The following is a 115343-nucleotide window of genomic DNA, read 5'->3' on the forward strand; positions in this document are numbered from 1 at the left end:
CACGCTCACGCACCTCACGCGGATGCCTCGAAGACCGGCCCATAACTCCATCCTCACTCACACGATGGAGCCTCCATCAAACCCGGGGCGGTTCACTTACCACCCACCACGCCACCCTTGCCTTACCCCTCAATAACCCTAATTAACACTCACAACCCCCTTCCAAACCGTACATACAGGCATCAATCGGACATGAAGTCGTCCACTGGTGCCCCCTGTGAACAGTCAAGGACGCCCCACCGTCTCAGTGGGGAGTCCTTGATTGCGACCAGTCCGCGAAGGCCTCCTTCGACCTTCAGGGTAGGGAAGGGGACCTTCACATCAGCGAGGCGATCACGCCATGTTTGCCTTACCCCTCAATAACCCTCCTTAACACTCACGACCCCGCACGGAAACGTATAGAGCGGCATTAATCGGACAGTCGATCGGCTGGCGGTGTCCCTTGTGGACACTGAAGCCCAACTGGGCATCCAGAATCAGGCCTGCCCCACCCCGGCTCGACCTTGCAGGAATAGTCGCCTGACCTGCAAGATCGCGACTTTGCCGGGACCCTACTCTCAAGGTAGGGAAGGAGGCCTTCACGGACATTCGAGGAAGCGACGCACGGAGCGCCGGGTCGCCGACTGTCGGCACCCCACCTAAACCAGGATGACCTTGTCCAACCTGGCAAGTAGTCTCGAGTGGACAATGAAACAGGGGGAATCATCGTGTCCAGCCACTTCGAGGCGATCGGGATCGGCGTCACCAGCCAGGACGAGTTCGGGGAAAGGGTGATCTCCCTGATCGGCGCGGGCACCGCCCGGCGGATCGCCAAGAAGATCAGCGAACATGTGTGGACCGATCCCTCTGGCGCCCGGCTGGTCGCGCAGGTCCGCGACGGCGAGATCGAGTTTCTTTTGCCGTGCTTGGCCGGGACGGCGCCCGCGGTTCCGGTGCGCGATGTTCGCCTCGTCGATGCCGAAACAGCGATGCTCGACCTCCTCGACGGCGTCGATGGGGAGATGGTCTGTCCCATCGCGGTGGAGCTGGAAGACCGAGCGGTCCTCGCCCACTCCGGCGGGCGGCTCGAGACCGGGTCCCTGGTGCTGGCGGCGCTGGCCGAGGACGTCGCCGTGCACGCCAACGCCGAGACCTACCTCGCCTCGCAGGACGGCGACGGGCCGAAGTTCGCCGCCGACTACTTCATCCCTTCCGGGACTTTCACGCTCGCGGAATCCTCGTCCGAGGGGACGCCCTCCGCCCACGCGCTGTTCGCCGGCGAGGTCGTCGAGGTCGAGACGCCTGTGAACACCGTTACCGGCACGGCATTCCATCGGGTCCGGGTCCGCACCATCGCCGCGATCGAACTCGACGTCGCGATCGCGACCACCGGCCTTGAGCGACCACCCTCGCGCGGCAACATCGTGACCGGAACCTTCTTCCTGACCGGAAGATTGGGGCTACAGCCAACCGGCTCCGCGGAGAACCCACCGAAACGGCGCTGGTTCCGTCGCTAGGGACGCCGTCAATCTCAAGTCGGCGATCGAGAGCGGGGATTGGGCGTCGGTCGCGATGGGTGCGGTCGGGACCGCGCTGGACGCGCTGACCGCCGCTTTGGATCCCTTCGGCGCCATCTTCGCGGCCGGCGTCGGCTGGTTGATCGAGCACGTCGGGCCGCTCGAGGACGCCCTCGACGCGCTCGCGGGCAACGCCGACGAGGTCGCGGCGCCGGCAGTGTGCTCGACGTGTCGACCGAAGCAGGGCGTGCCAAGGCGACCAAGCTGGCCGGTGGCAACGGGGGCAAGACGCCGAAGAATTGGGCGACCAGTTCGAAGAGGTTCTCCTGGACGGCGCGGTGCCGCCGTCGGCGATCATCCGGCTGTATCCGACCTGAAGCCGCTGCCCCGGAGAAGCGGTCTGGAACTGTCCGCTTCTCCGGGGTCGGACACCTTCGGGGGAACCGTGCCGCCTCCGGCACCGTCGGAGTGACACTGAATGCTACGGTGTCACATCACTCTGACGGAGGCGCGTCACATGTCACCTCGATCCTTGCCCGTGCTCGCCGCGGGGCTCGCTCTGCTGCTCACCGCGTGTTCCGGCGACGGCGGCGGGACCGACACGGCGGCGACCACCGGCGATTCGCCGTCCGGCGACTCGGCCACGGCCGAGTCCGGCCCGAAGTACTCGCAGTTCGCCGACTTCCCCGGCCAGGCCCTCGTCACCACGGAACCGGGGTTGGACCAGGCGATTCAGGTGAAGGCCATCGACGTCGCCTGGACGCCCGAACTGGCAGGCGTGTCGGCGAAGGCCGGAAAGCACTACGTCGCGGCGTATTTGGCCGTGACCGGAGCGCTCGCCGATCGTGGCGTGCAGCGAGCCAGGATCAAATATCTGCAGCTTCGTCGCAACAACACCGCCGGGGAAACGTGCGACCCGTACGAGCCGAAGGAAGTCCCCCAGTACTGCTTCACCGAGGCGTGGCCGGCCAGCGACCTCAGGACCGAAATCGCGGACAAGACCTGGCGCGAAGCCACCTGGTCGGCGGACTCCCTGATGGGCAAAAACCTCGATCGGGGCGAGACCGCGATCGGCGTGGTCGGATTCAGCGTGGCGGACGGCACGAACACCGATGGCCTCCAGCTCTGCGGGCCGACCAACGAGATCGAGGTCGATGTCACTCGTTTCCCGTGTATCCCGATCCCGAAGCCGGAAGGCGTGTAAAGCCGGTTCGCGGGTTTAAGCGGTGGTTCGGGTTGGCGGTTTCGCGTACCCGGATGGACGTCACGCGTACCTGGACGGACGACACGCGGTACACACCCCGGGCACATCGATCGGAAGCAACGTCCCTTCCGGACAGCCGAGCCGCCAGCCCCGCCACCCGCGGGACAGAGACTTGACCACACCACGCTTGCCTCACCCCTCAAATAACCCGAATCACCACTCACGACCCTCCCTCGAAATTGCACATATAGGTATAAATCGGATACTCAATCGCCCGGCGATGCCTCTTGTGGACACTAGAGCCTCACTGGCGTCCAGAATCAAGTCTGCCCCGCCTCCGGCGGCGCTCCCCACGTCGGATTCGCGCGTGACAGGACATCCCGATTCCGGAAATCGCACCTCGGCCATTTTCGATCGCCCGGCAAAAAGGAATAATCGAGTTTCTCGCGTCAATTACCACCACATTACCAATACATTTACTTATTGGTCTTTTCGAGTGATCCATGACCCATGATCACCTTCGCGAAAGGACAGCGCGCGTCCGGTGCCGCTAGCATTGCGGCGTTCCCGGACAGACTGAGCATGTCTTGTTCGTGCTGTCCGCCTCATTCACGACTTTAGTCGGGAGGTCGCGAGCGTGCGCTCGCCACGAAAGACCAACGGAAACAGCGTGAATAGCCACACCGAAGGTGCGGCGACCTCCGCCCTGCTCCGCCTCGGCCGCTATTTGACCCGCACCGAAGGATCGGCGGGCCTGCACTCGGTACACCTCACCGGAGGCCGGGAAGGCGACGCGTTCTACCGGGATCGATGGAGCCACGACAAGGTGGTCCCGTCAACGCACGGCGTGAACTGCACCGGCTCCTGTCGCTGGAACGTCTATGTTTCCGACGGGATCATCACCTGGGAGAGCCAGGACCCGGACTATCCCTCCGTCGGACCGGACAAGCCCGAGTACGAACCGCGCGGCTGCCCGCGAGGCGCCTCTTTTTCGTGGTATTCCTATTCCCCGACCCGGGTACGTTTTCCGTATGCGCGAGGCGTACTGGTCGAAATGTACCGCGAGGCATTGAGGCAGCACGGAGACCCGGTCGTCGCATGGGCCTCGGTGATGGACGACCCGATGAAGAGGCTGTCCTATCACCGTGCCCGAGGAAAAGGCGGATTGGTCCGGGTGAGCTGGGACGAGGCCGCGGAAATCGCGGCAGCCGCCCATGTGCACGCCATTTCCCGCTACGGCCCGGACAGGGTCGCCGGATTTTCCCCGATTCCGGCGATGTCGATGGTCTCGCACGCGATCGGGGCGCGGTTCATGGCGCTGATCGGCGCCCCGATGCTCTCGTTCTACGACTGGTACGCCGATCTGCCGGTGGCCTCGCCGCAGGTGTTCGGCGACCAGACCGACGTCCCGGAATCCGCGGACTGGTGGGACGCCGCGTATCTGATGATGTGGGGTTCGAATGTCCCCGTCACCCGGACACCGGACGCGCATTGGATGGCCGAAGCGCGTTATCGCGGGCAGAAGGTCGTTGTGGTCTCCCCCGACTACGCCGACAACACCAAGTTCGCCGACGAATGGCTGGCCCCGCACCCCGGCACCGACGCCGCGCTGGCGATGGCCATGGGGCACGTCATCCTCACCGAGTTCTTCGCCGAGCGGCAGGTCCCGTTCTTCACCGATTACGTCCGCCGCTTCACCGACCTCCCCTTCCTGGTCACGCTGACCGCACGAGACGGCGCCTACGTACCTTCGAAGTTCCTCACCGCGGCCGACCTCGGCGATACCGAAGCGGCCGAGCCCGCTTGGAAGACCGTGCTGGTCGACGACCGCACCGGGGAACCGGTCGTGCCGAACGGTTCGGTCGGTTTCCGCTGGAACGAGCACGACCAGGGCCGCTGGAACCTCGACCTCGGCGACGTCGTGCCGCGGTTGAGCCTGCTCGACGATCCCGGCCACCGGGGTGTCGAGGTGCTGCTGCCGCGGTTCGACGTCGACGGCGTGCTGCGCCGGGGTGTGCCCGCCGTGGAAGTGGGCGGGCAACTGGTCACCACGGTGTTCGACCTGCTGATGGCGCAGTACGGCGTGCGGCGCGCCGACCTCCCCGGCCGCTGGCCGTCCGGCTACGACGACCCGGCGGAACCGTGCACCCCGGCATGGCAGCAGGAGATCACCTCGGTCCCGGCCGAGCGGGTCGCCCGGATCGCCAGGGAGTTCGCCGAGACCGCCGAAGCCTCCCGCGGTCGCTGCATGATCCTGATGGGCGCGGGCACCAACCACTGGTTCCACTCCGACACCATCTACCGCTCCTTCCTGGCGCTGCTGACGATGACCGGCTGTCAGGGCCGCAACGGCGGCGGATGGGCGCACTACGTCGGTCAGGAGAAGGTGCGTCCCTTGACCGGGCACGCGACCCTGGCCGGCGCGATGGACTGGGTGCGACCGGCCCGGCAGATGATCGGCACCGCCTACTGGTACCTGCACACCGGCCAATGGCGCTACGACGCGCTGCGCAACGACGAACTGACCTCACCGCTGGCTCCCGGCGCACTCGCCGGGACCAGCGCCGCCGACACCCTCGCGCAGTCGGCGCGGCTGGGCTGGATGCCCTCCTTCCCCACTTTCGACCGCAATCCCCTGGATCTGGTCGACGAGGCCGAAGAAGCGGGCATCGACCCCGCCCGCCACGTCACCGCGAAGCTGCGCGAGGGCACGCTCGGCTTCGCCGCCGAAGATCCGGACGAGCCCCGGAACTGGCCGCGGGTGCTGACGGTGTGGCGGTCGAATCTGCTCGGTTCCTCGGCCAAGGGACACGAGTACTTCCTGCGTCATCTGCTGGGCACCGACGCGAACCTCCGCGGCGAGGAGGCACCGCCCGAAGCCCGGCCGCGATCGGTGAAATGGCATGACAGCGCCCCTGTCGGCAAGTTGGATCTTATGCTGGCAATCGATTACCGGATGACCAGCACAACGTTGTTCGCCGATCTCGTGCTGCCCGCCGCGACCTGGTACGAAAAGCACGACCTGTCGTCGACGGACATGCATCCGTTCGTCCACTCCTTCAACGCCGCTGTCGATCCACCGTGGCAGACCCGCACCGACTTCGAGGCGTTCCACACGATCGCGAAGCGGTTCAGCGAGCTCTCCGAACGCCATCTGGGGGTGCGCAAGGATCTCGTCGCCACCCCGATGACACACGACACACCGGGAGAAACCGCGCAGCCCGGCGGTGTCGTGCGTGATTGGCGCGACGGAGACGTCGAACCCATCCCGGGTGTCACGATGCCGCGGCTCACCGTCGTCGAACGCGATTATCCCGCCGTGGCGGCGAAACTGGCCACCCTCGGGCCGCTGCTGGAGAAGCTGGGCGCCACCAGCAAGGGGATCACCTACGACGTCGGCGAGGAACTGGACTGGCTGCGCGCGAAGAACGGCGTCGCGACGACAGGAGCCGCTCTCGGCCACGCGCTGATCGACACCGACATCAAGGCCGCGGACGCAGTGCTCGCCCTGTCCGGCACCACCAACGGACGGCTGGCCACCCAAGGCTTCCGCGATCTCGAGAAACGCGTCGGCACCGAACTGGCGCATCTTTCGGCCGAGCACGAGGGCAAGCGGATCTCCTTCGCCGACACCAGGTCCCGGCCCGCTCCGGTCATCACCAGTCCGGAGTGGTCCGGCAGCGAAAGCGGCGGCAGGCGGTATTCCGCGTTCGTGATCAACGTCGAGCACGGGAAACCCTGGCATACGCTCACCGGGCGTCAGCACTTCTTCCTCGACCACGACTGGATGCACGAACTCGGCGAGGCGCTGCCGGTCTACCGGCCGCCACTGGGTGCGCACCACCTCTCCGGCGAACCGGGGAACGGCGCGGAGGTCACCGTCCGCTACCTGACCCCGCACAGCAAATGGTCGATCCACTCGACCTACCAGGACAACCTGCACATGCTCACCCTGTCCCGCGGCGGACAGGGAATCTGGATGAGCCCGTCCGACGCCGAAGCGATCGGCGCCAAGGACAACGACTGGATCGAGGCGGTCAACCGCAACGGGGTCGTGGTGGCCAGGGCGATCGTCTCCCACCGCATGCCCGCGGGCACCGTTTTCCTCTACCACGCGCAGGATCGGGCGGTGAACGTGCCGCGCAGCGAGGCCACCGGGAAACGCGGCGGCACGCACAACTCGCTGACGCGGCTGCTCATCAAACCCACCCATCTCATCGGCGGCTACGCCCAGCTGTCCTTCGGGTTCAACTACCTGGGCCCCACCGGCAACCAGCGCGACGAGGTCACCGTGATCCGCCGCCGTTCCCAGGAGGTGCGTTACTGATGCGGGTACTGGCGCAACTGGCCATGGTGATGAACCTGGACAAATGCATCGGCTGCCACACCTGCTCGGTGACCTGCAAGCAGGCCTGGACCAACCGGGCAGGCACCGAGTACGCCTGGTTCAACAACGTGGAAACCCGTCCAGGACAGGGATATCCACGCCGTTACGAGGACCAGGAACGCTGGAAGGGCGGCTGGGAACGGACTTCGAAGGGCCGCCTACGGCTGCGCGCGGGCGGGCGGCTGAGCAAGCTCGGGAAGCTCTTCGCGAATCCCGACCTGCCGGAGATCTCCGACTACTACGAGCCGTGGACCTACGACTACGCCACCCTGATCGAGGCGCCGCTCGGCGACGACGTGCCCACCGCGGCGCCCCGCTCGGCGATCACCGGTGAACCCACGCAACCCGCTTGGGGCCCGAACTGGGACGACGACCTCGGCGGCTCGACCGAACACGGCGTCAAGGACCCGATCGCCGAAAAGCTGCGCGAGGAACTCGGGATCCGGATCAAATTCGAGTTCGAGCAGAGCTTCATGTTCTACCTGCCGCGGATCTGCGAGCACTGCCTCAATCCGTCCTGTGTGGCCAGTTGCCCCTCCGGCGCGATGTACAAACGCGAGGAGGACGGGATCGTGCTGGTCGACCAGGACCAGTGCCGAGGCTGGCGGATGTGCGTCACCGGCTGCCCCTACAAGAAGGTCTACTTCAACCACAAGACCGGCAAAGCCGAGAAGTGCACCTTCTGCTACCCGAGAGTGGAAGCCGGCCAGCCCACCGTCTGCTCCGAAACCTGCGTCGGACGGCTGCGCTACATCGGCGTGCTGCTCTACGACGCCGACAAGGTCACCGAAGCCGCGTCCGTCGCCGACGAACACGACCTCTACCCCGCCCAGCTCGATCTGCTGCTCGACCCGCGCGACCCCGCGGTGATCCGGGCGGCCGAAGCGGCCGGTATCCCGCACGACTGGCTCACCGCGGCCCGGCGATCGCCGGTGTACCAGCTGATCCACGACTACCGGCTGGCGCTGCCCCTGCATCCGGAGTACCGCACGATGCCGATGGTCTGGTACATCCCGCCGCTGTCGCCGGTGGTCGACGCGGTGAGCGGCAGCGGCCACGACGGCGAGCACCGCGACAACCTGTTCGGTGCCATCGACGCGCTCCGCATCCCGGTCGAGTACCTGGCGGAACTGTTCACCGCCGGGGACACCGGTCCCGTCCGGCGGTCACTGCGACGGCTGGCCGCCATGCGGTCCTACATGCGGGCGGTGAACCTCGGGCAGGAGACCGACCAGGACATCCCCGCCTCGGTCGGCCTGACCGGGGAGCAGATCTTCGCGATGCACCGGCTGCTCGCGCTGGCCAAATACGACGAGCGTTACGTCATCCCCACCGCGGGTGTCGGGCAGGCCCACGACCTGGAGGCCATCGCCACCCGCTGCAGCCTCGACGTCGACGGCGGCCCGGGGATGGGCGGCGGTGAGTCCACAGTGGACCTCGTGAGCTGGGCGGACGGCGGCAGGCCGGACGCGCTGTTCCCCACCCTGCGAGGGCAGGAGCGGTGAGGCTCACCCGGTCCCGCGCCGTCGGCACACGGCATCACGCGGCGTTGCGTCAGATCGCGGGCTGGTGCCTGCAGTATCCGGACGACGCCGTCCTCGGCAAACTGCCGCTGTTGCGCGCCTGCCTCGACGAGACCGGCGGTCCCGGCCACGACGAACTCGCGCGCGCCGTGACCTACCTGAGCCAAGGTGATCCTCGCGCGCTGGCTTCGCACTACATCGAGGTCTTCGACCGCAAGCCGAGGCGGACGCTGCATCTGAGCTGGTTCCTCGACGGCGACACCCGCCGCCGAGGGGAAACGCTCGCCGCCCTGCGGCGGTTCTACCGTGTCCACGGATTCGCCCCGGCCGAGAACGAGCTGCCGGACTTCCTGCCGGTGATCCTGGAGTTCGCCGCGGCGGCAGAGCCCGCCGCGGCGACTGAGGTACTCGACCGGTTCCATCCGGCGCTGGACCTATTGCACCGCAACATGTCCACTATGGACACTCCTTATCACGACGTCGTCGGGGCGGTGCTGGCCACCCTTCCGGCCGCCCCCGCGCCACGACCCACCGCTCCCCCGGCCGAACTGGTCGGCCTCGACCCGTTCCCGACCGGAGGTGGCCGATGAGTTCCGGACTCGACCTGCTGCTGTGGGGCGCCGCTCCCTACGCGTCGATCGCGCTGCTCGTCTTCGGCACGATCTGGCGCTACCGGTACGACAAGTTCGGCTGGACGAGCCGGTCGAGCCAACTCCACGAGTCCAGGATGTTGCGGGTGGCGAGCCCGGTCTTCCACGTCGGGCTGCTCATGGTGATCGGCGGGCACGTCCTCGGTCTGTTCGTCCCCAAGGGGGTCACCGAATTCGCCGGGCTCGACGAACACGCTTACCACCTGATCTCGCTCGGGATGGGCAGTCTCGCCGGTCTGGTCGCGGTCGGCGGCCTCGGTCTCCTATTGTGGCGGCGTCTGCGGGTCCCGGCGGTCCGCCGCGCGACGTCGGTCAGCGACCGGTACATGTACGTGGTGCTCGTGCTGGTGATGCTCGCCGGGCTGGCCACCACGCTGGTCGACAACGGTGTCCGAGGCGGGTACGACTACCGCGAGACCGTCGGGCCCTGGTTCCGCGGCATCCTCCTGCTCGATCCTCAGCCGGACCTGATGGCGTCGGCGCCGTTGGACTACCGGCTGCACACCGCGCTGGGGATGCTGCTGTTCGCGCTGTGGCCGTTTTCCCGGCTGGTGCATGCTTTCAGCGCTCCGGTGCAGTACCTGGTGCGTCCGTACGTGGTCTACCGGCGGCGCGCCCCCGGCGCCGTCGGGACCCGGAACCCACGCCGTGGCTGGGAATGAACCGGATCCGCCGCACCGCGTACGTGGCACTGAGCGCGTTCGGGTGCATCGTGTTCATCGGCCTCTGCGCGATCCTCACCGGCGCGCCGCTGCTGTTCCCCTCACTCGGGCCCACCGCGTTCCTGGTGTTCGCCAGTCCGGACGCCCCCAGCGCGAGCCCGCGCAACACGGTGCTCGGTCACCTGGTCGGTGTCCTCGCGGGCCTCACCGGCCTCGCCGCCACCGGGCTGCTCGCCGCCGCCCCGGATCTGACGCATCCATCGTGGGCCAGGATCGGGGCGGCGGCGCTGGCGCTGGGCATCACCTGCGCCGCGATGGCGGCCCTCGGCACACCCCACCCGCCTGCCGGTGCCACCACCCTGATCGTCGCGCTGGGCCTGCTGCACACCCCGTCACAGGTCCTCGCGGTACTGATCGGGGTGCTTCTCATCGCGCTGCTCGCCGTGCTGGTCAACAAGCTGTTCGGGGTGCCTTATCCCTGGTGGCGCGCACCGGCGCCGCGGACGGAGGCTCGTACGCGCCGTCTCGCGTCGTCCGCGAAGGACTGACGAACACCAGGCGTCTTTAGCGAGTTGTGCGCATTTCTGTCATATGCGTAACAACTTTCGCTCCTCTCGCGCCATACCGGGCAGCTGTCGGCTTCTTTCCGGTCCCTGCGCAGGAGGAGTTCGCGTGATGAGTTCTCGTCGTCCCTTGTTCCCACGAAGATCAAGACGCACGCTCGCGGTCGGCGTGGTCGGTCCGCTGGTCGGCGCGCTCGCGGTCGCGCTCGTCGCCGCGGCACCCGCCGAAGCCGCGGTGCCCGCCGGTTTCACCGACACGGTGGCGATCGGCGGGCTCAGCTCACCGACCGCCACGGCGTTCGCGCCGGACGGCCGGGTGTTCGTCGCGGAGAAGAGCGGCCTGGTGAAGGTCTTCGACTCGCTCACCGACACAACGGCGACGATCTTCGCCGACCTCCGTCCCCAGACCCAGGACTTCTGGGACCGCGGCCTCCTCGGGCTGGCCGTCGACCCCGCCTTCCCCGCCAGGCCCTATGTCTACGTCTCCTACACCCTCGACGCGGAACCCGGCGGCACCCCGCCGCGGTGGGGTGACACCTGTCCGACCCCGCCGGGCGCCACCACCAAGGGCTGTGTCGTCACAGGCCGCGTCTCGCAGCTGACCATGGGTTCGGCCGGCACAGCCGTCAGCGAGAAGCCCCTGGTCACGGGCTGGTGCCAGCAGTTCCCCAGCCACTCGGTCGGCGCTCTCGCCTTCGGACCGGACGGTGCCCTGTACGCGGGCGGCGGCGACGGGGCCAGCTTCGGCTTCACCGACTACGGCCAGGTCGAGAACCCTTGCGCCGACCCACCGTCGCCCGCCGGGACGAACCTCGCGCCGCCGACGGCGGAAGGTGGCGCGCTGCGTTCGCAATCGCCGCGACGGCCCGCCGGGCAGCCGGTCCTGCTCAACGGCGCGCTGCTGCGCCTCGACCCCGACACGGGCGATGGCCTGCCCGGCAACCCTTTCGCGAGCAGCGCGGACGCCAACGCCCGGCGCGTGATCGCCTACGGCGCGCGGAACCAGTTCCGGTTCGGCTTCCGGCCGGGTACCCGTGAGCTGTGGGCGGGCGACGTCGGCTGGGACGCCTGGGAGGAGATCAACCGCGTCGCCGACGTCGGCGACGCGGTGGCGGAGAACTTCGGCTGGCCTTGTTTCGAGGGCAACGCCAGGCAGGCCGGTTACGACGGCGCGAACCTCGACCGATGCGAATCCCTGTACACCTCCGGCGGGCAGTCGGCGCCGTACTACGCGTACAACCACTCGGCCAAGGTGGTGGCGAACGATCCTTGCCCCACCGGCGGTTCTTCGATCAGCGGCATCGCCTTCGAGTCCGGGAGCAACTACCCCGCCGAGTATTCCGGCGCACTGTTCTTCGCCGACTCCTCCAGAGGGTGCATCTGGGCCATGCAGACCGTCGGCGGCCAGCCGAGCGCGAGCCGTCTGGTGCCGTTCGTGACCGGCGTCAGCACACCGGTGCAGGTGCTCACCGGCCCCGGCGGTGACCTGTTCTACGTCGCGCTGGGCAGCGGTGAACTCCGTCGCGTGAGCCACCCCGGTGGCACCAACCGGCCTCCGGTGGCGGCGGCCACGGCGAATCCGACGAGCGGCCCGGCGCCACTGACGGTCCAGTTCGACGGCACCGGCTCCACCGACCCGGACGCCGGGGACACCCTGTCCTACGCCTGGGACCTCGACGCCGACGGCGCGTACGACGACTCGTCGGCCTCCAGCCCCATCTGGACCTACACCGCTGCCGCCGCCGTCGACACCGGACTGCGGGTCACGGACTCCCACGGCGCGAGCGCGACCACCACGGTGCGGGTGACCGTCGGGAATCCGGAGGGGCTCGATCCGGTGCCGGTCATCGACAGCCCGGCGGGCACGCTGACCTGGTCGGTCGGCCAGACCGTGCCCTTCTCCGGCCGCGCTGTCGACGCCCAGGACGGTCAGCTCCCAGCATCGGCGCTGTCCTGGCGGCTCGCGATCCGGCACTGCTCGGCGAACGGCACCTGCCACACGCACAACGTCCAGGATTTCCCCGGCGTCGCGTCCGGCTCGTTCGTCGCACCGGATCACGACTACCCGTCGTACCTGCAGCTGACCCTCACCGCGACCGACTCGAGTGGCCGCACCGGCAGCAAGACCGTCGACCTCCAGCCGAAGACGGTGGCGCTGAACTTCACCTCCAGCCCCAGTCAGGCGATGCTCACCGTCGGCGGCACACGGCAGCGCACGCCGTTCACCCGGACGGTGATCGCCGGCTCCACCAACTCGATCAGCGCGGACAGCCCGCAGAACCTGCCACCGCTCAACCTGAAGTACGCCTTCACCGCCTGGGCGCACGGCGGCCCGAGGACACAGAACATCATCGCGCCGGGCACGTCCACGACCTACCGGGCCGACTACCGGCTCTGCTGGCTCTTGCAACCCTGCTGAGCTTGGCCAGCGTGGAAAGTCCGTGAAGGCCTCCTTCCCTACCTTGAGCGTAGGGTCTCGGCAGAGTCGCGATCTTGCAGGTCAGGCGACTATTCCTGCACTGTCACGGGCCGCGCACCAGCGGCGGAGCTTGATCAACGGAAGATCAGGGACACTCAAGGTCCCCGATCTTCCGTTGATCAAGGGCGAGCCGAGGTGGGGCAGGCCTGATTCTGGACACCAGTCGGGCTTCAGTGTCCACAAGGGACACCGCCAGCCGATCGACTGTCCGATTGATGCCGCTAAATACGTTTCCGCGCGGGGTCGTGAGTGTTAATGAGAGTGAGAACGACCCACATCACTCACGACCCCTTCGTCACACCCCGCAAATCGCCCACATCGGGCACGTTTGTCCCGAGAAGTGTCCCTTATGGACAGTCGGGAGCCAGGTGAGGCCCCTTTTACGTGAACCCGCTCCCGCCGGCTCCGCCACGACACGTTCGCCTTGACCCGCTCGAGTAATGGAGCCGACCAGCAGTTATGCGACTTCGCCGGGACCCTGACCTTGAGCGTAGGGAAGGAGGCCTTCACGGCCCTTTCCTGGCGGTCTCCGGTACCCGCCGACGACCTGCTCCATCCCGGGACCGTCACCGTAAAGGCAACGTTCGAACCTGGTGACGGGAGGCAGGCGTGAGCAGCGTCGGCGGGTTCGTCCAGTCGATCCGGCTGGCGCCGGACTCCGACACCGGCCGTAATCCCTTCACCCTCCCCGTCGTGCGGCAGCTGGCCCGCACCGGCGGGCTGGCCCTCGATCCCGGGGTGACGTTCCTGGCCGGCGACAACGGCACCGGTAAATCCACGCTCGTCGAGGCGATCGCGGTGGCGGCGGGCTTCAACGCGGAAGGAGGCTCCCAGTCGTTCCGGTTCGCCACCCGCGCCACCGAGTCCAGCCTCGGTGGCCAGCTGGTGCTGCGCTGGGGCGTCCGCAAGCCGCGTACCGGGTTCTTCCTGCGCGCCGAGTCCTACTACAACGTCGCTTCCGAGATCGAACGCCTCGACCAGGATCCTGGATCGTCGCCGCTGCTGCCCGCTTACGGCGGCGTCTCGCCGCACGAACGCTCCCACGGACAGTCCTTTTTGGACCTCGTCACCCACCGATTCGGACCGGGCGGACTGTATCTGCTGGACGAACCGGAAGCGGCGCTCTCCCCACGCGGCTGTATGGCGTTGATAGCCAGGTTCGTCGAGCTGACCGCCCAGGGCAGTCAGTTCGTGGTGGCCACCCATTCACCGATCCTGCTCGCGGTGCCGGGCGCGCGGATCCTCCAGATCGACGGCGACGGCGACATCGAGCGAGTCGGCTACGACGAGGCCGAGGCGGTCACCCTGACCCGCGGCTTCCTTGCGCACCCGGACCGGTATCTGCGCCACCTCCTCATCGACGACTGATTCGCCGGCGGCCGCTCTACGATTCCCGTGCCACTCGCCGCGCGTACTCCAGCAGGCCCTCCCCTCTCGGTCCGGCCGCGGATCGCGCCGCCGACAGTGCGCCGATCGCGGCGCCCAGCGGGTCCGGATTGGTCGCCTGGTGGAGCGCCTGCCACACCCAGGCGTGTTCCAGGTACGCCCGCAGCTGCGATCGCCTGGCCAGGAGCTCCGCCTCCGGACTCAACCGGCGCTCCCTGAGTACCGCGGCGATGACGGGGTCTTCGACGACACCGGCGTGCTCGACCACCGCCGACGCCGCCCGCCAGGCCAAGTCCAGCAACGTTTCCTCGGGCACGAAGGCGAGCCGATCGGTTTCCGCGCCCAACGGGCCACTGCCGGGGAACGCGCGCGAGCCGTCGTCGTTACGCGCCTCGGGATACAGCTCGGGAAGGTGCGGTAGGATGCGGTAGGCGACATCCTCCTCGACCATCCGCTCGAGGTCCTCCTGCCGCAGCCGGTATCCGGTGAACCGCTCGACGGCGAGAAGGCCTTTTTCCAGCCTGTCGCGATAACTGCCGAAATCGAGACCGGCCAACGCTTGGTCCACCTCGGGGTCGTCGACCTCCTCCACGTATCCGAGTTCTGACGAAGCCAGGACTTTTCCGTTGTCCGCGAAGGACAACCGGGTCACCGCGTTGATGTTCCAGAACAGGCTCGCCGTGCGGCTTTCCCGTGACAACAGCTCCAGTACCGGCCGGTGCGATCCCTGAAAACCGTTGAACTCGACGGCCAGCACCCCGCCGTCGACCGGAAGAACGGCCACCCAGGGATCGAGGTCGAATTCCTCCGCCAGCCCCCGCCCGGACTCCGGTTCGGCCGGATCCGCACCGAAAGCGCGAAGCACCTCGGCGGGTGAAGCGTTCCTGACCACCGTGACCGTCGCCGCTTCGCCGAGCACGCTCTCACTGATCCACCGGTAGGCGGCCTCCGGTGGCGCCTCGATGTCGGGAACGGGTTCGCCGCGGACGACGTACCCGAGCCTGTCACCGCGTTTGTGCACGATGTCCGGGCCCGGCGGTGCCTGCCAGAGCATGAGTTGGTAGCGCTCGCGCTCCTCGCCGTCTCGGCCGATCGCGTGCACCCGCACCCGGAAATCACCCGGCCACGGCGGTGTTCTCAGGTGCCGCGAGTCGGTTTCGTTCAACGTGGCGTCACCCCGCTCGGCCCGCCACGAGATCTCGACGACCTCGTCCCACCAGTCGAGTTCCACCTCCTCCGGCGGTCCTTCGAGGATCCGCGTCGACACGGGAACCTGGCCCTCCTCCAGCCCGGTCCGGACGGCGACCCCGCCAGGAACCGCGACGGCCAGGCCGTTCCCGCTGAAGTCGGCCTCGCCGAGAAGGGGACGCTCGGCCAGGGTGAACCGGTGCCCGCGTACCTCGGCCGAACCCGACGCCGCGACCGGCAGCACGTATTCGGCACGGCGTTTCTCCAGCAGCGCGGCCGCATACGCGGGCGGCATCGGACTTTCGCTCAACAAAGCCGAAACCGCCCCCAGTGCGACACCGACGACGGCCGCGGACGTCCCGGCGAGGAGCGGAGCGCCTGCCCTCCTCAGCACCGGCGCGGCGACCGCGACGGCCAGTGCGAGATGAGCCGCTCCGTGCGCCGCCGCCAGTTCCTTCTCGCCGATGAGCTCCGGCGGGGCCGCCAGCAGCGGGACCACGGCCTCATGCCCGGCCAGTTCCTCGACCAGTGCCACGATCAGCCCGGAGATCCCCGGCCGCAGCTGATCGAGCAGGCGCACCGCGGTGACGGTCTCGGCGCTCGGCCAGCTGATCATCCCGAAGCCGAAGGACCGCGGTGTCGCTTCCGGCCCCGGTACCGCCGCTTCGACCTCGGCCGGGACGGCGATGGTCAGCGCGTCCAAGCTCAGTTCGAGCGCGCCGAGCAACCGCTCGGAGACCGGATCTCCGAGCGAACGCAGCCGGCTCGACGCCGCCGATTCACCGGGTCCCGCTACCGGCCGTCCGACCACCAGGCCGAAAGCGTCCGGCTTCGCGTCCGGGGCGCCCAGCCTGCCGAGCGCCGCCGCGGGACCGTGCGGGATCCGCCCGCGCAGCAGCGGGATCAGGTCCGCGACGACCGGCGCGAGCGCGTCCGCCAGTCCCGTCGGTACTTCCGTGTACTCCTCCACCTCAACCCCCAAGGTTCGACAACGCGGCCACCGTAGCGGGTGCCACCGACAGATTCGTCTCCGGTCCAAAGTGGACAGACGTCCGAGGTGTCGCCAGGGCTCGGCGTGTCCCCCGTGCGAGCTACCCGAAGGTGTCCACCGCATGGTGACGCCACCGGCTCTCCGAATACGTAGCGTTCTCCGCGTAAGTCGTTTCCCCGCAACGCTTTTCGCACCAGGAGTACATCATGACCCGTAGGACATCCGCGGCGCTCGCCCTGTGCTGTGTCGTGGCCGGAGTGGCGCTGACAGGCTGTGACGAAGCCTCGGAAGCGGACTCGGATCCGTTGACGAACACCTCCTTCACCGGGACGGAGAAGATCAAGGTCGGTGACCGTTCGGTGAACGTGTCCTGCTCGGGTAGCGCGGTCGAAGGCCGTCCGGTCGTCGTACTGATGCACGGGGGCGGCGACAGTGTGGAAAAGCTGGCTCCCTTTCAGAAGACTCTGGAGGGGCACGGCCAGGTTTGTGCCTATGACCGGCTCGGTTCGGGTGCCAGTGACCAGCCCACAGGGCCTCAGACCTTCGAAAGCACCGGCGACGTCCTGACTGCGGTCCTCGAGAAGGTCGCCGACGACCGGCCGGCCGTCCTGGCCGGGCATTCACTCGGCGGGCTGATCGCCGCCAGGTACGCCCCTGAACACCGTGACCGGGTCAAAGGCCTGGTGCTGATGGACGCCACCTCGCCGACTCAGACCGCCGATCTCCGCGCGGGGATACCGGAGTCCGCCACCGGTATGGCGGCAGAACTGCGTGCACAGACCCTGGCGATGCTCCAGGGCGAAAGTCCGGAGAAGCTGGTGACTCCCGACGGGGAGGTCCGGTCCGCCGGGGACATCCCGGTGGAGGTGATCCAGCATGGGAAGCCGTATCTCGCGGCCGTTCCCGAGTACGGGCAGGACCTGGAGCGGGCGTGGGCCGAAGGCCAGAAGAAGTGGCTCACGCTGTCCAGCCGCAGCACCCTGACCACCGCGACGAACAGCGAGCACTACATCTACGTCGACCAGCCCGATCTGGCCGCGCAGGCGATCGAGCGCGTCGTGCTGCAGGCGGCGTCCGTCAGGTGACCAGGCCGTGGCGGAAGGCGTAGATGACCGCTTGGACACGATCGCGGAGCCCGAGTTTCGCGAGCATGCGCGACACGAAGGTCTTGACGGTCTCCTGGCTGATCATGAGGGTCGCGGCGATCTCGCTGTTCGAGAAGCCGTCCGCGATGAGGCGGAGCACCTCCAGCTCCCTTGGCGTCAACGGGATGTCGGCGGAGCCGTCGTCGACCGGCCGGATACGGGCGGCGAATTTGCCGACCAGCTGCCGCGTCACCTCGGGATCCAGCAGTGCCGCGCCCGCCGCCACGGTCCGGATCCCGTTCAGCAGCCTGTCCGGTGGCGCGTCCTTGATCAGGAACCCGCTCGCCCCGGCCCGCAGTGCCCGGTAGACGTACTCGTCGAGATTGAACGTCGTCACCACGAGCACCTTGACGGGCTGGGGCACCCCGGCTCCGGCCAGCAGCCGCGTGGCTTCGATGCCGTCGAGTACCGGCATCCGCACGTCCATCACCACGACGTCCGGGCGCAGCCGCGCGGCGAGGTCGATCGCGGCGCGCCCGTCCCCGCATTCGCCCACCACCTCGAGGTCGGGCTGGGCGTCGATGATCGTCACCAGCCCGGTGCGGACCAGCATCTGGTCGTCGCAGACCAGGACCTTGATCGGCGCGGTCACGAAGCGCTCCCCGCGGGAATGCGGGCACGCACGGAGAAGCCGCCGCCGTCTCTCCGGCCCGCGCTGAATTCGCCGCCCAAGACGTCGACCCGCTCGCGCAGCCCGGCCAGCCCGCGTCCGCTCCCGCCGGGCGATCCGGTGTGCGGGCCGGAACCGTCCGTACTGACCTCCACGGTGATCTCCCGGTCGCCATGGCGCACCTGCACCGAAGTACGGCTGCCGTGTGCGTGTTTGAGGGCGTTGGTCAGTGCTTCCTGCACGACCCGGTAAACGACGGGGCCGGCGGGTGACTCCGACGGCGCGCCCTCCTCGGTGAACTCCACCGGCTGCCCGGCTCGGCGCGTGTGCTCCACGAGAGTGCGGAGCCCTTCGGCGGTGCCGTGATCGGGGTCGAGCACGTCCAGCAGGTGGCGCAGGTCGGTGATGGCCTGCCTGCCGGTCTCCGCGACGGCGGTGAGGCTCCGATCGAGCCGCTCCGGCGCGGCCGTCAGATAACGCGCCGCTTCGGCCTGCACGACCATCGCCGTCACGTGGTGCGTCACGACGTCATGGAGCTCGCGGGCGATGCGAGCGCGTTCGGCGGCGCGGGTGTCCTCGGCGACGCGGCGACGGTCTTCGGCCTCCGCGACGCGGGTGGACCGCAGCCACGCCCCGATCCCCCACGCGAGCACCAGCGCGAGGTAGAACGTCACGTAACCGGCCGTCGATTCGCCCGCACCGAGCAAGGGGAACGCGACCGCCAACGCCACATAGACGCCGGAAGACACGAGTGCGGTGGCAAGCCGGTGCCGTTCGAGTGCCAAGCCCACGGTCAGCACGGCGAGGGGCAGCGCCGTACCCGCGAACGAGTGGTAGCCGCGAAGCTGGTCGAGCGCGAAGCCGAGCGACACCAGCGTGAAACAGGCGACGGGCCATCGCCGGCTTACGACGAGGGGAGCGCATTGGAGGGCGATCGCCACGACGGCAAGGGTGTCGTACGGACGGGACGGCATTCCGCCGAACTGCGTCCCTCGGCTCTGTAACACCGGCAGGAGGGATCCGGCGAAGAGCGCCAAGGCGATCACGGAATACCAGACCACGCCGCCGCGCCACAGCTTCGAGTCCCGCAGAAGGATGACCACGGGGACGAAGCTTATTCCGGTCGGGTCGGCGCGTTCGGCCAGGTCATTTCAGCGAAACCGATACCGGCTCAAGTAAATGAACCTTCCGAGTGAAGGGAAACAAGTCCGATGTCAGCCGAGCCGTGAAACGCTCTCGGAGGTTCCTGACCGCGGCGTTTCCGCGCTCGTCTGGCGGTCGACGGTGCGGTGTCCGAAGCTCCGGCCGGACAGGCTAGTTTGCTCGGGTGAGTCTCCTCGATGATGTGGCCGAACGCGACGGCTGGCGATGCTGGGTGTGCGACGAACCGGTCGACCCCGACATGTCGGTGAACGACCCGCGCGGGCCCAGTGTCGACAGCCGGACCGCCGACCGGAAGGCCAAGATCGCCGAGCGCCTCGCGCACCGGGGGTGCAACACCCGCAAGGGCGCGGTCAAGGTGGTCATCGCCTGGCCGGACCGACTGCACGTGGTCGAACCCGCGCCGCTGATCACCGTCGCAGGTCGGCTGGAGCGCAAGGGCGGCCGCGAAATGGTGGCCCGTTGCCCGACGAAGCAGGACGCACAGCAAGCCGCGGATTGGCTGGTGGACCGGTTCTCCAGACTGGTACCAGGGCTGCCGGTGACCGCCACGATCGAACCGGGCGGCGGCCAGTTCCTCGTCATCCTGGCCGCCGGACGCCGCTGACTCCCGATGGTCGTGGCGTATCCGGCTGGACCACGATTCTTTCCCGGCGACCTCTAGCCGAGAAGTGCCTGAGTGATTTGGCGGGTGGTTTGTGCGGCGACGCGGGGGTTGACGGCGGCGTAGGAGACATACGCGTTCAAACCGGTGGCCAGAGCCCAGCCGCGACCACGAAGCCAAGTGGCATCGTCCACATCGAGCGCGGTGCGGAAAGTCGCTCGCGTCTCGGCCGACATGAGCGTGAAAGCGATCATCAGGTCGCACGCCGGATCGCCCATACCCAGCTCACCGAAGTCGATGACAGCGCTGAGTCGGCCGCCGGTCATCAGCAGGTTGCCGGTGTGGAAATCGCCGTGGAACCAGACCGGTGGGCGGTCCCATTCAGGGGCGGCGAGCGCGGCGTCCCACAGTTCACCCATCGCCCCGGCGTCGAACGCGCCACCGGCTTTCGTGATGGCGGCTCGCGTCGCCGTGTCCCGCGTGCTCAACGACCGGCCGAAGAGGTCGTCGGTCTTGGCGGAGTCGAACCGGTGGAGCGCGGTCAGGAACCGGGCCAGCTCAGCGGCGGCCTCGTGCGAGCCGGACAAGGCATCGACGGTCGCCACCTCACCGTCCAGCCAGCGCGACACCGCCCACGGCCACGGATAACCGAAGGCCGGTTCGCCCACCTCCACCGGTACGGGCACGGCCAGAGGCAGATGCGGAGCAAGCCGGGGCAACCACTCGGCCTCCTTCCTCGCCTGGTTGATCGCATCGGCATGGCGAGGCAGCCGAACGGACAGCTCCTCACCCAACCGGTAGATCACATGATCCGAGCCGGCCGGAGCGTACGGAAGCAACGGCAATCCGGCCCACCGCGGGAACTGCGTGTCGATCAGACGCCTCGCCAAAGCGGCATCGATCGTCGGGGTTGTTTCGGCAGTCAAGGACAGCTCCAGTGGGTCGACCATGGCGTCGGAAGAATGACCAATCGTTTATGCGACTCGCTCGCGATCCCGCACCGTGACAGTCAAGCGCGCCATGGCCCACCGCGGATTCGGCGGTGCCTCAGGGCCACGCTCAGCGGAAGTGGTCGGGATCGGCGGGCTCGGGGTACAAGACCATCAGCTTGTGCATGACACGACCTCCGTTCAGCGGCGAGCGACCACAACACCTCGGAGTGCGCGGTCGACGCGAGGTGGACAGTAGATCAGACTCCACACCAAGATCAACCGTATTGCGGACGGGCCGATCATCGGACTGGTGGCCCCTTTCCAGCCGTCGACGCGGCGATTCACCGCTACGAAGCACTTACCTGCCGGTCGCACGTTTCGGAAAGGCACGCAACTGCTGATGGACGGATTGTGCCGGTGCGGGGCAAGAGTTCTACCTCCGCGGTCGGGCTCATGCCTCGTGTCCTGTCGATAGGGTTGCGGGGTGATGATCAACCCCGGTACCGGATCCTCACCGGAGCGGGCAATGATGGACATGGCCTCGTCCGGTGGCCCACGTTGGCTGCTCTGCGGCGAGATCGGTTTCGATTATTCCGAGGACGACGTCTCGTTGGCGGTGTGTTGGTCAGGACTCGATTTCAAGCCTCGTTGCGATCAGGTCCTGGCTTTCGCGGACACCCACCTCTACGAAGATTTCCGACGCGATGTGCAAGGCGTGCTTGGCTTCCGACTTTCGGCCCATCATGAGTGCTCCTCGTCCGATAGCGACCTGGATATGGGCTTCCTGAAGCCGAGCTCCGATGGCACGTGCGAGGTCGAGGGATCGCTTGAGATAGGCATGCCCGGAGCCGAGGTTTGACCGACCGAGTTCTAGTTGCCCTAGGTGGTACAGGGTTTCGGCCCGGCACGCGCGATCGTCGCCGAAGAGCTCGTATGCGACTTCGAGGCATCTGATGGCTTCGGCGGAGCAACCGGTCACCTGGTGCACGCAGCCTCGCCCCATGAGAGCATTCGCCCGACCGTTGAGGCTGTTGATCTGAACATACGACGCGTGGGCGCGATCGAAGTACCGTCCCGCGTCCGAGTGCTTGCCGACGCTGTAATATGCCCAGCCCAAATTGGTGAGCGCGTGTGCACGCCCGAGCGGGTCTCCAAGATCATCATAGATGGCCAGCGCGCGCTGGTGGCAGTCGAGGGCGCCGCCGCGATCGCCGAGCGCATTGCGAACACGTCCTTCGTTGTTCACTGCGTGTGCTTCATTCAGCCGATCACCGATCGCCGCGTACATGTCTCGCGCCTTCGCGTGATATTCGAGAGCGTATGAACCCTTGCCTATACGGTAATTCAAGCGGCCAAGGTTCGACATCGCGTGCGCCTGGCCCTGCGTGTCACCAAGTTCCCTGTAGAGGTCGAGAGCATGGGTGACATTGTCGATCGAAGCGAGGTACTGGCCGGTCCGTCCCTGCACCTTGCTCAGGTCGATCAACGTACTCGCCTGTCCCGGCCGGTGGCCGAGTTCGATATATATCTGGTGCGCTTCGACAAGGTTTTCGGTAGCACGTCCATATTCTTCCAGCCGATAGTACAGGTGACCGAATTTTCCGCGTGCATGCGCCTGTCCGAGCCGGAGCCCTTGTTCATGAAAAAGAGCATACGCCCGCCCGAGCCAGGAAAGCGATTCTTCGTATTCACGTTGTCTGTAGTGAAGTTTTGCTGTTTCGAACGCCGCAAATGCCTCTCCGCGCTGGTCGCCGTGGCTCGTGAACAAGGAGATGGCTTCATGGAGGTAGGACGCGGCTTTCGCGTGATGCCCGGTGAGCAGCTTCAGGCTTCCAGCGTTGAGCAACGTCCACGCTTCGGCAGTGCGGTTACCAGCCTGGTGGGCGCTTGCCATCGCGACTGGAAGCATGGCGGCAGCCCGGTCCCATTGGCCGTGCTGAATAAGGAAGGGATGCAGTGCGATCGAGAGTGACGTCGTGAGGCTGTACAGGTGATTCGTGGCGGCATAGTCGATGCATGCGTCGAGGTTCGCGCGCTCGGCGACCATCCAGTTTTCAGCGGCATGGCTCGTCTTGAATTTCGATTGCGTGCCAGACGTCCCAGCACTGTGGCGGACGTACACCGTGTCGCAGGCGTCTACCGCCATCCTTCGGTAGTAGTCGATCACCTGTCTGATCGTGACGTCACGTTCGCCTGCGGGATCCCGTTCCGATAGACCGCTCGCATATTCGCGGATAAGATCGTGCAGCCGGTACCTACCTGGCGCAGGCTCGTCGATAAGATGTTTCAGGAATAGGGCTTCCAGTTTTCTCCGGGTACCGACGAGCGTTCCGGCGTCAAGACTCACAGCCGCATGCACGTCGATGTCGGTTCCCGGATGCAATGCGAGTCTCCGGAAAAGTTGCTGCTCTTCGGGAAGCAGGTCTCGATAGGAAAGCTCGAAGGCCGCCCCGACCGAGAGGTGTCCGGCATACATTTCGTCCACACCGATCCGTGCGTCCTTCAACTGCTCCGTCAAGTGTTCGACGGCCCAGGTCGGATGGCTCCGCAAACGCCCGGCGGTCAAGGCCACTGCAAGCGGCAAGTAACCGCACAGTTTCATCAGACCATCGATCTCACGCCGATCAGCAGACGCTTTGCCGGATATCTGGACGAACATGTTCCCCGCATGGTCAGGAGATAAGACGTCCAGCGTGCTCGAGTCGAGGTCGTTCAGATTCACCAGCCTGCATCGGCTGGTGATCAACATGACGGGACCCGGAGCGTTGGGCAGCAAGGGGCGTATCTGATCTTCGTTCTCGACGTTGTCGACTACCAGTAGCATGCGTTGTCCTGCGGTTCTGGATCGCCACATGTCACTTCGTTCGTTTAGCTCTGGCGGGACCTGGTCACTGGCTAAGCCGAACGCAATGAGAAGTGATTGAAGTGCTTCGGCTGGGTCGACCGGCTTCCTGACCGCGCTATATCCGTGAAGGTCGAGAAAGTGTACGCCGTCCGGGAACTCTCCGGCCACCGCGTGCGCGACGTGCACCGCGAGGGCGGTTTTTCCAATTCCTGGCATCCCGTCGAGCGCGAAGATCGGAGGGAGACCTTCTCGTCGACGGGTAGCAGAGATCACCTCGCACAGCTGCGTGAATTCTTCAGTCCTCCCCGTGAAGAAGGGCGTGTCCCGGGGCAGGTTGCCGACGGACGCGATCGCGGAATCCAGCGCGGGCGCGCGCCGACCCGGAGCCGGGGAATCCGGTTCGCAAATCCCCAACAGGCACCTCCGGAATGCTTGATATAGATCAAGAAACGTATTCCTGATCGGATTATATCCGAATCGCTACGCCGGGCAGCAAACCTCCGTTTTGCCACGGAGCCACTTCTTGATCGACAGGACGAACGGGTCGGATCACCGGGAGATCGGGGTCAAGGCCCGATCTGAACAAAAGAAGCTGATCAGGTTGTCGACGACAAGCTGAGCCATCGCCCGCCTGGTGGGAACACTGGCGGACCCCACGTGCGGCAGCAGTACGACGTTTGGCAACTTGAGCAGTTCGGAACTGACGTGCGGCTCCGCCTCGTAGACATCGAGTCCTGCGCCCAGCACTGTCTTCTCGCGGAGCGCAGACACCAATGCTTGCTCGTCGATCACGCTTCCTCTGCTGACATTGACGATCACCCCGGCGGGCCCCAAAGCGCCAAGTATCGTTGCGTCGACGAGGTGCCGAGTCGTCGGCCCACCCGGCATCGCGATCATCAGCGTATCGACATGGCGCGCCAAGTCGAGCAACGAGGAATGGTAACGATAAGGCACGTCAACCGGATGGCGGTTATGATAGGCGACCGACATACCGAACGCGCCAGCCCGCCGGGCGATGGCGGTTCCGATTCGCCCGAGTCCCGCTACCCCCATCACCCGCCCTTTGAGCGTGGTTCGACTGAGGGGGTACGGCCCAGCGCTCCACTGGCCGGCCCGCAGATACTGCTCGGCCCGCCCCAGTTCGCGCACCACCATGAGCAACAGGCCTATGGCGGTATCCGCAACCTCGTCGTCAAGCACTCCAGGCGTGTTGGTGACGACAATGTCTCGGTCGCAGGCGGCAGTTACGTCAACGTTGTCGTACCCGACGCCGAGATTCGCGATGATGCGCAGATTCGGCAGCCGATCCATGAGGTCGGGTCCGACCGTGCATCCGGCTGCGGCAATGCCTTGGATCGAGGCGCCTCGTTCATCAATGACTGCGGCAGGATCGGCGAATTGCCAGAGACGGACGACGTCGAAGTGTTCAGCACATCCGTTGAGGATCAAGGGAGGCGCTGGCAAGGGGATCAGTACGGAGACACGGGACATCCAAGCTCCTTCGAACGTATGCCCATCCCAATGTCCCGGAGGCTACGGCTCCTAGTCAGGTGGCGATAGCCTCAACGCGTAACGGGCCCCAACCATGGCGCGCGCGGTGCCCCATGGCTTGGAGCCGTCGCGCGCGTTCGAGGTCGGGGATCAAGTAGGGCGCCGTTCGGGTGCTATCCGTCGGGTATCGCTGTGGCTGCTGTCGTCGGACTTGCAGCCAGGTGGCGAGCTTGCCGATCATTTCACTGGCTTCTCGACCGACTTGGGCCATCAGGCGCTGGCTCCGGCCCCCGACCGCTGACTACTGATCGTCGGCGTCGAGCCTGCTCAGTGCCAAGGAAGTCCGGCACCGTGCTGCGGCAATCTTCGCCCATATCAAAGGTCCAAGCCCGCGATCGGTCGGCACCGGTTGCTATATCGATCGACCAGCTACCTGATCGCCAATCTGCCATCGGACGCAGACCGAGGGTCCGCGCCAGTCCGAGCGCCTATGTCGATGTTGGGACGCTCGGGTGTTGTCGACCGCGGAGGCCGCGACGAAAGCCGGGCCTGTCATCGGTTCGTCTGCCGTCATTCAGATGGGCCAGCGAGCGCGGACGATTCCGTCGTCGTCGGGTCGCACGGCCACGAGCAGTGGATTGTTGTCAGCGGTGGTGAGCGGTAGGAGGATGGCCGCGTGGGCGCCGGTGAGCACTTCGGCCAGGCCCGCCCGGTCATCGCTGTCGGCGGGGAAGCCGTGGATGCTGCCGTCCGCGTGTTCCAGGACGGCCCAGCCGGTGAAGGTCGGCGACATCGTGCGCAGCACTGCTGGAATGTCGGTGGACAGGTCCGGCCACACGTTCAGCAGGGCGCGCGGGCCGAGGTCGGGCACGGTGTCGGTGGTGAGCCGGTGCCAACGGGAGTGGTTGCGGACGACCTGTTCTTCCAACAGGACCCCGCCGCGCTGTGCCACGAGTGCCGCCACCTCGGCCCAGAACACCGCGTCCGCCGGACGCGATTCGTACGGTTCCTCGTCATCCGACTCGTAGAGCGAGCCGTCCAGCGGCTCGACGAACAAACCGCTCGCGACCGTCAGCGCGATTGCATGTCCGCACGGTTGGTCGCTTCCGACGTACATGTACTGGTCGTAGCCGACGTGGACGAAGAACCGGTCTTCGGCCTCGAGCCGGCACCACGCACCAGTGTCGCGCAGCATGGCGCGCACCAGTTCACGTCCGACGTCCAGGGTGATCTGTGCGCCGTCGTGATAGCCGGTGAGGTCGGATGGGAACAGTCCGTCCAGTCCGTGGCCGTCGATGGGCGGCTCTGCTCCGAAGTGGACGAATCCGGTGACCGCGGGGTCGCGGAGATTTAGGAGGGTCACGCCGGCGTCTTCGGCGAAGGCCGCCACGGCGGCGAGATAGGCGGCCTCCACTGGACCGTGGTCGCTCGACACCTCCTCGGATCCGCGGTATGCGCCCCGGTCGTCGCGATCGGTCGGGTCGTACTTGGTGATCCGGTAAACGTACGACGTGCTCATGATCGGCTGCCGTCCTTGGGAAGCGCGGATGATCGGTCCGGTCACGTTAACCGGACCACCACGTCGACCACGACCCGATAAACAGAAAAGCCCCGAGTTGACACCGCCAATTCCCATGCGACCTCATGATCGACACGTGTTCGCTTGGATTTTCTCGGCGGGTCGGGCGGCTCCGAAGGGGCACCTTGCTCAACGAAACGCGTTCGATGTTGTCCAGGCACGACCAGACAACGGTCCACGGACCCATGGACTCCACGGCCGGGACGGTGAACACGGCACCAAACTCCCCTACGAGCCAGCGCTGGCAACATGCCGGGATCGCGGCGACGGCCTACTTCACCACAGTGCCCTGTCGCCGGGGCTCGAGTTCTTCGTGTATCTCCCGACGCGCTGCTCTTGGATCGGCGGCGCGACCCATTCCCCGCCGCCCCGCCGGCTACAGCAGGAGTGTGGGCCCATGAAAAGACGATAGCGGTCAGGGACAACGTCAACTTCGCCAGGTTCAATCACAGAGAACCGCTCACGTCACAGATGCCATGAGGTCGCCGCCCGGAGCGGATGGAGCAAGCTGGCCAGGATGCCGGTCACCTCGTGGCCGCCCCCCTGCTTCACGGCACACCGCACCAGGCAACCGAATCAACCAATCGCACCAAGGTCTGCTCGTACACGGCGTAGGCCATCCGGAGCACCAACAAGAAATCCGCTCCTGCCGTTGAGCGTGCGTTCAGCCAGTCCACTTGCACGCCAATGACAGCGTGCTGGGGCTCGTGCGTATTTGCCTCGCGGATGAGGTGTTTGCTGCGTGATGATGTCGTGGTGCGGACAGGTGCGACGTTTCGGATCTCTGGTGAGCACGGTGGAAGCGCCGAGTTGGTGACTCGACTGCTCGACTTGGAGCCATCGCGCGCTTTCGAAGTCGGAGATCCGATAGGACGCCGTTCGGGAGCTACCCGTCGGGTATCGCTGTGGCTGCTGTCGTCGGACCTACCGCCAGGCTGCGAGCTTGCCGATCATCTTCACTGGCTTCTCGATCAACTTGAGCCCAGGGCCGACACGGTGTGGCAGTTGATCAGTCAGGGATACGTGGCGGACTGGTTCTGCTTGGCAGCCTCACATGCGACCGAACACGCCGTTGAGCTCGATCGGCCGCTTCTTCGGCAGCTCCTGGCCTTGCCAGGTGACCTACTCCTGGACGTCATGGGCGACGACGACTGACATCGACCTCCGCTGCTCCCGCGATGAGCGCGTTCCTGCGAGGGTGGATTCTCGATCGGATACTTTGCTGCGGTGGATATCCAGGTGATACAGAGTGCGCTGGTCGAGGTGCCGACAGACACAGTGACGGGAATGGAGCGGCGGGCGTTCGGGGAGTTCGTCGGGCCGCAAGGTGAGCTGGCGTCGTACGCGTTCGGGTGGACGACCGGGCCGGACCCGCGGGTCGCTCGTTTGTCGGTCGGGATCGGCGCGGGCAACCCTGGTGGCGGAACGTTCCACGCCGTCATCTTCGAGCACGAGGACGGCCATGCGTTCTCGCTGAGCGACGACCCGTTCGAGCGTGTGCCGCAGGGCGGCACTGACCTGACCGCGGACGAGGCACGTGCTCATGAGGACCTGCCGTTCGTCTGGTGGGTCGCCGACCAGGTCATGCGGCGCGATCGGCGGGCTTGGTGGATGCGTCACTGGCTTCTGCGCACCGTCTGCATCCAGACCCGGGAGGTCTTCGAGCGCAGCGAGCCGATTCTGCTTGTCCAGCATGACGCCGATGACGGCATGTGGCAGCTCATCGGTGCTTCCGACGCGGACGGTGGCACCGGCAAGATCGGGCATCTGCACCACGCCGTAGACGAAGACCAAACCCTGATCGATGTCCTCGACTTGTCCCCTGGCGGCAGCGCGACACGAACAGGCATCGGGAGTCCCTGGAACGGTCACTTCTAGAGTTGCAACGCACTCTCTTGCCGCTGGGCGGATGTCCGAGGCGATGTGGGCCATCTTGATCGCGATTCGACGGCCGAGGCGGTCTGTAGCTCGTCATCCACGGCCGGGATGGGCTTCCTCGACGACGCCCATCCCGGCCAGTGCGCCCTACTTCGGTGCCTCGAAGCCGCCGATCTTCCGCTCCAGCAGTTCGGCCAGCCGCAACGGGGTGCGGTCTTCGAACATCGGACCGATGAGCTGCACGCCGACCGGCAGGCCCTCGGGCGAGCGGCCCGTGGGTATGGCCGTCGCGGGCAGACCGGGCATGGTGGCCAGGCCCGCCCAGGCGAACTGGTCGAAGTACGGGTATTCGACACCGTCGATGTCGACGCGCCGCCCCAGCGGATTGGGGTCGTGGTCGTGCGGGAACGCGGGTGTCGGCGTGATCGGGCACACCACGGCGTCGAACTCGGCGAACAGTTGCCGCCAGCCGTGGCGGTGGAGCTCGCGGAGGTTGTTCGCCTCGAGCCAATCGCGATGGCTCAACAGCATCGCGCGCATCCGCGAGGAGTCGAGACTCTGGTCGTCCGCGCTCAGTCCGGCGACGTGGGCCCGCAGCTGCTCGTCCGATTCGACGGGAAACCGTGCGACGGAGCCCGAAATCAGCAACTGCATGTAGAGCTTCGCGGCTTCGGTCAGATCAGGCAGCAGCGGACTGCGCCGTTCGACGCGCGCACCGCTGTCGGCGAGCGCGGCGGCCACCCGGTGCACGCTCGCTCGCACGGCGGCCCCGGTCGGAATGAGCGGATGTTCGTCGATGACCAAGACCCGGAAATCGCGGAGCCGCTCGTGGCGAGCGGGCGGCAACGCCAACCGGTGCGCCACGCCGTACGTCAGTGGGTCCGGTCCGGCCATGACGTCGAGCAGGAGCGCGAGGTCGCGGGCGGTGCGCGCCATCGGACCGGCAACGGCGAGGTCGAGGTCGGTGGGAAACGCCGGCTCGGACGGCGGGACCATACCGCGCGTGGCCACCAGCCCGAGAGTTGGCTTGTGCGCGTAGACACCACAGAAATGCGCGGGGGTGCGCAGCGAACCGGCGAGGTCGGAGCCGATGGAGAGCGCCCCGAAACCGCACGCCAGTGCCGCCGCCGAGCCTCCGGAAGACCCGCCCGACGTGCGACCGTGATCCCACGGATTGTTTGTGGTGCCGTAGATCTCGTTGAAGCTCTGAATATCCTGCAGTCCCAACGGCACATTGGTCTTGCCGAGGATCACCGCGCCGGCGGCTTTGAGCCGAGACACCTGTACCGCGTCCTCGGACGGCATGTAGTCCCGATGCTGCGGCAGACCCCAGGTCGTGGGGAGCCCGGCGACGTTGTAGGACTCCTTGACCGTCACCGGAACACCGAGCAACGGCTGGTCCTCACCACGTGCACGAGCCTGGTCGGCGCGGTGCGCGGCGGCCCGCGCACGGTCGAAGTCCGGCACACAGATCGCGTTGGTCACCTCGTCGTCGCGCTCGATACGGGCGATCGCCTCGTCGGTCAGTTCCACCGACGACACCGCACCGGCGCGCAACGCGGCAACAAGTTCTTCGGCCGTTTGAAAGCTCCATTCCATGAATTCGAAGCTATCGAACCGTCTCAGAAGACACGAAACCTCGATTCCCGCAACAGAACACCGAGCAGGCCACCTTCGCACGCATTCGTGACGCCACCGAAGAAGGAACACCGCAGGTCAACGCACTGAAAGGCGGTCAAATCCGCCCGCGCAAGCCATGAAACGCCGCACCGCACAACAGGATGGATGTCTCAATTCTCCCCCGGAAAACATGGCCACTACTCGACATAGGCGGGCAGAATCCGGGGAGGCCAAGCCGCGGCGTTGAACAAGCCCATGCTGAACGCTTTCGAAATGAGCGCCGCCCGGTTCGGAACGTTCAGCTTCCGAAACATCATGCCCACGTTGTACTCGACGCCCTGCCGGCTGAGGAAGAGATCGGCCGCGATCCGGACAGTGGGCTCGCCGCGGGCGATGCCCTCCAGGATCCTGGCGTTCAGTTCGGACAGGCGAAAGTCGCGGTCCACGGCGACCGCGCTCTCCAGCGCGGTCGACTCCGGTGTCACGACAACGACGATCATGACCAGGAGACCGGATTCATCGTGCACCGCGATGCCTGTGAGCTGTCCGGAAAAGCCCCTTCCCCCGCATCCCATTCCGGCCAGGCGCTCGACGAACCGAGGCCGAAAACCGCTTTCCAGGAGCTCGAAGTGCCGCTGCATCCGCGTCCGCACGCCCGGATGAAGGAGATCCATGAAATCGGATCCGCGCGGCGACTCACGCTCGATTCCATACTGACGAAGGAACTCCGCGCTGGCGTCGATCACCCGGCGGTCCGGGTCCAGGCGAGCCATGCACAATCCGGATCGTTCCATCATGACCTCGAACACATCGACTTCGTCGGACCGGCGATCGCCGAAGTCGGATGGCGTGAACAATCCCGCATGCATATTCATGTACGGATTCATCCTCCCGAACCGTGAAAAGCAACAAGCCTGCCCGTCGAATCCCACCTGGTGAAACGATGCGATCCGCGATCGCACCCGATTATCACTAGAAGAAATCCCATTCCTTCCCGCCGACCAGCCTGACTAGTCTTCGTCGCAGATTCCCGTGCAAGTACTGATGTGGCGAACACAGCAGAACGCGATGGGAGTTCACTTTCCCCGCAATTTCCGACCACAGGGATGTGACATCATGACCAAGGGTATCCGTATCATCATCGCCGGCGCCGCCGCGGCGGGCGCACTGCTGGCCGGCGGCACGACGGCTTTCGCCGCCACCAACCACTCGATCGTCGGCGAAGCGAGCAGCGTGACCGGCACCTTGGTGTCGATCAACGGCAAAACCCTCGCCCTCGACACCGCCGGCTCGGGCAACGTGAACATCAACTTCAAGGACGCCACCATTTCCGGCGTACTGAAGGTGGGCGGCTCGATCAAGGTGGCAGGCAAGATGGTTTCCGGCACGTTCGTCGCCTCGCCGGTCGTCGTCCTCTGATCTGACTTTTCAACCCCTCCCTGGAACGAGGGCGATGTGGGCTCCGGGCCGTAGCGCCCGGAGCCCACATTCGCGAGAACGCACAGATTAAACGTCCGCGTCCAGCACCACCCCTACTGATGAGAGAACTCGAAATATTCGGATAGCTTTTCGTTATCTTGCGCACGAATTTCGAGTATTCGAAAAGTTGCCGAGAAGTGAACAATTGCGTTCTTCATCGTGCTCGACAGACAGGGCCTCGGCCCCCTTCATCCCGGGAAGGACGCGTACGCTTTGTGCCGGTGTCGACCGACAGGGTGGACGGTCCGAGTACTTGGAGTCGTCGGGTGGAGGATGTTTCGGTGCGTATGGCGCTCTCGGTGGCGAGAGCGGCCGAGCGCCGCGGTTGCTTCGAGCCGGGCGACTGGCCGGACGTCGCGGTCAGCATGGTGCTGGAAGGCAATGACGATCCGGAGATCGCCGAACTGGCCGGGATGGGCCGCCAGGTGACCGGGTGGGACACCGAGCCGTTGGTGGCCGCCGTATGCGAGCGGTACGGCGTCCCGCCTCTCGGCCCGAGTGAGTCGACGGAACTCGTGGCACGGTTGATGGCGGACGACCTTCGTGCCCGGCCGGCCTCGGTCACCGCGCCGATGATCCGCCTGCTCGCCAGGCTCGCGCCCCCGGACTTCGCGTCGGATCTGGCCAGCCGATGTTTCGGGATGGAAGAGTACTTGGACTGCGACTGCACCCAGGTCGACCCCGATTTCGAAGCGGAATTGCGCCTCCTGCCGACACTGCGGCTTCCCGCCCCCCTTGTCGAAGCACTCGCGCGACCACTGCGCTCGACGCTCCCGGCAACTCAACCCGCTCGCGGGCATTAGCCAGGGCCCGGCTCGTCGAGGTCGAGCGGCGGCATCGCCATCGCGTCGGGGGCCCAGGTGTCGCGGAACCCGGGCTGGACCGCGAGGTCGACCAACTCCACCCTGGCACCGATGCTGTCGAGACGGTGGTAGGTGAAGGAGCGACCGTAAGGGCAGGAGTCGAACTCGATCGGAGCGCCTCGATCCGCCAGGCGCTGTTTGTCCGTCATGACGTCTTTGGCCCAATAGCCGATGTGGTCGAAGCGGGAACCGTCGGTCGCATCCCACGGACTGCCCGCGGGGCCTTGGATCACCTCGAAGAACGGCGGCCCCTCGACGGAGAACACGATGCGGTAGTCCCAGTCCCCGAGCGTGCCCGCGCGGACTGGGCTCCAGTTCACCCCCAGAGTGCGGGTGAGGTCCTCGGTGGCCTGCTCGATATCCCGAACGACGAAGCACAGGTGGTAGAAGTTGTTCACCAGTCCTGTCTATCAACTCCACGATGTCGCGGGCCTCGCCAGTCGATGGCCAAGGCTCACCCCTCTCGCAGGAGAGACCGGGTGCCTTGGGGAAGGGCGGCGGCATCGGCGAGATAGCCGGTGACGGCGTCGCGCAGGGCCCGTACGGCCTTGGACGGTTCGACGTCCTCGCGGCCGGCGAGCCGCACGACCCGGCTGAGCCCCGGCTCGGCGAAGCGGGTCACACGGAACCTGTCCCTGACCACCGTGCTCGGTACGACAGCGATCCCCATCCCAGCCTGGACGAACTCCAGCACGGCGTCCATCTCACCGCCCTGGATGGCGAACGACGGTTCGAATCCCTCGGCACGACAGGCGTTGATGGTCGCGTCGCGCAGGTCGTAGCCGCGGCGGAACATCACCAGCGGTTTGTCCTTGAGATCGAGGATCCGCATCCGTCCCCGCCGTACCGGCGCCGGCCGGTCCTTGGCCGAGATCACGACCAGTTCCTCGATGAGCAGCGGCTGGGTCGACAGCCGGCTCTGATCTCGCAGCCGCGAGTCGACGATCAACGCGAGATCCAGCGCGCCTTCGGACAAATCGGTCTGCAGGTCGCGCGAACCGCTCTCGTGCAGTGTGAGCTCGATCCCAGGGTAGGCGGTACGGAAGCTCGCGAGCATCGACGGCAGCAGCCCGGTGCACAGGCTCGGAGTGGCCCCCAATCGCACTCGTCCGCGCCCCAATTCGTCGAGTTCCCGCACGGCCTGGTAGGCGGATTCGGTATCGGCCAGGATGCGCCTGGCGTACGAAAGCAGGGTCTCCCCCGCTTCCGTCAGCGAGAGATTTCCCCGTATCCGGTGGAAAAGCTCGGCACCGACGTCGCGTTCGAGCGCACGGATCTGCTGCGAGAGCGACGGCTGGGCCACCCGCATCTGCTCGGCGGCACGGGTGAAGTGCCGGGTGTCGGCGACGGCCACGAAGTAGGCGAGTTGATGGAACTGCACCGCCGCATCATAGCCACAGCCTATGCTCACAAGACTTTTCTTCTGTTTGCCCTCTGGTCGACGCGGTCCTAGCGTCGATCAGGTGTCCACGGAACTCGCTGTCCCACCACGAAAACCCACGTCGATCGGCCGGTTCTGGGCGTCGACGATCGGGAAGAAGACCGTCATGGCGGTGACCGGCCTGGGGCTGGTGGCCTATCTGTTCGCGCATATGCTGGGCAACCTGAAGGTCTTCCTCGGCGCCGCCGCGATGAACGAGTACGCCGCCTGGCTGCGCACGATCGGCGAGCCCGTGCTGCCGTATGGGGTCTTCCTGTGGATCATGCGTGCCGGCCTGGTCGTCGCGGTCGTCCTGCACATCACCGCCGCCGTTCAACTGTCCATCAGGGACCGCAGGGCGAGACCGGTCCGGTACGTACACCGGCAGCGGGCACGGGCGAGTTTCGCGACGAGCACGATGCGCTGGGGCGGCGCGACGCTGGCGGTCTATGTGGTCTGGCACATCCTGGACCTGACCGTGGGCGTGGCCAACCGGGACTACGTCGACGGCCAGCCCTATCACAACATCGTCGCCGACTTCAGCGTGTGGTGGGTCAACGTGATCTACATCGTGGCGCAGCTGATGCTCGGATTGCACCTCAACCACGGCTTCTGGAGCGCGGCCCGCACGCTGGGCTCCGCCAGGCCCGCGATGAAGACCGTCGGCACTCTCGTGACCGTGGTGATCACCGGCGGCTTTCTCGCCGTCCCCATCGCCGTGATGACCGGATTGGTGGCCTGACCATGATCGAGCACACGGTCGGCTCCCCCATCGCCGACACCAAGGCACCGGATACCGACCTCGAACGGCGTTGGGCGGAAAGGAAGTTCACCGCCAAGCTGGTGAATCCCGCCAACCGTCGCAAGCACCGGGTGATCGTGGTCGGCACCGGGCTCGCGGGCGCGTCGGCCGGCGCGACGCTGGCCGAGCAGGGCTACCACGTGACCCAGTTCTGCTTCCAGGATTCCCCTCGCCGGGCGCACTCCGTGGCCGCGCAGGGCGGGATCAACGCGGCGAAGAACTACCGTAACGACGGCGACTCCGTCCATCGGCTGTTCTACGACACGGTCAAGGGCGGTGACTTCCGATCGCGGGAGTCCAATGTGTACCGGTTGGCGGAGATCTCCACGCAGATCATCGATCAGGCCGTCGCCCAAGGAGTGCCGTTCGCCCGCGAGTACGGCGGTCTGCTCGACACGCGCTCGTTCGGCGGCGTGCAGGTCCAGCGCACGTTCTACGCGCGGGGCCAGACAGGTCAGCAGCTGCTGCTCGGGGCCTACCAGGCGCTGTCCAGGCAGATCGACGCCGGCGGCGTCGAGATGCATGCCCGCACGGAGATGCTTGACCTGATCGTCGTGGACGGCCGCGCGCGCGGAATCGTCGCCAGAAACCTGATCACCGGAGCGGTCACGACGCATCTCGCCGAGGCCGTCGTGCTGGCGACCGGCGGCTACGGCAACGTGTTCTACCTGTCCACCAACGCCAAGGGTTCCAACGCGAGCGCGATCTGGCGCGCGCACCGCCGCGGCGCCTACTTCGCGAATCCGTGCTTCACGCAGATCCACCCCACCTGCATTCCCCGCACCGGCGAGCATCAGTCGAAGTTGACGTTGATGAGCGAGTCGTTGCGCAACGACGGCCGGATCTGGGTGCCCAAGCGCCGGGACGACAACCGGCCGCCCGGCCGGATCCCGGAAGACGAGCGGGACTACTACCTGGAACGGATGTATCCGAGCTTCGGCAACCTCGTGCCGCGCGACATCGCGTCCAGGGCGGCGAAGAAGCGCTGCGACGACGGCTTCGGAGTCGGACCGGGCGGGCTGGGCGTGTATCTGGACTTCGCCGACGCGATCGCCCGCCTCGGCCGCCCCGCGATCGAGGCCCGCTACGGCAACCTTTTCGACATGTATCAGCGGATCACCGCCGAGGATCCGTACCGGGTCCCGATGCGCATCTACCCCGCGATCCATTACACGATGGGTGGTTTGTGGGTGGACTACGACCTGCAGAGCACCATCCCCGGACTGTTCGTGATCGGCGAGGCGAACTTCTCCGACCACGGCGCGAACCGGCTCGGGGCCTCTGCGCTGATGCAAGGCCTGGCGGACGGCTACTTCGTGCTGCCGACCACGATCAACGACTACCTCGGCGGCAATTCGCTCGACACTGTCGGCCCCACGCATCCGGCGGTCACCGCGGTCGAAACCGAGGCTCGGGACCGGCTGGACCGGCTGCTCTCGATCAACGGCACGAGGACCGTCGACGATTTCCATCGCGAACTGGGCCTGCTCATGTGGGACCACTGCGGTATGTCCCGCACCGAGAGCGGACTGCGCGAGGCTTTGGCCCGCGTGCCCGAGCTACGGGCGGAGTTCTGGCGCTCGGTCCGCATCCCCGGAACGGCCACCGAACTCAACCAGGAGCTGGAAAAGGCCAACCGCGTCGCGGACTTCTTCGAGCTGGCCGAGCTCATGCTGCTGGACGCCTTGGTGCGCGAAGAGTCTTGCGGCGGGCATTTCCGCGAGGATCACCAGACCGCCGAGGGCGAGGCGTTGCGGGACGACACGCGCTTCAGCCACGTCGCCGCGTGGGAGTACGGCGAGGAACCCGTGCTGCATCACGAAGAACTGACCTTCGACCAGGTTCACCCCACTCAACGGAGTTACACGTGAAAATCACCGTGCGCATCTGGCGCCAGTCCGGACCTGAGGAGCGCGGGCGGATGGTCTCCTACGCCGTCGACGACGTCAGCCCGGACATGTCGTTCCTGGAGATGCTGGACGTCCTCAACCAAAACCTGATCACCAGCGGTGAGACGCCGGTGGCGTTCGACCACGACTGCCGGGAGGGGATCTGCGGCTCGTGCGGGGTGGTCATCAACGGGCAAGCACACGGTCCGGAGCGGACGACGACCTGCCAGTTGCACATGCGGGCGTTCCGCGACGGCGCCGTCATCGACGTGGAACCTTGGCGTGCCAAGGGTTTCCCGGTGGTCAAAGACCTGGTCGTCGACCGGTCGGCCTTCGATCGGATCATCCAGGCGGGCGGATATGTCACCGCGCCGACCGGCAGTGCGCCGGAGGCGCACGCCACGCCGGTCCCCAAACCGGACGCCGAGCTGGCCTTCGACAACGCCACCTGTATCGGCTGCGGCGCATGCGTGGCGGCCTGCCCGAACGGGTCGGCGATGCTGTTCACCTCGGCGAAGGTGACCCACCTGAACGTGGTGCCGCAGGGACAGCCCGAACGGGAACAGCGCGTGCTCGACCTCGTCACCGCGATGGACGACGAAGGATTCGGCGGCTGCACCAACACCGGCGAGTGCGTGGCGTCGTGCCCGAAAGGAATACCGTTCGACAGCATCGCCCGGCTGAACCGGGAGTTCCTGCGGGCCTCACGCTGATGCCGTCCCGTCCTCGGCGAAAAGATCGCATAGGTCGTAGCGGAGCGGGGTACCTCTGAGCCATCGGCGAACGAGGGAGGCGGAGCCGTGGGATCGTCGGCGCATCCCGCCGAACCGGCCACGGCGGTGCGGCCCAGCACCTCGCCACCAGCGAAAGTGTGGTGGAAAGTCGGCTTCGCTGTCCTGTTCACCTGTGTGTGGAGCAGCGGATTCATCGTCGGCAGTATCGGCACCAGAACCGTTGCCCCCGGCACCCTCGGGTTCTGGCGATTCCTCGCCGCCACGGCCGTCTTGGGCGTCATCGTTCTTTTCAGCAGAGCACCGTGGCCCCGCCGGCCTGCCGCGTGGATCCACCTGTTCGTCACCGGGTTCCTCCTGCAGACCTGCCAATTCGCCGGGGTCTTCCTCGCGCTCCAGCTGGGCGTGTCCGCCGGGATCACCTCACTGATCACCGACGCCACCCCGCTGGTCGTCGCCGCGGCAGCCGTCCCCCTGTTCGCCGAACGCCTCCACCCGTGGCAGATCATCGGACTCGTCCTGGGCTTCGCCGGAGTCGCCGCCGCCGTCAGCACCGACCTCGCCGGCTTCGGCACGACCACCGGCATCCTCGCGGCCGTCGGCGGTCTCGCCGGATCCGCCGGCGGCACGCTCTACCAGAAGCGATTCGGCGAGCACATGGACCTGCGCACCGGCATGTTCCTCCAACTGGCCGCCGCCACCATCGGCATAACCCCGCTCACCGCGGTCTCCGGCGGCTTCGCTCTCCCACTCACCCCGGTCGCCATCAGCACCGTCACCTGGCTCGCCCTCATCGGCTCGATCACCGCCTTCGTGCTGCTGTTCTCACTCCTAAAACGCCAACCAGGCGCCAGTGCCACCAGCTACCTGTTCCTCGTCCCACCCGTCACCGCTCTCGCCGGAGTACCCCTGCTCGACCAGCACCTCACCCCTGGAGCGATCCTCGGATTCGGCCTCGCGACCGTCGGCGTCGCCCTGGTCACCCGGCGAACGAACTAAGCGCCGTCGTCGCTCTCGCGCAGGGAATGGACCATGCTCCGCAGGATCCGGAACGCGCTCGCCTGCTCGGTCTCGCTCAGGCCGGTCAGCATCCTGACCTCCACGGACCGGACCGCCGCGGTCGCCTTCTCCAGGCTCCGCCTGCCGCGAGGTGTGAGCCGCGCGGGAAGGGCCTTGCCGACGGGCGCTTCCGCGGGCCTGATCACCTGGCCCTCCCGCTCCAGGGTCTGGAGAAGCACGTTCATCGACTGCCGGGTCACGAACGCGCCCCGCGCGAGCTCGGAATTGGACAAGCCCGGCCGCTGCGCCAAGAGTTCGAGGCAGGAGTAGTGCGTCACGCTCATCCCGAGCGGCCGCAGCACCTCCTCCATGGCCGCGCGCAGAGCGCTTGACGCCTCCTTCAGCAGGTAGCCCAGGGACTTGTCCAGGTCGACCCCGTCTTGACTCATGTCAGTATTCTGACATACAGTCACTCGTGTCAGGAATCTGACACGAAAAGAAGGAGCATCATCTTGCCCGCCACCGGCCCCGACTTCATCTCACTGCAAGCGCGTGACCTGGACGCTTCACAGGCGTTCTACGAGCGGTACCTCGGCCTCGTCCGCTCGCAGGCCGGACCTCCGCACGCCGTCGTGTTCGAGACGAAGCCGATCGCCTTCGCTCTCCGTGAGGTCATTCCCGGCACCGACCTCGCCTCGGTCGCCCAGCCCGGCATCGGTGCCGCGATCTGGATTCACGCCACCGACGTCCAGTCCATTCACGACACTCTCGTCGCCGACGGTCACACCATCGTCTCCGCGCCGATCGACGGCCCCTTCGGCCGGACGTTCACCTTCGCCGACCCCGACGGTTACCAGATCACCCTCCACGACCGTGGCTGAGGCGAGCGACGACTTCGAGGGGAGCACGCCGGTCGGTTGATCGGTCAGAGTGTCGCGCGTGCCCTGGTGCGCAGCCACAGCTCGCGCCATCGGTGATGAACGGGCAACGTCCGGAACTCGGGGCGTTGCGCGTCCGGACGGGGGTCTACACCACAGACGGGACAGGGGAAGTCCGCGGATAGCGACTGTCCACATGCGCGGCACGTCACCACCGGATCGACACCGGAGTCATAGGCGGCGATCACCCGCCGGACCACGACGGCCAACCGGTCTGCCGGGTGTTTTTCGCAGTCGGGACAGTAGGCGATCGTTCCGGGCCGGCCACGCCACTGGTCGACACGGGAAGGTATCCGGTTTCCGGCGGCCTTCTCCCGGCGGCGGCGCGCGATGTAGTCCTCGACCTGCGCCCGCCACACGAAGCGGGCTTCCTCCAGTTCGTCCAGCATGCGCAGTAGTGGCAGCGGGCCCTCGTCGACCCCTTCCTGTCCGTCCGCGCTGACGATCAAGTGGTGCCAGGTGGCGCGGAAGCCGTACGGCGCGCAACGCAACACACACTCTCGCAGCGACAGCAACCTGTCCCTCGGCGCCAGGTCGGTGTCGCGAACCCGAGACGCCGCAGCGGGAAAACTCGTCACCGCGCCACCCTACCGGCGGACAGGCCCACCGGGGCTGAACAAGTGATCGGCGGCCCCGCGGTCAGGACCCGGCATCGCAGCGACGGGCGGCGAGCCGGGTCAGCGTGCGATGGCAGACCTTGCCGGTGCGACCGAGCGGAAGTTCGCCGAGGACGACCAAGAACTCCGGTAGTTGGGGGATCGGGACGCCGTTGCCGAAGAGGAAGGCCGTGAGTTCCGCCAAGGTCGGTGACCGTCCATTCCGGACGGTCACACAGGCGCAGAGCCGTTCCCCCAGTTCGTGGTCCGGTACGGGGACACAAGCGACTTCCTTCACCGCGGGATGGTCGCCGATCGCCCGCTCCACCTCGGCCGGGCTGATCGTGTACCCACCGCGGATCACGACGCGTTTGCGCCTGCCGGTGACGTGCAACCGGCCCTGCGCGTCGAATCTGCCACTGTCGCCCGTCCGTACCCAGCCGCCGTCGATCCGGTATGCCGCGTCCAGCTCCGGCGCGCCGACGTAGCACAGCGGGGTCATCGGACCTCGTGCGCAGATCTCGCCGTCGATGATCCGGATCTCGCAGACCGCGGGATCCGGGACACCGACACCGTTCTCCGGCGTCGTCGTATGGCAGTTCACGCCGTCGGACGAACCGTAGATGTCGATCATGTCGACGCCGAACCGCTCACGACACGCGGCGAGCGTCGAAAGCGGCAAAGTGTCGCCGCTCGACACGATGGCCGCGAGCCCGGAGGTGTCCACCTCCGTGGGGTGCTCGGCCATGCGCCGCCACATGGTGGGGACGGCGAACACGTGAGTGGGGTGGTGCTCGCCGATCAGCCGGAGCGCCGCGCCCGGTTCGAACCGGCGCGTCAGGATCAGCGTGCCGCCGAGACAGCACAGCGTCACCGGAACCCCGAACGAACCGAAACCCGACGTCGGCTGGACGAGGACCAGATCGCGCGGAACCGGAGTGGCGCCGTGGACGGCGCGGAGATAGTTCGCCCGGCCGCCGGCGAAGGCGTTGTGCGAATAGGCGACCATCTTCGGTTCCGACTCCGAGCCGGACGACACCAGGATCCGCGCGGGAGCGCCCGGGTGCGGGCGGACCCGGTTCGCGCGACGCGGTCGCGGTGGACCCGCCACTCGCCCGTTGCCGACGACGAACCGCACGCCCGCGCGTTCGAGGAGCCGGTCCGATCCGGGCGGCACGGGCAGGACCACGGCACCGACCGCGAGCACGCCCAGTTCGGCGATCACCGCGGCACGTCCGTTGGGTTCCCACACCCCCGCGATGTCCGTGGAGTCGCAACCGGCGGCCTCCAGCCGCGCGGCCAGTTCCCGCGCCGCGATGTCCAGTGCCGCGTAGGTCAACGATCCCTCGTCGTCGATGACCGCTGTGCGCGACGGATGCTCGCGCACCCGGTCACGGAACAAGGAGTACAGGTCCCTGTCCGGGCAGTGTCCACTTCGGACCCATTCGCGGCGCAGCTCCGCGGGCACGAGATCGGGCAGGACCACCCCGGTGGCGGATATCCAGGTCATACGGTGAACTCCCACGGCGAAGCGACGAGTACGCACTCCCCTGGGATGAGCGCGCGAGCGAAGCGGGGATCCGCGGCCAGCGCGGCGAGGTCTTCACAGACCGGCACGGTCAACGGCCGGTCACATCGCCGTCGAGCGCCCGCGTTGAGCCGGCAGGCGGCGGACAGGAGCGACGAGTCGACCCGCGTGGCGCCGCGCGCCAGTGCGGTCACGATCCCGTGCGCGGACACGATCCCGCCGAACACGTCGACGATCGTCATCAACGACGGCGGTACGCCCGCGTGGGCCTGCACGACGTAGTCCGTGCCCACCGGTGGTTCCGGTCCGAACTCGGCGCCCCAGCCCGACGCGTACGCGTACACGATCCCTGGCCGGACACGCGCCAGATCGTTCGGGCACAACGACCATCGCTCAGCCTTGCCCGGAGCCCAGTTGTGCAGGAACACGTCGGCCCCGGCGGCGAGTTCGAGCAGCTGCCGCCTACCACCTGGGGTGTTCAAGTCGGCTTCGACGACTTCCTTGCCCTCGTTGAGCGCGCGAAACCTGGCCGAAGTCTCACCCGCGATCGGCGGTACCCATCGCAGCGGGTCGCCGCCCGGCGGCTCGATCCGCAGCACCGTCGCGCCGAGAAGCCGTAACAGGTGACCCGCCATGGGCCCCTGCACCCGGCGGCACGATTCGAGGACCACCAAGCCCGACAACGGAAGCAGCTCCACCGGCCGGACGGGCCGGTGGCCGCGCCCGTTGCCGCTCACGACGAAGGCGGGCAACCGGTCGAGCATCCGATCCGAGACCCGTATCAGCGTCATGCCCGCGCGGTCGGCGGCCCGTTCTATCGCGGCGATCGGGAGCGCGCCGAGCAGTCCCGCCAACCTTGGCGGCAGCGGGCAGGTCGCGGTCGCGAACCTGTGCGTGAACGGCCGCCAGCCTGTCGAGACCGCCTTGTCGTCGGCACCGAGCGTGGTCCAGAACCGTTGCCAGACACGCGGGTCGAGGGTCTCGATCTCGAAGGCGACCCGGTCGGCCGAACGAAACGGCGGGCCACCGGGTGCGAACGACTCCCGGTGTTCGTCCCCTGCCGTCGCCGCCGCCAAGTACTGGGAGATCGCCAGCAGAGCGGCCTGTGCCAGCGAGGTAGCCACCCCGCGCAGAGGGATCCCCCGCGCCCTGGCCAGTTTCAGCGCGACGGCGCCCATTTCGGCGAGTTCGACCGCGAGAAGGGAGGCGTAGTCGAGTCCCAGCGGGGTCGGCGTCCCGAATCTCCGGCCGTGCACCTGCATGATCCCGCAGGCGGCCTGTACGTCGAGTTCGCCGGCCAGCGGCAGGTCGACCGGTCCCGCTACGGTCACGCCGTCCAGCGCGGTGGTCATCCCGGGCTCCGTCCGTGCACGGAGTACACGACACACGACGACGCCCGAAACCGCGGATCCGCCATCACCGCGCGCACTTCGGCGAGTTCGCCGTCGGTCATCCCCGCGGCTAGCAACCGGTCTCGCAGGTGCCGGGTGTGATGGATCAGCAACCGCACGCCGGGCGAGCCCGCCCGCCACGGGAAGAGCGTGGGCACCGGGTCGACGTCGACCAGGCCCGCCGCGACCATGGACGCGGCGACACGGCGGCCCCAGGTGCCGTCCCCACCCGCGGCTTCGAACGTCTTCTCCTTGGCGGCGAGAAACGCCTCGTAGAGGTCCGACGCCCGGGCGTCGGGTGCGAGCAGCACCGGACCGTAGGAGATGTCGAACTCATCGATCTGCATCCAGCCGCCCGGTCTCAACGCCCGTGCCAGCTTGCGCAGCACCGCTTCCCGCTCGGGCAGATGCTGCAACACCAGCCGGGCGTGGACGAGGTCGAATCCGCCGCGCGGCAACGGATCGTGGACGACGTCGTGCCGGCGCACGGTCAGCCCCGGCACGGGAGCGATGTGCTCGGGTTTGATGTCGGTCGCCAGCACCGACCCGGTGGGTGCCACCTTGCCGGCGAGCCAATGCGCGACGCCGCTGCCGCCCGCGCCGACTTCGAGGCAGGACCAACCGGGTCCGACGCCGGTCCGAGCCAGCCGTGCGAGCGTGAACGGGTCGTACGCCTCGGAGAGGCACCGATGCTGCTCGGTGGCGTGTCCACTGTGGTTGTCGAACACGTAGGCCGTGGTCACGTCCACCTTCCCGATCCGTTCGTCTCGCTCGTCCCGGTCAGCCGTGCCAGCAGGTCGAGGCGCCGCACCTTGCCGGTGCCGGTTCGCGGCACGTCGTCCCACGGAAGCACCACCGGCTCCGCCATCGGCGGAAGGCCGGACACCGCGGCCCGCCACTCCGCCGGATCCAGGTCGGTGTCGGTCACGATCACCGGAATCGGCTCCCGTCCCGCCGCGGACAGCACAACGCATTCGGCGATGGCCGGAAGGCTGTCCTCGATCAGATCCTCCAGCGCGAGGCAGCTCGTCCCCGGAACGCTGTCGACCTCGCGGTCGAGCAGGGTCACCGCACCGGTCCGGCTCACCACCCCGAGGTCGCCGGTGTTCCACCACGGCCCGGACGCTTTGGCCGCCCACCGGTCCTGCTCCCCCACATAGCCGACGCACCGTGCGCGGGTCCGTGCCAGTACCAGCCCGGCCGTGCCGCGCGGAACGGGTTCGGCGGTTTCCGGATCGACGACCCGGAGCCTGGCGAGCCCCGGCAGTGGCCTGCCGAGATCCCGGGTCGTGTGCACGGAACGCCTGGTGAAGAACCGAAACGAGAGTGGTCCCGTTTCGGACTGACCCCAGCCCTGCATCCACAGTGGACGCTTGTGCTCGCTGGCGTGCAACATCGTCCTGATCACCGGCGGATGCACGGCGTCGTAGGTGCTGACGAACCGCCGGACCCGGCGGAACGGGTTCGCGGGCGTGGTCGCGAGGGGACGCCAGCGGACGAACGTCGACGGAAGGGCTTCGAGCACGGTCGGCCGATGCCGTCCGAACACCTCGGCCGCCGCGGAGTGCTCGCTCAGGATCACGAGCTCCCGTGGTGCGAGGCACAGAGCCGACGCGGTCCAGCAGAACGTGCGGCCGTGCGAGTACGCGCTGGCGTTGCCGACCACGTCGTCGCGCCGGACCCCGATCACCGGCCAGCGCACCGATTCCGGTCGGGCCAGCCGATCGATGATCGTCCGGGTCGTGTGCACCACCAGCTTCGGGACGCCGGTCGTCCCCGACGTATGGCAGATGATCAGCGGTTCGTCGGCTTGCCGCCGGTGCGGCGCCGGAGGCCGGGCGGCGGCGAAATCCTCGACGCGCAAGACCCGGTTCGCCCTCAGCTCAGGGCGATCGGTGACCAGCACCGCCGCGTCCAGGCGCTTCACCAGGATCTCCAGCGTCTCATCCGGCAGGTGGCCGGACAGCTTCGCCGCGATCGCACCGACCCGCACCGCGGCGCACGCCAGCAGGTCGTAATCCCAGTGGTTGCGTTTGACGATGGCGACCCGGTCACCCGGCCGCACACCGGCTTCGTGCAGCCATCCCGCCGCGGCCCGCACCAGTTCGGCGAGTCGGGCGACCGGGTAGGTGACGCCGCCCGCGGGTGCGATGTCGAACGGCCGGTCGAGGCGCACGATCGTCGGCGTATGCGCGCACTCGTCGAACAACGTTCCCATGTCGTGTGGTTTCATCGTGCCCTTTCGTCGACGGCGAGGCGCTTCGCGACGCGCAGCCCGGATCGGACCGCGGCTTCGCTGCACGGACTGAGGTAGACCCAGTCACCCGCGTAGTCGACTGGGCCGCCGAGACCTGCCTCGAAGGCGGCACGCAAGGCGAGCGCGCGAGGCGTCACCTCGGGCGCCGCGTGCCGCACCCGCCGGACGATCGCGCGCCACGTGGCCGACCGCAGGCCGGGCACGAGACGTTCGGCGGCGCCGGTCAACCGTTCCGCCACGTCCTCGTCGGAGGCGTCCAGCAGCTCCGGCACCACGGCCGGATGGGCCATGAGCGTGACCAAGCCGCGGCCGGCGGGTGCGCGACCGGGGTGTTTGAGGTGGTCGAAGATGACCGTGGACACGGTGCCGTTCTCCGCGGTCGGCACGATCAGCGCGTAGTCCGGACCGCCGAGCGGGCGGTCGAGAAGCAGATGAGCCTTGACCACGGGGGTGAACGAGCAAGCACTGAGGAACTCGGAACCGTGCCGCGAGTGGAGCTCGGCCGCGACCGGGGCGGGGACCGCCAGTACGACCGCCTTCGCGCTGATTTCCCGGGTACCGCTGATGATGCGCGGCGCGGCCCCGTCGTCGATGACCCGATCCACTCGGAACCCGGTGCTGACGTCCACGCGCCCGGCGAGGGCGCGGGCGAAGGTGTCCATGCCGTCGCTGTACACCCGCCAGGTCCGCGGCGGGCCAACGGACGTGAGCAGGGCCAGCAGTGGCGCGGCCGCCGACCGCGCCGGATTCCAGCCGAAGAACCCCGACACGACCGGCTGCAGCAGGTAGTTCAGCAGATCCGGATGGTACGGCGCGGCGAGTTCCGCGACGGTGCGATCACCCAGCCGCGAGCGCTCCGGCCGTTCGGTGTCGAACTTCCCCCGGATCACCCGCGCGCCGTCCAGCCGGGCCCGCGGCGACAACCCGGCTCCGGTGATCAGTCCTCGCGGTTGTGCGACGCCGGACCGGGCCCGGCCGCGCCACATCGCGATGCCGCGGCCGATTCTGGGCGCCGAGGCCCGGTCGATACCCAGCTCGGCCAGCAGCCGCCAGGTCGCCGGGTAGCCCCGCTCCGCCATCTGCTCGGCACATGTGTCGATCAGATAGCCATCCTCTCGCACCGTCGTCATCCGGCCGCCGACCACGTCCGCCGCCTCGAAGACCCGTACCTCGCGCCCCGACTCACTCAGCCGGTACGCGGCGGTGAGCCCGGCGACGCCCGCGCCCACCACCGCCACGTCGACGTCGGTCATGTGATCGCCACCAGGTTCACCACGACCAGCGACAGCACGGTGATCCGATGGATGCGGATACCGAGCATCCGGGCCCGCATGATGTCGCCCAGCGCGAACCCGAGCCACACCTGCCGTACTCGCGCCACGATCGTGGGGAGCAGCGCGAGCGGGAACCACCACGGACCACCGAGGGCGGGCACGGCGAGGATCAGCGCGAACTCGGCCGCGGACACGGCGGTCACGAAGTACATGTTGCCGCGCGGGGAGGTCAGCGCGGCGACCGTCGGCCTGCCGACCCGCCGATCGCCGTCGACGTCGTTGGTGTTGGAGTAGACGCCGAACAACAGCGGTCCCAGTCCGAAGAGCAACGCCTCGGCGAGCGCGAACCCGGTGAACTCACCGGTCGCGAGGCCGTACGGCGCGAGCACCAGTGCCCAGCCAAGAGCCGCGATGAAGAACTCCTGGAAGCCGTGGTAGCTGAGCTTCACTCCCCAGGAATACTGGAGGGAGAAGAAGTAGGTGACCACGATCAGCACCACAGTCCACAAAGGACTATGGGGTGCGACGACGATGGCCGCGAGCCAGAGCGCCGCACCGAGCACGCCGGTCACCCACGCGAACCGCAGCACCTGGTCTTCGTCGAGCGTTCCGGCCACCAGTGGTTTGCGGTACCGCTTCCGTTTGGGGTCGTCCGGGGAGTAATTCGTGATGTCGCTGCCGTCGCGGTAGCCGGTGAGATCGTCCAGCGCGACCATCGCCGCGATCACGAAAACCTCGCCGAGCAGGAACACGCCGATGGCGAGCAGGACATCGGGATCGAACCTCGACACCGGGGCGAGCAGCGTCCACACCACGACCACACCGAGGTAGTAGTCGACGATGTCGAGTTTCGCGAGCCGGAAATACGCCTTGCCCCGGGTGACGGCCAATGTCGTCATCGCGGATCGTCCAGTGCGATCAACGCCGCGAAGGACCGGTCTCCGCCGTAGCGCAGTTCGCGACGTTCGACCAGCCGGGCACCGGGAAGCAGGACAAGGTAGTCCTCCAGGCTCCGCAGCCTCGAGAACCGCCCGACGGGAATGTCTGCCTCCTCGTACTCGACGAGTACGAGATTCCGCGCCGCCGCGGCGATCGCCCGGCACGCCTCGGCGACCTCGTCATCGTCCAGTATGTGCATCAAGACCCATACGCAGACGGCGACGTCGAAACGCTTGTCCTTCCACGGAAGCCGCTGGACGGTCGTCCACCTGAAATCCACATTGGACAAATGTGCGCAGTTCTCCCTGGCGAGCGCGAGCATGCGCGGAGTCATGTCGATCGCCGTGAGCGTCCGCGCCCGCGCCGCGATCGACGGGGTGATCCGGCCCATCCCGCACCCGATCTCCAAGGCGTCGTCGACCGAGCCGACGGACCGCAGGAGGCCGGTGACGAGCCGGAGGGTGCGGGCGGTGGTCTCCACCGCGAGTTCGGCCGGCTGGGAAGCGCGCATGACCCGCGCCAACCCGGGCCGTTCGGCACGCTTGCGCCACTCGTCGGCGACCTCGCTCGGCGCGGGCGTCCGGGTGATCTGCCGCATCACGACTCCTTCGCGAATTCGCACACCGCGTCCGCGATGCGTTCCACCTGCTGATCCGTCAAATGGGGGTAGATCGGGATGGCGAGCGACCGCCGTGCGGCGAGCTCCGCCGCCTGCCAGGCCTCACCCGGCTGGGTGTAGGGCGCGAAGGCGGGTTGCCGTGGCAGCGGGTTCCGGTAGTAGACGTGCGAGCCGATTCCTCGCGCCGCCAAGAACTCATGAAGTTCGTCTCTGCGTTCACAGAGCAAGGAATAGACGTAGTAGCACCGCCCGTCGCTCGTCGGAGGCGGCGCGAGCACTCCGCAGCCCGCGAGTTCGGTGAAGCGTCCGGTGTAGTACTCCCCGATCCGCGCCCGTCGTTCGAGCCGTCCCGGCAGGGTCGGGAACCGGTGCAGCTGGAACGCCGCCATGATCTCGTCGAACCGGCTGTTGTATCCGATGCGGTGGTGACGAAACCGGGTCTTACCGTCCTGGCCGTGGTTGCGCAACATCCGTACCGCCGAGCCGATCTCGCGATCGTCGGTGACGACCATGCCGCCCTCACCCGGCATGCCGAACGTCTTGACCTGCACGAACGAGTACACGCCCGCGTCACCCCAGCGGCCGGCCGGGGTACCCGCCAGCACTCCCCCTTGCGCGACCGCCGAGTCCTCCAGCAGCCGTACGCCCGCGCCGTCGGCGATGCGCCGGAACGCGGGCATGTCCGCCATGACCGAGAACATGTGCGCCGGCATGAGCACCTTGGTGCGCGGGGTGATCAGACGCGCGACCGCGTCGGGATCGGCGACCATGGTCCACGGGTCGACGTCGGCGAACACCGGGGTCGCGCCCACCAGTGCCGGTGCGGCCGCGAGCGGTGCGCAGCCGAAGGCGGGCACGATCACCTCGTCCCCGGCGCCGACGTCCATCGCCCGCAGCACCAGCATGAGCGCCGAGGTACCGCTGCCGCAGGCGATGGCGTCGGCCGCGCCGATCGATTCCCGGATCGCCGCTTCGAAAGCGGCCGTGTACCCGCCGAGGATGAACTTCTGTTCGGGCGCGGTACCGACGCGCTTGACGATGTCCAGCAGTGCCTTTCGGTCGTCGTCGAAGAGATCCACCGGGAAGAACGGGAGCGTCATGTTCGCCGCCCATGATAGAAATCGCGAACGGCGGAAGACACCTGTTCGACATCATCGGAGGACATATCCGGATACAGCGGCAGTGCGAGGGTATGACGGCAGGCCCGCTCGGCATTCGGGAAATCACCCTCGCGATATCCGAGGTCGGCGAAGCAAGGTTGCAGGTGCAGCGGTGTCGGATAGTAGACCTCGGTTTGCACGCCCTTCGCCGACAAATGCGCCGCCAGATCGTCCCGAGAGTCGACCTCGATCACGTAGACGTAGAACACGCTGTCCGGCCGTATCGCCGGCCTTTTGCGCACACCCGACACACCGTCGAGCGATTCCGCGTACTGGGCGGCCAGGTTCGCGCGCCGGGCGATGTCACTGTCCAGCCTGGTGAGTTTCGAGAGCAGGACCGCCGCCTGGATGTCGTCCATCTTGCTGTTCGACCCGGGCAGCCCCGTCGTCGTGGAGATCGCGGGGAAGTCGCCGATCGTGGCCCCGAACCGGCCGTGGTGGCGAAGCGCGTCGACGGTCCCGGCGATTACCGGGTCATCGGTGAGGACGGCACCCGCGTCACCGATCGCGCCCAGCGTCTTCGTCGGGAAGAACGACAGCACGCCACCCGCCCCGAACAGCCCGGCGTGGGTGCCGCGACGGCGCATGCCGATGGCCTCCGCGCTGTCCTCGACCACCGTGAGGCCGAGCCGCCGAGCCTCGCCCAGCACCCCGTCGATCTCCGCGAGCTGCGAAAACAGATGTGTCGGCATGACGAATCGAGTGCGTTCACCGACCGCGCCCGCCAGCGCGGCGGGGTCGATCCCGTAGCCGTCCGGTTCGATATCGGCGAAGACCGGCCGTCCACCCGCGAGCACGACCGACGACGCCGACGCCACGAACGAGAACGCGGGAACGACCACTTCCTCGCCGGGCCCCAGGCCTGCCGCCCGCAGGAGCAGGACCAACGCGTCCGTTCCGCTGTTCACCCCGACGACGAACCGCGCACCGGTGTAGGCGGCGAGCGCGGCCTCGAGTTCGGCGACCTTGCGGCCGTGCGAATATTTGCCATTCTCCACCACGTCGAGAATGTGCTGCTCGGTTGTTGTCCACAGTTGCTCGAATGTGCCCGATTGGTCGTAGAAAGACACCGCCAGCGTACCCACCTCCGGGGACATAGGAATCGTTCCCGAGCGTAGGACAGGCAATCCGGTTACCCGGCGGAGTCGCACTTCCTGGTCAACTCAAGGGGAAGGTGTTGACAGTCGATCTTCCCGGATGTCAGTTTTGCGAGGGGATTTCGAATGCGAAACTCGAGGGGCAGGCTCACCAGTGCGTTCTTTCGTCGTGGGACTCGGCAGGGCAGGCGCGGGACTGCATCTCCCGGTTCTGGCCAAACTCCGTTCCAGTACTCCGCAACTTTTCTGCGACGTGCCCGTCGTGGCGTGTGAACCACGCCAAAACGTCACCGCCCGGCCGGGGCTCGTCGTCGAGCCGACACTCGACGCCGCCGCCGACGGTCTCGACCCCTCCGAAACCGTCGTGCACGTCTGCACACCGCCGACCGAACGCCTCACGGTGCTCTCCGAGCTGGCCACGCTCGGGTTCCGCAAGATCATCGTGGAGAAGCCGCTCGCCGCCGACATCGACGATCTCGCCCGGATCATCCGCCTGCGCCGTAAGCACAAACTGCATATCGAGGTCGTGGAGCCGTGGCTCACCAGCACCCTCACGTGGCGACTGGTCGAACTGATCCGCAGTGGCCGGTTCGGTGCTCCGAAGTCGATCGACATCGTGCAGAACAAACCGCGGTTCCGCCGTTCGCTCATGGCGCCCGGTCATCCGACGGCCTTCGACGTCGAACTGCCGCACGGTGTCGCGCTCGCGCTCCGCCTCGCGGGCGCCGCACGGGTCACCCACGCCTCCGGCAGCGATCTGGAAGTGGAAGGCAACGTCGGCCCGCGGATGGGCGGGGCCGTCGTCGGCCTCCGGCACAACACGGGTATCCACACGGAAATCCGCTCGGATCTCACCTCCCCGGTACGCGAACGGCGGGTCACCGTCGAATTCGAGAAAGGCGACGCGATCGGGCACTTCGCGGTGAGCGGGGACGACCACCACTCCCAGCTGACCCTGCGTTCGAACGGCCGGTCCGACCACGACGTGCTGCGGGACGACGCGATGACCGAGTGGATGTTCCAGGCGTACCAGAAGTTCCAGCTGGGCGGGGAGCAGACGCTCGGGTTCACCTTCGCGACCGAGGTGGTGCAGTTGCTCTCGGTGGCCAAGAACATCTGCGCGGAACCGGTCGCGCGCCCCGAACGCCCGGCGGTGGCCACCCGTGCCGGATGACCCGGTACTGGCCGGCATCACCGACGAGGCGGCGTCCGGCATCGAAGGCCAGATCTCGGTACTGGACGCACTGGGCTGGCAGGCGATCGAACTGCGCAGCGTCGAGCAGGTCGCCATCGCCGAGCTCACCGACGAACGCTTCTCGACCGTGTCGGCCGCTTTGTCCGACAACGGCCTGCGCGTCGTCTGCCTGGCGTCCCGGATCGGAAGCTGGGCCAGGCCGATCTCCACCGATTTCCGGCATGACCTCGCCGAACTCGACGTCCTCGCCGAGCGAGCACGGGCACTCGGCACCCGCCATCTGCGGATCATGTCGTACCCCAATGCCGGTCTCGGCGATTCCGACTGGCGCGCGCGGGTGATCGAGCGGATCACCGTCCTCGCCGACCGCGCCGAACGACACGGTGTGACCCTGCTGCACGAGAATTGCTCCGGCTGGGCCGGCACGAGCGCCGAACGGATGCTCGAACTGCTGGACGAGGTCGCGAGCCCGGCGCTGAAACTGCTGTTCGACACCGGGAACGGCGTCGCCCACGGCTATGACGGATTCGAGCTGCTGGCCGACATCGTCGACCACGTCGAACACGTCCACATCAAGGACGCGGACGAACGCGGCTTCACCATCCCGGGTGAGGGCTCCGCGCGGGTCGCGGATTGCGTCGAACTGCTGCGAGCCGCCGGCTACGGCGGTGCGTGGTCCTTGGAACCCCATCTGGCGATGCGGCCGCACGAACCGGGTGGGCCGGCGCCGGACGCCGCGATGAAGTTCATCGCGGCGGGGCGGGCGATGGCCGGGCTGGTCCGGTGATCCCGGCCGACCGCGACCTGCTGCTGCGGCTGCTCGACCTGCCGACGGCCGGCCCGCTCGAGACGACCGGCGAAGTCCGGCTGTGGGACGCGATGCGCGTCTACGCCGACGCGGCGGCCGAGATCGGCTTCGACACACTGCACTTCGACGCTCCTGCCCCGTCGGTGCTCGATTTCCCCGGTGTCCCGGCCGCGGTCCGCGACACCGGGCCGGACTTCCTCGCCTGCCAGCCGAGCCTCGTACTCCGGATCGGCCCCGCCGCTCCGGCCGTCATGTTCAACGTGCACCTCGACACGGTGGCGCCGTTCGAACCGGCGGCTTTCGACGGGAGCAGGTTCGCCGGCCGGGGCGCCATCGACGCCAAGGGGCCGTCGGTGGCGCTGCTGGCCGGTGTCCGCGCGGCGCTCGCGGCGGATCCGGCGGTCGGCAGGGACGCCGGTGTGCTGATCCAGGCGGTGTCAGGCGAGGAAGGCGGCGCGATGGGCACGTTCGGCACCCGCCCGCTCGTGAAGGCCGGATTCCACGGCGAACTCAACATCTTCTGCGAACCCACCGGCCTGCGGTACCTGCCGCGCTGCTCGGCGTCGATGACCGCGTGTCTGCGGGTGGAGGGCGAAGACGCGATCGACGACGAGCCGCACCTTGGGCACAACGCGACGGTCCTGCTGGGCTTCCTCGCCCAGCACCTCGCCCACGATCTGACACCGTACGGCCGGTTCTGCGTGGCGGGCCTGCACACCGGACGCCTGCACAACCGGGTGTACGGCCGTGGTGAGCTGCTGCTCAACCTGCCTTACGACAGCGAGGAATCGGCGATGAAGCTGGCCGCGGCCCTGGAGGACGGCCTGCGCTCCGGCCTCGCCGCCTTCAGCGCCCGGTTCCGGGACTGCCCGCCCTTCCGCCGTACCGCGGCCGACGCGGCGGCGATCACCGGAGTGCGCTGGCGGAAACGTGGCCTCCCCGCCCTGCCCGCACAGGAGATCCCGCTGCTGGACAGGCTCGTTCCGCGGTGGCCGGACGACGAACCCGGCTTCACCTGCGACGCCATCTGGCTCGCCGGTGTCCCGGGCACGCGGACAGCCGTCCTCGGCCCCGGCTCCTTGGGCGCAAACAACGCTCATTCGAGCGGGGAGTACGCCGACGTCGCGGACCTCGACCGCTTCAGCGATCTGGTGCGGGACATCGTCGTGGAGTTCAGCCGGAATGGAGGAGCATGACCGTACTGGTGCCCTATCAGGCCCTTCTGTCCATGGTCGCCAGGGCCTTCGTCGACCGGGGGGTGCCCGAGGAGCGGGCGAGGATCGCCGCCGCGGCGCTGTGCCACGGCGACCTGACCGGGGTGACCTCGCACGGCCTGATCAACCTGACCCGGCTGTACCTGCCGCTGCTCGACCGGGGACGCGCGGACCCGAAGGCGAACATGGTCGTGCAGACCGATCTCGGCGCTTGCGTCCTCGCCGACGCGCGCCGGACGCTCGGCTTGTGGTCGGCTTCGCAGGCCATGGAACTCGCGTGCGCCAGGGCATCGCGACACGGCATCGGCCTGGTGTCGTTGCGCGGCGCCACCCACATCGGCTGCGCCGGGCACCACGCCGCGCGGGCCGTCACCCACGGAATGATCGGCCTGCTCGCTTCGAACTGCGGCGGCCAGCGCATCGCCCCGCCACCGGGGGGCGCGGCCGCGATGCTCGGAACGAATCCGCTCGCACTGGCCTGTCCTGCCGGTGATGCCCATCCTTTCGTCCTCGACATGAGCACCACCGTCGTGCCGACCGGCCGGGTGCGTGCCGCGGCACGGGAGCACCGGCCGATCCCGCCGGGCTGGCTGGCCACCGAAGACGGCTCACCGGTGACCGACGCCGCCGCGTTCGACCGGGGCGAGGCCCGCCTGCTCTGGTTGGGCGGCGATCCCGAAACGGGCGCCTACAAGGGTTTCGGTCTCGGCCTGCTGGTCGAGGTGCTCGGTGCGCTGCTACCCGGAGCAGCGCTCGGCGCGCTGTCCGCCGACGGGGAAAGCGACGACGACATCGGGGTCATGGCGCTGGCGATCGCACCGGAGTTGCTGCGTGCGGGCTTCGCCACCGACGCGGCCGCGCTCTTCGCCGCGGTGCGTGACTGGCCCGCTCAGGATCCCACCTCCCCAGTCGTCTATCCCGGCTGGCACGAGGGCGAACGCGCCGCCCGGCGCCGTGCGCTCGGGGTACCGGTGCCGGACGCGGTGTACCGCGAACTGTCCACGGCGTTGGAAAAGAAGGCCGGATGATCCGGGTCGGTGTCGTGGGCCTAGGTGTCATCTCGCGGTTCTATCTCGCCGCGGTGGAGCGGTCGCCCGATGTCGAGCTCGCCGCGGTCTGCGATCTCGACCCTGCGGCGTTGCGCGACATATCTGTGCCGGGTCACGGCGATCACCGTGCGATGCTCGCCGCCGGAGGTCTCGACGCGGTGATCGTGACAGCGCCCAACGACGTCCACGCCACGGTGTGCCGGGACGTACTGGACGCGGGTCTGCCGGTGTGCGTCGAGAAGCCGCTCGCCACCAGGCTCGCGGATGGTGAGGATCTGGCGGCCAGAGCGGAGGCACGAGGTGTCGCTCTGTTCACCGCGTTTCATCGCCGGTACAACGCCAACGTGCGCGCGCTGCGCGAGAAGCTCGCGGGCGGTGCACCGATCGCCTCGCTGACCGTGCGGTACCTGGAGCGGATCGAAGAGCACGTCGGCCGTGACCGCTGGTACCTCGACGCGGCACGCTGCGGCGGTGGCTGTGTGGCGGACAACGGGCCCAACGCGCTCGACCTCGTCCAGCTGTTCCTCGGCACCGTGACGCTGCGCGACGTGCGGATCCAGCGTGACGAGGACGGTGTCGACCGGCGGGCGACACTTGTGCTCGACAGCGCGGTCGTGGAACTCGACTGGTCCTATCCCGGCGAGACCAAGGACATCGAGGTCCGGCTGACGGATGGGACCGTGTTGCGCGCCGACCTGCTGGCGGGCTTCCCGAAGTTCAAGGAATCGCTCTGGCACGAGTACGCCGGATTGCTTCGTGAGTTCGCGGCCGCGGTGCGCGCAGGGGGACCGCGGCACGACAACGGCCTCACCATGTTGTCCATAGTGGACGAATGTTATCGAAGGGAGCGCGATGCGGGAGGACGGACCGAAACGGGAGATCACCGGCACCGTGGTGAAGGTGCTCGTACATCACCGTGACGATCGGGGCATGAGTCTCGAATCCTTCGCCAGCCGCTGCGTTCGCGTCGGCGAGGTACACGAGCTGGTCACGACGAACCACGCGGACACGGCTCCCGGAGCACGGATCGACCGCGTCGCCTTTCTCGGGTTCGCCGAAATCGACCGCGCCGGCGTGATCGACCGAGGCGACGAGGTCTGGCTCGGCAACGAGCTGGTCGGCACCGTGCTCGGCTTCGACGGATGCCATTTTCCCAATCACTACAACATTCTCATTCACACCGCGCGCCCGGTTTCCGGCGAGGAGATCGGGTTGAAACCGGAACGGGAGGTGCGGTTCCGCGGCCGGTGGTGAGTGACCCGGAAGCGGGCCACTCACCACCGAAACGCTATGCCGTGGTCACTTGCCCAGCAGCGGTACGTCGATCTTGCCCATGTGGTAATCGCGCACCGCGCGCACGAGCTCGTCGACAGTCAGCTTCCCGTTTCCGTTGACGTCGATCGCGCGGAACGCGGGGCCCGCGGCCGAGGCTTCGACACCGATCGCGGCCAGCCATTTGCCGAACTCCTGCTGATTGACCTCGCCGTCGCCGTCCGTGTCGCACAGACCGACGATCGCCGCGATGGTGGGACGGACCACCCGGTCGAATCCCGAGTCGCCTTCCTGGAAGATCTGCGCTTCGATCACTTCGGTGAACTGCCGCTCGTTCAGCGGCCCCTTCGGGCCCGTGCCCGCCTTGGTGGCCAGGTACTCGAACATCGTCGCGAATGAGTCCTTCACCGCCCGAGCCTGGGGCGACGCCGGGTCCTCGCCGAAAGCTTCGACGATCCGAGAGGCCTCGGCCTCGAAATCGGACTTCTCGATCTTGCCGTTCCCGTTGACGTCCCACTTCTCGAAACGCTTCTTGAGCCTGTCGTTCTTGACCGCTGTGGTCATTCGGGCACTCTCCTTTTCACGGAAGTTCGGATCAATTCACGTACGCGTCCCGCCGTCTCGACCGAGCGGGGCGTTCAAAGCCGGACGACCTCCTCCCCGGGAATCTGTCCCGTCACGTCGAAGAGCAGCCGGGCTGTCGAGCTCAGCCGGCCGAGGTCGTAGGCGCGGTGTGCCACCGCCAGTACGGCGACATCCGCCGCACTCAGCGCCGCGTCGAGGTCTTCCACCGGTGGGCCCAGCTCGGGCACCGTGACGGCCACCGGATCGTGATAGGACACGTCGGCGCCGAGGGCGCGCAACCGGACGGCGATCCGGATGGCGGCGGACTCACGCGTATCCGGCACATCGGCTTTGTACGCGACTCCGAGCAGCAGGACCTTCGCGCCCCGCAAGGGTTTATCGTGGGCGGCGAGCAACCGCGACACCCGTTCGACGACGTGCCCCGGCATGCTGTCGTCCACCAGCCGGGCCGCGTGCACGACGCCGAGGAGCGCACCCTCCCGCTCGGCCTTGTCCAGCAGGTATTTGGGGTCGATGGGGAGGCAATGCCCGCCGACACCGGGGCCCGGCACGAACGGCATGAAGCCGAACGGCTTGGTCCCCGCGCAATGCAGCACGTCCCACACATCGACGCCGATCTGGTCGCAGAAGATCGCGATCTCGTTGACCAGGGCGATGTTCACGTAGCGGTAGGTGTTTTCCAGTAACTTGGCCATCTCCGCTTCCCGCGTACCACGCGCCACCACCAGTGTGTCGACGAACCGCCCGTAGAACGCCGCGCAATGCTTGGCACACAACGGCGTATGCCCGCTGATCACCTTGGGGGTGTTACGCACACCGAAGCGGGGGTTTCCCGGATCGACCCGCTCGGGTGAATATGCGAGGAAGAAGTCCTCCCCGGCGATCAAGCCGTCCTTCTCCAGGATCGGCAGGACGATCTCCTCGGTGGTGCCGGGGAAGCTCGTCGACTCGAGCACCACTAGCGTGCCTGGCCGCAACTGCCCGGCGACCGTCGTCGCCGCGGCTCGCACGGCGTCGAGATCGGGTCCGCCGTGGGAGTTCAAGCCGGTCGGCACACAGATCACGATCGCGTCCGCGTCGCCGAGGGCCGCGGGGTCGGCCGTCACCGTGAAACCTTGCGCCCGCATGGCCCGCAACCGGGCCGCGGACACGTCGGGCACATGCGACCGGCCCGCGGCCACCCCGGCCGCCACCAGCGTCGAAGTGTCGTAGCCGAGAACCGACAACCCCGCCGCACTGGCGGCCGCCGCCAGTGGCAGTCCGACGTAACCCACTCCTACCACGACAAGATCGACAGACACTTGAGCCTTTCTCGGTTTCGTTGTCACTCAAAACGATCACCGGCTGATCGAGAACGATCCGCTTCCCGCCGCGACGTGCGAGCCGTACCCGGCGTTGACTGTCAAACCGGGTGTCACGCAGAGCGGATCCCCGTGGATGACCAGGTCGGAGGAGGTCAAATTGGCCAGCACATGCGCGGCGATGGGAAGTTTGGTACAGCCTTCGGGATTCCGGTATGTCTCCAGCCGCTGCAGTTCGGTCGAGAACACCACCACGGTGCCCGCGACGGCCACGGCGGGCGGACTCGCCACGAGCACCAGGGCTCCCGCGGATATCGCGCACAACGCCGCATTCACGAGACGGTTCATCGAATGCCCTCCTCATTCAAGATCACGACTTCTCTCCGCACGCTAACAGTCACAGTGAGTCAAAACTTCGAGGCGGCGAGACTTCACGCGTGCAGGTTGCGGTCGGCCCGGCGGAGTCATCCGGATGGCGGCTTCAGGCGCTCTGAGCGTGGTTTTCGAGGGTGGGCCGTTCACATGAACGAGTGGCACGAGCGGTACGCGCGCGAATTCGGCCGGACAAGATTGCGCCTGCGTCCGGCGCGATGGAGTTGTTGCGCCGCAAAGGTTCTCTGCGTCGAACACGGCTAAAGAAGGTTTCGCACCGTTGCCGAATCGCGCTCTTGCGAAGACCGGCCGATGCCGCCTTTTCTCGTTCTTTCCGTTACTGAATCCGGGGAAACACTCCCCTGGGTTCGTCGCTCACTCGGCGTGAGCGCGACCAAAGAAAAAGCGGCGGCGATCTCTCCGATGTTCCGGAGAGGTCGCCGCCGCCTGTTGTTACCGCTTAGCTATCCGTCAGCAGGTGCAGACGCCGCCGTTGTTGATCCCGGCGATACCACTGCCGCCCGCAAGGCCGCTGGCGCCGGACGGGGTGGCGATGGTGTCCGCGCCGTCGTTGATGGTTCCGGAGTTCCCGAGGCCACCCGCGCCCGCGGCGCCGCCGATGCCACCAGGGCCGCCGGGGCCACTGCAACCGATACCGCCGTTGCCGCCGCCTGCACCGTTACCGCCCTTGCCGCCGGTAGCGGTGATGGCGTCGACGCCGGTTCCGCCGGTGAGCGTGCCGGAGTTTCCGATCCCACCGGCACCGCCGGCACCGCCGACACCCCCGGCACCGCCGGGCTGGACTGCGGCCGAACCGTTGCCGCCCTTGCCACCGCCGCCACCGTTGCCGCCGAGTCCGCCATTGGCCTTGAGTGTGTCGACTCCGGCACCACCGCTGATGGTCCCGGAATTGCCTACGCCGCCGGCTCCCCCGGCGCCACCGACGCCACCGGCGCCGCCGCCGTGACCGCAACCGCCGACACCCCCGGCCGCGCCGGTACCTCCGGCACCGCCGTTGGCGGTCACGCTGTCGAGACCGGCGTCGACGAGATCACCGGTGAAGGTTCCGGAGTTCCCGACACCACCGGCCGCACCCGCGCCACCGATACCGCCGGCACCCGCGCCACCGGCGACAAGACCGCTGGCGGCACCGAGGCCACCGAGACCTCCGTTGCCACCCACGCCCGCGGTGAAGACCACGGTGTCGTTACCCGCACCACCGGTGACGTTCCCGGCGTTACCGGCACCACCGATCCCGCCGACGCCGCCGTTACCACCGGCACCACCCGCGCCACTGGAGAATCCCGCACCACCCTGGCCACCGTTTCCGCCGTTGCCTCCGGCACCGGCGGTGACGGTGATGCTGTCCGTACCGGCACCGCCATCGATGACCCCGGTGGTCCCCACACCGGCACCGCCGACGTTTCCGGCCCCACCGCTGCCACCGGCGTTGCCCGCGGGTGTACCCGCGTTACCGTCGGCTCCTGGAGGCCCGTTGCCGCCCGCTGTCCCGGCGACGCCGGTGACTCTGATCGTGTCGTTACCGGCCAGGCTGTTGATCGTGCCGTTCACGGCACCGCCGGTAATGGTGATGATGTTGTCCCCCGTGGTGCCGTCCAGCACCTGACCGGCGGCAATTCCCGCGGTGCAGGTGAAATTGGCGCCGCTTTGGGTACATCCCGGCGGAAGTGCCCACGCCTGCCCGGGCACCAGAAGTGCGAATCCCGCCGCGGTACCCAATCCGATCAGGGCCCGCCCTGCCCGGCCCGCCGTGCTGACACGTGCTGTCGACGTCATGATCAACCTTCCACCCATGAGGGGATCCGCGACTGCTGTCGCGAACCTGCGAGGTGGTGTGATGACCGAAGTCTGGGGCCATTGCCCGGTGCCGTATAGCTGAGGGCACCGGATCAACCAACACCCTCGACCTGACCGACCCTTCGCCCTTTTACCCGAGCTGGCAAGGGAAAGCCCGTCCGGCCACCCATACGTGGACAGGTTCCCCCCAATGCCAGCGCAGTCGGTCGTAACAGCGCTTCGGGCTCACCGGGTTGCGCGATAACCACCGGCTGGGATACCGTCGTGCTGTTCCTCTTGGCGGATGCAGGCAACGCCTCCCGCGAGAGCCTCCCTCAGTTCCCTTCTCACCTTGAAGGTTTCTTCCGGCGTGTCTTCGCCGTTTCTCCCAGCACAGAAAGAACTTCGTAATGACCATCAACGGAATACTCGATATCGTGCGCGACCGCGCACACGTCCGGGCGGACGGCTACCTGCCCGGTCCCGACGACGTGCCCGTCTCGCGGAAAGTGGTCCGCGATCTCGACCTGCGCCGCGGGGACCTGATCTGCCTCGGTGACAACAACGAGGTGACCGCGGTCAACGGCCACGACCCGAACCCGGTGCGGTGCCGACCCGCCTTCGCCGACCTGGTTCCCCTCCACCCCAACGAAAGACTGCGATTGGAAACCGAGTCGCACGCCCTCACCGCCCGGGTGATCGACCTGGTGATGCCGGTCGGCAAGGGACAACGCGCCCTCATCGTCGCACCGCCGAAAGCCGGGAAAACCTCGGTGCTGCAAGCGATCGCGCACGGCATCAGCAAGAATCACCCGGAATGCCACCTGATGCTGGTGCTGGTCGGCGAGCGACCGGAGGAGGTCACCGACCTGTCCCGCGCGGTACCCGGCGAAGTGATCGCCGCCACCTTCGATCACCCGCCCGCCGAGCACACCGCGCTCGCCGAACTCGCCATCGAGCGGGCGAAGCGACTGGTCGAGCAGGGCCGTGACGTCGTGGTTCTGCTGGATTCACTCACCCGGCTCGGCCGAGCCTACAACCTGGCCGCACCGGCGTCCGGCCGCATTCTCTCCGGTGGCGTGGATTCCACCGCGCTCACTCCGCCGAAACGATTCCTCGGCGCCGCGCGGAATATCGAGAACGGCGGCTCGCTGACCATTTTCGCCACCGCGCTGGTCGATACCGGATCCACCGGCGACACGGTGATTTTCGAAGAATTCAAAGGCACCGGCAACGCGGAACTACGTTTGGACCGGCGGCTGGCGACCAAACGCGTATGGCCTGCCGTCGATCTCGCGCAATCCGGCACCCGCCGCGAGGACCTGCTGATCTCCGCCGGGGAAACAGCCGCCGTCAGCACTCTTCGCCGAGCCCTCGATGGCCGCGACAACGCCGTCGAGACGCTGCTCGGCAGTCTCCGGAAGAACGAGACCAACCACGAATTCCTGACCCAGCTGACTCGCCCATAGACCGCCGCGTTATTTCAGGGCAAGGAAACGTGTCCCTTGTGGACAGCAAGGACGCGACCTTCAGCGCAGGGTTGGTCGTGAGTGGCGATTCGGGCTCTAATGAGGGGTAAGGCAAACATGGCGTGATCGCCTCGCTGATGTGAAGGTCCCCTTCCCTACCCTGAAGGTAGCGAAGGAGACCTTCGCGGACTGGTCGCAATCAAGGACTCCCCACTGAGACAGTGGGGCCTCCTTGACTGTCCACAGGGGACACCATTGGACGACTTCATGTCCGATTGATGCCTATATTTACGGTTTCGAAGGGGGTCATGAGTGCTAATGAGGGTTATTGAGGGGTAAGGCAAAGGTGGCGTGGTGGGTGGTAAGTCCGTGAAGGCCTCCTTGAGGGACTCTGGGTCCCTCAAGGAGGCCTTCACGGACTTCAAGACGGGACGTTGATGTCACAGCCGTCCCACTGTCACCAGGGATCACGCCTGACGGTAGTGAAGGGCTCCTTCACTACCGTCAGCGTAGGCAAGGAAGCCTTCACCACCAGGGAAACGCGTAGGCAGCAGCGACCACAGCCCGCGACACGACACGTTTGACTTACCCCTCAATAGAACCCTACTTCGCACTCACGGCCCGCTCGCGAAGCCACGCATACCGCCCAAGTTGGACACTTAACCGTGCAAATAGGGTCCTTTGTGGACAGGCCAGTCGCCGTCCCCGCTCCCGTCAGCCGGTCCGGACCCACGCCGGGGCACGCCACGTTTGGGTTACCTCTCAAATAACCCGAATCGCCACTCACGACCAACCCGACCCACGCACGACCTAAGCCGTGCAGGTCACCGGCGCGCCCGGGGCCCTGACCTTCACGGCAGCGAGCCGATCGAGTGACCACCAGCGAACGCGCTTCTGTTCGCACTTGACCTTGACACCGTGTCAACGTCTTCACTGGGTGCAGGAGGTGGTCACGATCAACACGACACCCAAGACCCCACAGGACACGCGGCTGCTCGACGCGCTGAGCGCGCACGACTCGTCGACGCGGCTCAAGGCCGCGCTCGCGGCGGGCACGCATCCGGACCCCGGCTTCGCCGACGTGCTGCTGGCACGGTGCGCGATCGAGCCCGATTTCTTCGTGCGGGACATGCTCACCTGGGCGCTGACCCGGCTGCCCTCGGCGGTCACGGTGCCCAAACTCCGCGCGGAGCTGCGTTCCGAGCTCGCTCAGGCCCGGAGCCAGGCCTTGCACACGCTGTCCAAGATCGGGGACAAGGCCGTGTGGCCGGCGATCACGCGGTCCTTGCTGCACGACGCCGACGACGAGGTGGCCCGCAGCGCGTGGCGTGCCGCTGTCGTCCTCGTCCCCGCCGGGGAGCGGGAAGGACTGGCCGTCGAGCTGGCGGCGGAGTTCGGTCGCGGCGACCGTACTGTGAGACTGAGTCTCAGCCGGGCGCTCACCGCGCTCGGGGACGTGATCGAGCCCGTCCTGCGCGAGGGGCTGGCGAGTGAGGACCCCGCGGTCTGTGCGCATGCCCGTGCCACGGAGCGGCTTCTTCGCGACCCGGACGCCGGGTACGACGAGGCGAAACGGATCGTCGCGCTCGGCGCGGAAGGGCAGTGAGGAAGCACGATGCTGATCGGTGAGGTGGCGCGCCGCTCGGGGGTGAGTGCCCGGATGCTCAGGCATTACGACACCCTCGGGCTGGTGCGGCCGACAGGTCGCACGGTCGGCGGCTATCGCGAGTATTCCGCCGAGGACATCCGCCGGATCTTCCACGTGGAATGCCTGCGGTCCCTCGGCATGTCGCTCAGCGAGATCGGACGCGCCATGGAGGATCCCGCGTTCGCGCCGTCCACGCTGGTCGGTGACCTCATCCGAAGGACAGAGGACAGGCTGAAGCGGGAGCAGGAGCTGCTCGAACGGCTCCGCTCGGTCGACGCCTCGGCGCCTTTCGACTGGCAGGACGTCTTGCGGATCGTCCAGCTCCTGCACGGGCTCAACTCCCCCGATGCCGCACGCCGTCAGCAGGCCGTCCTCGCCCCGGCCGAGGACCTGCCGGTTCCCGCCGAGCTGCTGGCCGGGGCGGTTCTCACCGAATCCGATCCGAACGTCGCCGGCGCCCTGCGGTGGGCCCTCGCCCGAGCGGGCGCCGACGGTCTGGCGAGTCTGGTGTCCGGCGCGCGTTCGGAGAACGTCGAGGTCCGGCGGCGCGCGATCCTCGCGATCGCCGACCTGTCCGATGCCGAGGCGACCCAGGTGCTCACGGACGCGCTCGAGGACCCGGATACGACGGTCCGCAAGCAAGCCGCTCTGGCGCTGGGCAAACGTGGCCTGACCTCGGCCGTGCCGTCACTCGTCCGCATGGTGGTCGAGGGCACCAACGACGTCGAGGCGGCCGAGGTCCTGGGAACGCTGTCCTCGGACCCGGGTCGCCCGGACCGGATCATGAACGCGCTGGTCGACGCGCTCGCCGCACCCGGTGCGGGCCCTGCCGCGCGGATGCGGCTCACCCAAGCACTCGCCGAAATGCCGACGGGCGTCGCGCGGGACGTCCTGCGGCGGCTGGCCCACGACGACGATCAGTCGGTCGCCCGGCTCGCCTCGGCACTCGCGACCGTCCTCGCCGAGCGCGCCGACGGCTGATCAGCGGCCGCTGGTGATCTGCGACCGCGCCGGTCGGCCACTACGCTGGACACCATGAGCGACCGTCCCGAAGTCGCGGACGTCGAAGTCCTGGCCGCGGAGCTGCTCCTGAAGGCTCGCGAACATCACTCCCGGCGTGCCGCCAAGACCCTGGTGGCGGGCGTCGCCCAGCGTGTCACCCTCATCGCGCTCGCCGAAGGTGCCGAACTGGCGGAGCACGACTCGCCCCCGGCCGCCACGCTGCACGTGGTCACCGGACGGGTTCGCTTGAGCACCCACGACCACGACCGGTTCCTCGACCGAGGTCAGCTCTCCGCCGTCCCGCCCGAGCGGCACAGTCTCACCGCTTTCCTCGACAGCGCCGTCCTGCTCACCGTCGCGCTCCGCTGAGCGGCGGGTCACCCACGAACCACGGACGCCGATTGAATCCGGGGCCGGCCGGGTACCTCTCTGATCATGTGGATGGCGCTGCTGACACCGATGGTGATCATGGCTTTCACGTTGGCCATGGAACGCGTGGAAGCGACCGTGCCGACGAGACCCCGCGGCGCACGAGAAGACCGAACTACGCAGCGCCGGACCCGAACTCGTCCCGCCCGGCGCGAGGCCGCGACCGGCTGGACCGCGGTCTCCGGACGGGCTCCCGCGAAGCCGGTCCACCGCCTCGGAAGTGTTCCGGCCGCACAATGACACTCAGTGTCAGTTCGAGTCGGCCGTCCTGCCGTCGCCCTGGCGCAGCGCCGCGCTGACCTGCGCGATCACCTCCGGCAGGGACGCCGACGAACTCATCACCGCGACCACCGTCCCGTCTCCGCCGCCCGTCGCCGGGCGAATGGTCCGGAACGCGTCGATGACCAGTGCGAACGCTTCGGCGGCGCCTGCCTCGATGTCCTCCTTGCCGCCACTGCGCAACCAGCGGCGGAGTACGTGGTTGTTGGCCGCCGCGATCGCCGCCGCGGCCACGGCCGCGCGCAACGCCGCCATCGTGTCGCCCTGCTCCTCGAACCGCCGCTGCAGGTAGCGCGCGAGGACGCGCTGGTAGCGGTCGACGGTCGCGACCTCCTTGTCCCGCAACGAGGGGACGGTACGGGTCAGGGTGAAGCGCTTGAGTGAGCCGTCGAGGTCGGCGGCGTAGGAATCGAGGACCAGGCTGACCGCGGCGCAGGCCACCTCCACCGGATCACGCGCGGGATCGGCGGCCGCGAAGGCCTCCTCCATCTCCGCCACGATCTCGTCGTGGTTGGCGAAGAGCACGTCGTCCTTGGCGTCGAAGTACCGGAAGAACGTGCGGCGGCCGATCCCGGCGGCGGCGGCGATCTCGTCGATGGTGGTGGCCTCGTAGCCGTGCGCCACGAACAGGTCCACGGCCGCGGAGGCCAGCGAGCGACGCAGCTGGCGTCGTCCGGCGGGGGTCGCCCCGACCCGGGTGACCGGCGTGCGACGCGACGAATCCGTCATGGCCGGAACGGTAACAGTCCGGCTTGCTAGTGACACTCAGTGCCGTTAAGCTGGGGGCACCCCACTCCGCCGAGCCGAAGGCGTCGACGATGACCCTCGACCAGCAGGTACAGCCCACCGAGTCCACACTGCGGGACGCGACCGCCGAAAACTTCGACGCCTACTACGGCAAGCTCTTCGGCTGGTCGGTGAAATGGCTGGGGTCCCGGCCGTTCCTGGCGCTGGAGAACGGGATCTGCGCCGCGACGCTCCCCAAGCTCAGCGCCGGACCGGTCCTCGACCGGCTCGCGGCCACCGGCTGCGACGGGCCCGCTTTCGTCGTCCCTTCACGACAGGGGCGACGCGTGGCCATGCTCGCGGAGACCGACGGCCTCATTCCCCCTCGCTCCGCCCTGCCGAGGGACGTCGAGGTGCTCGCAGGGGGCGCACTGCTCCCGCTGCCGGTCGGGAACCGGCGAGTCGACTCCTCGCCGGAATGGGTGACGGCGCCCGACCCGCGACAGCGGTGGCTTCCCAGTCTGAGCGCCGTCCTCGCCGGTATCCACGCCTGCCGGTGAACCGAAGCGTCAGGCGCTGACTTCGTACGACATCCCGGTCACGGCCCGCGCGCGCCGCGACACACTGCCCTCCTGCACCGGAGCGGTGAACACGCTGCGCGGCGGGGCGGGCCTTTCGTCGTCGGACTGGTCGAGGGCATCGAGCCCGTCGTGCCAGCGCGCCCAATGCGGGGCGCACAGACCCAGCCAGAACTCCGCGTCCTCGCAGTTCAGGCGGCGGCAAAGATTACTGCGGTCAACGATCATCATCACCAACGAACCCTCCTCCCCCCATCACCGCCATACGGTACCGCGAACCCCGATGTCGTTGCCGCATCAGGGCGGATGGCGCGAATGTTGTCGCCACTGTCGCGGCGAAGCCGGTGAAGAACTTTCTTCCCCTTGCCCGGCAAGGAATCTCCGAATTCCGGACAGAAGACCGGACAATTCTCGACTCGCTTCGTACCAGGGCCGCACACTCGGCGGGCAGTGTGTTTCTTTCCCCCGGCCTTGAAGGAGTCCTCCATGCGTCGAAGAATCGCCCTGGCACTCGGCGGCGCCGCCGTCCTGACCGCGAGCCTCACGGCCGCCGCCCTCGCTCCCGTCGCACTGGCGTCACCCGGGCTGATCGCCGCCATGCAGCGAGATCTGGGGCTCACCGCCGCACAGGCGGAAACCCGGCTCGCCCAGGAAATGACCGCCACCCGCGTCATGCCCGCCGCACGGGACGCCGCGGGCGCGGCCTTCGGCGGCGCCTGGTTCGACCCGGCGCGCGGCAAGCTCGTCGTCGGGGTGACCGACCCCGCGGCCGCTTCCGCCGTCCGGCGGGCCGGTGCCGAACCGGCCACTGTCGCGGTCAGCGCGGCGAAACTCGACGCCGCGAAGGCCGCGATCGACTCGTCGGTCAAGACCAAACCCGCTCCCGCCGCGGTCAGCGGCTGGCGCACCGACACCCGCAGCGGCACCGTGGTGGTCGCCGTACGTCCCGGCGCGCATGGCGCCGACCTCGACGATTTCCTCGCCACGGCAAGGAAATCCGGACCGATCACCGTCGTCGCCGCACCGGCGCCCACCCCGTTCGCGGCAGGCACCGTCGGCGGGGATCCATACTACATCAACGGGAACACCCGCTGCTCCATCGGATTCTCCGTCAACGGCGGCTTCGTCAGCGCCGGTCACTGCGGCGGCGTCGGCAGCTCGGTCGTGGGCTGGGACGGCTCGGCGATGGGCAGCTTCTCCGGTTCGTCGTTCCCCGGCAACGATTATTCGTTCATCCGGATCGGCAACGGCTGGTGGACCGCGCCGGTCGTCCTCGGCTGGGGCACGGTGAGCGACGCACTCGTCCGAGGCTCCTGGGTCGCGCCGGTCGGCACTTCGGTGTGCCGGTCGGGTTCGACGACGCACTGGCACTGCGGGACCGTGCTGGGGCACAACGAGACCGTCAACTACGCACAGGGCGCCGTCTACCAGATGACCCGCACCAACGTCTGCGCGGAACCCGGCGATTCCGGCGGTTCCTTCATCACCGGTGACCAGGCACAGGGAGTCACCTCCGGCGGCTGGGGTAACTGCGGATCCGGCGGGGAAACCTGGTTCCAGCCGGTGAACGAGATCCTGCAGACCTACGGCCTCTCGCTCGTCACCGCGTAACGCGCCGGGTCCCGCCGCCACGGGACCTGGTCCACGCCGGAGCTAGTTGACCGGGCTGCGGCGTTCAAGGAAGACCGCGTCGTGCCAAACGCCGTCGAGCCGCGCGACACGTTCGCGGATGCCGACGGTGCGGTAACCCGCACTTCGGTGCAGGGCGATACCGGCGCGATCGTCGGTGAAGACCGAAGTCTGAAGTGTCCAGAGCCCGGCGGCGTCGGCTTCGGTGACCTGCTTGAACAGCAACGCTTTCCCCGCACCTCGGCCGCGATGACCTTCGCCGACGTACACCGACGTCTCGGCGACACCCTGGTAGCGCTCGTCTGCCGAGACCGGAATCGCGGCGGTCCAGCCGACGACCTCGCCATCGAGTTCGGCGACCCAGCGATGTCCGGGCAGCCCTTCCCCCTCGAGCGGAACCTCGATCCCATCGCCGTAGAGCCTGCGGACCGAGTCCCGGTCGTCGTCGCGAAGGGCACGAATGGCGACGTCTTCCGGCAGGTTGTCCGGGCAGCAAGGACGCGGCGCGAGCAGGCCCATGACCGCGTCGGCGGCGTGCGGGAGTCCGCTGCAGCAGGCCTGGTTGATCGTCACGACCGTGGCCGTGCCCTCTTTGCGCAGGTGCAGGAAGCCGACCTCCGCCAGTTTCCGCACGTGGTGGGAGCAGGTGGACTGGCTGGTCCCGAGTATCTCGGTCAGCGCTCCGACGGTCAGGCCTCGGGGCGAGGTCGCGACGGCGTGCAGGAGTTTGACCCGCGTCGGTTCGGCGAGGCAGGCGAACCACTCCGCGTAGGTCGCGGCTTCGCGCGCGGGCAGGAGACCGGCGAGGGGAACGGGCACAACCGAGGTCATACCGAACAGTATCGGCCAGAATCGATGGTTGCGTCAATCGATGCCGGTCGATACAGTCCCCCGCATCGACTTAATCGAGGTGGATCGATGAAAGGTGCATGGGGATGAACGAGCTGCCTGTCGTGGTGATCGGAGCCGGTCCGGTAGGGCTGGCGGCGGCCGCCCAACTGGTGGAGCGGGGCCTCGAAACGCTGGTGCTGGAACGAGGCGCGCGGGCGGGCGCGGACGTGGCGGAGTGGAATCACGTGCGGCTTTTCTCGCCGTGGTCCGAACTCGTCGCCCCCGCGGCCGGGCGGTTGCTGGAGAAGACCGGCTGGACGCGACCCGGCGGCGAGGGGTATCCGACGGGTTCGGAGTGGGCCGGGTCGTATCTGCGGCCGCTGGCCGAGGCGCTCGCCGGCCGGGTGCGGTTCGGCGCCGAGGTGATCGGGGTGGCGCGCCGGGGACGGGACAGGGTCGTCGACAGCGGCCGCGACGACGAGCCGTTCACGGTGCACGTTCGTTCCGCCGACGGTTCCGAGGAGCGCGTCACCGCCCGGGCGGTGATCGACGCGTCCGGCACCTGGTCGACCCCGAATCCACTGGGTGGCGAAGGGCTTCCGGCGGTGGGCGAACGGGCCGCGTCGGACCGGATCGCTTACCGGGTCCCGAATCTGGGCGACGAGGCGGTGCGGACGCGGTACGCGGGCAAACACGTGGTGGTCGCGGGAAGCGGCCATTCGGCGCTGACCGCGCTGGTGGCACTCTCCGGACTGGCGAACGACGACACGCGGATCAGCTGGGTCCTGCGACGCGGCGCCGTGGGCAACACCTTCGGCGGCGGCGAGGCTGACCAGCTCCCCGCACGAGGCGCGCTCGGGCTGCGCGCCAAGGAAGCCGTGGACTCCGGGCAGATCAGGGTGGTGACCGGGTTCCGCACCGAGGTGGTCGAACGCGACGGCGATGGACGCCTGTCCCTGGTCTCGTCCTCCGGGCAGCGGATCGAGCAGGTCGACGAAGTCGTGACCCTGTCCGGGTTCCGCCCCGATCTGACCTGGCTCTCCGAGATCCGCCTCGGCCTGGACGCGACGCTGGAGGCACCGGTCGCGCTCGCGCCGCTGATCGACCCGAACGTGCACTCGTGCGGCACCGTGTACCCGCACGACGCGAAGGAACTCGCCCATCCGGAGAAGGACTTCTACCTGGCCGGGATGAAGAGTTACGGCCGGGCACCGACGTTCCTGGCCATGACCGGTTACGAGCAGGTCCGCAGCATCGCCGCCCAGCTCGCCGGAGACCACGCCGCCGCCCGCGTCGAACTGCGCATGAGCGAGACCGGCGTCTGCGGCGGTTCGGGCCTGTTCGACGAACCGGCCGAAGCGGCGACGAGCAGCGGCTGCTGCGCGGCACCGCAGCCGGAGGTACTGACGCTGTCCGCTCCGTCTGCCCGGTGACGTGCGCTTGGTCGTTGGTGGCGCTGGCCGTGAAGGCCTCCTTCCCTACCTTCAGGGTCAGGGTCTCGGCAAAGTCGCAGAGTTGCTGGTCGGCACTGTTCTCGATGGTCCGGATGTGGCATCGCTGATGCCCGCGGGGTCCGAGTGTGGAGGATTTGGGACGGTGAACGTCCCAAATCCTCCACACTCGAGGTACACCGGGTTCAGGGCCATGCCCCCTGAACCTCTGTTGATCAAGCTTCGCAACCGAAGGCGACCCCGTGTCCATGAAGGAATTGGGACATTCAACGTCCTAATTCCTTCATAGACGTCGGCCTGCGCCATGATCAAGAGGTCCCCGACCTGCAGCATCCCTACTTTGCCGGGCCCCTACGCTCAAGGTAGGGAAGGAGGCCTTCACGGCACGTCACGGCTTGGGGCTACCCGGCGAGGCGGTGCTCACCGGCCGACGCGAGCGCGGCGGACCTGGGCAGGCCGAACACCGACAGGTCGATCGACTCGCCGAGGACGCGGTCGCCCGCGGCGTTCGGGTGGTAGCAGTCGCTCCGCCAGGCCTGACGGATGACCGTCGGATCGGCGGGATCGCGCATCACGGCGTCGAAGTCCAGCACCGAGTCGAACGTCCCGGACGTACGGATCCACTCGTTGACCGCGAGCCGGGCCTGCTCCTTCGAGCCGCCTGCCGCGTTGCACATCGGCAGAACGGTGGCACCGATCATCTTCAGCCCGGCGGCGTGCACCCTCGCCGCGATGGTCCGCATGGCGTCGATGACCTGGGCCGCGGGTGCGGGCGGCGCGTGGTCGCCGCCGCCGAGGTCGTTGGTGCCTTCCAGGAGCAGTACGTGGCTGGCGCCGGGCAGCGAAAGCACGTCACGATCGAGCCGTAACGGGGCGGGCGGGCCGCAGCACTGGTTGGTCGGGTCGTACGGGTTCGGCTGGACGCTGACCGTGTTCCCGCTGATGCCGGCGTTGGCCACCGAGAGCCGCCGACCGGGCGGCAGCTGCCCGATCCGCGCCGCCAGTACGTCGGTCCAGCGCGGGCCGCCACCGAAGGCGTTGTAGCCGTCGGTGATCGAATCGCCGAGCGTCACGATGGTGCCGCGCGCGGCGGAGACGGCGCTGACGGCGTCCACCCACCACAGGTTGCCGGGCGAGAAGGCGCCGTACGCGGTCCCCGACTCGTCCGATCCGGCGTCGCCGGGCCGGGCGGACAGGAACGAACCGGGCGTGTTGGTCTCCGGCGGCGGGAAGGTGTGGTCGTTGACCGGCGACCCCGGCGCGTACACGCTCACCGCGACGTGGTCGCCGGACCGCACGGTCATGGGCAGCGGGTCACTCCAGACACTGCCGCCTGGCGGCACCGTCACCGTCCGCCTGAACCCGAACGTGGCACGGTGGTTCGAACCGGGTACCAGCGCGGGCGAATGCGTCGTGGGCTGCAAACCGACCCACGCCGACCGTACGACCAGCGGGGTGCCGCCGAACGGGTTGCCCAGCCGGATACGCAGCGCCGCCCCGTTCGCGGTGACGGTGAGGACGTTGCGGACCGTGACGTCGGGAGCCGTGCCGTGCACCCCTTGCAGGGAGGACTCGGTCAGCGTTACCGCGTGCGGCCGGCCATCCCCCGATGGCGCGGCTTGCGCCGTCGCCGGGGTCAGAACCGACGCGGCGATGGCGAGAACAGCGACCGTTCGACGCATTCGCATGGAGACACTCCCGGGCCGACGATACCGATACCGTACGGGGTTGGTCCCTGACGGGCACCGGCGCTTCGCGCGGCCGATGCCCGTCAGGAGCTGATCAGGACGAGGAAACGGAATAGCTGTTCGAGGTGAAGTTCATCCCGCCGCTGGACGAGGTGATCTCGAAGCCGAACTGGACTTCACCGACCGTCACGTCGCCGTACCAGCCACGGTTCTTGATCCAGTTCATGATGGCCAGCACGTCCACCGAACCCGAGTTCGTGTTGGAGGTCCGCAGGAAGGAGAACACCGCGTTGGCGCCGTTGCTCCCCCGGTAGACGTCCCAGGTGTGACCGCCGACGGAGACCGTGGTCTGCTTCGACCCGATCGCGCCCACCGCGCCCTGCTTGTTCATCCAGAGCATGATCTCGTAAGCGTTGTTGTTCGCCCAGATGTCGTACGCCGTCGCGTACGCGCCGCCTCCCGGCCTGGACACGTTGAAACTGCTGGAAAGGCTCCGCAGCCCACTCAGCTGGCGGCCGATGTTCTTGGCCGAATGCGGATACGACTTCACACCGCCGGTGTTCGGGTGATCCGCCCAGACACCGAAGTTACTGGAGGAGTTCGCCCAGATCGACTGTGCGCCGGCGCCGCCGCCCCAGACGTTGTTGCGGACGGTGTAACCGTTGTTGGACCAGGACGCCCACTTGTCCGAGGAACTCCAAGTGGCGGCCTGTGCCGTTCCCCCGATCACCAGGGTGGCGACCAACGCCATAACGACACTGCTCATCAAGGATCGTACTGAACTACGCATGGCCGGGTTTCCTTCCGTGCACCATTGCGCGGATAGTGGTGAATTAGGCGCCGGATATCGAAGCGCTTCGACAAAGTGAATCAGTAATAACGCTGAATGGTCAAGAGCCGCTTGGGGGGTCGTGAGTGATCCGGGTCGTTAGAACGACCCGGATCACTCACGAGACGAAGTAGGCACCGCCCGGTCGCGTGTCCAGCCGAATGGTGTCGGTTCCGGTCCTCGTCCACCGCACGGGTTTACCCGTATGCGCGTCGAGGACCCGGAAAGACTTCTTGAGCATGTCGTTCTTCAACGACACCGTGCCACCCCGGTCGGAACACAGCCTCAGCTCGACGGCCTGACCGGCTCGCCAAGTGGCGCCCACGGTGAACGCGCCCCGTGCCCGCAGCCCGTTCACCTCACCCGAGGGCCAGGCCGCCGGCAGCGCCGGGAGCAGATGCACCGTTCCGGTCTGGCTCTGCACCAGCATTTCCGCGACCGCGGCGGTGGCGCCGAAATTGCCGTCGATCTGGAAAGGCGGATGGTTGTCCCACAAATTCGGCAACGTCTGGAAACGCAACTGGTCGCGGAATGCCGCGAACGCCGATTCGCCCTTCAACAGCCGAGCCCAGAAATTGGCCTTCCATGCCCGGCTCCAGCCGGGTGCCCCCGCGCTTCCGCCCCCTTCGCGCGCGGTCAGCGATTTCTCGGCGGCCGCGGCGAGTTCCGGTGTGCTGAGCGGGGAAATCTGCCTGCCCGGATGCAACCCGTAGAGATGCGACACGTGCCGGTGCGTGTCGGCGGGGTCGTCGAGATCCTCTTTCCATTCCTGCAGCTGCCCCCACGACCCGACGCGCAGGCCCGGATCCAGTTTCGCCCGTGCCGCGGCGACCTGGGCACGGAAGGCCTGATCGCCACCGAGGGCCTCGCCCGCCTCCAGCACGTTGGTGAAGAGATCCCACACGACCTGCTGCGACATCGCCGCTCCGGCGGTGTACGGGCCGTGCTCGGGTGAATAGGACGGAACCGCGACGAGTTTCCCGTCCCGGGGGTCGGCCACGAGCGTGTCCAGCCAGAATCGCGCGGCGTCCCGCAGGATCGGGTAAGCCTTCTCGCGCAGGAAGGCGCGGTCCTGAGTGAACTCGTAGTGCTCCCAGAGGTGCCTCGACAACCAGGCCGCGGACTCGGGGAACCAGAACGCGGTCGGCCAGTCGTGGACGCCCGTGTAGTCGAAGGTGTTGGTTTCGTTGTGCAGCACGAAACCACCGGCTCCGAACATGGTCTTGGCGGTTTCCCTGCCACGCGGTCGAAGCCGGTCGATGAAGTCGAACAACGGCGGCGTGGTCTCGCCGAGGTTGGTGACCTCGGCCGGCCAGTAGTTCATCTGCAGGTTGATGTTGACGTGGTAGTCGGACGACCACGGCGCCGACGAATACGGATTCCAGACGCCCTGCAGGTTCGCCGGGAGCGAGCCTGGCCGCGACGAGCTGACCAGCAGATACCTGCCATAGTTGAAGAACAGCGCCTCCAGCGCCCGGTCGGCCGCGCTCGGCCCGCCGGTGTAGGCGGCGAGGAGCTTGTCGGTCGGCACGTTCGGCGGCTGCTGGCCGATGTCGAGTGTGACCCGTTCGTACAGCGCGCGATAGTCGCGCTCATGCCGGGCGAGCAGATCGTCGAACGACCTCCGCGCCGCTGAATCGACCGTCGCGGCGACCCGCCGATGCGGGGGCAGTCCGACGTAGTCCGGATACCGGTGGACGTAGTCGGTGCCCGCGGCCAGTACCAAGGTCACCGAGTCGGCGCCGGACACCGCGACGCCGGTGGCGGAATCGGTCCGGCTCCCGCCCTGGTTTCGCACGAGCAGCTGCGCCTCGAGCGTCATCCCGTTGTCCGCCAGCTTGCCCGCCAGTGTCATCCGGCCGTTGGAGACGGACACGGTCGACTTCGGATGTGGCGAGGTGAGCCTCGTGGTGAACGACACCGCGCCCGGACGATCCGCGCTCACCCGGACGACGATCACGCCGTCCGGGTGGCTCACGAACGACTCCCGCGTGTACCGCACCCCGTCGGCGACGTAACCGACGCGGCTCAGTGCCCGGGAGATGTCCAGCTCCCGGCGGTAGTCCTTGACCTCGGCCGGTTCGGCTCCGTCCAAGTAGACGTCGCCGAAGCTCTGGTAGCTGCCGTACGCCCGTTTGGGCTGTCCCAGCAACGCGGCCATCGCTTCGGGCTGCTGCGGTCCTTTCTCCAGGATCGCCTTCCGCGCCTCGGCCAGCGCGGTGGGGCGCGGCGAGTCCCAGTTGCCGCCCGTGTAGGCGGGGTCGGCACCGGGACCGCCGGACCACAGCGATTTCTCGTTGAACTGCAGATGCTCCTGCGCGACCCCGCCGTAGACGGTGGCGCCGAGCGCGCCGTTGCCGATGGGCAGGGTCTGGCTTTCCCAGTCCGTGGCGGGCTGGTCGTACCAGAGCAGCTGCCGTTCCCGGGTCGGAGGCGTGCCGCAGGCCGGAGCACCCGGCAGGGCCTGCGCTGACAGTGGCGCGAGGACGCCTGCCAGCAAGGCGCCGACGAGCAGCGGGATCCGGACTCTCACCACGGCACGCCTCCTTCGTTCAGTTCGGGACAGCTACCGCAACGAGAACGTGCTGATTCTCGAATCGGACGTGAAGACGAGGTAGACGTCTTGCCGTCCGCTCAGCCCGGACACCGTCGCGGAGGTGGTCGAGTACTGGTACTTGTCGCCGGTGCTGGCGATCTGCGCGGTACCGACCAGCCGGCCGCGCGGGCTCCCGACCCGGATTTCCACTGTGGACGTTCCCGGTTGGACACGAGCCGTCTTGGCCGTGAACGTCTTCGCCCCGGAACGGAAGTCCACGTCGCTGAAGCGCAGCCAGTCACCCGCGCCGACACCGACCGCTTCACCGCGGGCCTTGCTTTCGTCGACCAGTTCGACGCCCGAGTAGTCGTCGAAGTCGATCGCCCTGGTTTCCTTGGTCAGATCACGCGGCGGGATCTGCTCGCCCCGGACGGGGAGCGCCGATCGCAGCCGGATGTCGGACGCGGAAGCGCCGACCATCACCTCGTGGACGGAGGACTCCAGCACCCACTTGCCCCGGGTGACGTCCCAATGCCTGAGGTCGGGCACCGACAGGCGCACCGTCTTGCTCTGCCCCGGCTCGAGCTTCACCCGCTCGAAGGCACGCAGCTGCTGATTCGGCTGCTGGTCCCGGGAGACGAGCTGGTGGGTGTAGAGCTGCACCACCTCGTCACCGGCGCGTTTCCCGGTGTTGGTCACCTTCACCGTCGCCTCGAACGTCCCTTGTGGACCGGGCTTGCCCAGCCGCAGATCGCTGTAGCGGAAGTTCGTGTACGACAGACCGTGTCCGAAGGAGTAGAGCGGGGCACCCTTGAAGTACTGGTAGGTGGTGCCGCGTTTCATGATGTCGTAGTCGAGGATGTCCGGCAGCTCGGAGTCCGAGCGGTACCAGGTCTGGGTGAGCCGGCCCGCCGGGTTCACGTCGCCGTACAGCACATCGGCGAGCGCGTTGCCGGTCTCCTGTCCGGCGTGCGAGGTCCACACGATCGCCGGGACGTTCTCCTGCTCCCAGTTCAAGGTCGTGGGGTAGCTGTTCTCGACCACCACGACGGTGTTCGGGTTCGCCTTGCGCACGGCCTTGATCAGCTCGCTCTGGGTCTCCGCCAGCGCCGTCGTGGTGCGGTCGTGGTCTTCCCGTCCGTTGATGAACGGCATGCTGCCCACGACCACGACCGCCGTTTCGGCCGATCGCGCCGCGTTCACCGCGCTGTCGATACCCGAGGTGAGCTGCTCCTTGCGGAACTTGGTCGCTCCGGCCGCGTTCGGCGAGCCCAGGGTCAGCGTGCCGTCGGCGGCGACGGTGAGGTAGCTGTTCGGCCCGTCCCAATCGTTCGGGATCTCGTAGCCGGCGTACTTGATCACGACCGTGCCGTCACCCGCGTCCTCCAGTTTGAACTGCTGGTGGACGAACCAGTCCCGCGGCTGCGGAGCCTGGTTGACGAACGGGCTGGTGGCGTTGGAGAGCCCCTGCCGCTCGACGTACTTGCCGTTGGCGACACTGCGCAGGGTCAGCACGCCGTCGCCCCAGTTGAAGGCGTCGAACTGCTCGGTGGCGCCGACGCTGGTGGCGCCTGCCTTGAGCACCGCGCCCCCGTCACCCGCCCCGCCGCTGAGGTACTTGCCGGTGGTGGCGTCGCGCAGGGCGATCCGGTCGACGGCCTCGGTGTCGCTGACCATCGCGCCGGCGCCGAGCCGCGCCTTGATCCCGTCCACCGGGGTCACCTTGTACGGCAGTCCGCCGGAGTACCAATCGGTGTACAGGGTCTTCTCCAGCGGCCCGATGACAGCGACGCTGCGCTTCGGGTCGAGCGGCAGGGCGCCGCGGTCGTTCTTCAGCAGCACCATGGCGTCGGCCGCCGACTTGCGGGCGAGCTGCCGGTGCGCCGGGCTGTTCACCACGTCCTTGCCGATCTTGGCGTACGGACCGCCGTCCGGGTCGAAGTCACCGAGCCGGAAGCGGACGCTCAGTACGTGCTTCACCGCCCTGTCGATGTCCGACTCGGCGAGCAGTCCCTTGGCCAGCGCGGAGTTGATGATCCCGATGGTGGGCGCGGGGTTCTGGTTGTCGACGGTGAAGCCGTCGAGACCGGCTTTGAGGGCGGCCGAGAAGCCTTCTTCGTTGGTCTTGAAGTACTGCTCGGAGCCGGTGAGGTTGTACGGCGCGGACGCGTCGCTGACGTTGTAGAGCGTCTTGTCGGTCCAGCTCCGCACGACGTCGTTGAGATCGGGGTTGACCGTCGCCGGACGGCCGTTCACGAGGTTGTACGACCCCATCACGCCCGTCGCCGCGTCGGCCGCGATCGCCGGCTTGAACGCCTGCTCGTCGTATTCACGCAGCACCCGCGGGCGCAGGTTGGACGACGTGGTGTCGCGGCGGATCTCGTTGTTGTTGGCCAAGTAGTGCTTCAGTACCGGCGCGGTCTTGAGGTACTGGGGGTGATCACCCGACATCCCCTTGCCGTACGCCGTCGAAATGGCTCCCGTCAGCAGGGGGTCTTCCGAGTAGCCCTCCTCGTTGCGTCCCCATCGCGGATCACGCAGCAGGTTGACCACCGGCGCCCACAGCTGGAGCCCCCAGAAACCGGGGTCCTGCGAGTGGTAGCCGCGCGCCTCGTCACCGACGACCGCGCCGACCTGCTTGATCAACGCCGGATCCCAGGTGGAGGCGAGGCCGATCGCCTGCGGGAAGACCGTGGCGTTGGCGGTCACGACGTTGCCGTTCTTCCGCTCCGTCGTCCAGCCGACGCCGTGCAGCGCCTCGGTCCCCGTTTTGAATTCGGGGACGCCCAGTCGCGGGATCGCCGGTTGGAACTGGTGCAGCAACGAAACTTTCTCCGCCAGTGTCAGCCGCTTCACCAGGTCGTCCACCCTGGTGTTCAACGGCAGCGCGGGATCGCGGAACGGATAATCGTTCAGCTCGTCCGCGATTGCGGGTGAGGCGAGGCCTATGGTGAGGGCCACCGCCATAGCGAACATTCCCGTCCTGCGTAGGCGGGTAAAGCGAGCTGCTCTGCTCATCGGTACTCCATCGCGGGGAAATCGAAGCGCTTCGACGAATGGCCTGAGGCCCATCAGGGCGATTTTCGGGCGTGGTGATCAATCGGTGATCAGGGGAAGGGGAAATCGGGTTGTCGAAACGATTCGGTCCTGTGTAACGGCGATGTTAGCGGACGGGTCACGACGAGACAATGGCTCGTCTTCCGGCCCGCGAGCGGTGGTCGACGGCCGCGCCGGGCGGCCGTCGCCACTTCGGGAAACCGCTTTCCTGTCGGGCGCTACCCGGGGATCCGGTCCCCCACCAGCGCCAGGCACTGGATCGCTGCCAGCCCGTACTGCGCGGTCGCGTTGGTCGACACCCAGGTGGCCTCGTCGACCGGATTCAGCACCGCCGGACCGGTGATCCTGGTGCTCCGCCATGGCGACGTCGCCGGATATCCGGCCTCACCCTTGGCCAGCTCGGCCCAGGCCCGCGCCGCCAGCGCCGGGTCGTTCTTCTTCGCCGCGGCATAGGCGGTGAGGCGGGAATGCGCCTGCTTGAGGTTGAGACTGCCGAACGACTTCCCGACCGCGGCGATCTGCTCTTCGGCCGTGCCGTTGTACAACGTGCAGTACTGCAGCCAGGCACGTTCGAACTCGGGCAGGCTCGTGGCGGCGATGATCTCACCGCAGATCTCGACCAGCCCGAAGACCGCGCTGAGGTGGGAGACCGACACCGCGACGGTGTCGGTCGCGAAAGTGCCGGTGGTGAGGTCGTACCGGCCTTCCCCGGTGATGAACCCGTTCCGCAACTTGCCGATCGCGGTACAGGTGTTCAGCAGTTTCGTCTTCGCGATCGGGTCGCCGCCGCGCTCCCATTCGGTGAACCAGGCGGCCGCGAGCGCACCCCAGTCCGTCCCCAGCCCGACCGCCAGCGCCTTCGGATCGGGCTCGTACGGCTCGGTGCGGATCTTGCGCAGCGGGTCGAGCGCGAGGAACGTCTTGTCGGCGTCGACAAGGTCGTGCAGAAGGTCACCGACCCGCTCGTCGGCGGTGAGGAAATAGAGGAACCGGCGGTTGGCCGCCGTGCTGATCCGCAACTGCTTGGCGCTGTCCGCCCAGTGCTGCACACCGTGCCGCGTGCCGAGATCCGCGTACTTGCCGATGTGGTAGACGTCCACTTCGCCGGTGTGCCGGGTCATCGCCTCGGCCATCCGGAAGACCTCCGCCCGGCCGGTGCGCAGGTAGCTGTACCAAAGCCACAGGTCGGTGCTCAGTTCCGAGTTGTCCCAGGCGTACCCGCCGACGTCGTAGCGCCATTCGTGCCGGTCTTCGTCGTAGGTGTGCATCACGTCGCCGTAGTTCCAGAAGCCGTACCACCGGCGCTGCTCGACCTGTCGGCGATAGAAGTCGAAGAGGAAGTCGAGCCGGTCTTCTATCTGGGCCTTGGCCGGTGTCGACCGGTCGACCGGCGACCAGTCGCCGAACACACCCGCCTCCCGCATCCGCTGCGGCGTGGTCACCAGCAGCGGCGAGGCGCGCACGACCGCGGCCTGTGCGGCGAGCCGCTCGGCCGACGGTGTCGCGTCCAGCGCCCAGAACGTCAGCTCGCTGGTGCGCGCGACACCGTAGGGACTGCCGAACCCGGGCTCGTAGTCCTCATAGGTGATTTCCAGGCCTTCGAGCTGCTCGGGATAGGTGTCCATGCCCATGCCGTCGTGGTAGAAGCGCAGGTCCATGGGTTTGGCGTCGGGCGACCACAGCCACAGCGTGACCTCGGCCGAGTCACCCGCGGCCCCGCGGACGTCGAGCTGCGTGGGATGCAGCTGCCAGAAGTCCCGCATACCGAACGCGAAGCCGCCACTCACGCCCCCGACGTACCCGAAGCCGCCCGCGCGAGCACCCGCGGCGGCGTGGATCCAGCCGCGACCCGCCTTCGTCCGCTTGCGGATGGCGTAGCCGTCGGCGGTCAGCTGGCTGAGCGTGTAGTCACCCCACGCGGGGATGAGTTCCAGCCGCTTGCTCACCCGGGTGTCCCAGGTGGACACGTCGGGCGTGCGCCTGCCCTCGACCTGCGCCTGGCGGACGGCCGCACCCGGATCGCGGCGCAGCCCGGTGATCCCGCGGATCGCCTCGGTGAACAGGCCGCCGTCCGCACTGGCGAACCGCACGTGCCGGTTGTGCGGCTCGTCGGTCATCGGGACCCGGAAGCGGACCCCGAGCCCCCGGATGAAGTCCTTGTCGGCGTCGCCGTCGAAGACGAAGCTGTGCACCATCCGGAAGTTCTCGGCGCCGGCGTGGAAGTACAGCCGGATCGTGAACGGCAGCCATTCACGGCCGCCGTGTTCGGCGCGGTGGCCGCCGTCGATCCGCACGACGGCGCGCACCGGCCCGTCCTGCTCGACCGTCACCTGGCGCACGGCACCGGTGTAGCGCTCGCGTTTGGACGCGCCTTCGTCCAGTTCGTCGGTGCCGTTCTGACGGAAACACACCAGTTCGCCCGCTTTGGCGACCGGTCTGCCCCCGCGGGTCACCTCGTCGATCAGGACCTTTCCGGCCGTGTTGAGGACACACCTCAGCACGCCGGTATCCACCACGATCTTCCCGTTCCACCTGGTGACCGTCACGGCCTTGGCCGGAGCCGCCGCGGGCCCGGGAGCCAGCCGGTACCGCTCGGCGGCCGGGGCGCCGGCGGGCACGGCGTGGGCGCTCCACTTGAGCGAGCCGTCCGGCCAGTACCCGATCGGCCAGCTTTGCACCGGCACCTCGGCACCGTCCGCGGTACGCAGACCGAACGGCGAACCCGGCCGTATCCGGCCTTTCGGCCAAGGCACTCCCCAGGTCACCCCGACCATCTCCCCCGGAGGGCGCCCGTCGAGCCAGCGGATCTCGGTCGGTTCGCCGGGTTCCGCCGCGTGCGCGGCCGGAACGGGGACCGCCAGCGGCAACGCGGCGCCCGCCCCGGCCACCACACCGCTTTTCAACAGCGTCCGTCGAGTGAGTGGAGACATGCCGTACCTCCAAGGGATTTCTGGCGTCCGCGCACGGACGGCCGAATTCCGGCAAGCACAGGAAAGCGCTTTCCTCCTATGCGCACAAGGGGCAATTTTCCGTTGTCACCCAGGTGGCCGTCAGACCGTCCACTGAGGACATTGAGCGACTCACTCGAACCTGACCCGCGACGTGTTAGCGTTAACAGCGCCGGCCGGACGACGACCGGCGAACCGGACATCGGAGGCTCGGGAATGGGCGTGGTTTCGAAGGCCCCCACCGTCGGCAAGGAGCACCTCGGCGCCGTCGACGGTGAGGACGTGCACCGGTACGTCCTCACCAACGAGCACGGCGTCACCGTGCGGATCCTCACCTACGGCGGGGTCGTCCAGTCGGTGCACGCGCCCGATCGCGACGGCCACAGTGCCAACGTCGTCCTCGGCTTCGGAGACCTCGCCGGTTATGTCGCGAACAACCGTCCCGACGCCGCCCGGGTCTTCCTCGGCGCCATCGTCGGGCGGTACGCGAACCGCGTCGCGGGCGGCCGCTTCACCCTTGACGGCCAGGAGTACCGGCTCCCGCTGAACAACGGCGAGAACAGCCTGCACGGCGGCAGCGAAGGCTTCGACACCAAGGTGTGGGCCGCGACCGGCCTCGCCGACGCGGACGCCGCCGCGGTCCGGCTCACCCACGTCAGCCCGGACGGGGACCAGGGCTACCCCGGCACCCTCACCACCGAGGTCGTCTACAGCCTCGACAACCGGAACCGGCTGACCATCGGCTACCAGGCGACCACGGACGCGCCGACGGTCGTCAACCTCACCAACCACACCTACTGGAATCTCGCGGGCGAAGGCTCCGGCGACGTCCACGAGCACTGGCTGACCCTCAACGCCGACCATTTCTCCCCTGTCGGACCGGACCTGATCCCGGCCGGTGACCCGGAACCGGTCGACGGCACGCCGTTCGACTTCCGCCGTCCGGAACGGATCGGCGCCCGCCTCCACCTGGACGACCCCCAGCTGCGCGCCGGACACGGGTACGACCACAACTGGGTGCTCAACCGGAGCGACACGACGTCGCTCAGCGTCGCCGCGCGCGCCTGCGATCCGGTGTCCGGCCGCGTCCTCACCGTGCTGACGACCGAACCCGGCATCCAGTTCTATTCAGGCGCTTTCCTCACCGACGCGCTCACCGGCACCGGCGGCCGTCCGTACGGCCCCGGTGCCGGGTTCGCCCTCGAAGCGCAGCATTTCCCCGATTCGCCGAACCGGCCGGACTTCCCCAGCACCGTCCTGCGGCCGGGACAGACCTACCGGCAGACGACCGTCTACGAACTCGGCGTCACCGAAAGCACGCAGTAAGGCACTGAGACAACGGTGAGGGGTGGGCCGGGTTGGTCGTGAGTGGCGATTCGTGTTCTGGCCAATCGTGCCTTAGGTACTCACCATCGGATGGCGCGTGTGATCCGACGGAGGACACGTGTGATCCGACGGAGAGCACACGTGTCCTCCGTCTGATCACACGTGTCCTCCGTCTGATCACACGCGCCATCCATCCAGCCACGCGAAACCACCGACTCGGCCCGGGTCGGGCACTTTTGTCTCGAAAAGTGGCTTTCACGACCCGCCCGCTACTTACCCGCGCCCACCGGTCACGGCCCACCGCTGATTCGCGGCCGAGGTCGGCGTCCATGTCGAGACCTTCGCGCCATCCACTGTGGACTGCCCGGTCACGTCGAGCAGCCGCCCGGTCGCCGCGTTGACGAACGTCCAGCTGTCGGCACCGGAGGTCGACATGATCCACTGCCCGGCCCGGTCCGGCAGACCGGCGGACGGCGGCCGCAGGACGGCGTCGTCGCCGTTCACCGCGAGTTCCTTGCCGTTGGCCACGTTGACGACGGCGTAACGCTCCCGGTTGCTGTCGCCGAGCGTCAGCTTCCGCAGTTTCCACTGCTGCGCCTTGTCGACGGCGTCCGCCGCGCGGATCACCACACCGGACGCGTCGCCGTTCGGTGCCAGCGCTTTCCCGCTCGCGATCCCCTGCAACAGCCGCGTCTCTCCCGGCTGGACGACCGCGGCGTCCGGGGAGACTCCGGCGACACCGTCCACCAGGAAGGTCGTCACCGACTTCGCCGGCACGGTGAGGGTGGCGGATCGTCCGGTCACCCGCACCGGCGAGCCTTTGACGAGCGCGCCGCCCGCGCTGGTCACCACGGGCGTCACGGAGGCCCAAGGCAGGGCGAAACCGAACCGCGAAAGGTCCACGGTCACCTTCCGGGTGTCCGCGGAGTTGTTGACGTGCACCACGGTGGCCCCGAGCCCGTGGGACTTCACCGCCGCCACGCTCGACGGCTCGTCGACCTTGACGAACCGGTCGCCGGGCCGGATGTGGTGGGTGAAGTTGCGGATGGTGTGGAATTTGGTGTTGGGCTTGATCGGGCAGGTTTCGAGGGTGTCGGCGGCGGTGCAGTTGAACGGGATGTGGATGCTTCCCCAGTTCTTCCCTGCCGCGGCCTGTGGGATCGAGTCCTCGATGGGCTGCCAGAACACCCAGGCCGACGGCTCGAGTTCCCGCATGTCGCCGACCATCCGGGTGGCGATCCCCAGTCCGGGCTCCATGCTCGTGAAGTCGGTACCGGTCCCCCAGGTGCCTTCGACCTCGCTCATCCACAGCTTGCGGTCCGCGCCCTTGGCGATGTCCCGCGCGCTCGTGCGCATGCCGGTGTCGTAGGTGTGCACGTTGAGCTGTTCGACGGCCGCCCGCGCCGCGCCGTCGTAGGCGTTCCAGTTCTTGGTGAAGACGCCGGGGTTGGTTTCGTCCATCGCGGACACTTTCGCCCGGGTCGAGGACCCGTTCAGCTCGTTACGCAGTGCCGAAAGGACCTTCTTCTGCAGTTCGGGTCCGGCGTGCGCGCCTTCCTGCCGTCCGCCGGTCGGCTGCCCGTCCGGTCCTAGCTGTGTCCCCCAGTACGGGGTGTTCGGCTCGTTGAGCGGGGCGATGGTGTCGAACTTGATGTGGTGCGCCCGTTCCAGTTTCTCGGTGACCCGGACCAGATACTCGGCGAAGTCGCCGACCCGGTCGGCGCGGATCTGGTCGACGCCGGCGTCGAAACCGCCGGACACGTACCCGCTGACGGTCTGGAACCACGGCGGCGAATTGCTGAACGCCTCCCATTTGGTCACCTTGTTCTTGATCTGATCCACCCACCACCGCTGGGCGGCGTCGGCGTTCCAGTTCCAGTGGGCGGGGTTCGCGGGATCCCACCAGTCCGTGTTCTCGCGCGTGGTCCCCGGCGGTGCCTGCCAGAACCCGGGCATCGTCGCGCCCGTTTTCATGTAGTCCTTGCGGACGTCGGGCGCGTTGCCGCCGCCGATGTTGTAGCGCGCGATGTTGAGGTTCAGGCCGTCCTCGCCGAACAGCAGGTCGACGAGCCGCCGCCGGATCGGCTCGGGGTAACCGCCGGTGGCGTTGGCGAACCAGACCAGGCTCGTCCCCCATCCTTCGAACGGCTGATGCCGGTACGAGGGATCCACCCGGATCGTGACCGAACTCGCCGGCACGTCGGCACTTGCCGCCGTCGGGGCGAGGCCTCCGATCAGCACTGGTGTCAGAGCCAGCGCGATAGCGCCCAAGAGTCTTCTGGCCACAGGCACTTCCTTTCCAGGAGACCACGATCGTCGCGGTGGCTCCTTTGCCGTTCCTCCTGGTGGAGTCGTGAGGATCAGCTCACTGCCTGGCATAGTCACCGGTCAACGAAACGATCAAAAGCGCTCGACGTCGAACGGAATCGAACGATGGCCGGAAAAAGTCCGAAGCTGGCGACCCAGCGCCGTGACCTCATTCTCGCCGCCGTGCGGGCGGAGGGCACCGTCCGGCTCACGGACCTCGTCGAACTGCTCGGCGTTTCCGCGGTCACCGTGCGCCGGGACGTCACGGTGCTCGCCGATCGCGGGCTCGTGGTACGGGTACACGGCGGCATCAGCGCACCGCGCCACTCGGAACGGCCGCGACCGCACTCCGGTCCCGTTCGCGCCGCCGGACCCGCCGTCGCCACCGCGTTCGTCGGGATGGTGGCCCCGTCGGTCGAGTACTACTGGCCCGCGGTCATCAGGGGTGCGCAGGCCGCCCTCGCCGCGGCAGGCGGGCGGCTCCTCACGCGGGCGTCGAGTTACGACCCGGCCGAAGACCGGCGCCGGGCAGGCGAACTGCTCGACCGCGGGGTGCAGGCCCTGCTGGTCGCGCCGAGCACCACCGGCCGCGCGGGCGTCGAGCTGCTGCGGTGGCTGGGCGGCCTCTCCGTACCCGTCGTGCTGGTCGAACGCCTCCCGCCGCCCGAACTGCCTTCGATCGCACTGGACGCCGTGATCACCGACCACGTGATCGGCGCGGGAATGGCCGTCCGTCATCTGGCGGCATTGGGGCACCGCCGGATAGGTTTGGTGCTGTCCCGGCAAAGCCCGCACAGCGAACAGATCCGGATTGGCTGGTGCACCACGCTGAAATCGCTCGGACTCGGCACCGAAGAAGTGCCCACAATGGACATTCCGCCGTACGGTCTCCCCGGCTGGCCGCGTGAGGCCGACGAACTCCTCGATCGGTACCGGAGCACGGGCACGACGGCCCTGCTGGTGCACGCCGACCGGGAGGCCATCGGCATGGTGGAACGCGCGCAGGAGCGGGGTATCCGGATCCCGGACGAGCTCACGATCGTGTCCTACGACGACGAAGTGGCCGCCGTGGCCGATCCGCCACTGACCGCGGTCCGGCCACCGAAGCACCGTCTCGGGGCGCTGGCCGCCGAACTCGCGCTCGCGAAGGCGGACGATCCGATCGACCGGCCGGTACACCGCGTCGTGCTCTGGCCGACCCTCGCGGTGCGCGATTCCTGCGGCTCCCCACCCTGAAATCCAGCCGAGTACACAGTGGACAGCTCACCGCCGGAAAGGAATCCCGTTGACCTCGCCGATCGAATCCACCGACCTCACGCTCGAACAGAAGGCGTCGCTGCTGTCCGGCCGCGACTTCTGGAACACCGAAGCGATCGAGGAGGCGGGTGTCCCGTCGATCCTGCTCTCCGACGGTCCGCACGGCCTGCGACGGCAGGACAGCGAGGCCGACAATCTCGGGGTCCACGACAGCGTGCCGGCCACCTGTTTCCCGCCGTCGGTCGCGGTGGGTTCCAGCTGGGATCCCGAGATCGCGGCTCGCGTCGGCGCGGCCATCGGCAGGGAAGCACGGGCGGCCGGGGTCTCGGTGGTGCTCGGACCGGGCGTGAACATCAAGCGTTCCCCGTTGTGCGGCCGCAATTTCGAGTACTACTCCGAGGATCCGCTGCTGAGCGGAGTGCTCGCCACGGCCTACGTGCGGGCCATGCAGGCTGAGGGCGCCGGCGCGTCGGTGAAGCATTTCGCCGCCAACAACCAGGAAACCGACCGGATGCGGGTCAGCGTGGACGTGGACGAGCGGACCCTGCGCGAGATCTACCTCCCGGCGTTCGAGCGTGTCGTGACAGAGGCGCGTCCGGCGACGGTGATGTGCTCGTACAACCGCGTGAACGGTGTCTACGCGTCGCAGAACCGCCGTCTGCTCACCGACGTGCTGCGGGACGAGTGGGGTTTCGACGGCACCGTCGTGTCGGACTGGGGCGCGGTGAACGACCGGGTCGCCGCGCTCGCCGCGGGTCTGGACCTCGAAATGCCGGGTACCGGCGGCAGCGGCGACGCCGAGATCGTGGCGGCGGTCCGGAACGGGGAGCTGGACGAAGCCGTCGTCGACCGGAGTGTGCGCCGCGTTCTCGGCCTCATCGGCCGGTCGGTTCCCCCGGCAGGCGAAATCGATCCCGACGAGCAGCATGAGGTGGCGAAACAGGTCGCCGCCGACTGTGCGGTCCTGCTGAAGAACGACCGGGACGCGCTGCCGCTGAGCACGCGGTCGGCGGTGGCGGTCATCGGCGAGTTCGCCGCGAGCCCGCGTTTCCAGGGCGGCGGGAGCTCCCACGTCAACCCCACCCGAGTCGACGCCGCGCTCGACGCGATCCAGGAACTCGGCGACACCGTGACCTACGCGAGCGGCCTGGCCGACAACGCCGTCGAAATCGCCCGTCAGGCCGACGTCGCGGTGGTGTTCGCGGGGTTGGGCGAACGGGACGAATCCGAGGGCTTCGACCGGGAGACCATCGAACTCCCGGCGGCGCAGATCGAGCTCATCCAGGCGGTCGCGGCGGCGAGCAGGCGCACCGTGGTCGTCCTCTCCCACGGTGGCGTCGTGTCGCTGGAGGGGTGGCACGACGACGTCGACGCCATTCTGGACGGCTGGCTGCTCGGTCAGGCGGGCGGAAGCGCGATCGCCGATCTGCTCTTCGGGATCACCAACCCGTCGGGCCATCTCGCCGAGAGCATCCCCCTGCGGCTGCGGGACAACCCCAGTTACCTCAACTTCCCCGGCGAATCGGGCCACGTCCGGTACGGCGAAGGGGTCATGGTCGGCTACCGCTACTACGAAACCGCCGAGGTCGCCGTCCGCTACCCCTTCGGCCACGGCCTGTCCTACACGACCTTCGAGACCGGCGACCTCACGGTCACCGCGACGGGCGACGACTCCGCGACCGTCGCGGTGGACGTCACCAACACCGGGCCCCGCGCCGGGAAACACGTCGTCCAGGTCTACGTCGCCACCAGCGCGGCTCCGGTGCGCAGCCCGGCGCGGGAACTGCGCGCGTTCACCAAGATCTCCCTCGAACCGGGCGAGACCCGCCGCGTCGAGCTCACCCTCGATCGGCGAGCTTTCGCCTGGTACGACATCGAACTGAGCCGGTGGGTGGTCTCTCCCGGCGACTACACCGTCCAAATCGGGCGGGACGCGGCGCGGATCGTCGCCGAAACGCCGATCACGCTGGCAGGCGACTTCATCATCCCGGTCCTGTCGCTCGATTCGACGGTCGAGCAGTGGTTCGGCCACCCCGTCGTCGGCCCGGAACTCGGCGAGCTGCTCGCCGCGAGCATTCCCGACGGTCAGGGCGAACAGGCGCGGAACAGCGCCGACTGGATGCGCATGGTCGCGTCGATGCCCATGCGCCAGTTCACCAAGCTCATGGCCTACCGGGGTGTCGAACTGCCGTCCGAAAGCCTGCCGCGGCTGATCGAGCTGAGCAAGGGTGGCGCGTGAGACGCCCCGACGTCGTCGAATCGATTCGACTCCGCACTATCATCGAAGCATGGTCACCATCGCAGATGTCGCCCGAGCGGCCGGGGTCTCCCCGAGCACCGTGTCCTACGTGCTTTCGGGCAGGCGTTCGATCTCCGAGGACACCCGTCGCCGCGTCCAGCACAGCATCAGCGAACTGGGTTACCACCCGAACGCCGGCGCCCGCGCGCTGGCCAGCAGCCGCACCAACGTGCTCGCGCTCGTCGTCCCGCTGCGGACGGACCTGAACGTCCCGGTGGTCATGCAGTTCGTCGCGGGCACGGTCACCAAGGCCCGCACCTACGACCACGACGTGCTGCTGCTGACCAAGAACGAAGGCCCGGACGGCCTGCGCCGGATCGCCGCGTCCGCCATCGCCGACGCGCTGATCGTGATGGACGTCGAGACCTCCGAACCCCGCCTCCCGGTGCTGAGATCCTTGCACCGGCCGGTGGTGCTGATCGGCGTTCCCGCCGACCCCGGCGACCTGACCTGCGTCGATCTCGACTTCACCGCCGCCGGCGCCACGAGCGTCACGCATCTGGCCGACCTCGGCCATCGCGAGGTCGTGCTGATAGGCCCCTCCCCCGCGGTCTACAAGCGCGGCACGAGCTACGCGGGACGCTTCCTGCGTGGCTTCCGCCAGACCGCCTCGAAACGCAAGATCCGCGCGGGCTCGTTCCCGTGCGCTCCTTCTTACGACGCGCTCCGGGCCTGCCTCGACGACGTGTTCGCCAAACACCCCGGCGTCACCGGGCTGGTCGTGCACAACGAGGCCATCCTCGGCCCCCTGCTGTCCGAACTGAGCCGCCGCGGCAAGCAGGTACCGCAGGACATCTCGGTGCTGGCGGTCTGCCCGGAGGACATGGCCGAGGCACAGTCGGTCCAGCTCACGTCGATCGCCATACCGGCCGCCGAACTCGGCAGCCTCGCCGTCGAGATGGCCATGCGGCGTCTCGACGACGGAGGCCAGGGTGAAGTCCGGCTGCTGTCACCCCGGCTGACCGAGCGGGGCAGCACCGGCCCGGCGGCTTCGTAGCTGGTCAAGTACGTGAAGGCCCCCTAGGGGTGTGAGCGGCGAATCGAGAGCCGGGCATGATCTCATGTCGCGAAAGCCACATCTGTGACCCGACACAGGACAGCGAGCGGGGAGGAATCAGGACACTGAACGTCCCGATTCCTCCCCGCTCACCGCTCCCCCTACCGCGTCCCCCCGGTCCAGTGGTTCCCCAGCTGGACAAGGCTCACCGGCACCGGAGCACCCGGCCCGGCTTCGGCCGAGACCACCGCCAGCGACAGGCTGTTCGCGTTCTTGAGCACCCCGGCCGGCAGCACGAAGTCGCGTTGCGGACCGCCGTTGACGTACTGGCCCATGTTCCAGCCGTTGACGAACACGAACACCCGGTACTTCCCTGCCCGCTCCCCGAACCGCAGCGCCACCGAGACGTCCTGGTTCTTGGGCGTGTCGGCCCGGAACGTGGTGCGGTACCAGGAAACCCCCGGCTCCGTGGTGGCGGGCGGCCGCTCCCAGCGCCCGTGACCACCGTCGGGGAGATGCCAGCCCTCGCGTTCGCCGTACAGACCGCCGGCGTTCAGCGGGCCGCGTTCGGCGTCGGTGGTGCGACCGCCTCGGATCTGCCAGGAGATCTTCGCGTCGCCGATCGCCGCCCCGAAGAGGCCGCGCGGCTGTTTGAACCTGGTGTCGTCGGCCGTCCAGTCGTCGTTGTGCCCCATGTTCGTCACGAGTACCGAGAGCCGGGCCGGCTTTCCCTTGGCCAGCAACCCTTCCGGCACGGCGAAGTCGCCGCGGCCGGGATCGGGGTTCACCGGCGGTTCCGAATCGGCTTGCGTACCGCCGAGGGCGGACCCGAGATAGCGCCCGTTGAGCCACACCAGATAGCTGCCGCCCTTACCCGTGATGGCGTTCAGCGACACCTTCTTCTCGCTGCCGTCGGCGGTGAAATCCCCGCGATACCAGACGTTGCCGTTGTGGTAGCCGTACTCGTCGGAGTAGAGGACCGGCAGGGTCTTCGGCTTGATCGGGCTCGCGGTCGTGGTCTTGTCCGCGACCGTCCAGCCCGTCTCACCGGTGGCGGGCGCTTCGGCCCGGTACTGCCAGCCGGACAACGCGGGCAGCGTCACCGCACGCGGCCCAGGAAGCGCGCCCAGCAGCGAACCACTCGGCGTGCGCCTGGTCTCCACCTGCCTGCCGCCGACGACGAGCCGGCGGGCCGGAGCGAAGACCTCGACGTCGCCCGGCGCGTCCGTGTCGGCCCGGAGCACGAGCTTGTCGCCCGCCATCTTGGCCTCACGCACGACCGAGGTGCCCCGGATAAGCACCGGCCCGGCCTCGGTGTCCATCCGCCAGAACTGGGCGGCGGTCTCGTCGGTGCCGAGCAGGAGCAGCATCGGCGGCCGTCCCCCACCCGAGACGAGCACCCTGGCCAGCCCCGAGTGGGTGTAGTCGAGGCGCAGATCCTTGCCGTCGAACGAGCTTCGCACGTCACCTTCCAGCACCCGCACGTTCGGTGCCGACGAATACCGCAGCACCGTCGATCCCTGCTCGCCTTGCCGCCCGTACAACATCGCGACGTCGCGGCCGTCCGCGGTGACGTGGGTCAGGATCTCCGAGTTCGACCACACCAGCCGCTGCCCGCCGAGGTCGTATCCGGCGACCAGGACCTTGGCGTCCCGTCCGTCGACCCTCACCGGCACCGAGTAGTCGCCGTCCGGGGTCGACCAGTCCAAAGTGGTCGAAAGATCCGTGGACGCGCGCCGATCCGCGTGGCGGACGAGGACGAACTGCGTACGGGTGTCCGGATTGGACCTCGCCTGGGTGAAGACGGCCGGGTCCGCGGACTTCGGCGCGGTGGCCGCGTCCGTCTCCCTCAAGGGCGCGACCGTGGTCACGAAGTAGCCCTGACGCTTGAACTCGTCGTACTTCTCGGTCAGCCCGCGTGACTCGGTGATCGCCGCGCCGTAGTCGTAGGAGGTGTAGACGTCGTTGGGTTGCGGCAGCCAGCCCCAGGACGTGCCGCCGTACAGCATGTAGTAGCCGAACATCGTCGCGCCGCTGCCGACGACGTTCGACTTGTAGTACACCTTCATGAAGTCCGGGCCGGTCAGTTCCCGGCACTTCTCGTAGCCCGCGTTGTTCAGGTCGATGGCGCCGGCCTGGTACTCGGCGGCGTAGACCGGGGCGTCGTCGCGCAGCCGTCGGGTGACGCCTTCGCCCCACGTCCCCCACGTATCCGGATCGGGGCAGTTGAACGCCTGCGGATAGTCGTCGACACCGGGGATCTGGACGGCGCCTTGGCCAGAAGACCAGTTCGGCAGATCTCCGTTGCAGCAGTTGTTGTGCACGATCGGGACGTCGATCCCGTCGGCCCTGGCCTTATCCTGGAGCTGTTCCATGTAGAGCGGGTCGACGTTGGCGCCGTATTCGTTCTCCGCGTTGTACGCGATCACTGAACCGCCACGGGTGACCTGGTGGCGGGCCAGGATCGGGTTGATCCGGCCGAGCCATTCCCGGTAGGCGGCGGTGTAGCCCGGGTCGCTCGACCTCGCGCGGCCGTCGACCGTCTTGAGCCACGCGGGAAAACCGCCGCCGGTGGTCTCGGCGTTGATGTAGGGACCTGGCCGGGCGATCACGTACAGCCCGAGCTCCTCGGTCATCCTCAGCAGCCGCTCCACGTCCCGCACGCCGCTGAAGTCGTACACGCCGGGGGCCGGAGAGTGGTAGCCCCAGTGGAAGTACAGCGAGACGCCGGTGAACCCGGCGGCCCGGATCTTCTCCAGCACGTCCCGCCACAGCTCCGGGCTGGGCAGCCGGAAGTAGTGGAACTCACCGGACCACAGCATGATCCGGCGGCCGTCGACGGTCATCGAATACTTGTCGTAGCCGACCTGGTGCTCCCGCGCCTGCGTGACCGGCGCCGCGCTCACCGACGGGACGGGTGCGACGACCAGGCCCAGCAGCATCAAGAAGGCGGCGAAGATCCTCATTGGACACCTTCGATCGTCAAGGCGCTTCCCGTCGCCACGATCGGATCGTCACCCTCGGGGAAGGCCACCTGCCAGGTCGGGGGCGCGGACTCGGCGTCGATATGGACGCTGTCGCCCTCACGGCGGGTGTGGAACGTCGAGCCGCCGACGGTGGTGGTGATCCGGGCGCCGTCCTCCAGCTGGTACAGCCGCAGCGTGACGCCGTCGGCGTAGTCGTAGTCCGGCCGGTCGTCGACCGCGCCCAGCGGCAGGACGGTGTTGGGACGCACGAGCAGCGGGACGGTGAGCATGTCGCAGACCGTGGTCACCCAGCGGGGCCCTTGGATCTCCTCGCCGGTGAAGTAGTCGGTCCAGACGCCGTCCGGAACGTAGTAGGTCACTTCGCCTTCGTCGGAGAACACCGGGGCCACCAGGAGGGAGCCCCCGAGCATGTACTGCCGCTCCAGGTGCGCGCACGCCGGATCGGCGGGGAACTCCAGCGCCATCGCCCGCATCATCGGGACGCCCTCGGCCGACGCCTGTGTCGCCGCTTGCCACAGGTACGGCATCAACCGCGCCTTGAGCTTCGAGAACACCCGCAGGACGTCGACGGCCTCCTCGTCGAACAGCCACGGCACCCGGTAGGACGAACTGCCGTGCAACCTGCTGTGCGAGGACAGCATCCCGAACGCGATCCAGCGTTTGAACAGCGCCGGATCCGGAGTGCCTTCGAAGCCGCCGATGTCGTGGCTCCAGTACCCGAACCCGGACAGGCCGAGGGAAAGCCCGCCGCGCAGGCTCTCGGCCATCGATTCGTAGGTCGACTCGCAGTCACCGCCCCAGTGCACCGGGAACTGCTGGGACCCCGCGGTGGCCGAGCGGGCGAACACCACCGCCTCGTCTTCGCCGCGGTGTTCGCGGAGCACGTCGAAGACGGTCTTGTTGTACAAGTAGGTGTAGTAGTTGTGCATCCGCTCGGGATCGGATCCGTCGAAGTAGACGACGTCCGTCGGAACCCGCTCGCCGAAGTCGGTCTTGAAGCAGTCCACGCCCTGATCGAGCAGCGCGGCCAGCTTGCCCGCGTACCACTCGCGCGCGGCGGGGTTGGTGAAGTCGACCAGCGCCATCCCCGGCTGCCAAAGATCCCACTGCCACACGTCACCGTTCGGTTTGCGCAGCAGGTAACCGCCGGCGACCCCCTCGGCGAACAACGGCGACCGTTGCGCCACATACGGATTGATCCACACCGAGATGCGCAGGTCCCGTGCTTTCAGGCGCTCCAGCATGCCGACGGGGTCCGGGAACGTCCGCGGATCCCATTCGAAGTCGCACCAGTTGAACTCGCGCATCCAGAAACAGTCGAAGTGGAACACGCTCAGCGGCAGGTCGCGTTCGATCATGCCGTCGACGAAGCTCGAGACCGTCTCTTCGTCGTAGGACGTGGTGAACGACGTCGACAGCCACAGGCCGAAGGACCACGCGGGCGGGAGCGCCGGCCTTCCGGTCAGCGCCGTGTACTTGCGCAGGATCTCCTTCGGGCTCGGACCGTAGATGACGAAGTACTCCAGCGACTGGCCCTCGACGCTGAACTGCACCCGCGACACCGCTTCCGAGGCGACCTCGAAGGACACGTTCCCCGGATGGTTGACGAACACGCCGTAACCGGCGTTGGTCAGGTAGAACGGGACGTTCTTGTAGGCCTGTTCGCTGCTCGTGCCCGCGTCGGCGTTCCAGATGTCGACGACCTGGCCGTTGCGCACCAGTGGCCCGAACCGCTCGCCGAGCCCGTAGACCTGGGTGCCCACGCCGAGATCCAGCTGGTCACGGACATGGTGTGTGCCGTCGAGGCTCATGAAGCCCATGCCCTTGGCCCCGCTGGTGGTGAGCACCTTGTCGCCCGCGACGAAGTCGACCTTCCACCCCTCGCCGCGGTTCAGCCGGACCGACAACGAGCCGGCGGTGAGCGTGTGGCCGTCCTCGGAGACTTTCGCCTCCTCGTCGACGGTCGCCAGTTCGAAACTGGGCTCTTGTGGCAACCCGCCCTCGAAGTGCGTGACGCTCACTCCGATCACGTCCGGCATCGGCGACGAGAACCCGACCGTCGCCACCGGTCCCTTCAACAGGTCGCCGCGGTGGCGGATGCGATGGGTCGGCGCGTGCACCACGATCCGGCCGTCCCCCGCGGTGAGGTCGTACACCTCGACCGGATGCGCCGCCTGTACCCCCTCGCGCAGCAGCCAGTAGCCGTTGCTGAATTTCATTTGACCGCCCCTGCCGTAATGCCACGTGTCAACGTCCGCTGGAAGATCAGGAAGAAGGCGATCGCCGGGATGACCCCGAGCAACGCCGAGGCACTGGTCATGGTCGCGTCCATCATCCGCTGCCCCTGAAGCACACCCAGTGCGACCGGGACGGTCTGGGTGTCGTTGGAGATCAGCAGGATCAGCGGCAGGAAGAACTCGTTCCACGTCCAGATGAAGAAGAACACGAACAGCACGCCGAGGGTCGGCTTGCTGATCGGAACCACGATCCGCACCAGGGTCTGCCATTTGTTCGCGCCGTCGAGGTAAGCGGCCTCGAGCAGCTCGTGCGGGAACCCGACGTAGGTCGAGGACAGCAGGTAGGTACCGAACGCGGCCTGGATGATCGTGAAGATGATGATCACGCTGAGCTGCGTGTCGTACAGACCCGTCTCGTTGGCGAGGAAGTACAGCGGGTAGGCCAGCGCTTCCTGCGGCAGCGTGTTCGCGATGAGGAACGCGACCAGGATCCACGTCCGGCCGCGGACCCGCCCGATGCCCAGCGCGTAGGCGTTCAGTACCGAGATCACCACCGCGAGCACCGCGACCGACCCGCTGATCACGACGCTGTTGAGCAGTTTCTGCCCGAAGTCCACCCGTACCCAGAAGTCGATCAATCCCTGCAGGTACACCCCGTCGGGAAAGGACAGCGGACCGTCCGCGGCGTACTCCGCCGGGGACTTCAGCGCGTTCACCGCCACGATCAGGAACGGCGCGAGCATCACGACCGCGAGAACGATCAACGACCAAAGCGTCAGATGCCGTTTCACGCGCGCTCACCCCGCCTCTGGATACGAAGGAAAATCGTGGTCAGGACGAGGATCAGGACCGTGAGCACGGTCGCGATCGCCGCGCCGTAGCCGACCTGGGTCTTCTCGAAGAAGTTCTGGAACGAGTAGTACGACGGCACGTTCGTCGAACCTCCGGGACCGCCCCGGGTCAGCACGTAGATCGGCCCGAACACCTTCAACGCGGCGATGGTGCAGGTCAGCAGGACCACGAAGACCTCGGGCCGCAGCTGCGGCACCGTCACATGCCAGAACCGGCCCCACCACGACGCGCCGTCCAGCTCGGCCGCCTCGTTCAGTGACGGATCGGCCCGTTGCATCCCGGCCATGAAGATCACCACCGGGTAGCCGACCTGGATCCACACCATCACACCCATCACGCTCCACAGCGCGACATCCGGGTCACCAAGCCAGTTCTGGCCGAGCGACCCGAGGCCGACGGCGGAGAGGAGTTCGTTGACCGCCCCCTCGGGCGCCAAGATCCAGCTCCACACGACGCCTGCCACCGCGATCGGCAGCACCTGCGGCAGATAGACGCAGGCACGCAGCACACTGGCCGCCCGCGTCCCGAACCGCTTGGCCACGAAATCGAACAACGCTGCCGCGACGATCAGCCCCAGCACCGTCGGCACGATGGCCATCGCCACCACGAGCCCGAGGTTGTGGCGGAACGACGCCCAGAAGACGTCGTCCGCGAACAACCGCCGGTAATTCTCCAGTCCTGTCCACTTCGGATCGCCGGCGCCGGACCACTGGGTGAAGCTGATGCCGATGTTCATCGCGAACGGCACCAGGATCACCGCGATCAGCAGCAGCGCGCCGGGAATCAGGAAGAGCAGATAACTTCCTCGTCCTCTGGTCATTTCCCGATGTTCGCCAGATTCTCCTCGTAGGGCTTGGCGAGCTCGTCGAGCGCCTGTGACGGCGAGGCGCTCGACGTGATGAGCTTCTGCGTCGCCGAAACATGGACGTCGTAATATCCGGGAGCGGGCCAATCGGGATAGAACGCCAGCTTGTCCTGTGTGGACAGCGTGGTGAAGTCCTCCACCAGTTCCTTCAGCTGCGGGTCGGCGGGCGGCGTCGGGCTGTTCACCACCGGGACACCCCCGGCCTCACGCAGCTTGTCCTGAATGGGCTGGGACATGGTGATCGCGATGAAGTCGAGCGCGAGGTCCCGGTTCTTCGCCCCCTTGGGGATGACCCACATGTTGCCCGCGGATCCCGAGGTCATCCCCGGCCACGGGACCGAACCCCACTGGAAGTTCTTGATGCTCTGGACCAGCCTGCCGTACCACCAGCTGCCGCTGATCATGATCGGGTACTTGCCCTGCATGAACGAGGTGCCCATGCCCTCGGCGTCCACCCCGGCCGAATCCTTGCTGATGTAGCCCTTCTTCACCCAATCGGCGAAGGTCGTCGCACCGTAGGTCCACGCGGCGTCGTGGAAGTCCACCTTGCCGGTGTAGCGCTGGTAGCGGTCCACCCAGGCGCGGTCGGCCTTGGTCAGCGCGAGCTGGTACAGGACCTGGTGCGCCGGGTACTCCGAGCCGCCGATGGCCAGCGGGGTGACCCCGGCGGCGGCGAACTTGTCCATGGCCGCGGTCAACTGCTCGATGGTCTTGGGCGCCTCGAGACCCTGCTGCGCGAACATGTCCTTGTTGTAGAAGATCTTCACGTATTCGGCGTAGTTCGGGACCCCGTACCACTTCCCGGACCCCATCACGCCGTTCTCGTCGTACCGGGCGGTGGTCTGCAGCGCCGGGGTGAGCTGCTTGTCCCAGCCGCGTTTGGTCACCTCGTCGCTGATGTCGGTCAGCAGCCCCTGCTTGGACAGCAGCCCCGCGGTGGCGTTGCCCTTGTTGTATTCCAGGACGTCCGGCGCGTCACTCGAATTCAGCACCATCGGCGCCGTCTTCTGGATCTGCTCGAACCCCTTCTCCTCGAAGGTGACCTTGACACCGGGGTGGCTCGCTTCGAACTGCTTGATAGCTTCGGCCCAGGCCACGCCCATAGCGCTGTCCGGCGCCTCGTAGTGCCACAGCTTCAGCGTTTTCGAATCGCCGCTGCCTGCTCCGGAGCCGCAGCCGGCGATGGCCAGCATGGCGGCCATCGCGGCGGCCAGTAATCGCTTGGACATCAGGGTTCTTCCTCCACGAAAATCGGTGATCGTCAGCCCGTGAGGGTCCACGTGGCCTGGTCGGTGTGAATACGGCCGTCCTTGACTCCGGACACCGTGACCACGTTGGGCCCGGGGTTCAGGGAGACTTCCGGCCAGACGACGGCCCGGTCGGCACCACTGCGGGTGGCGCCGATCTGCCTGCCGTTGACGCGCAGTGTGACAGTGTCGGCGTTGGTGTACACCTTGACGTCGGTCTTCGAAGCGGTTCGGGTGGTCCAGCGGCCGCTCGCGAGATGGACGACCGGACTGTTGGTCCAGTTCGCCTGATACCAGTAGTAGGCGTCCTTGCGGATCTGGCGGTCGCCGGTCACCAGGCCCTTGTCGTTGCGGCCGTAGGTGTCGCCTTCGCTGCGACCGTCGGAGGCGAAGTCGAACATCACCCAGACGAATCCGCCCCACAGATACGGGCGGCTCTCGATGGCGCGCCAGTAGTCCTCGTGGAACGTGGCCTGGTACTCCTCGGGATGCCAGTCCGAATCCGGCACCGGCCGGGCCGGGCGCTCCTCGTGCTGGTGGACACTCGCCCCCGCGCCGTACTCGCTCATGCCGATCTTGCGCCACGGGTCGGCCGCGTGCAGTTCGTCGGCCCACTTCCCGAAGTCCGCGGTCGAGTCGGTGTACCAGCCGAAGTACTTGTTGTAACCGCTGATCTCGGTATGCGAGTTCAGGACTCCGCGGTCCCACACGCAGCAGCTCGCATACGCGGTCATGCCGCTCGTCCGCTCGGCCGTGACCTGACGGGTCAGCGCGGCGACGAGTTCGTTGACCTCGGGAGTGTCGTTCCACAGTTCGTTGCCCAGCCCCCAGAACACCACCGACGGATGGTTGAAGTTCTGCCGGACGAGCTCGCTCGTCTGCTGTTCGGTCGTGGCCCGGAACTCGGCGGACGCGGTCGTGAGGTTGACCAGCGGGATCTCGGTCCACACGAGGAAGCCGTACCGGTCGGCGAGGTCGTAGAACCGCGGCCCGTGCTGGTAGTGCGCGGTCCGCACCGCGTTCACGCCCATTTCGGACATCAGCCGGAAGTCCTCCGCCAGCTCCGGCGGCGAAATCGCGAAACCCTTTCCGATCCGGTCCTGGTGCACGTTCACGCCCTGGACGCGCAGGTGGTTTCCGTTGAGATGCAAGCCTTTGTCCGGCTCCACCGTCACGGTCCGGACGCCGAGTGGCTCGGTCACCGTGTCCACGATCCGCCCGGTTCGCGGGTCGAGCACGTCGACGACCACCTGATAGGTGAAGGGGTCCGTGCGTCCCGCCCAGAGCCGGGGCCGGTCGATGACGAGGGTCTGCGCGACCGGGGTCCCGGCCGGACGCACTCCTGTCGTTCCCTGTGTGACAGGAAGGCCGCGCTCCCCGGTGATCCGGGTCCGGATCTTCGCGTCGCCGCCGGCGAGCTTCGTGGTCACGTCGATCACCGCGCTGCGCGCCGAGACGTCACGCTGTCGCAAGTAGACACCCGGGCCACCGAAGTCGAGCATGTCGACGTGCGTCCGGTCGGTCACGACCAGGCTGACGTCGCGGTACAGCCCGCCGCCCATGGTGAAGTCACCCGACAGCGGCGCGACCGCGGAGTCCGGCGCGTTGCTGACGCTGACCGCGATCAGGTTGTCCCGTCCCGGCCGCAGCACGGAGGTCGCGTCGAACCGGAACCGGGAATAGCCGCCTTTGTGCTCGCCGAGGCGTACGCCGTTGACCCAGACCACCGCGGTGGTGTTCGCACCGTCGAACTGCAGCCAGAGCTTCCTGCCCGCGGCCTGCGGCGGCACCACGAGCGACCGGCGGTACCAGCCGACCCCGCGGTAGTAGTCACCGCCGCCGTCTTGTCCGTCTTCTGCGTTCCAGGTGTGCGGCACGGTCACCCGCGCCCAGGCCGAGTCGTCGAATCCGGCGTTCGCCGCACCGGGCACGTCCCCGCGGAAGAACCGCCAGTCCCGGTCGAGGTCCACGGTCTGACGGCCCGCTCGTGCCGGAGCGGGCGACGCGGTCACGACGGTGCCACTCACCAGGAGGAAAGCCACGACGAGGAGTGAGACCGCCGTCTTGCGGCGGTGTCCGTTGGCCACGGTGGCCTCCCTCGGCATCTGCGGTGATCCGAACTGTCGAAGCGCTTCGACGACACGATAGGACCACGCGGCCGCTCAACACAACGTCTTGACCGGGGGCGGCGGCGCCTCTAGTGTCGAGGCACTTTTGCCCATCGCCCGGCCAGAAGGGTCGTGAAGGCCTTCTTTGACTGGCCTCGAATCCCCCGCTTCATCACCGCATTCCCAGCTCGGTCAAGAGGTCGCCGACGTCGACTGCCGCACCACTCGCGATCGACCGGTTCGCGGCCAGCCCGACCACCAGTGACCACATCCCCGCCAGGTGGTCCGCGTTCTCCCGCCCTCCGTCCAGCAGATCGGCGAGCATGCGCTCGTCACCGCCGCCGTGGCCCGCCCCGACCGGCCCGTCGAAGAGCGTCTCGGGCGGCTCCCAATGCCGCTGCACCGTCAGCCTCGCCCGGCTTCCGGCCTCCTGGTCGGAGCCCGGCGGACGGCTCACCGGGACGTTGCCACGGGCGGCCGGACGGGCGTGGTCGTTCTCCCACACTTCGAGTTCGAGCCTGCCCTCGCTGCCGGTGAACGCCACGCGGTAACCCTCACGCGGCGAGTAGGCGACCAGGTGATAGCTCAGCTGAGGCCCGCCCTCGTACCGCGCGAGCACGGTCATGTCGTCTTCGATGGTGATGCCGCGACCGAAGACGTTCCGATCCCGCAGGTAGTGGTCCTCCTGCTCGGCGTCGCGGTACAACGCGGCCAGCCGGGGAGACAGGCTCAAGTCCAGCGCGAAGGGGTCGTCGTCCGCCCCGCGCTCGCCGGTCGCCCGCTCGTACTCCCGGCGCAGACCACGACGATCGCCGTTGTCCTCGCCGTAGAAGAACAACCGGCCCATCGCGAAGACCGACTCCGGCCTGCCGTCGAGCCACCAGTTCACCAGGTCGAAGTGATGGCTCGCCTTGTGCACGAGCAGCCCGCCGGAATTCGCCTTGTCCCGATGCCACCGGCGGAAGTAGTCCGCGCCGTGCTGGGTGTCCAGCAGCCACTCGAAGTGGACCGAGCCGATGTCGCCGACGGCTCCCTCCGCGAGCAAGTCGCGGACCCGCCGGTGTACCGGGTTGTAGCGGTAGTTGAACCCGACGATCACCCTGCCGCCGGTCCGCCGCCGCGCCTCGAGAATCCGGCGGCATCCCGGCGCGTCCACGGCCATCGGCTTCTCGGTGATCACGTCACAACCCGCGTCGAGCGCGTCGGCGATCAGCTGGGCGTGCGTGTGGTCCGGGGTGCACACCACTACGACTTCGATTCGTTCCTTGTCCAGCATGGTCAGGAACTCCTCCGCCGGATACGACGGGACCGGCGCCCTGCCGGTCTCGTCCACCAGCCAGCGGTTGTGCACGGCCATCCGCGTCCGGTTCCGGTCGCAGAACGCCGCCAGTTCGGCGTGCTCGGCCAGCGCGCGGACGAACAACTCCGCGCGCGACCCGAGCCCGACGATCGCGTACCGGCGTGGCGATGAAGCCATCCTCGATCACCTCCTGTTCGAAGCGGGCGGCCACGCCGGCCGTCACGATCCAGACGATTACTTGAGATAGGAGGCGAGCGGAATCTGCTGATCCCGCACCGCTTTCGCGACCACGCCCGCGATCTGGCTCGCGCCCGCGGCTTCGAAATGCGTGTGATCGTCACAGAAGAAGGCACCGACCGCGCCCTTGCTGTAGTTCCCGTCGTTGGGACACAACTTCAGCGAGTTGTACAGCGTGTAGCTGAGCTTGTGCAGGTCGATCACCGGCACCTGAGCGGCGCGGCCAGCGGCCATGGTCTCGTTGAGGAATCCCCTGTTCCCGACGGCGGTCGCCCCGCTGCAGGTGATCGCCGCGACGGGGGTCAGCAGGACTGGCCGGACCCCGCGATCCTTGGCGGCCTTGACCATGACACCGAGCAGTTCCTGGTAACGTGCCGGGCCCACGTGCCGCGGGCAGGTGCGGCTGCCGTCGTTGATCCCGAATTGGATGAAGAGGTAGTCCCCCGCGTGCATCCCGTTCACCGGATCGAGCATCGACGTCCAGCGCTGGGCGTAGGTCTTCGGGCTGACCACGCATTCCCCGCTGGAATCCATGGTGCTCTTGACGTTCGACTCGTACAGCCACGTCTGCACGCTCCGGCCGCTCACCGCGTTGTTGACCACGGTGACGTCGCCGGTGAACAGCGGATCGAACTGGTTCCCCCAGCCGACCGGGCAGCTGGTCTTGGGGTCCGCCATGGTGGAGTCACCCGCCAGCCACACCTTGATCTTCGCCGCGGCCGGGCCGGCGGCGCCCCCTTGGCTCGCACCGCCAGGGGTACAGACCGGAGCGGACGGCGCCGCCGGGGCGGCCGAGGCGGCGGGCGCCCCGCCGCAGACCGCCACCGGCAACAACGCGCCCACGACAAGGGCAAGAAGCCGTTTCCTCGAAAGAATCCTCATCGGACACTCCTGACTCGGTCACATCGCGAAACTCGGGTGAGGCGGCTGGTTGTAGGCGGTGTTCTGCCAGGCGACAGCGACCCGGTACTGGCGGTCCTGCATCAAGGACGGCCGGGAGATACTCGTCGAATCGGTCGTGGAATAGATGCGGAGCGCCCGGTTGTCGGTCGTCGGCCAGATGACCTCTTCGCGCCAGTCACCGAGGATGTCCGCCGAAAGCGCCGGAGTCGACTTCGTACCGTTGTTGGAGCGGACCCCGGAGGCGGTCAGCAGCCGCGTGTCGCCGCCGGTGCCGTATTTATCGATGTGGGTGCCGTCGAGCAGCTCGCGCTGGGCGTCGCCGTCCCACCAGACCACGAAGTTCATCGAACCGGGTTTACGGCTCGCCACCTGCGCGCCGGTCGCCGCACTGCGCAGCCCGCCGTCCGTCGACGACCAGATCTCGGCGCCGGGATTGCCTGCCCAGACGTCCGCCGCCACGCCACGCCCGGTGTCGCAGCCGCAGGTCGGTGCCCGGTAGATGACCTGGCCGGTCCGGGCGTCGTGCACGTCCATCGACGGCGCGGTCTTGGACTCGTGGACGGTGAACACCTCGAGCCCGGCGCGGCTGGGCACGAGGTCACCCACGTGCATCGCGTCGCCGTGGCCGAACCCGGTCCGGTACATCAGCGTGCCGTTGTCGTCGATGGTCGCCGACCCGTAGACGATCTCGTCCTTGCCGTCGGCGTCGACGTCGGCCACGGACAGGTTGTGGTTGCCCTGACCGTAGGCACCGGTGTTGCTGTTCCCGGAGTCGTAGGTCCAGCGACGGGTGAGCTGCCCGTCACGGAAATCCCACGCGGAGACCACGGAGCGGGTGTAGTAGCCGCGGGCCATGATGATGCTCGGCCGGGAACCGTCCACATAGGCGGTCCCGGCGAGGAAGCGGTCGACCCGGTTGCCGTAGTTGTCGCCCCAATCCGCGACGTTCCCGCGCGCCGGAACGTAGTTCTCCGTATCGAGGATCGCACCGTCGGTACCGCGGAAGACCGACAGGAACTCGGGCCCCGACAGGATGTAGCCGCTCGAATTGCGGTGATCGGCTCCGGCGTTGCCGATCACCTGCCCGGTGCCCGAGCGGGTGCCGTCCGCGGTCTTCACCGCGACTTCGGCCCGGTTGTCACCGTCGTAGTCGAACACCTGGAACTGCGTGTAGTGGGCGCCCGCGCGGATGTTGCGCCCGAGATCGATCCGCCACATCCGCGTACCGTTGAGTTTGTACGCGTCGAGATAGACGTTCCCGGTGTAGCCGGACTGCGAGTTGTCCTTGGCATTGCTGGGATCCCACTTCAGGATGATCTCGTACTGGCCGTCCCCGTCGAGGTCGCCGACACTCGCGTCGTTGGCGGAGTAGGTGTACGCCTCTCCCGACGGAGTCGTGCCGCCCGGCGGGATCTGCAACGGCACATCCCTGGTGGCGGCCGCGATACCCGCGTCGAAGGTCAGCGATTCCTCGGCACTCGCCGCGGCGGTCCGCTCTACGCCGTCGACGACCGCCCGCACCGAATAGCGCGCGTTCGCCGGGGCTCCCTTGTCCTGGTAGGTGGTCGGCCCGCCGACCTCGGCGACCTTCACGCCGTCCCGGTAGACGTTGAACCGGACGCCGGGCGGATCATCGGCCAGGAGGCGCCAGCTGACCCGGTTGCCCTCCGCGCCATGGACGTTGAGGACACCCCGGCCGAGTTTGTCCGGTGCCGGTGCTCCGGCCGCCGCGACGGCGGCCGGCGCCAGCGCGACGGTCAGCGCGCCGACGAGGGCGACTACGAGCGTACGCATCGATCACTCCAGTTCTCTGGTTTGTTTCAGCCCAGCAGCGGCGCGAGCCGGTCGGCGATCTTGCGGTGACCGGTGTCGTTCGGGTGGACGTTGTCGGCGGTGTCGGTGGCTTCGTCGATCCAGCCGGTCGTGTCGATGTAGCGGACCTTCGTGTCACCGGCGTCGGTCACCGCCTTGACCGCGGCCTTCGTCTCGGTGATGTAGCGCTTCCGGAAGGTCTGCATCGCGTGGATGGTCGCGTTGGGGTACTTCGCCCGGACGTCGCGCAGCAGGGTCACGTACGCGCTGCGGAACTGTTCCGAGGTCACCCCGTGCCCGACGTCGTTGGTGCCGAGATTGATCACCACGGTGTCGGCTTGGTAGCGCGAGAAGTTCCAGTTCGGCGAGTTCGCCGCGAGGCCGGTCCGGAGGAATCGCTGGCTCATCCCGATGCACCCGTCGGAAGCCGGGTACAGGCACGCCCCGCCCACCGCGATCTGGGTGTGCCCGGCACGCAGCCGCTCCCCGACCAGCCAGCCGTACGCGGTCAAGGCCTGCCTGGAGGAACGCTGTCCGACGGTGATCGAATCACCGATGAACTCGATGACCCGCGACGGGACCGTCGGCGCCACGGTCTTCGCGCCCGGATCGAGGGTGACACCTTGGAAGACCGCGTCGCCGTGGTACGAACCCGCGACCGGACGGTAGGACACCCGCAGGCTGTGCGTACCCGCCGTGAGCGGCTTCGGCGTCAGGTTCACCGTGCCACTGACGTTCACATAGGACACGAACGGGCCGCCGTCGATACTGGCGAACAGATCGATCGTCCCCCGCTGGCGCAGTTTCACCGTGGTCCCGGTGAAACCGACCACGACGTAGGCACCGGCCCACTCGGAGACATAGGCACCCGCCGACCGTGTGTCCCATCGGCCGAAGTACTTGATGTTCGAGTCGGTTGGCGAGCCGTCCCCCGTCGCGGCGGCGACCGGTGGTGCCGCCGCGGCCATCGCGACCGCCGCCAGCACCCCGGCGAAGACCGCACGGACCCTTGGCCGTCGCCGTGGAGGGCCTGCGCTCAGCTTCAGAAAGCGCTTTCTCTCACCGAACCGTGACGCCCATCTGGTTCTCATAAGGCACCCCATCGAGCCTGCAGAGTTACATGCGAACGTTTCGACGATGTTCGAGGGATTCACTGCGGCGACAGTGAAATCTCCGCTGCCAACGGTGGTTCAGGAGAGTGCGGCGAGGTCCCGGCTTTCACCGTTGCCCCGACGATGCTAACCGAGGAGAGACACCGAGACAATGGTTCGCTCGTTCGCCCGGTTTTTGGTGACCGGTTCGCGAACGCCACCTGACCGGCCTGTTGACAGTCACCGCCGAGCCTGTTTACCGTCGGTTCGGAAAGCGCTTTCCGAACTTGTCGAGAAGTGCGTTCCCCCATCCCTGCGAACCCAGGCCGGCATCGTGGCCCGCCTGGGCGGGAGGATCCAACATGACGAAGAAAACCCTACGTGCGGCCATCGCCGTCACCGTACTGGCGGCGGCGACCGTACTCGGTTCACCACCGGCGACCGCGGCACCGTTCGACCTCGCCGGCTGGGCGACACAAGGAGGCGGCACGACCGGCGGCGGCAGCGCCGCACCGGTGACCGTCTCGACGTCGTCGGCGTTGATCGCGGCGATGAAGTCCTCGAGTCCGGCCGTGATCCGGGTTTCCGGGTCGATCGCCATCTCGGGAATGCAGAAGGTCACGGCCAACAAGACGATCGTCGGTATCGGCTCGGGCTCCGCGATCACCGGCGGCGGGCTCAACGTCGCCAACGCCTCCAACGTGATCATCCGGAACCTGAACTTCCACAACTGGTCGGACGACGCGATCAACGTCCAGTATTCGACCAGGGTCTGGATCGACCACAACAGTTTCTCGAACGGCTACGACGGCGCCGTCGACGTCAAACGCGCGTCGGACTACGTCACCGTGTCCTGGAACAAGTTCAGTTCGCATGACAAGACGATGTTGCTGGGACACAGCGACGACAACGGCGGCGAGGATCGCGGTAAGCTCCGGGTGACCTACCACCACAACTGGTTCGCGGGCACGAACCAGCGCCACCCGCGGGTCCGGTTCGGCAACCCCGTCCACGTGTACAACAACTACTACGCCAGCGTCGGCGCCTACGGCGTCGCGTCCACAATGGAGGCCGGTGTCCTTGTCGAAGGAAACTTCTTCGAGAACACGAAGGACCCGTTCCACCGCGGCGAAGGCAGCTCGCCCGGCGGCAGCCTGGTCGCCCGCGGCAACCACTTCGTCAACTCCGGTGCCGGTGACGCCGGCGGCAGCGTGAAGAGCATTCCCTATTCCTACTCCCTCGACTCGGCGTCGAACGTCGCTTCGGTGGTCCGGAACGGGGCAGGCACCGGCAAGCTCTGACCCGATCGACCTGACACCGTCCAGGGTTCCGGTGAGGGGTGGGCCGGGTTGGTCGTGAGTGGCGATTCGGGTTAGAGCGAACCTCTCCTAGGTAGCTACGCGTGGCCTGCGGCTTTGCTCGCGGGAAGTACATGATGGCCTCCTTCCTTGCGCCTAGCGCCGTGAAGGAGGCCTTCATGTACACGCGCCGCTGTTGTGACTGATGGTGCTACTGGGGCTTGTGATGTCGTTCCGGGTTCGTGAAGGACTCCTTGAGGGACTCTGGGTCCCTCAAGGAGTCCTTCACGGACCGGCCGCTACCCCGGCTCACCCGCCGTAGGTACCCAAAACACCCTTGGCTAGAACCCGAATCGCCACTCAGGACCCTCACTGCACGAGTTGCTCTAAAGGCGGCTTCGGCGCTGGAGCAGCGGCGGGGGCCGACTCGTTGCCGTGAAGGCCTCCTTCCCTACCCTCAAGGTAGGAAAGGAGGCCTTCACGGACTACCCTCAGGCAAGGCAGGCCGAACGAGCCCTTGACTGTCCACAAGAGACACATTGCCCCCGGCTCTGGTACCGCCGCCTAGTTCCGCCCGACTCCGGCCTTCCCCAGCACTTCCCGCGGCACCTTCACCGTGGCATCCAGCCTCGGAACAAGCGTAGGCGTCCAGCCGACATCCGTCCCGAAATCCGGATCGAACGCCGCGTTGTGTGCCGCGACCACGTCCACCGGCCGCCCGTTCACCAACGTCCCGGTGGCATGGAGCGCCGTACCCTTCCACCATTTCGCGAAGGTACTCGGCTCCACATCGCGGGCCGTCACGAAGAAGTTGTTCTCCGCATAGAGCTTCGACTCGAAGCCGACGCCCCAGGAGTACTCGTACTCGGCGGCCGTCGGGATGACGTACAGGTTGTTATACACGTGCACCTGCCCGAACCGGACTCGCGGAGCGCGTGAACCGAGGTTCTCGAACAGGTTGTGATGCAACGTGACCCGCAGCTTGCCGACGTCGACGCCTGGCCGGTCGGTGTTGCCGATCAGCAGTGATTTGTCGTGATCGTGGAAGTTGTTGTAGGACAACGTCACCAGATCAGCACCGTGCACGACGTCGAGCAGGCCGTCGTGCATCTCGTACGGGCGTCCGAAGTAGACCGGACGTTCGGTGTTACCGCCGTCGCTGAATTCGCACCGGTCGATCCACACGTGGGTGGCGCCCGACAGGACTAGGTTGTCGTACTCCGAGTTCCAGTTGCCGGTCTCCCCGTCCAGCGGATCCCACTGCGGGAAGCAGTCGTGGGCGTCCTCGAACCGGAGATTGCGGACGATCACGTTGTCCACGCCTGACGCGCGAAGGGTCAGCCCCCGGAAGGTCGCGTCGTCTCCGAGACCGACGATCGTGGTGTCGGAGCCCACGTCGATCACGACCCGGCTCGCCTGGTTGGCCTGCGACCTCGTGCGCGCCTCCTCGAGCGGCCCCGAAGGCGCGACCTTGCCCCAGGTGGCCGGGTCGTATTGCCTGAGATAGGAGGACAGGCTGTACCCGGGATCGGCGTACTGCTCGCACGACAACGGGCGGTCGAGGTCGTCGGCGTTGCCTTCGATGGTGCCGCGTACTTGGACGATCTTCGGGCCGTCTTGGCGCAGGGCGGCCACGAGTTCCGAACGGGTGTCCACTGTGTACACATGATCGCGGGCGGCGGCCGAACCACCGGTGGTCCCGGTCGTGGCGGCGGCCCAGCCGTCGCGCGGACCGAGGGTCTGACGGCCGAGGTGCTCGAAATCGGCGCTCGCGGGCGCCGCCGAAACGAGTCCCAGAGCGAGAACGAGCGGAAGGATCCTGGCGAGCATCATCTGTTCTCCTCGAGCCAGCGGGGACGAATTCGCCGAGCGAGATAGTCTTCGATGCGGTCCTCCTCCCAACGGCCGGCGGCGATGACGGCGTGGTGGGTCAGTCCGAGTTCTTCGCCGGGTTCGAGCAGCAGCGGCTCGTGGAACGTCACCGCGAAACTGACCACGGGGAACGGCGTCGTGCGGACGTACCACGGCGTCGGGTACACGGGATTCGCCGGGCAGTCCACGAAGACCACCGTGGACGCGCGGAGGCTGACGTCGTGCAGTCCGGTGTACGCGAGCCACGCCGCACGCGTCCCCATCGCCTCGTCGTCCCGGACGCCGGTCGACGTGCGGACGTCTCCGCCGGTGAAAGACCTCGGCCCGCGCCAGAACAGCCCGCCGTAGCCCGCTGTCGACCTTCCTTCGGTCACCGGGCTTCCCCAGCGCAAGCTCGCGCCGCTCGTGTTCCGCACACAGGTCTTCCAGGTGAGCAGCCAGGAACCATCCACGAGGTCGACATCACTGATCTCGATGGTCCGGTCCTCGGCCAGCCAGTGCTCCCCCGCGCTGGTCTCCCAGTCCAGGTGATGCCGCAACCGCACCCGGCCGTCCTCGCACTCCGTGTGGTGCCACCGCACGTGACGCGTCGAGCCGTTGTTGTCCAGCGGGACGTAACCCCGGTCGCGGACGAACGTCCGGCCACCCCAGAAGTTCTGCCCGGACAGGTTGGCCGCGGTGAACTGCACGCCGTTGTGCCAGGGGTGATCGTGCGGCCGGACCGCGCTCACCACGTCGCCCGCCGTCGTCCTGAGCGGATGCAAGTACGGCTTCGGCGATTCCGGGCGCGGGACGTCCGGTTCGAAAACGTACTCCACCAGATCGACGTCGCCGGCCGAGACGCGTACGCGACCGGCGCCCTCGGACAGGCTCAGCAGGCCGGCGGCGTTCGTCACGTCGCCCATGGGACGCCCAGTTCGGAGAACAGGGCCATCTCCTCGGCCACGGATTCCACGGATTTCTCCACTCCACGCACGAGGTAGCGGCGTTCCGATCCCGCGTCGGCGAGATCGACCCATTCCGACGGGATGGGTTTCGGCCCGGGGTGGTCACGCACAGCTTCGACGAAGGCCGTGAACGCCCGCGTCCGCGCCAGCGGTGCCACCAGTGAGGTCTTCTCCTCGACGTGCCGGACGAGGTCCCGCAGCAGTTCGACGGGAAGTCCGGCACGCACGGCCTCACCGTTGATCTCCAGCCGGTCCGACCGGTACCACCATCTCGCGGTCCCCTCGGTGCCGTGCAGCACCACATACGGCTCGAAGACCTGGTCGGCGCAGAGCGTGGCCGCGGCGACCACGTCGACGCCGTTCTCGAAGCTCAACCGCGCGCACGCGGTGTCGTCGGCCTCGATCGGCCTGGCGCGGTGGAGTTCGACGTCGATCCGCCGCGGCAGCAGGCCGGCCGTGCCCGCCACGAGAGTCGCCGTCGCCACCGCATGGGCGAAAGGATTGGTCAACGACCCGTCCACAACGGACACTCCATTGAGGACACGCCGTCCGGCCCAGCCGTTGCGGCCGTAGTACGAGTCCCGGCGGATCCACGCCCCGGCGGTGCCCACTCCGCGCGGCTCGCCAACGGCCCCGGCCGCGACAGCGTCGCGCAACACGGTCAAGGCCGCCGACCCGAAACTTTGGAAGCCGACCTGACAGGACACTCCCGCGGCACCGGCCCGCTCCGACAAGAGGTCGAAGGCGGCCAGGTCCAGCACGGGCGGCTTTTCCAGCAGGACATGACATCCCGCGTCCACCGCGAGGAGCGCGGCGGTCAGATGCGTATGCGGTGGGGTGGCGATCACCGCTATGTCCGGCGCAGCCTGACTCAGCAGCTCCCCGATGTCCCGGGTGAGCACGGCGTCGGGCGGCAGAAGGCCCGTCGACTCCGGTGAAGGTTCCCGCACGTCGCAAGCACCGGCCAGGACGATCTCCCCGTCGTCGTGCAGGGCCCGTGCCCGGCGTAGGTGCACCAGCGCGTATCCGGCCGTCCCGAAGACGACCACCTTCGGCGCGGTCACGGAGCCGTCCCCGCCGCGGCCAGGATCAGCGGCCCGGCGACGACCAGCAGCATCAGCGGCTGCATCCAGACGACGACCCCGGCCACACCCGCCGCCGCCGCGAGCAACGCCGAGCGGCGCAGATCCAGGCTGAGCCGCAAAGCCGTCCGCAACGCCGCACGCCATCCCTTTCCGGGAATCACCACGGAGCAGGTTCGCAAGGCCACGACCACCGACGCGGCGAGCAGGAGCACGAGCACCACCGCCAGCGGCTGTCCGCCGGGAAGACCCGCGCCGAACAGGGCCAGGTCGGCGCACAGGACGGTGATCACCACACCGGCACCGACGCTGAACGGGACTCCTCCGGACAAGTGGCGGACGAACGCGTCGCGAAAGGCCGGGACCAGTGGTGGCGAGTCGCCGTCCCGCCACCGGCGGGCCACGGCACAACCGGCCGCGAAGGCGGGGCCGGCGGTGACCACGGGCACCGAACCCAGGCACACCAGCATGCCCAGCAGAAGGCAGTCGGAGAACTCCGTCAGCCGGTCGTACCGCGTCGCCTTCATCGACCTCACCCCTTCATCCCGCTGGTGTTCACGCCTTCGACGAGAAGCCGCTGGAACACCAGGAAGAACAAGACGATCGGCACAAGCGCCAGTGCCGACATCGCGAACATCGCGCCGAAGTTGGACTGGCTGCTGGTGTCCACGAACAGCCGGAGCCCCAAGGGGACGGTGAACTTCTCCGCGTCGTTGAGGTACACCATCTGCGTGAAGAAGTCGTTCCACGTCCAGATGAACGTGAAGATCGACGTCGTGACGAGCGCCGGTTTCGCCAGCGGCAGCACCACGTTCCAGAAGGTCCGGTACACGCCGCAGCCGTCGATGGTGGCGGCTTCGTCGAGCTCACGGGGGATGCCGCGCATGAACTGCACGATGAGGAAGACGAAGAACGCCTCCGTGGCGAGCAGTTTCGGCAGGATCAACGGCAGGAAGGTGTTGGCGAACCCGGCCTGCTTGAAGATCACGTACTGCGGGATCAGCGTGGCGTGATGCGGCAGCATGAGGGTCGCGATCATGAAGACGAAGAGCGGACCGGAGAACCGGAACCGCAGGCGCGCGAACGCGTACGCCGCCAAGGTGCACGAGATCAGGTTGGCGAGCACCGAGCCGAACGCGACGATGAAGGAGTTCAGGAAGAACGTCCCGAACCCGATTCCCGCCGCGCCCTCCCAGCCCTGCCGGTAGCCGTCCAGCACGATCTCACTGGGCAGCAGACTGAGACTGGACAGGACTTCGGACGGTGGCTTGACCGACGCGAAAGCCAGCCACACCAGCGGATACAGCACCACCACGACGGCGGCCACGCACAGGACGTGCCAGATGATCGTCTTCAGCCGGACGGTCATGATTTGGTCCCCGAACGCTCGTCGCCGTAGAAGACCCAGAGGCGGGCGGTCCGGAAGATCACGGCGGTGACGAGCGCGATCACGGCGAGCAGCACCCACGCCATCGCCGAGGCGTAGCCCATTTCGAAGTCCTCGAATCCCGCTTGATACAGGTACAACGTGTAGACCAGCGCCGAATCGGCCGGACCACCACGGCCGCCGCCGATCACGAAGGCCGGGGTGAACACCTGGAACGCGTGAATGGCTTCCAGCACCAGGTTGAAGAAGATGACCGGCGAAAGCATCGGCAACGTGATGTGCCAGAACCTCCGGACGGCGCCGGCACCGTCCACTTCGGCCGCTTCGTACAGCTCGCGCGGGATCTGCTTGAGCCCGGCCAGGAAGATCACCATCGGGGCGCCGAACTGCCAGATCGTCAGGAGGATGATCGACCAGAGCGTGTACGCGGGGTCGTCGACCCAGCTGGGGGTGTCCCAGCCGAACCCCTCCAGCAGCGCGTTCACCGACCCTCCTTCGGTGAACATCGCCCGCCATACCAGCGCGGCGGCCACACTTGCCCCCAGCAAAGAGGGAGCGTAGAAAGCCGCGCGGTAGAAGCCGTTCGACGCGGCGCGCGTGTTCAGCATCATCGCGATCAGCAGCGAAACGAGCAGTTTCAGCGGGACCGCGATGAGGACGTACAGCAGCGTCACCTTGACCGACTGCAGGTACCGGTCGTCCTCGGTGAACATGCGGACGTAGTTGTCGAGCCCGATCCAGCTCGGCGCGGTGAACAGGTCGTATTCGGTGAAGGACAGGTACAGCGAGACGACCATCGGCCCGACCGTCAGCGCGACGGCACCGATGATCCACGGCGCGAGGAAGACGTACGCCTGCGGCTGATGATCGACCCGGCGCCGCGCGGTCCCACGGGGGCGGCGATCCCGTGGGGCCGTCGGCGCCACCGACTCGGACGGCGGTGTTCCACGAAGGACGGTCATGCCTATTTCAGGTCCTTCTGTGCTTCAGCCATGAACCTGCTGACGGCGGCGTCCACGGTGAGCCGCTCGAACGCGACCTCTTCGTAGGTGCGCTGCAACAGTTTCTGGATGGCGCCCGCTCCCTTGGGCGGTACGGCGGGTGCGGGGCCGAGCTTCGGTTCGATAGCCGCCTCGTAGGCGAAGATCACCTTGTTCGTCCCGGTCGCTTCCGCGGCCAGCTGACCGCGGATCTTCAGGTTCGGCGGCAGTCCCCGCTCCGCGCCGAGGATCTTGCCCGCCTCGGGGTCGTTGATCAGGAAGTTCACCAGTTTCGCGGAAGCCTCCTGCGCCTTGCCCCTCGCCGAGACCGACAGGAACATCGACGGACGCCGGTACTGGCCGGTGTTGGCTGGATCGTCCGTCGGGTAGGGCGCGACGGCGAGATCCTTGCCGTGTGCCTTCTGGTAGCCGGGATATACGCTGTCATAAGCGAATTCCGCGCTCGTGAGCTTCTTGCCCAGCGGTGACTGCTCGGGTGAGGTGTTGTTCGACGCGGTCACGTCGGCCGCCGATCCGGCCTTCGTGGTCCGGAACCTCCCGGCGAGTTCCCAGAAGGCGCGCAGGTCCTCGGCGCCGAAACCCAGTTCGCCGTTCGCGGTGTAGACGGACTTCCCGTGCTGCCGCAGCCAGATCTCCAGCGCGCTGTCCAGCAGCCCGAAGTCGGTCACACCTCGTTTCGTGAACCCGCTGGCGGCACTGACCTTCTCGGCGGCCGCGCGGAATTCCTCCCACGTCATCGGTTTGCTCGGATCCGCTCCGGCCGCCTGGTACGCGGCCGGGTCGTACACCAGTGACGAAGCGTTCTGCGCCCACGGGACGGCGAAACGCTTGCCGCCGAGTGTCCCGGTCGCGGCCAGCTCCGGGTTGATGTCGGCGAGCGACACCTCCTTGCCCGCGCCCTCGTTGAGGTCCAGCAACACCTTCCGCTCCCCGTACTCGGACAGGTAGCGGGTGTCCATCGTCATCACGTCCGGCGGGTTCCCGCCGGCGGTCTGCGTCGCGACCTTGTCCCAGTAGGCGTTGTACGCCGAAAAGGTGGTGTTCACCTTGATGCCCGGGTTCCGTTGTTCGAACAGCTCGACGGCCTTCTTCGTGATCGTCGCCCGCCCGTCGCTGCCCCACCAGGCGAAGGAAATGGTCACCTCGCCACTCCCGCCGTCCGCACCGGATCCGCACGCGGCCAGCAGAGGCGATACCGCGAGGGCGAGGATCGCCGACCGCAGCCGGAATCTCCGTGAGCTCATGCCCAGCTCCATCCCCAGTCACCCAACACACACAGTCGCGCAACTTGCACAACTTTCAGAAAGTATGACTGTGAGCGTGAACCGTAAAGCTGGCGCAAAGCCGCTGTCAACGGCCGAACAGGTGGCTAAGCAGTCGATTGACAACGGATGTCGCAGCGCGCGATCATGTCATTTCTTTCTGCAAGGGAGCGGGGAGGAGTACGGCATGCGCCAAGATCTCGGCGGGCCGGTGTCCGCCGACCACACCATTCCGGACGTCGGTGCCCCGCGGGCCACGGCGTCGGGCGTGATCGGCGTCCTCGTCGCCGACCTGACGGACCCGTGCTCCGCGCGGATCATCGACGGCGTTCAGCAGCAGATGTTCCTCGCCGACCACCTGGCCCTGGTGTGCAGCACCGGCAACGACCCGCTCCGGGAGCTCGCGCAACTGGAGCGGCTGCGACGGTTGCGCGCCCGCGGTGTCATCCTCGTCGGCGGCGGCGTCCGCGGCCTGCGGCACCGGCTCGAACTCTCCAGGCTGCTGAAGGACTTTCTCCGCCGCGGCGCCGATGTCGTCCTCTGCGGCAGGCCGCCGCTCCCCGGGCTCCCGCAGGCGACGGCCATCACCTTCGACTACATCGGCGGGACGATCCGGCTGATCGAATTCCTGACCGGCCTGGGTCATCGGCGGATCGGCTACCTCACCGGGCCATCCCACGACACCGCGACCAGGGAACGCCTGCGCGGGTTCCGCACCGCCACCCGCGAGCACGACCCGAGCCTGGTGGTCGAGGGGGCGTTCACTTGGGACTCGGGCTGGCGAGCGACTCAGGAACTGTTGCGGCACAACGAGGTCACCGCGATCGTCGCGGCGAACGACCTGATGGCGCGAGGTGCGCTGGCCGCCGCCCGCGCACTGGGGCACGCCGTCCCGGGACAGCTTTCCGTCGCCGGCTTCGGGGACGCCGGATTCTGCCGGGACACCCGCCCACCGCTGACCACCGTCCGGCTTCCGCTTCAGGAGGCCGGCGTCGAAGCGGGACGGCTCGCCTGCGGTATCGGCGCCCGGCCGCGGACCGGAGTACTCCGGCTCGGCAGCGACCTGGTCGTACGGCGGACCACCGGCGTCACGAAATGACGGGCACCCGGTGAACACCACGCCACCACCGGTTCGGCCCCGCCCACGGCACCCCGAGTTCCGAGAAGAGGGCGAGCCGTTCCGCGGCGACGGCGACCTCTTCGGCGATCCCTCGCACCACCGGATGCCGTCCCGGTCCCGCGCCGACACTGCGGATCCAGCCGTCGGGGATCGGCGCGGGCTCGGGCGCGTCCCGCACCGCCTGCACCACCGAAGCGAACGCTCGGGTCCGGCTCAGCGGGGCGAGCAACGGGATCCGTTCCGGATCTCGCCGGTGTTCGATCAGATTGCGCAGCAGATCCGCCGGGGGCGCGACGGGGATCCGCTCGTCGTTGATCTCGAGCCGATGGGTCTTGTACCAGAACTTCGCCCGCCCGCCGGTGCCGTGGACCAGGACGTAGGGCTCGTGATCCTGTTCCGCGCACAGGGAAGCGGCCACGACGATCTCCGGACCCTGGTCGAATTTCAGCCGCAGGCAAGCGGTGTCGTCCGCTTCGAGAT

91 protein-coding genes and 2 pseudogenes (1 of these 93 running past the window's edge) are annotated in these 115343 nt (G+C 67.7%); 40 read left to right on the top strand and 53 right to left on the bottom strand.

What is annotated here, in order from left to right:
- Positions 1-707: 707 nt before the first annotated feature.
- The 10 genes and pseudogenes from ACZ7KI_RS23750 (at position 708) to ACZ7KI_RS23795 (ending at position 14332) form a co-directional block, all read left to right on the top strand.
- Positions 708-1496, top strand: coding sequence for a hypothetical protein (locus tag ACZ7KI_RS23750; protein ID WP_470275283.1), 789 nt, complete (start codon positions 708-710; stop codon positions 1494-1496).
- Positions 1497-1500: 4 nt separating this feature from the next.
- Positions 1501-1707: pseudogene (locus tag ACZ7KI_RS23755) on the top strand (hypothetical protein); the annotation flags it as partial.
- Between the two features lie 306 nt (positions 1708-2013).
- Positions 2014-2700 (top strand): hypothetical protein, encoded by a 687-nt coding sequence (locus ACZ7KI_RS23760; RefSeq protein WP_470275284.1) that lies wholly within the window; start codon positions 2014-2016, stop codon positions 2698-2700.
- Positions 2701-3337: 637 nt separating this feature from the next.
- The gene (locus ACZ7KI_RS23765; protein WP_470275285.1) at positions 3338-7027 is read left to right on the top strand and encodes a nitrate reductase subunit alpha; all 3690 of its coding nucleotides are present in this window, start codon (positions 3338-3340) and stop codon (positions 7025-7027) included.
- Positions 7027-8592: a nitrate reductase subunit beta gene (gene narH, locus ACZ7KI_RS23770; protein WP_470275286.1), complete on the top strand. Its 1566-nt coding sequence runs from the start codon at positions 7027-7029 to the stop codon at positions 8590-8592. The genes ACZ7KI_RS23765 and narH overlap by 1 nt, the downstream gene beginning before the upstream one ends.
- Entirely contained in the window at positions 8589-9200 is a 612-nt protein-coding gene (gene narJ / locus ACZ7KI_RS23775) for a nitrate reductase molybdenum cofactor assembly chaperone (protein ID WP_470275287.1), read from the top strand. Before narH ends, narJ begins: the two co-directional genes overlap by 4 nt.
- Positions 9197-9922, top strand: coding sequence for a respiratory nitrate reductase subunit gamma (gene narI / locus ACZ7KI_RS23780; protein ID WP_470275288.1), 726 nt, complete (start codon positions 9197-9199; stop codon positions 9920-9922). Before narJ ends, narI begins: the two co-directional genes overlap by 4 nt.
- Positions 9919-10470 carry an HPP family protein gene (locus tag ACZ7KI_RS23785; protein ID WP_470275289.1) on the top strand — a complete coding sequence of 184 codons (552 nt, stop codon included), beginning with the start codon at positions 9919-9921 and terminating at the stop codon, positions 10468-10470. The genes narI and ACZ7KI_RS23785 overlap by 4 nt, the downstream gene beginning before the upstream one ends.
- A 127-nt stretch (positions 10471-10597) precedes the next feature.
- Positions 10598-12904 (top strand): PQQ-dependent sugar dehydrogenase, encoded by a 2307-nt coding sequence (locus tag ACZ7KI_RS23790; protein WP_470275290.1) that lies wholly within the window; start codon positions 10598-10600, stop codon positions 12902-12904.
- Between the two features lie 669 nt (positions 12905-13573).
- Positions 13574-14332, top strand: coding sequence for an AAA family ATPase (locus tag ACZ7KI_RS23795; protein WP_470275291.1), 759 nt, complete (start codon positions 13574-13576; stop codon positions 14330-14332).
- Between the two features lie 16 nt (positions 14333-14348).
- Here ACZ7KI_RS23795 and ACZ7KI_RS23800 read toward each other — a convergent pair whose 3' ends face one another.
- Complete coding sequence (locus ACZ7KI_RS23800; RefSeq protein ID WP_470275292.1) at positions 14349-16508, bottom strand: DUF6461 domain-containing protein; 2160 nt, start codon at positions 16506-16508, stop codon at positions 14349-14351.
- 227 nt (positions 16509-16735) lie between these two features.
- On the opposite strand from ACZ7KI_RS23800, the gene ACZ7KI_RS23805 reads away from it, so the two are divergent.
- Positions 16736-17614: an alpha/beta fold hydrolase gene (locus tag ACZ7KI_RS23805; protein WP_470275293.1), complete on the top strand. Its 879-nt coding sequence runs from the start codon at positions 16736-16738 to the stop codon at positions 17612-17614.
- Here the strand turns inward: ACZ7KI_RS23805 and ACZ7KI_RS23810 are convergent.
- Entirely contained in the window at positions 17607-18266 is a 660-nt protein-coding gene (locus ACZ7KI_RS23810; protein WP_470275294.1) for a response regulator, read from the bottom strand. The genes ACZ7KI_RS23805 and ACZ7KI_RS23810 overlap by 8 nt on opposite strands.
- Positions 18263-19387 (bottom strand): sensor histidine kinase, encoded by a 1125-nt coding sequence (locus ACZ7KI_RS23815; protein ID WP_470275295.1) that lies wholly within the window; start codon positions 19385-19387, stop codon positions 18263-18265. The genes ACZ7KI_RS23810 and ACZ7KI_RS23815 overlap by 4 nt, the downstream gene beginning before the upstream one ends.
- Before the next feature lie 224 nt (positions 19388-19611).
- Between ACZ7KI_RS23815 and ACZ7KI_RS23820 the strand changes: the two genes are divergently transcribed.
- Positions 19612-20052 carry a hypothetical protein gene (locus ACZ7KI_RS23820; protein ID WP_470275296.1) on the top strand — a complete coding sequence of 147 codons (441 nt, stop codon included), beginning with the start codon at positions 19612-19614 and terminating at the stop codon, positions 20050-20052.
- Positions 20053-20105: 53 nt separating this feature from the next.
- Here the strand turns inward: ACZ7KI_RS23820 and ACZ7KI_RS23825 are convergent, their stop codons facing one another.
- The 4 genes from ACZ7KI_RS23825 to ACZ7KI_RS23840 all read right to left on the bottom strand — a co-directional run bounded on the left by ACZ7KI_RS23825 (position 20106) and on the right by ACZ7KI_RS23840 (position 26881).
- The gene (locus ACZ7KI_RS23825; RefSeq protein ID WP_470275297.1) at positions 20106-20975 is read right to left on the bottom strand and encodes an aminoglycoside phosphotransferase family protein; all 870 of its coding nucleotides are present in this window, start codon (positions 20973-20975) and stop codon (positions 20106-20108) included.
- A gap of 631 nt (positions 20976-21606) precedes the next feature.
- On the bottom strand, positions 21607-24240 hold the full coding sequence (locus ACZ7KI_RS23830) for an ATP-binding protein (protein WP_470275298.1): 2634 nt from the start codon (positions 24238-24240) through the stop codon (positions 21607-21609).
- A 135-nt stretch (positions 24241-24375) separates the two neighbouring features.
- A complete protein-coding gene (locus tag ACZ7KI_RS23835; RefSeq protein WP_470275299.1) occupies positions 24376-25317 on the bottom strand; it encodes a 2-hydroxyacid dehydrogenase in 942 nt (313 codons plus the stop codon).
- A gap of 574 nt (positions 25318-25891) precedes the next feature.
- Positions 25892-26881 carry an RNA-binding protein gene (locus tag ACZ7KI_RS23840; protein ID WP_470275300.1) on the bottom strand — a complete coding sequence of 330 codons (990 nt, stop codon included), beginning with the start codon at positions 26879-26881 and terminating at the stop codon, positions 25892-25894.
- Between the two features lie 741 nt (positions 26882-27622).
- Here ACZ7KI_RS23840 and ACZ7KI_RS23845 point away from each other — a divergent pair.
- Both ACZ7KI_RS23845 and ACZ7KI_RS23850 read left to right on the top strand, forming a co-directional pair.
- Positions 27623-28051: a DUF4279 domain-containing protein gene (locus ACZ7KI_RS23845; protein WP_470275301.1), complete on the top strand. Its 429-nt coding sequence runs from the start codon at positions 27623-27625 to the stop codon at positions 28049-28051.
- Between the two features lie 72 nt (positions 28052-28123).
- The gene (locus ACZ7KI_RS23850; RefSeq protein ID WP_470275302.1) at positions 28124-28774 is read left to right on the top strand and encodes a hypothetical protein; all 651 of its coding nucleotides are present in this window, start codon (positions 28124-28126) and stop codon (positions 28772-28774) included.
- A 147-nt stretch (positions 28775-28921) separates the two neighbouring features.
- Here ACZ7KI_RS23850 and ACZ7KI_RS23855 read toward each other — a convergent pair whose 3' ends face one another.
- Together ACZ7KI_RS23855 and ACZ7KI_RS23860 are read right to left on the bottom strand one after the other, a co-directional pair.
- Positions 28922-30373: an amidase gene (locus ACZ7KI_RS23855; protein WP_470275303.1), complete on the bottom strand. Its 1452-nt coding sequence runs from the start codon at positions 30371-30373 to the stop codon at positions 28922-28924.
- Between the two features lie 218 nt (positions 30374-30591).
- Positions 30592-31281 (bottom strand): helix-turn-helix transcriptional regulator, encoded by a 690-nt coding sequence (locus tag ACZ7KI_RS23860; protein WP_470275304.1) that lies wholly within the window; start codon positions 31279-31281, stop codon positions 30592-30594.
- Between the two features lie 229 nt (positions 31282-31510).
- On the opposite strand from ACZ7KI_RS23860, the gene ACZ7KI_RS23865 reads away from it, so the two are divergent.
- A complete protein-coding gene (locus ACZ7KI_RS23865) occupies positions 31511-31813 on the top strand; it encodes a hypothetical protein (protein WP_470275305.1) in 303 nt (100 codons plus the stop codon).
- Positions 31814-32154: 341 nt separating this feature from the next.
- A complete protein-coding gene (locus ACZ7KI_RS23870; RefSeq protein ID WP_470275306.1) occupies positions 32155-32676 on the top strand; it encodes a hypothetical protein in 522 nt (173 codons plus the stop codon).
- Here ACZ7KI_RS23870 and ACZ7KI_RS23875 read toward each other — a convergent pair.
- Both ACZ7KI_RS23875 and ACZ7KI_RS23880 read right to left on the bottom strand, forming a co-directional pair.
- The gene (locus ACZ7KI_RS23875) at positions 32673-33134 is read right to left on the bottom strand and encodes a VOC family protein (RefSeq protein ID WP_470275307.1); all 462 of its coding nucleotides are present in this window, start codon (positions 33132-33134) and stop codon (positions 32673-32675) included. The two genes, ACZ7KI_RS23870 and ACZ7KI_RS23875, sit on opposite strands and share 4 nt — an antisense overlap.
- 56 nt (positions 33135-33190) lie before the next feature.
- A complete protein-coding gene (locus ACZ7KI_RS23880) occupies positions 33191-34117 on the bottom strand; it encodes a LysR family transcriptional regulator (RefSeq protein ID WP_470275308.1) in 927 nt (308 codons plus the stop codon).
- 82 nt (positions 34118-34199) lie between these two features.
- Here ACZ7KI_RS23880 and ACZ7KI_RS23885 point away from each other — a divergent pair, with 82 nt between their 5' ends.
- The 4 genes from ACZ7KI_RS23885 (at position 34200) to ACZ7KI_RS23900 (ending at position 38577) form a co-directional block, all read left to right on the top strand.
- Positions 34200-34898: a succinate dehydrogenase cytochrome b subunit gene (locus ACZ7KI_RS23885; RefSeq protein WP_470275309.1), complete on the top strand. Its 699-nt coding sequence runs from the start codon at positions 34200-34202 to the stop codon at positions 34896-34898.
- Positions 34899-34900: 2 nt separating this feature from the next.
- Positions 34901-36829 (top strand): fumarate reductase/succinate dehydrogenase flavoprotein subunit, encoded by a 1929-nt coding sequence (locus tag ACZ7KI_RS23890; RefSeq protein ID WP_470275310.1) that lies wholly within the window; start codon positions 34901-34903, stop codon positions 36827-36829.
- Complete coding sequence (locus tag ACZ7KI_RS23895; RefSeq protein WP_470275311.1) at positions 36826-37560, top strand: succinate dehydrogenase/fumarate reductase iron-sulfur subunit; 735 nt, start codon at positions 36826-36828, stop codon at positions 37558-37560. Before ACZ7KI_RS23890 ends, ACZ7KI_RS23895 begins: the two co-directional genes overlap by 4 nt.
- Positions 37561-37647: 87 nt before the next feature.
- Positions 37648-38577, top strand: coding sequence for a DMT family transporter (locus ACZ7KI_RS23900; protein ID WP_470275312.1), 930 nt, complete (start codon positions 37648-37650; stop codon positions 38575-38577).
- Here the strand turns inward: ACZ7KI_RS23900 and ACZ7KI_RS23905 are convergent.
- Positions 38574-39026, bottom strand: coding sequence for a MarR family winged helix-turn-helix transcriptional regulator (locus ACZ7KI_RS23905; RefSeq protein ID WP_470275313.1), 453 nt, complete (start codon positions 39024-39026; stop codon positions 38574-38576). The two genes, ACZ7KI_RS23900 and ACZ7KI_RS23905, sit on opposite strands and share 4 nt — an antisense overlap.
- A 63-nt stretch (positions 39027-39089) precedes the next feature.
- Here ACZ7KI_RS23905 and ACZ7KI_RS23910 point away from each other — a divergent pair, with 63 nt between their 5' ends.
- Complete coding sequence (locus ACZ7KI_RS23910) at positions 39090-39458, top strand: VOC family protein (protein WP_470275314.1); 369 nt, start codon at positions 39090-39092, stop codon at positions 39456-39458.
- Between the two features lie 44 nt (positions 39459-39502).
- On the opposite strand, the gene ACZ7KI_RS23915 is transcribed toward ACZ7KI_RS23910, so the two are convergent.
- The 10 genes from ACZ7KI_RS23915 to ACZ7KI_RS23960 form a co-directional block, all read right to left on the bottom strand.
- The gene (locus ACZ7KI_RS23915) at positions 39503-40093 is read right to left on the bottom strand and encodes a hypothetical protein (RefSeq protein WP_470275315.1); all 591 of its coding nucleotides are present in this window, start codon (positions 40091-40093) and stop codon (positions 39503-39505) included.
- A gap of 61 nt (positions 40094-40154) precedes the next feature.
- Complete coding sequence (locus ACZ7KI_RS23920) at positions 40155-41621, bottom strand: class I adenylate-forming enzyme family protein (RefSeq protein ID WP_470275316.1); 1467 nt, start codon at positions 41619-41621, stop codon at positions 40155-40157.
- Entirely contained in the window at positions 41618-42991 is a 1374-nt protein-coding gene (locus tag ACZ7KI_RS23925; RefSeq protein WP_470275317.1) for a CoA transferase, read from the bottom strand. Before ACZ7KI_RS23925 ends, ACZ7KI_RS23920 begins: the two co-directional genes overlap by 4 nt.
- Positions 42988-43779 carry a class I SAM-dependent methyltransferase gene (locus tag ACZ7KI_RS23930; protein ID WP_470275318.1) on the bottom strand — a complete coding sequence of 264 codons (792 nt, stop codon included), beginning with the start codon at positions 43777-43779 and terminating at the stop codon, positions 42988-42990. Before ACZ7KI_RS23930 ends, ACZ7KI_RS23925 begins: the two co-directional genes overlap by 4 nt.
- Positions 43770-45263, bottom strand: coding sequence for a class I adenylate-forming enzyme family protein (locus ACZ7KI_RS23935; protein ID WP_470275319.1), 1494 nt, complete (start codon positions 45261-45263; stop codon positions 43770-43772). Before ACZ7KI_RS23935 ends, ACZ7KI_RS23930 begins: the two co-directional genes overlap by 10 nt.
- On the bottom strand, positions 45260-46540 hold the full coding sequence (locus ACZ7KI_RS23940) for a protoporphyrinogen/coproporphyrinogen oxidase (protein ID WP_470275320.1): 1281 nt from the start codon (positions 46538-46540) through the stop codon (positions 45260-45262). The genes ACZ7KI_RS23935 and ACZ7KI_RS23940 overlap by 4 nt, the downstream gene beginning before the upstream one ends.
- Positions 46537-47460, bottom strand: a complete 924-nt coding sequence (locus ACZ7KI_RS23945) for a UbiA family prenyltransferase (protein WP_470275321.1) — start codon at positions 47458-47460, stop codon at positions 46537-46539. Before ACZ7KI_RS23945 ends, ACZ7KI_RS23940 begins: the two co-directional genes overlap by 4 nt.
- Positions 47457-48098 (bottom strand): class I SAM-dependent methyltransferase, encoded by a 642-nt coding sequence (locus ACZ7KI_RS23950; RefSeq protein ID WP_470275322.1) that lies wholly within the window; start codon positions 48096-48098, stop codon positions 47457-47459. Before ACZ7KI_RS23950 ends, ACZ7KI_RS23945 begins: the two co-directional genes overlap by 4 nt.
- Positions 48098-49219, bottom strand: a complete 1122-nt coding sequence (locus ACZ7KI_RS23955; RefSeq protein WP_470275323.1) for a DegT/DnrJ/EryC1/StrS family aminotransferase — start codon at positions 49217-49219, stop codon at positions 48098-48100. Before ACZ7KI_RS23955 ends, ACZ7KI_RS23950 begins: the two co-directional genes overlap by 1 nt.
- Positions 49216-50277: a DegT/DnrJ/EryC1/StrS family aminotransferase gene (locus ACZ7KI_RS23960; RefSeq protein ID WP_470275324.1), complete on the bottom strand. Its 1062-nt coding sequence runs from the start codon at positions 50275-50277 to the stop codon at positions 49216-49218. Before ACZ7KI_RS23960 ends, ACZ7KI_RS23955 begins: the two co-directional genes overlap by 4 nt.
- Positions 50278-50530: 253 nt before the next feature.
- Here ACZ7KI_RS23960 and ACZ7KI_RS23965 point away from each other — a divergent pair, with 253 nt between their 5' ends.
- From ACZ7KI_RS23965 to ACZ7KI_RS23990, 6 genes are read left to right on the top strand one after another with little or no spacing between them, the layout of a single operon-like run.
- Positions 50531-51550, top strand: a complete 1020-nt coding sequence (locus tag ACZ7KI_RS23965; RefSeq protein WP_470275325.1) for a Gfo/Idh/MocA family oxidoreductase — start codon at positions 50531-50533, stop codon at positions 51548-51550.
- Positions 51540-52358, top strand: coding sequence for a sugar phosphate isomerase/epimerase family protein (locus tag ACZ7KI_RS23970; RefSeq protein ID WP_470275326.1), 819 nt, complete (start codon positions 51540-51542; stop codon positions 52356-52358). Before ACZ7KI_RS23965 ends, ACZ7KI_RS23970 begins: the two co-directional genes overlap by 11 nt.
- Positions 52355-53575, top strand: a complete 1221-nt coding sequence (locus ACZ7KI_RS23975; RefSeq protein WP_470275327.1) for a M20/M25/M40 family metallo-hydrolase — start codon at positions 52355-52357, stop codon at positions 53573-53575. The genes ACZ7KI_RS23970 and ACZ7KI_RS23975 overlap by 4 nt, the downstream gene beginning before the upstream one ends.
- A complete protein-coding gene (locus tag ACZ7KI_RS23980) occupies positions 53572-54621 on the top strand; it encodes an Ldh family oxidoreductase (protein WP_470275328.1) in 1050 nt (349 codons plus the stop codon). The genes ACZ7KI_RS23975 and ACZ7KI_RS23980 overlap by 4 nt, the downstream gene beginning before the upstream one ends.
- A complete protein-coding gene (locus ACZ7KI_RS23985) occupies positions 54618-55562 on the top strand; it encodes a Gfo/Idh/MocA family protein (protein WP_470275329.1) in 945 nt (314 codons plus the stop codon). The genes ACZ7KI_RS23980 and ACZ7KI_RS23985 overlap by 4 nt, the downstream gene beginning before the upstream one ends.
- Positions 55495-55896, top strand: a complete 402-nt coding sequence (locus ACZ7KI_RS23990) for a DUF6917 domain-containing protein (RefSeq protein ID WP_470275330.1) — start codon at positions 55495-55497, stop codon at positions 55894-55896. The genes ACZ7KI_RS23985 and ACZ7KI_RS23990 overlap by 68 nt, the downstream gene beginning before the upstream one ends.
- Positions 55897-55941: 45 nt before the next feature.
- Here the strand turns inward: ACZ7KI_RS23990 and ACZ7KI_RS23995 are convergent, their stop codons facing one another.
- From ACZ7KI_RS23995 to ACZ7KI_RS24010, 4 genes are all read right to left on the bottom strand, one after another.
- Positions 55942-56478 carry an EF-hand domain-containing protein gene (locus tag ACZ7KI_RS23995; protein WP_470275331.1) on the bottom strand — a complete coding sequence of 179 codons (537 nt, stop codon included), beginning with the start codon at positions 56476-56478 and terminating at the stop codon, positions 55942-55944.
- A 74-nt stretch (positions 56479-56552) separates the two neighbouring features.
- On the bottom strand, positions 56553-57800 hold the full coding sequence (locus tag ACZ7KI_RS24000; protein ID WP_470275332.1) for a nucleotide sugar dehydrogenase: 1248 nt from the start codon (positions 57798-57800) through the stop codon (positions 56553-56555).
- Between the two features lie 36 nt (positions 57801-57836).
- Entirely contained in the window at positions 57837-58148 is a 312-nt protein-coding gene (locus tag ACZ7KI_RS24005; RefSeq protein WP_470275333.1) for a hypothetical protein, read from the bottom strand.
- A gap of 495 nt (positions 58149-58643) precedes the next feature.
- Positions 58644-59969, bottom strand: a complete 1326-nt coding sequence (locus ACZ7KI_RS24010; protein ID WP_470275334.1) for a hypothetical protein — start codon at positions 59967-59969, stop codon at positions 58644-58646.
- Between the two features lie 401 nt (positions 59970-60370).
- Here ACZ7KI_RS24010 and rho point away from each other — a divergent pair.
- The 4 genes and pseudogenes from rho to ACZ7KI_RS24030 form a co-directional block, all read left to right on the top strand.
- Positions 60371-61438: pseudogene (gene rho, locus ACZ7KI_RS24015) on the top strand (transcription termination factor Rho); the annotation flags it as partial.
- Between the two features lie 946 nt (positions 61439-62384).
- Positions 62385-63044: a HEAT repeat domain-containing protein gene (locus ACZ7KI_RS24020; RefSeq protein WP_470275335.1), complete on the top strand. Its 660-nt coding sequence runs from the start codon at positions 62385-62387 to the stop codon at positions 63042-63044.
- A 9-nt stretch (positions 63045-63053) separates the two neighbouring features.
- Entirely contained in the window at positions 63054-64067 is a 1014-nt protein-coding gene (locus ACZ7KI_RS24025) for a HEAT repeat domain-containing protein (RefSeq protein WP_470275336.1), read from the top strand.
- A 54-nt stretch (positions 64068-64121) separates the two neighbouring features.
- Positions 64122-64457 carry a cupin domain-containing protein gene (locus ACZ7KI_RS24030; RefSeq protein WP_470275337.1) on the top strand — a complete coding sequence of 112 codons (336 nt, stop codon included), beginning with the start codon at positions 64122-64124 and terminating at the stop codon, positions 64455-64457.
- 309 nt (positions 64458-64766) lie between these two features.
- On the opposite strand, the gene ACZ7KI_RS24035 is transcribed toward ACZ7KI_RS24030, so the two are convergent.
- The gene (locus tag ACZ7KI_RS24035; RefSeq protein ID WP_470275338.1) at positions 64767-65525 is read right to left on the bottom strand and encodes a TetR family transcriptional regulator; all 759 of its coding nucleotides are present in this window, start codon (positions 65523-65525) and stop codon (positions 64767-64769) included.
- An 89-nt stretch (positions 65526-65614) separates the two neighbouring features.
- On the opposite strand from ACZ7KI_RS24035, the gene ACZ7KI_RS24040 reads away from it, so the two are divergent.
- Positions 65615-66082 carry a glycogen operon protein GlgX gene (locus ACZ7KI_RS24040; RefSeq protein WP_470275339.1) on the top strand — a complete coding sequence of 156 codons (468 nt, stop codon included), beginning with the start codon at positions 65615-65617 and terminating at the stop codon, positions 66080-66082.
- Between the two features lie 9 nt (positions 66083-66091).
- Here the strand turns inward: ACZ7KI_RS24040 and ACZ7KI_RS24045 are convergent, their stop codons facing one another.
- Positions 66092-66331, bottom strand: a complete 240-nt coding sequence (locus ACZ7KI_RS24045) for a hypothetical protein (protein WP_470275340.1) — start codon at positions 66329-66331, stop codon at positions 66092-66094.
- A gap of 255 nt (positions 66332-66586) precedes the next feature.
- On the opposite strand from ACZ7KI_RS24045, the gene ACZ7KI_RS24050 reads away from it, so the two are divergent.
- Positions 66587-67711, top strand: a complete 1125-nt coding sequence (locus ACZ7KI_RS24050; RefSeq protein ID WP_470275341.1) for a S1 family peptidase — start codon at positions 66587-66589, stop codon at positions 67709-67711.
- Between the two features lie 42 nt (positions 67712-67753).
- Here the strand turns inward: ACZ7KI_RS24050 and ACZ7KI_RS24055 are convergent, their stop codons facing one another.
- Positions 67754-68560 carry a helix-turn-helix domain-containing GNAT family N-acetyltransferase gene (locus tag ACZ7KI_RS24055; RefSeq protein ID WP_470275342.1) on the bottom strand — a complete coding sequence of 269 codons (807 nt, stop codon included), beginning with the start codon at positions 68558-68560 and terminating at the stop codon, positions 67754-67756.
- Positions 68561-68664: 104 nt separating this feature from the next.
- Here ACZ7KI_RS24055 and ACZ7KI_RS24060 point away from each other — a divergent pair, with 104 nt between their 5' ends.
- Positions 68665-69993, top strand: a complete 1329-nt coding sequence (locus ACZ7KI_RS24060; protein ID WP_470275343.1) for an FAD-dependent oxidoreductase — start codon at positions 68665-68667, stop codon at positions 69991-69993.
- A 419-nt stretch (positions 69994-70412) separates the two neighbouring features.
- Here the strand turns inward: ACZ7KI_RS24060 and ACZ7KI_RS24065 are convergent, their stop codons facing one another.
- The 5 genes from ACZ7KI_RS24065 to ACZ7KI_RS24085 form a co-directional block, all read right to left on the bottom strand.
- The gene (locus tag ACZ7KI_RS24065; protein WP_470275344.1) at positions 70413-71699 is read right to left on the bottom strand and encodes a GDSL-type esterase/lipase family protein; all 1287 of its coding nucleotides are present in this window, start codon (positions 71697-71699) and stop codon (positions 70413-70415) included.
- 94 nt (positions 71700-71793) lie between these two features.
- On the bottom strand, positions 71794-72489 hold the full coding sequence (locus tag ACZ7KI_RS24070; protein WP_470275345.1) for a glycoside hydrolase family 12 protein: 696 nt from the start codon (positions 72487-72489) through the stop codon (positions 71794-71796).
- A 157-nt stretch (positions 72490-72646) separates the two neighbouring features.
- Entirely contained in the window at positions 72647-75064 is a 2418-nt protein-coding gene (locus tag ACZ7KI_RS24075; RefSeq protein WP_470275346.1) for a glycoside hydrolase family 95 protein, read from the bottom strand.
- A gap of 30 nt (positions 75065-75094) precedes the next feature.
- A complete protein-coding gene (locus tag ACZ7KI_RS24080) occupies positions 75095-78031 on the bottom strand; it encodes a glycoside hydrolase family 3 protein (protein WP_470275429.1) in 2937 nt (978 codons plus the stop codon).
- Between the two features lie 308 nt (positions 78032-78339).
- Positions 78340-81051: an exo-rhamnogalacturonan lyase family protein gene (locus ACZ7KI_RS24085; protein WP_470275347.1), complete on the bottom strand. Its 2712-nt coding sequence runs from the start codon at positions 81049-81051 to the stop codon at positions 78340-78342.
- Between the two features lie 240 nt (positions 81052-81291).
- Between ACZ7KI_RS24085 and ACZ7KI_RS24090 the strand changes: the two genes are divergently transcribed.
- Positions 81292-82395, top strand: coding sequence for an aldose epimerase family protein (locus tag ACZ7KI_RS24090; RefSeq protein ID WP_470275348.1), 1104 nt, complete (start codon positions 81292-81294; stop codon positions 82393-82395).
- Between the two features lie 273 nt (positions 82396-82668).
- Here the strand turns inward: ACZ7KI_RS24090 and ACZ7KI_RS24095 are convergent, their stop codons facing one another.
- A complete protein-coding gene (locus tag ACZ7KI_RS24095; RefSeq protein WP_470275349.1) occupies positions 82669-84681 on the bottom strand; it encodes a glycoside hydrolase in 2013 nt (670 codons plus the stop codon).
- A gap of 147 nt (positions 84682-84828) precedes the next feature.
- Here ACZ7KI_RS24095 and ACZ7KI_RS24100 point away from each other — a divergent pair, with 147 nt between their 5' ends.
- From ACZ7KI_RS24100 to ACZ7KI_RS24110, 3 genes are read left to right on the top strand one after another with little or no spacing between them, the layout of a single operon-like run.
- Entirely contained in the window at positions 84829-85938 is a 1110-nt protein-coding gene (locus ACZ7KI_RS24100) for a substrate-binding domain-containing protein (RefSeq protein ID WP_470275350.1), read from the top strand.
- 49 nt (positions 85939-85987) lie between these two features.
- Complete coding sequence (locus tag ACZ7KI_RS24105; RefSeq protein ID WP_470275351.1) at positions 85988-88198, top strand: glycoside hydrolase family 3 C-terminal domain-containing protein; 2211 nt, start codon at positions 85988-85990, stop codon at positions 88196-88198.
- Positions 88199-88247: 49 nt separating this feature from the next.
- The gene (locus ACZ7KI_RS24110; protein ID WP_470275352.1) at positions 88248-89255 is read left to right on the top strand and encodes a LacI family DNA-binding transcriptional regulator; all 1008 of its coding nucleotides are present in this window, start codon (positions 88248-88250) and stop codon (positions 89253-89255) included.
- 161 nt (positions 89256-89416) lie between these two features.
- On the opposite strand, the gene ACZ7KI_RS24115 is transcribed toward ACZ7KI_RS24110, so the two are convergent.
- The 10 genes from ACZ7KI_RS24115 to ACZ7KI_RS24160 form a co-directional block, all read right to left on the bottom strand.
- Positions 89417-92221: a beta-galactosidase gene (locus tag ACZ7KI_RS24115; protein WP_470275353.1), complete on the bottom strand. Its 2805-nt coding sequence runs from the start codon at positions 92219-92221 to the stop codon at positions 89417-89419.
- Complete coding sequence (yicI, locus tag ACZ7KI_RS24120; protein WP_470275354.1) at positions 92218-94461, bottom strand: alpha-xylosidase; 2244 nt, start codon at positions 94459-94461, stop codon at positions 92218-92220. The genes ACZ7KI_RS24115 and yicI overlap by 4 nt, the downstream gene beginning before the upstream one ends.
- Entirely contained in the window at positions 94458-95270 is an 813-nt protein-coding gene (locus ACZ7KI_RS24125) for a carbohydrate ABC transporter permease (RefSeq protein WP_465503333.1), read from the bottom strand. The genes yicI and ACZ7KI_RS24125 overlap by 4 nt, the downstream gene beginning before the upstream one ends.
- Positions 95267-96151 (bottom strand): carbohydrate ABC transporter permease, encoded by an 885-nt coding sequence (locus tag ACZ7KI_RS24130; RefSeq protein ID WP_465503334.1) that lies wholly within the window; start codon positions 96149-96151, stop codon positions 95267-95269. The genes ACZ7KI_RS24125 and ACZ7KI_RS24130 overlap by 4 nt, the downstream gene beginning before the upstream one ends.
- Positions 96148-97425, bottom strand: coding sequence for an ABC transporter substrate-binding protein (locus tag ACZ7KI_RS24135; RefSeq protein WP_470275355.1), 1278 nt, complete (start codon positions 97423-97425; stop codon positions 96148-96150). The genes ACZ7KI_RS24130 and ACZ7KI_RS24135 overlap by 4 nt, the downstream gene beginning before the upstream one ends.
- Positions 97426-97457: 32 nt before the next feature.
- Positions 97458-99530, bottom strand: a complete 2073-nt coding sequence (locus ACZ7KI_RS24140; protein ID WP_470275356.1) for a glycoside hydrolase family 2 protein — start codon at positions 99528-99530, stop codon at positions 97458-97460.
- 193 nt (positions 99531-99723) lie between these two features.
- Positions 99724-101028 carry a Gfo/Idh/MocA family oxidoreductase gene (locus ACZ7KI_RS24145; RefSeq protein ID WP_470275357.1) on the bottom strand — a complete coding sequence of 435 codons (1305 nt, stop codon included), beginning with the start codon at positions 101026-101028 and terminating at the stop codon, positions 99724-99726.
- Positions 101029-101085: 57 nt separating this feature from the next.
- Positions 101086-101970, bottom strand: coding sequence for an SGNH/GDSL hydrolase family protein (locus tag ACZ7KI_RS24150; protein WP_470275358.1), 885 nt, complete (start codon positions 101968-101970; stop codon positions 101086-101088).
- 18 nt (positions 101971-101988) lie between these two features.
- On the bottom strand, positions 101989-103785 hold the full coding sequence (locus tag ACZ7KI_RS24155) for a rhamnogalacturonan lyase (protein WP_470275359.1): 1797 nt from the start codon (positions 103783-103785) through the stop codon (positions 101989-101991).
- A gap of 26 nt (positions 103786-103811) precedes the next feature.
- A complete protein-coding gene (locus ACZ7KI_RS24160; RefSeq protein WP_470275360.1) occupies positions 103812-104894 on the bottom strand; it encodes an SGNH/GDSL hydrolase family protein in 1083 nt (360 codons plus the stop codon).
- Between the two features lie 362 nt (positions 104895-105256).
- Here ACZ7KI_RS24160 and ACZ7KI_RS24165 point away from each other — a divergent pair, with 362 nt between their 5' ends.
- On the top strand, positions 105257-106195 hold the full coding sequence (locus ACZ7KI_RS24165; RefSeq protein ID WP_470275361.1) for a pectate lyase family protein: 939 nt from the start codon (positions 105257-105259) through the stop codon (positions 106193-106195).
- Between the two features lie 561 nt (positions 106196-106756).
- On the opposite strand, the gene ACZ7KI_RS24170 is transcribed toward ACZ7KI_RS24165, so the two are convergent.
- From ACZ7KI_RS24170 to ACZ7KI_RS24200, 7 genes are read right to left on the bottom strand one after another with little or no spacing between them, the layout of a single operon-like run.
- Entirely contained in the window at positions 106757-108025 is a 1269-nt protein-coding gene (locus ACZ7KI_RS24170; protein WP_470275362.1) for a pectate lyase family protein, read from the bottom strand.
- On the bottom strand, positions 108022-108960 hold the full coding sequence (locus ACZ7KI_RS24175) for a DUF6807 domain-containing protein (protein ID WP_470275363.1): 939 nt from the start codon (positions 108958-108960) through the stop codon (positions 108022-108024). The genes ACZ7KI_RS24170 and ACZ7KI_RS24175 overlap by 4 nt, the downstream gene beginning before the upstream one ends.
- Positions 108957-110075 (bottom strand): Gfo/Idh/MocA family protein, encoded by a 1119-nt coding sequence (locus ACZ7KI_RS24180; protein WP_470275364.1) that lies wholly within the window; start codon positions 110073-110075, stop codon positions 108957-108959. The genes ACZ7KI_RS24175 and ACZ7KI_RS24180 overlap by 4 nt, the downstream gene beginning before the upstream one ends.
- Positions 110072-110620 carry a DUF624 domain-containing protein gene (locus tag ACZ7KI_RS24185; protein WP_470275365.1) on the bottom strand — a complete coding sequence of 183 codons (549 nt, stop codon included), beginning with the start codon at positions 110618-110620 and terminating at the stop codon, positions 110072-110074. The genes ACZ7KI_RS24180 and ACZ7KI_RS24185 overlap by 4 nt, the downstream gene beginning before the upstream one ends.
- 5 nt (positions 110621-110625) lie before the next feature.
- On the bottom strand, positions 110626-111462 hold the full coding sequence (locus ACZ7KI_RS24190; RefSeq protein WP_470275366.1) for a carbohydrate ABC transporter permease: 837 nt from the start codon (positions 111460-111462) through the stop codon (positions 110626-110628).
- The gene (locus tag ACZ7KI_RS24195; RefSeq protein ID WP_470275367.1) at positions 111459-112442 is read right to left on the bottom strand and encodes a carbohydrate ABC transporter permease; all 984 of its coding nucleotides are present in this window, start codon (positions 112440-112442) and stop codon (positions 111459-111461) included. The genes ACZ7KI_RS24190 and ACZ7KI_RS24195 overlap by 4 nt, the downstream gene beginning before the upstream one ends.
- Before the next feature lie 2 nt (positions 112443-112444).
- Entirely contained in the window at positions 112445-113725 is a 1281-nt protein-coding gene (locus tag ACZ7KI_RS24200) for an ABC transporter substrate-binding protein (protein WP_470275368.1), read from the bottom strand.
- 205 nt (positions 113726-113930) lie between these two features.
- On the opposite strand from ACZ7KI_RS24200, the gene ACZ7KI_RS24205 reads away from it, so the two are divergent.
- Positions 113931-114842, top strand: a complete 912-nt coding sequence (locus ACZ7KI_RS24205) for a LacI family DNA-binding transcriptional regulator (protein WP_470275369.1) — start codon at positions 113931-113933, stop codon at positions 114840-114842.
- Here the strand turns inward: ACZ7KI_RS24205 and ACZ7KI_RS24210 are convergent.
- On the bottom strand, positions 114832-115343 hold the final stretch of the coding sequence (locus tag ACZ7KI_RS24210) for a Gfo/Idh/MocA family protein (protein WP_470275370.1). Its footprint extends 661 nt past the window's final position; 512 of the gene's 1173 nt are visible here — the last part of the coding sequence; its start codon lies off the right edge, out of view — the gene reads right to left on this strand; it ends in the stop codon at positions 114832-114834. The two genes, ACZ7KI_RS24205 and ACZ7KI_RS24210, sit on opposite strands and share 11 nt — an antisense overlap.

The sequence above is a fragment of the Amycolatopsis sp. NPDC039088 genome, from assembly GCF_055598845.1.

Bases quoted from the DNA above. Each gene is read 5' to 3' on its own strand.
- ACZ7KI_RS23760 (WP_470275284.1), top strand. From the start codon at position 2,014: ATGTCACCTCGATCCTTGCCCGTGCTCGCCGCGGGGCTCGCTCTGCTG.
- narH (WP_470275286.1), top strand. From the start codon at position 7,027: ATGCGGGTACTGGCGCAACTGGCCATGGTGATGAACCTGGACAAATGC.
- narI (WP_470275288.1), top strand. From the start codon at position 9,197: ATGAGTTCCGGACTCGACCTGCTGCTGTGGGGCGCCGCTCCCTACGCG.
- ACZ7KI_RS23785 (WP_470275289.1), top strand. From the start codon at position 9,919: ATGAACCGGATCCGCCGCACCGCGTACGTGGCACTGAGCGCGTTCGGG.
- ACZ7KI_RS23790 (WP_470275290.1), top strand. From the start codon at position 10,598: ATGAGTTCTCGTCGTCCCTTGTTCCCACGAAGATCAAGACGCACGCTC.
- ACZ7KI_RS23805 (WP_470275293.1), top strand. From the start codon at position 16,736: ATGACCCGTAGGACATCCGCGGCGCTCGCCCTGTGCTGTGTCGTGGCC.
- ACZ7KI_RS23835 (WP_470275299.1), bottom strand. From the start codon at position 25,317: ATGTCCCGTGTCTCCGTACTGATCCCCTTGCCAGCGCCTCCCTTGATC.
- ACZ7KI_RS23845 (WP_470275301.1), top strand. From the start codon at position 27,623: ATGAGGTGTTTGCTGCGTGATGATGTCGTGGTGCGGACAGGTGCGACG.
- ACZ7KI_RS23855 (WP_470275303.1), bottom strand. From the start codon at position 30,373: ATGGAATGGAGCTTTCAAACGGCCGAAGAACTTGTTGCCGCGTTGCGC.
- ACZ7KI_RS23860 (WP_470275304.1), bottom strand. From the start codon at position 31,281: ATGAATCCGTACATGAATATGCATGCGGGATTGTTCACGCCATCCGAC.
- ACZ7KI_RS23865 (WP_470275305.1), top strand. From the start codon at position 31,511: ATGACCAAGGGTATCCGTATCATCATCGCCGGCGCCGCCGCGGCGGGC.
- ACZ7KI_RS23890 (WP_470275310.1), top strand. From the start codon at position 34,901: ATGATCGAGCACACGGTCGGCTCCCCCATCGCCGACACCAAGGCACCG.
- ACZ7KI_RS23905 (WP_470275313.1), bottom strand. From the start codon at position 39,026: ATGAGTCAAGACGGGGTCGACCTGGACAAGTCCCTGGGCTACCTGCTG.
- ACZ7KI_RS23920 (WP_470275316.1), bottom strand. From the start codon at position 41,621: ATGACCTGGATATCCGCCACCGGGGTGGTCCTGCCCGATCTCGTGCCC.
- ACZ7KI_RS23925 (WP_470275317.1), bottom strand. From the start codon at position 42,991: ATGACCACCGCGCTGGACGGCGTGACCGTAGCGGGACCGGTCGACCTG.
- ACZ7KI_RS23935 (WP_470275319.1), bottom strand. From the start codon at position 45,263: ATGAAACCACACGACATGGGAACGTTGTTCGACGAGTGCGCGCATACG.
- ACZ7KI_RS23940 (WP_470275320.1), bottom strand. From the start codon at position 46,540: ATGACCGACGTCGACGTGGCGGTGGTGGGCGCGGGCGTCGCCGGGCTC.
- ACZ7KI_RS23945 (WP_470275321.1), bottom strand. From the start codon at position 47,460: ATGACGACATTGGCCGTCACCCGGGGCAAGGCGTATTTCCGGCTCGCG.
- ACZ7KI_RS23950 (WP_470275322.1), bottom strand. From the start codon at position 48,098: ATGCGGCAGATCACCCGGACGCCCGCGCCGAGCGAGGTCGCCGACGAG.
- ACZ7KI_RS23955 (WP_470275323.1), bottom strand. From the start codon at position 49,219: ATGACGCTCCCGTTCTTCCCGGTGGATCTCTTCGACGACGACCGAAAG.
- ACZ7KI_RS23980 (WP_470275328.1), top strand. From the start codon at position 53,572: ATGACCGTACTGGTGCCCTATCAGGCCCTTCTGTCCATGGTCGCCAGG.
- ACZ7KI_RS23985 (WP_470275329.1), top strand. From the start codon at position 54,618: ATGATCCGGGTCGGTGTCGTGGGCCTAGGTGTCATCTCGCGGTTCTAT.
- ACZ7KI_RS23990 (WP_470275330.1), top strand. From the start codon at position 55,495: ATGCGGGAGGACGGACCGAAACGGGAGATCACCGGCACCGTGGTGAAG.
- ACZ7KI_RS23995 (WP_470275331.1), bottom strand. From the start codon at position 56,478: ATGACCACAGCGGTCAAGAACGACAGGCTCAAGAAGCGTTTCGAGAAG.
- ACZ7KI_RS24005 (WP_470275333.1), bottom strand. From the start codon at position 58,148: ATGAACCGTCTCGTGAATGCGGCGTTGTGCGCGATATCCGCGGGAGCC.
- ACZ7KI_RS24010 (WP_470275334.1), bottom strand. From the start codon at position 59,969: ATGACGTCGACAGCACGTGTCAGCACGGCGGGCCGGGCAGGGCGGGCC.
- ACZ7KI_RS24025 (WP_470275336.1), top strand. From the start codon at position 63,054: ATGCTGATCGGTGAGGTGGCGCGCCGCTCGGGGGTGAGTGCCCGGATG.
- ACZ7KI_RS24030 (WP_470275337.1), top strand. From the start codon at position 64,122: ATGAGCGACCGTCCCGAAGTCGCGGACGTCGAAGTCCTGGCCGCGGAG.
- ACZ7KI_RS24035 (WP_470275338.1), bottom strand. From the start codon at position 65,525: ATGACGGATTCGTCGCGTCGCACGCCGGTCACCCGGGTCGGGGCGACC.
- ACZ7KI_RS24040 (WP_470275339.1), top strand. From the start codon at position 65,615: ATGACCCTCGACCAGCAGGTACAGCCCACCGAGTCCACACTGCGGGAC.
- ACZ7KI_RS24045 (WP_470275340.1), bottom strand. From the start codon at position 66,331: ATGATGATCGTTGACCGCAGTAATCTTTGCCGCCGCCTGAACTGCGAG.
- ACZ7KI_RS24050 (WP_470275341.1), top strand. From the start codon at position 66,587: ATGCGTCGAAGAATCGCCCTGGCACTCGGCGGCGCCGCCGTCCTGACC.
- ACZ7KI_RS24055 (WP_470275342.1), bottom strand. From the start codon at position 68,560: ATGACCTCGGTTGTGCCCGTTCCCCTCGCCGGTCTCCTGCCCGCGCGC.
- ACZ7KI_RS24060 (WP_470275343.1), top strand. From the start codon at position 68,665: ATGAACGAGCTGCCTGTCGTGGTGATCGGAGCCGGTCCGGTAGGGCTG.
- ACZ7KI_RS24065 (WP_470275344.1), bottom strand. From the start codon at position 71,699: ATGCGAATGCGTCGAACGGTCGCTGTTCTCGCCATCGCCGCGTCGGTT.
- ACZ7KI_RS24070 (WP_470275345.1), bottom strand. From the start codon at position 72,489: ATGCGTAGTTCAGTACGATCCTTGATGAGCAGTGTCGTTATGGCGTTG.
- ACZ7KI_RS24080 (WP_470275429.1), bottom strand. From the start codon at position 78,031: ATGGCGGTGGCCCTCACCATAGGCCTCGCCTCACCCGCAATCGCGGAC.
- ACZ7KI_RS24085 (WP_470275347.1), bottom strand. From the start codon at position 81,051: ATGTCTCCACTCACTCGACGGACGCTGTTGAAAAGCGGTGTGGTGGCC.
- ACZ7KI_RS24100 (WP_470275350.1), top strand. From the start codon at position 84,829: ATGGCCGGAAAAAGTCCGAAGCTGGCGACCCAGCGCCGTGACCTCATT.
- ACZ7KI_RS24110 (WP_470275352.1), top strand. From the start codon at position 88,248: ATGGTCACCATCGCAGATGTCGCCCGAGCGGCCGGGGTCTCCCCGAGC.
- ACZ7KI_RS24115 (WP_470275353.1), bottom strand. From the start codon at position 92,221: ATGAGGATCTTCGCCGCCTTCTTGATGCTGCTGGGCCTGGTCGTCGCA.
- yicI (WP_470275354.1), bottom strand. From the start codon at position 94,461: ATGAAATTCAGCAACGGCTACTGGCTGCTGCGCGAGGGGGTACAGGCG.
- ACZ7KI_RS24130 (WP_465503334.1), bottom strand. From the start codon at position 96,151: ATGACCAGAGGACGAGGAAGTTATCTGCTCTTCCTGATTCCCGGCGCG.
- ACZ7KI_RS24135 (WP_470275355.1), bottom strand. From the start codon at position 97,425: ATGTCCAAGCGATTACTGGCCGCCGCGATGGCCGCCATGCTGGCCATC.
- ACZ7KI_RS24145 (WP_470275357.1), bottom strand. From the start codon at position 101,028: ATGGCTTCATCGCCACGCCGGTACGCGATCGTCGGGCTCGGGTCGCGC.
- ACZ7KI_RS24150 (WP_470275358.1), bottom strand. From the start codon at position 101,970: ATGAGGATTCTTTCGAGGAAACGGCTTCTTGCCCTTGTCGTGGGCGCG.
- ACZ7KI_RS24155 (WP_470275359.1), bottom strand. From the start codon at position 103,785: ATGCGTACGCTCGTAGTCGCCCTCGTCGGCGCGCTGACCGTCGCGCTG.
- ACZ7KI_RS24160 (WP_470275360.1), bottom strand. From the start codon at position 104,894: ATGAGAACCAGATGGGCGTCACGGTTCGGTGAGAGAAAGCGCTTTCTG.
- ACZ7KI_RS24165 (WP_470275361.1), top strand. From the start codon at position 105,257: ATGACGAAGAAAACCCTACGTGCGGCCATCGCCGTCACCGTACTGGCG.
- ACZ7KI_RS24170 (WP_470275362.1), bottom strand. From the start codon at position 108,025: ATGATGCTCGCCAGGATCCTTCCGCTCGTTCTCGCTCTGGGACTCGTT.
- ACZ7KI_RS24185 (WP_470275365.1), bottom strand. From the start codon at position 110,620: ATGAAGGCGACGCGGTACGACCGGCTGACGGAGTTCTCCGACTGCCTT.
- ACZ7KI_RS24190 (WP_470275366.1), bottom strand. From the start codon at position 111,462: ATGACCGTCCGGCTGAAGACGATCATCTGGCACGTCCTGTGCGTGGCC.
- ACZ7KI_RS24195 (WP_470275367.1), bottom strand. From the start codon at position 112,442: ATGACCGTCCTTCGTGGAACACCGCCGTCCGAGTCGGTGGCGCCGACG.
- ACZ7KI_RS24200 (WP_470275368.1), bottom strand. From the start codon at position 113,725: ATGAGCTCACGGAGATTCCGGCTGCGGTCGGCGATCCTCGCCCTCGCG.
- ACZ7KI_RS24205 (WP_470275369.1), top strand. From the start codon at position 113,931: ATGCGCCAAGATCTCGGCGGGCCGGTGTCCGCCGACCACACCATTCCG.